95 protein-coding genes and 1 pseudogene (1 of these 96 running past the window's edge) are annotated in these 115,343 nt (G+C 62.0%); 68 read left to right on the top strand and 28 right to left on the bottom strand.

What is annotated here, in order from left to right:
• Window positions 1-367, top strand: partial view of a phthiocerol/phthiodiolone dimycocerosyl transferase family protein gene (locus CH290_RS28410; protein WP_032365006.1) — the 3' portion only. Its footprint begins 836 nt before the window's first position; only the last 367 of its 1,203 coding nucleotides appear in the window; its start codon lies beyond the left edge, outside the window; its stop codon occupies window positions 365-367.
• Between the two features lie 48 nt (window positions 368-415).
• Here CH290_RS28410 and CH290_RS28405 read toward each other — a convergent pair whose 3' ends face one another.
• Genes CH290_RS28405 through CH290_RS28395 form a run of 3 tightly spaced genes read right to left on the bottom strand, consistent with a single transcriptional unit; the run spans window position 416 to window position 3,338 of the window.
• Entirely contained in the window at window positions 416-976 is a 561-nt protein-coding gene (locus CH290_RS28405; RefSeq protein ID WP_015586139.1) for a hypothetical protein, read from the bottom strand.
• A gap of 39 nt (window positions 977-1,015) precedes the next feature.
• A complete protein-coding gene (locus CH290_RS28400; RefSeq protein ID WP_015586140.1) occupies window positions 1,016-2,446 on the bottom strand; it encodes a cutinase family protein in 1,431 nt (476 codons plus the stop codon).
• Between the two features lie 46 nt (window positions 2,447-2,492).
• Complete coding sequence (locus CH290_RS28395) at window positions 2,493-3,338, bottom strand: hypothetical protein (RefSeq protein WP_015586141.1); 846 nt, start codon at window positions 3,336-3,338, stop codon at window positions 2,493-2,495.
• Between the two features lie 334 nt (window positions 3,339-3,672).
• Between CH290_RS28395 and CH290_RS28390 the strand changes: the two genes are divergently transcribed.
• The 21 genes from CH290_RS28390 (at window position 3,673) to CH290_RS31075 (ending at window position 23,508) form a co-directional block, all read left to right on the top strand.
• Complete coding sequence (locus tag CH290_RS28390; RefSeq protein WP_015586142.1) at window positions 3,673-3,954, top strand: hypothetical protein; 282 nt, start codon at window positions 3,673-3,675, stop codon at window positions 3,952-3,954.
• Window positions 3,951-5,060 carry a conjugal transfer protein gene (locus tag CH290_RS28385; protein ID WP_015586143.1) on the top strand — a complete coding sequence of 370 codons (1,110 nt, stop codon included), beginning with the start codon at window positions 3,951-3,953 and terminating at the stop codon, window positions 5,058-5,060. Before CH290_RS28390 ends, CH290_RS28385 begins: the two co-directional genes overlap by 4 nt.
• 33 nt (window positions 5,061-5,093) lie before the next feature.
• Window positions 5,094-5,426: a hypothetical protein gene (locus CH290_RS28380; protein ID WP_015586144.1), complete on the top strand. Its 333-nt coding sequence runs from the start codon at window positions 5,094-5,096 to the stop codon at window positions 5,424-5,426.
• A gap of 61 nt (window positions 5,427-5,487) precedes the next feature.
• Window positions 5,488-6,219: a hypothetical protein gene (locus CH290_RS28375; RefSeq protein ID WP_015586145.1), complete on the top strand. Its 732-nt coding sequence runs from the start codon at window positions 5,488-5,490 to the stop codon at window positions 6,217-6,219.
• Window positions 6,219-8,744 (top strand): ATP-binding protein, encoded by a 2,526-nt coding sequence (locus CH290_RS28370; protein WP_015586146.1) that lies wholly within the window; start codon window positions 6,219-6,221, stop codon window positions 8,742-8,744. The genes CH290_RS28375 and CH290_RS28370 overlap by 1 nt, the downstream gene beginning before the upstream one ends.
• A 50-nt stretch (window positions 8,745-8,794) precedes the next feature.
• Window positions 8,795-10,912, top strand: coding sequence for a hypothetical protein (locus tag CH290_RS28365; protein WP_141214634.1), 2,118 nt, complete (start codon window positions 8,795-8,797; stop codon window positions 10,910-10,912).
• A 119-nt stretch (window positions 10,913-11,031) separates the two neighbouring features.
• Window positions 11,032-12,498, top strand: a complete 1,467-nt coding sequence (locus CH290_RS28360) for a peptidoglycan DD-metalloendopeptidase family protein (RefSeq protein WP_072692242.1) — start codon at window positions 11,032-11,034, stop codon at window positions 12,496-12,498.
• Window positions 12,498-13,097: a hypothetical protein gene (locus CH290_RS30875; protein WP_015586149.1), complete on the top strand. Its 600-nt coding sequence runs from the start codon at window positions 12,498-12,500 to the stop codon at window positions 13,095-13,097. Before CH290_RS28360 ends, CH290_RS30875 begins: the two co-directional genes overlap by 1 nt.
• Window positions 13,098-13,763: 666 nt before the next feature.
• Window positions 13,764-14,192 (top strand): hypothetical protein, encoded by a 429-nt coding sequence (locus CH290_RS28350; RefSeq protein ID WP_015586151.1) that lies wholly within the window; start codon window positions 13,764-13,766, stop codon window positions 14,190-14,192.
• Window positions 14,189-16,441 (top strand): FtsK/SpoIIIE domain-containing protein, encoded by a 2,253-nt coding sequence (locus CH290_RS28345; RefSeq protein ID WP_015586152.1) that lies wholly within the window; start codon window positions 14,189-14,191, stop codon window positions 16,439-16,441. The genes CH290_RS28350 and CH290_RS28345 overlap by 4 nt, the downstream gene beginning before the upstream one ends.
• Before the next feature lie 40 nt (window positions 16,442-16,481).
• Complete coding sequence (locus tag CH290_RS28340; protein WP_015586153.1) at window positions 16,482-16,814, top strand: hypothetical protein; 333 nt, start codon at window positions 16,482-16,484, stop codon at window positions 16,812-16,814.
• Window positions 16,811-17,239, top strand: a complete 429-nt coding sequence (locus CH290_RS28335) for a hypothetical protein (RefSeq protein WP_015586154.1) — start codon at window positions 16,811-16,813, stop codon at window positions 17,237-17,239. The genes CH290_RS28340 and CH290_RS28335 overlap by 4 nt, the downstream gene beginning before the upstream one ends.
• A 302-nt stretch (window positions 17,240-17,541) precedes the next feature.
• The gene (locus CH290_RS28330) at window positions 17,542-18,222 is read left to right on the top strand and encodes a hypothetical protein (RefSeq protein WP_052049379.1); all 681 of its coding nucleotides are present in this window, start codon (window positions 17,542-17,544) and stop codon (window positions 18,220-18,222) included.
• The gene (locus CH290_RS28325; protein ID WP_015586156.1) at window positions 18,212-18,991 is read left to right on the top strand and encodes an A24 family peptidase; all 780 of its coding nucleotides are present in this window, start codon (window positions 18,212-18,214) and stop codon (window positions 18,989-18,991) included. The genes CH290_RS28330 and CH290_RS28325 overlap by 11 nt, the downstream gene beginning before the upstream one ends.
• A 76-nt stretch (window positions 18,992-19,067) precedes the next feature.
• Window positions 19,068-19,817, top strand: coding sequence for a hypothetical protein (locus tag CH290_RS28320; protein WP_015586157.1), 750 nt, complete (start codon window positions 19,068-19,070; stop codon window positions 19,815-19,817).
• 78 nt (window positions 19,818-19,895) lie between these two features.
• A complete protein-coding gene (locus tag CH290_RS28315; protein WP_015586158.1) occupies window positions 19,896-20,327 on the top strand; it encodes a hypothetical protein in 432 nt (143 codons plus the stop codon).
• Window positions 20,328-20,363: 36 nt separating this feature from the next.
• Complete coding sequence (locus CH290_RS28310) at window positions 20,364-20,672, top strand: hypothetical protein (RefSeq protein ID WP_015586159.1); 309 nt, start codon at window positions 20,364-20,366, stop codon at window positions 20,670-20,672.
• 168 nt (window positions 20,673-20,840) lie between these two features.
• The gene (locus CH290_RS28305; protein ID WP_015586160.1) at window positions 20,841-21,731 is read left to right on the top strand and encodes a hypothetical protein; all 891 of its coding nucleotides are present in this window, start codon (window positions 20,841-20,843) and stop codon (window positions 21,729-21,731) included.
• A 25-nt stretch (window positions 21,732-21,756) separates the two neighbouring features.
• On the top strand, window positions 21,757-21,924 hold the full coding sequence (locus CH290_RS30465; RefSeq protein WP_155289036.1) for a hypothetical protein: 168 nt from the start codon (window positions 21,757-21,759) through the stop codon (window positions 21,922-21,924).
• A 145-nt stretch (window positions 21,925-22,069) separates the two neighbouring features.
• Window positions 22,070-22,636 (top strand): peptide deformylase, encoded by a 567-nt coding sequence (gene def, locus CH290_RS28300; protein WP_015586162.1) that lies wholly within the window; start codon window positions 22,070-22,072, stop codon window positions 22,634-22,636.
• A 191-nt stretch (window positions 22,637-22,827) separates the two neighbouring features.
• Window positions 22,828-23,508 carry a helix-turn-helix transcriptional regulator gene (locus CH290_RS31075; RefSeq protein ID WP_015586163.1) on the top strand — a complete coding sequence of 227 codons (681 nt, stop codon included), beginning with the start codon at window positions 22,828-22,830 and terminating at the stop codon, window positions 23,506-23,508.
• A 12-nt stretch (window positions 23,509-23,520) separates the two neighbouring features.
• Here the strand turns inward: CH290_RS31075 and CH290_RS28290 are convergent, their stop codons facing one another.
• On the bottom strand, window positions 23,521-24,369 hold the full coding sequence (locus CH290_RS28290) for a UbiA family prenyltransferase (RefSeq protein WP_015586164.1): 849 nt from the start codon (window positions 24,367-24,369) through the stop codon (window positions 23,521-23,523).
• A 308-nt stretch (window positions 24,370-24,677) separates the two neighbouring features.
• Between CH290_RS28290 and CH290_RS28285 the strand changes: the two genes are divergently transcribed.
• The 23 genes from CH290_RS28285 to CH290_RS28180 all read left to right on the top strand — a co-directional run bounded on the left by CH290_RS28285 (window position 24,678) and on the right by CH290_RS28180 (window position 56,723).
• Window positions 24,678-24,989 carry an MbtH family protein gene (locus CH290_RS28285; protein WP_015586165.1) on the top strand — a complete coding sequence of 104 codons (312 nt, stop codon included), beginning with the start codon at window positions 24,678-24,680 and terminating at the stop codon, window positions 24,987-24,989.
• Window positions 24,961-26,268 (top strand): lysine N(6)-hydroxylase/L-ornithine N(5)-oxygenase family protein, encoded by a 1,308-nt coding sequence (locus CH290_RS28280; protein WP_441344164.1) that lies wholly within the window; start codon window positions 24,961-24,963, stop codon window positions 26,266-26,268. Before CH290_RS28285 ends, CH290_RS28280 begins: the two co-directional genes overlap by 29 nt.
• Window positions 26,265-26,927: an FMN-binding negative transcriptional regulator gene (locus tag CH290_RS28275; protein WP_202902192.1), complete on the top strand. Its 663-nt coding sequence runs from the start codon at window positions 26,265-26,267 to the stop codon at window positions 26,925-26,927. The genes CH290_RS28280 and CH290_RS28275 overlap by 4 nt, the downstream gene beginning before the upstream one ends.
• 346 nt (window positions 26,928-27,273) lie before the next feature.
• On the top strand, window positions 27,274-28,458 hold the full coding sequence (locus CH290_RS28270) for an NAD(P)/FAD-dependent oxidoreductase (RefSeq protein WP_015586168.1): 1,185 nt from the start codon (window positions 27,274-27,276) through the stop codon (window positions 28,456-28,458).
• 99 nt (window positions 28,459-28,557) lie between these two features.
• Entirely contained in the window at window positions 28,558-40,179 is an 11,622-nt protein-coding gene (locus CH290_RS28265; protein ID WP_094617247.1) for a non-ribosomal peptide synthetase, read from the top strand.
• On the top strand, window positions 40,172-41,611 hold the full coding sequence (locus tag CH290_RS28260) for a methylmalonyl-CoA mutase family protein (protein WP_052069825.1): 1,440 nt from the start codon (window positions 40,172-40,174) through the stop codon (window positions 41,609-41,611). Before CH290_RS28265 ends, CH290_RS28260 begins: the two co-directional genes overlap by 8 nt.
• 98 nt (window positions 41,612-41,709) lie before the next feature.
• Window positions 41,710-41,970 (top strand): phosphopantetheine-binding protein, encoded by a 261-nt coding sequence (locus CH290_RS28255; protein WP_032382025.1) that lies wholly within the window; start codon window positions 41,710-41,712, stop codon window positions 41,968-41,970.
• A complete protein-coding gene (locus tag CH290_RS28250; RefSeq protein WP_015586172.1) occupies window positions 41,967-43,550 on the top strand; it encodes an AMP-binding protein in 1,584 nt (527 codons plus the stop codon). Before CH290_RS28255 ends, CH290_RS28250 begins: the two co-directional genes overlap by 4 nt.
• Window positions 43,547-45,391, top strand: coding sequence for a condensation domain-containing protein (locus CH290_RS28245; RefSeq protein ID WP_015586173.1), 1,845 nt, complete (start codon window positions 43,547-43,549; stop codon window positions 45,389-45,391). The genes CH290_RS28250 and CH290_RS28245 overlap by 4 nt, the downstream gene beginning before the upstream one ends.
• On the top strand, window positions 45,375-46,697 hold the full coding sequence (gene ccrA, locus CH290_RS28240; protein WP_015586174.1) for a crotonyl-CoA carboxylase/reductase: 1,323 nt from the start codon (window positions 45,375-45,377) through the stop codon (window positions 46,695-46,697). Before CH290_RS28245 ends, ccrA begins: the two co-directional genes overlap by 17 nt.
• Window positions 46,694-47,149 carry a cobalamin B12-binding domain-containing protein gene (locus CH290_RS28235; RefSeq protein WP_015586175.1) on the top strand — a complete coding sequence of 152 codons (456 nt, stop codon included), beginning with the start codon at window positions 46,694-46,696 and terminating at the stop codon, window positions 47,147-47,149. The genes ccrA and CH290_RS28235 overlap by 4 nt, the downstream gene beginning before the upstream one ends.
• On the top strand, window positions 47,146-47,901 hold the full coding sequence (gene meaB / locus CH290_RS28230) for a methylmalonyl Co-A mutase-associated GTPase MeaB (RefSeq protein ID WP_015586176.1): 756 nt from the start codon (window positions 47,146-47,148) through the stop codon (window positions 47,899-47,901). Before CH290_RS28235 ends, meaB begins: the two co-directional genes overlap by 4 nt.
• 312 nt (window positions 47,902-48,213) lie before the next feature.
• Window positions 48,214-48,648, top strand: coding sequence for a methylmalonyl-CoA epimerase (gene mce, locus CH290_RS28225; RefSeq protein WP_015586177.1), 435 nt, complete (start codon window positions 48,214-48,216; stop codon window positions 48,646-48,648).
• Between the two features lie 208 nt (window positions 48,649-48,856).
• Complete coding sequence (locus tag CH290_RS28220) at window positions 48,857-50,056, top strand: hypothetical protein (RefSeq protein ID WP_032364816.1); 1,200 nt, start codon at window positions 48,857-48,859, stop codon at window positions 50,054-50,056.
• Complete coding sequence (locus CH290_RS30460) at window positions 50,053-50,205, top strand: hypothetical protein (protein ID WP_155290193.1); 153 nt, start codon at window positions 50,053-50,055, stop codon at window positions 50,203-50,205. Before CH290_RS28220 ends, CH290_RS30460 begins: the two co-directional genes overlap by 4 nt.
• 390 nt (window positions 50,206-50,595) lie before the next feature.
• Window positions 50,596-51,432, top strand: a complete 837-nt coding sequence (gene imuA' / locus CH290_RS28210; protein WP_052049293.1) for a DnaE2-dependent mutagenesis accessory factor ImuA' — start codon at window positions 50,596-50,598, stop codon at window positions 51,430-51,432.
• A gap of 406 nt (window positions 51,433-51,838) precedes the next feature.
• Window positions 51,839-52,168, top strand: coding sequence for a hypothetical protein (locus CH290_RS30585; protein WP_212555970.1), 330 nt, complete (start codon window positions 51,839-51,841; stop codon window positions 52,166-52,168).
• On the top strand, window positions 52,165-52,494 hold the full coding sequence (locus tag CH290_RS30580; RefSeq protein WP_032364819.1) for a transcriptional regulator: 330 nt from the start codon (window positions 52,165-52,167) through the stop codon (window positions 52,492-52,494). The genes CH290_RS30585 and CH290_RS30580 overlap by 4 nt, the downstream gene beginning before the upstream one ends.
• Window positions 52,491-52,802, top strand: a complete 312-nt coding sequence (locus CH290_RS28200) for a hypothetical protein (protein ID WP_141214632.1) — start codon at window positions 52,491-52,493, stop codon at window positions 52,800-52,802. The genes CH290_RS30580 and CH290_RS28200 overlap by 4 nt, the downstream gene beginning before the upstream one ends.
• A 378-nt stretch (window positions 52,803-53,180) precedes the next feature.
• Entirely contained in the window at window positions 53,181-53,840 is a 660-nt protein-coding gene (locus CH290_RS28195) for a sporulation delaying protein family toxin (RefSeq protein ID WP_141215920.1), read from the top strand.
• 116 nt (window positions 53,841-53,956) lie between these two features.
• The gene (locus tag CH290_RS28190; RefSeq protein WP_052049294.1) at window positions 53,957-54,616 is read left to right on the top strand and encodes an SdpA family antimicrobial peptide system protein; all 660 of its coding nucleotides are present in this window, start codon (window positions 53,957-53,959) and stop codon (window positions 54,614-54,616) included.
• The gene (locus tag CH290_RS28185; protein WP_141214631.1) at window positions 54,613-55,653 is read left to right on the top strand and encodes a sporulation-delaying protein SdpB family protein; all 1,041 of its coding nucleotides are present in this window, start codon (window positions 54,613-54,615) and stop codon (window positions 55,651-55,653) included. The genes CH290_RS28190 and CH290_RS28185 overlap by 4 nt, the downstream gene beginning before the upstream one ends.
• Window positions 55,650-56,723: a GAF domain-containing protein gene (locus CH290_RS28180; protein ID WP_032364822.1), complete on the top strand. Its 1,074-nt coding sequence runs from the start codon at window positions 55,650-55,652 to the stop codon at window positions 56,721-56,723. Before CH290_RS28185 ends, CH290_RS28180 begins: the two co-directional genes overlap by 4 nt.
• A 516-nt stretch (window positions 56,724-57,239) precedes the next feature.
• On the opposite strand, the gene CH290_RS28175 is transcribed toward CH290_RS28180, so the two are convergent.
• The 7 genes from CH290_RS28175 to CH290_RS28145 form a co-directional block, all read right to left on the bottom strand.
• Window positions 57,240-59,144: a hypothetical protein gene (locus CH290_RS28175; RefSeq protein WP_094617243.1), complete on the bottom strand. Its 1,905-nt coding sequence runs from the start codon at window positions 59,142-59,144 to the stop codon at window positions 57,240-57,242.
• A 757-nt stretch (window positions 59,145-59,901) separates the two neighbouring features.
• Window positions 59,902-60,636 (bottom strand): type 1 glutamine amidotransferase domain-containing protein, encoded by a 735-nt coding sequence (locus CH290_RS28170; protein ID WP_052049296.1) that lies wholly within the window; start codon window positions 60,634-60,636, stop codon window positions 59,902-59,904.
• The gene (locus CH290_RS28165; RefSeq protein ID WP_052049297.1) at window positions 60,633-61,640 is read right to left on the bottom strand and encodes a cupin domain-containing protein; all 1,008 of its coding nucleotides are present in this window, start codon (window positions 61,638-61,640) and stop codon (window positions 60,633-60,635) included. Before CH290_RS28165 ends, CH290_RS28170 begins: the two co-directional genes overlap by 4 nt.
• Window positions 61,637-63,115 (bottom strand): pyridoxal phosphate-dependent decarboxylase family protein, encoded by a 1,479-nt coding sequence (locus CH290_RS28160; protein ID WP_052049298.1) that lies wholly within the window; start codon window positions 63,113-63,115, stop codon window positions 61,637-61,639. Before CH290_RS28160 ends, CH290_RS28165 begins: the two co-directional genes overlap by 4 nt.
• Window positions 63,112-63,423 carry a hypothetical protein gene (locus CH290_RS28155; protein WP_032364824.1) on the bottom strand — a complete coding sequence of 104 codons (312 nt, stop codon included), beginning with the start codon at window positions 63,421-63,423 and terminating at the stop codon, window positions 63,112-63,114. The genes CH290_RS28160 and CH290_RS28155 overlap by 4 nt, the downstream gene beginning before the upstream one ends.
• 22 nt (window positions 63,424-63,445) lie before the next feature.
• Window positions 63,446-64,282, bottom strand: coding sequence for a 3-methyl-L-tyrosine peroxygenase-related protein (locus tag CH290_RS28150; RefSeq protein ID WP_052049299.1), 837 nt, complete (start codon window positions 64,280-64,282; stop codon window positions 63,446-63,448).
• Window positions 64,233-65,225: a DMT family transporter gene (locus CH290_RS28145; RefSeq protein ID WP_230591638.1), complete on the bottom strand. Its 993-nt coding sequence runs from the start codon at window positions 65,223-65,225 to the stop codon at window positions 64,233-64,235. The genes CH290_RS28150 and CH290_RS28145 overlap by 50 nt, the downstream gene beginning before the upstream one ends.
• A gap of 74 nt (window positions 65,226-65,299) precedes the next feature.
• Here CH290_RS28145 and CH290_RS28140 point away from each other — a divergent pair, with 74 nt between their 5' ends.
• From CH290_RS28140 to CH290_RS28125, 3 genes are all read left to right on the top strand, one after another.
• The gene (locus CH290_RS28140) at window positions 65,300-66,175 is read left to right on the top strand and encodes a LysR family transcriptional regulator (protein WP_032364825.1); all 876 of its coding nucleotides are present in this window, start codon (window positions 65,300-65,302) and stop codon (window positions 66,173-66,175) included.
• A 717-nt stretch (window positions 66,176-66,892) separates the two neighbouring features.
• Window positions 66,893-67,426 carry a MerR family transcriptional regulator gene (locus CH290_RS28130; RefSeq protein ID WP_275041285.1) on the top strand — a complete coding sequence of 178 codons (534 nt, stop codon included), beginning with the start codon at window positions 66,893-66,895 and terminating at the stop codon, window positions 67,424-67,426.
• A 52-nt stretch (window positions 67,427-67,478) separates the two neighbouring features.
• On the top strand, window positions 67,479-68,483 hold the full coding sequence (locus CH290_RS28125) for a DUF6615 family protein (protein ID WP_141215919.1): 1,005 nt from the start codon (window positions 67,479-67,481) through the stop codon (window positions 68,481-68,483).
• A gap of 134 nt (window positions 68,484-68,617) precedes the next feature.
• On the opposite strand, the gene CH290_RS28120 is transcribed toward CH290_RS28125, so the two are convergent.
• Window positions 68,618-69,484, bottom strand: a complete 867-nt coding sequence (locus tag CH290_RS28120; protein WP_052049301.1) for a phosphoadenosine phosphosulfate reductase domain-containing protein — start codon at window positions 69,482-69,484, stop codon at window positions 68,618-68,620.
• An 823-nt stretch (window positions 69,485-70,307) separates the two neighbouring features.
• Between CH290_RS28120 and CH290_RS28115 the strand changes: the two genes are divergently transcribed.
• From CH290_RS28115 to CH290_RS28095, 4 genes are all read left to right on the top strand, one after another.
• Window positions 70,308-71,306, top strand: a complete 999-nt coding sequence (locus tag CH290_RS28115; protein ID WP_327213655.1) for a MinD/ParA family ATP-binding protein — start codon at window positions 70,308-70,310, stop codon at window positions 71,304-71,306.
• Between the two features lie 750 nt (window positions 71,307-72,056).
• The gene (locus tag CH290_RS28105; RefSeq protein WP_032364830.1) at window positions 72,057-72,506 is read left to right on the top strand and encodes a hypothetical protein; all 450 of its coding nucleotides are present in this window, start codon (window positions 72,057-72,059) and stop codon (window positions 72,504-72,506) included.
• The gene (locus tag CH290_RS28100; protein ID WP_032364831.1) at window positions 72,503-73,363 is read left to right on the top strand and encodes a hypothetical protein; all 861 of its coding nucleotides are present in this window, start codon (window positions 72,503-72,505) and stop codon (window positions 73,361-73,363) included. The genes CH290_RS28105 and CH290_RS28100 overlap by 4 nt, the downstream gene beginning before the upstream one ends.
• Window positions 73,363-74,079 carry a hypothetical protein gene (locus CH290_RS28095; protein ID WP_032364832.1) on the top strand — a complete coding sequence of 239 codons (717 nt, stop codon included), beginning with the start codon at window positions 73,363-73,365 and terminating at the stop codon, window positions 74,077-74,079. The genes CH290_RS28100 and CH290_RS28095 overlap by 1 nt, the downstream gene beginning before the upstream one ends.
• 302 nt (window positions 74,080-74,381) lie before the next feature.
• Here CH290_RS28095 and CH290_RS31235 read toward each other — a convergent pair whose 3' ends face one another.
• A complete protein-coding gene (locus CH290_RS31235; protein WP_230591896.1) occupies window positions 74,382-74,798 on the bottom strand; it encodes a WhiB family transcriptional regulator in 417 nt (138 codons plus the stop codon).
• A 256-nt stretch (window positions 74,799-75,054) separates the two neighbouring features.
• Here CH290_RS31235 and CH290_RS28085 point away from each other — a divergent pair, with 256 nt between their 5' ends.
• The 13 genes and pseudogenes from CH290_RS28085 to CH290_RS28025 all read left to right on the top strand — a co-directional run bounded on the left by CH290_RS28085 (window position 75,055) and on the right by CH290_RS28025 (window position 85,987).
• Complete coding sequence (locus CH290_RS28085) at window positions 75,055-76,155, top strand: ATP-binding protein (protein WP_032364833.1); 1,101 nt, start codon at window positions 75,055-75,057, stop codon at window positions 76,153-76,155.
• Window positions 76,152-77,411, top strand: coding sequence for a vWA domain-containing protein (locus CH290_RS28080; protein WP_032364834.1), 1,260 nt, complete (start codon window positions 76,152-76,154; stop codon window positions 77,409-77,411). Before CH290_RS28085 ends, CH290_RS28080 begins: the two co-directional genes overlap by 4 nt.
• Entirely contained in the window at window positions 77,408-77,596 is a 189-nt protein-coding gene (locus tag CH290_RS28075; RefSeq protein WP_032364835.1) for a hypothetical protein, read from the top strand. Before CH290_RS28080 ends, CH290_RS28075 begins: the two co-directional genes overlap by 4 nt.
• Window positions 77,593-78,795: a hypothetical protein gene (locus CH290_RS28070; RefSeq protein ID WP_032364836.1), complete on the top strand. Its 1,203-nt coding sequence runs from the start codon at window positions 77,593-77,595 to the stop codon at window positions 78,793-78,795. The genes CH290_RS28075 and CH290_RS28070 overlap by 4 nt, the downstream gene beginning before the upstream one ends.
• Before the next feature lie 50 nt (window positions 78,796-78,845).
• Window positions 78,846-80,141 (top strand): AAA family ATPase, encoded by a 1,296-nt coding sequence (locus CH290_RS28065; RefSeq protein WP_032364837.1) that lies wholly within the window; start codon window positions 78,846-78,848, stop codon window positions 80,139-80,141.
• A gap of 29 nt (window positions 80,142-80,170) precedes the next feature.
• Window positions 80,171-80,506 (top strand): hypothetical protein, encoded by a 336-nt coding sequence (locus tag CH290_RS28060; RefSeq protein ID WP_032364838.1) that lies wholly within the window; start codon window positions 80,171-80,173, stop codon window positions 80,504-80,506.
• A gap of 676 nt (window positions 80,507-81,182) precedes the next feature.
• On the top strand, window positions 81,183-81,485 hold the full coding sequence (locus CH290_RS28055; protein WP_032364839.1) for a hypothetical protein: 303 nt from the start codon (window positions 81,183-81,185) through the stop codon (window positions 81,483-81,485).
• A gap of 343 nt (window positions 81,486-81,828) precedes the next feature.
• Window positions 81,829-82,236 (top strand): hypothetical protein, encoded by a 408-nt coding sequence (locus CH290_RS28050; protein ID WP_032364840.1) that lies wholly within the window; start codon window positions 81,829-81,831, stop codon window positions 82,234-82,236.
• Window positions 82,237-82,387: 151 nt separating this feature from the next.
• Entirely contained in the window at window positions 82,388-82,708 is a 321-nt protein-coding gene (locus tag CH290_RS28045) for a hypothetical protein (protein WP_015586223.1), read from the top strand.
• On the top strand, window positions 82,705-83,424 hold the full coding sequence (locus tag CH290_RS28040; RefSeq protein ID WP_032364841.1) for an HNH endonuclease family protein: 720 nt from the start codon (window positions 82,705-82,707) through the stop codon (window positions 83,422-83,424). The genes CH290_RS28045 and CH290_RS28040 overlap by 4 nt, the downstream gene beginning before the upstream one ends.
• Window positions 83,425-83,444: 20 nt before the next feature.
• A complete protein-coding gene (locus CH290_RS28035; protein ID WP_139278549.1) occupies window positions 83,445-83,633 on the top strand; it encodes a hypothetical protein in 189 nt (62 codons plus the stop codon).
• Window positions 83,633-84,587: pseudogene (locus CH290_RS28030) on the top strand (DUF5131 family protein). The gene CH290_RS28035 and the pseudogene CH290_RS28030 overlap by 1 nt, the downstream one beginning before the upstream one ends.
• Window positions 84,584-85,987 (top strand): DNA cytosine methyltransferase, encoded by a 1,404-nt coding sequence (locus CH290_RS28025; protein WP_032364842.1) that lies wholly within the window; start codon window positions 84,584-84,586, stop codon window positions 85,985-85,987. Before CH290_RS28030 ends, CH290_RS28025 begins: the two are co-directional and overlap by 4 nt.
• 36 nt (window positions 85,988-86,023) lie before the next feature.
• Here the strand turns inward: CH290_RS28025 and CH290_RS30080 are convergent, their stop codons facing one another.
• From CH290_RS30080 to CH290_RS27970, 12 genes are all read right to left on the bottom strand, one after another.
• On the bottom strand, window positions 86,024-86,722 hold the full coding sequence (locus CH290_RS30080) for a hypothetical protein (protein WP_141214628.1): 699 nt from the start codon (window positions 86,720-86,722) through the stop codon (window positions 86,024-86,026).
• A 248-nt stretch (window positions 86,723-86,970) separates the two neighbouring features.
• Window positions 86,971-88,527: a SpoIIE family protein phosphatase gene (locus CH290_RS28015; protein WP_170945381.1), complete on the bottom strand. Its 1,557-nt coding sequence runs from the start codon at window positions 88,525-88,527 to the stop codon at window positions 86,971-86,973.
• A gap of 10 nt (window positions 88,528-88,537) precedes the next feature.
• Window positions 88,538-91,402 (bottom strand): DUF4407 domain-containing protein, encoded by a 2,865-nt coding sequence (locus CH290_RS28010; RefSeq protein ID WP_170945382.1) that lies wholly within the window; start codon window positions 91,400-91,402, stop codon window positions 88,538-88,540.
• A gap of 186 nt (window positions 91,403-91,588) precedes the next feature.
• Window positions 91,589-92,554 (bottom strand): FHA domain-containing protein, encoded by a 966-nt coding sequence (locus CH290_RS28005; protein WP_032364845.1) that lies wholly within the window; start codon window positions 92,552-92,554, stop codon window positions 91,589-91,591.
• Window positions 92,555-92,766: 212 nt separating this feature from the next.
• Window positions 92,767-93,111, bottom strand: a complete 345-nt coding sequence (locus tag CH290_RS30075) for a hypothetical protein (RefSeq protein ID WP_032364846.1) — start codon at window positions 93,109-93,111, stop codon at window positions 92,767-92,769.
• 260 nt (window positions 93,112-93,371) lie between these two features.
• Window positions 93,372-94,565 (bottom strand): serine hydrolase domain-containing protein, encoded by a 1,194-nt coding sequence (locus tag CH290_RS28000; protein ID WP_052049303.1) that lies wholly within the window; start codon window positions 94,563-94,565, stop codon window positions 93,372-93,374.
• Window positions 94,562-95,827, bottom strand: a complete 1,266-nt coding sequence (locus CH290_RS27995; protein ID WP_080733000.1) for a cytochrome P450 — start codon at window positions 95,825-95,827, stop codon at window positions 94,562-94,564. The genes CH290_RS28000 and CH290_RS27995 overlap by 4 nt, the downstream gene beginning before the upstream one ends.
• On the bottom strand, window positions 95,827-97,104 hold the full coding sequence (locus tag CH290_RS27990) for a cytochrome P450 (RefSeq protein WP_032364847.1): 1,278 nt from the start codon (window positions 97,102-97,104) through the stop codon (window positions 95,827-95,829). Before CH290_RS27990 ends, CH290_RS27995 begins: the two co-directional genes overlap by 1 nt.
• An 11-nt stretch (window positions 97,105-97,115) precedes the next feature.
• Window positions 97,116-98,738: a flavin-containing monooxygenase gene (locus tag CH290_RS27985; protein WP_033188528.1), complete on the bottom strand. Its 1,623-nt coding sequence runs from the start codon at window positions 98,736-98,738 to the stop codon at window positions 97,116-97,118.
• Between the two features lies 1 nt (window position 98,739).
• On the bottom strand, window positions 98,740-99,477 hold the full coding sequence (locus CH290_RS27980; protein ID WP_052049304.1) for a hypothetical protein: 738 nt from the start codon (window positions 99,475-99,477) through the stop codon (window positions 98,740-98,742).
• The gene (locus tag CH290_RS27975) at window positions 99,477-105,764 is read right to left on the bottom strand and encodes a type I polyketide synthase (RefSeq protein ID WP_052049305.1); all 6,288 of its coding nucleotides are present in this window, start codon (window positions 105,762-105,764) and stop codon (window positions 99,477-99,479) included. Before CH290_RS27975 ends, CH290_RS27980 begins: the two co-directional genes overlap by 1 nt.
• Entirely contained in the window at window positions 105,757-107,160 is a 1,404-nt protein-coding gene (locus CH290_RS27970) for a cytochrome P450 (RefSeq protein WP_230596631.1), read from the bottom strand. Before CH290_RS27970 ends, CH290_RS27975 begins: the two co-directional genes overlap by 8 nt.
• A 187-nt stretch (window positions 107,161-107,347) precedes the next feature.
• Between CH290_RS27970 and CH290_RS27965 the strand changes: the two genes are divergently transcribed.
• Together CH290_RS27965 and CH290_RS27960 are read left to right on the top strand one after the other, a co-directional pair.
• Window positions 107,348-107,926: a TetR/AcrR family transcriptional regulator gene (locus CH290_RS27965; protein WP_230591897.1), complete on the top strand. Its 579-nt coding sequence runs from the start codon at window positions 107,348-107,350 to the stop codon at window positions 107,924-107,926.
• Window positions 107,923-109,323 (top strand): MFS transporter, encoded by a 1,401-nt coding sequence (locus CH290_RS27960; RefSeq protein ID WP_032364850.1) that lies wholly within the window; start codon window positions 107,923-107,925, stop codon window positions 109,321-109,323. Before CH290_RS27965 ends, CH290_RS27960 begins: the two co-directional genes overlap by 4 nt.
• Before the next feature lie 74 nt (window positions 109,324-109,397).
• On the opposite strand, the gene CH290_RS30575 is transcribed toward CH290_RS27960, so the two are convergent.
• The 3 genes from CH290_RS30575 to CH290_RS27945 all read right to left on the bottom strand — a co-directional run bounded on the left by CH290_RS30575 (window position 109,398) and on the right by CH290_RS27945 (window position 114,097).
• The gene (locus CH290_RS30575; RefSeq protein WP_033188529.1) at window positions 109,398-109,712 is read right to left on the bottom strand and encodes a hypothetical protein; all 315 of its coding nucleotides are present in this window, start codon (window positions 109,710-109,712) and stop codon (window positions 109,398-109,400) included.
• 359 nt (window positions 109,713-110,071) lie between these two features.
• A complete protein-coding gene (locus CH290_RS27950) occupies window positions 110,072-113,008 on the bottom strand; it encodes an NACHT domain-containing protein (protein WP_032394243.1) in 2,937 nt (978 codons plus the stop codon).
• Between the two features lie 192 nt (window positions 113,009-113,200).
• Window positions 113,201-114,097 carry a hypothetical protein gene (locus CH290_RS27945; protein ID WP_032364853.1) on the bottom strand — a complete coding sequence of 299 codons (897 nt, stop codon included), beginning with the start codon at window positions 114,095-114,097 and terminating at the stop codon, window positions 113,201-113,203.
• Window positions 114,098-114,378: 281 nt separating this feature from the next.
• Between CH290_RS27945 and CH290_RS27940 the strand changes: the two genes are divergently transcribed.
• Window positions 114,379-115,116 carry a hypothetical protein gene (locus CH290_RS27940; protein WP_141214626.1) on the top strand — a complete coding sequence of 246 codons (738 nt, stop codon included), beginning with the start codon at window positions 114,379-114,381 and terminating at the stop codon, window positions 115,114-115,116.
• Window positions 115,117-115,343 lie beyond the last annotated feature (227 nt).

The raw sequence follows: 115,343 nt of genomic DNA, 5'->3' as shown, positions 1-115,343 counted from the left end.
CGAGTCCGTAGAAATCGTGGATCTGGCTCGCAGTTTAAATGAGGAATTGCACATCGATCTCGCCGCCGGCCACCTCCAAAGTGAAGCCCTGACAGCCGCGAAGATGGCAGTGCTGTTGCCTGAACCCAACGAGGTTCGTTGCACCAATGGAGGCACGGTTCCACCATTGCGATCGCCCGCAGGACTCAAACTCGAGGACTGCCGGCCCGCGCCAGCTGGGTTTTCCTTTCCTGTTTACATCGTCCATGGGTATGGCGGTCGACTGAACATCGAGTTTGCTTTGCCGCACGGAGCTTCCCGCTACGACATCGGCCGAGGCCGGGAACGGATCAGAACGCTCGAATCCCACCTTCGTTCCGTGGCGTGATTGACCAGGCACCGGTTCCGTGAGGCCGCGCCACGCAAGGTCAGCGGATCAACCGTTATTCAGACAGTCCCGGTCTCGCAGACGAGGCTCAGCGAAATTCCGCAACGCTTCGGAGATGCGTGGGGCGTTGAGATCGGTGATCGTGGCGAGGTAGACGTTGGCGCGGTGTCCGCGGTGAGCGAGGACGGACAGGAGTTGGAGACTGCGGTTGCAGGTGAGGCGGAGGGTGTCTACGACGCCTTCGAGGGAGTCGATGACGAGGTATGCGGGGGTGAAGTCGTGGGTTGTGGCTTGACCGTTGTCGATCAGAGTTTTGCGTTGGGTTGTGAATCGCCAAACGGAATCCATGATGTCGACAGGGTCCGGGTCGGTGTCCGCGGTGGTCGAGAACGTGGGGGTTCTGGACGGGCCAGTGATCATCCATACGTGCGGAGAGTGGCCGCTGAGGGTGTCGGCGAGGGTGTGTGCGAGGTGCGTCGACGCCGCGGGATCGGCGTTCAGGAGGAGATGACCGTCGCGCTGGGGGTGCCACGTTTTGGTACCCCCAGCGTCGTGCACGTCGATGCGGACAGCGATGTCGGTGTCGGGGTCGTCCAGCTCTGTCAGCATCGTGACGGTTCCTTGTGTTCGAGTAGGGAGGTGGGTCGGCTACGAAGCAATCTGTGCCGTGGGGTTGGTGATGCGGGTGCGGAAGAGGTTGGTGAGCTCGTCCGCTCCGGTTCGACCGTTGTCGGCCATCGGTTCGTTCGCGTAGGAGTTGTGCGAATCGGTGGCGAGCGAGGTGGCGTAGTTGAGCACCTCGTCGAGCACGCGGCCTGGGGTGAGATTATCGGCCAGCCGGTTCAAAAGGGGGAACTCGTCGAGGGGGAGTGCGCGGAGGGTCTTGCGGACCGCGTTGTTGACCTGGCCCACGAGTTTGCCGAGATCGGCCGGTAGAGCCACATAGTTCTGGGCCGCGGCGTTGGTGGAGATCCGCGCTGCGGTGGTGCCGATCGCGATGTACTCGTTGATAGGCAGCTTGGACACCACGGTCCCGATCATCGAACTGAATTGGCTCGCGAAGCTGATGACTTGGGGTGTGAGGGTCGCCAGCAGTGCCGGAACGGCGAACATGTCACCGCGGTGGATTGCATCGGTGAGCTGCGAGACGGTGGTGGCCATCGGGGCGATGTCTGCCCCGGGGATGGTCATTTCTGCGACCTTTGCGCTCAGTGTTGAGACGTTGCCGGCGAGGTCGAGTGCGAGCTGCGGCACGGTGAGCATGTTGCCTGTGGTCACTGCGGTGTTCAGTTTGCCGAGCGTGTCGGTCAGGGGTTGGCCGTCGAGACCGAGAAGCGTGGTGACGACTCCGGCGACCGAAGACGCGGGATCGGTGGCGTCGATCTTCGATCCGAGTTGCCCGATGAACTGTGTGGCGATGGCGTCGTCGGGGGTGTTGCAGTACGTGTCGTCGGGATCGCACACGCTGGCGGTGACGTTGTTGAGAGCTCCGAATCCCTTGGGTCGCGCACCGACGAAGCCGTTGCCGGTGGTCTTGGTTCCGAGTTGAACGCCGGCGGTCGGGCTCTGGCCGGGGTCGGCCATCAGGCCCACGGCAAAGATGCGATCGGCGCTCACCGGGCCCTCGCCGTTTCCGATCTTGCTGGCTAGATCTCCCGCGGCGTCGGCCCCTTGGGAGAAGCCGGTCAGCCCGAACTTGGTGCTCGGGCATTCGGCTGCCTTCTCGGAGATGTGTTGCGATGCGCGATCGATCGCTTCCTTCTTACTGGTTCCGTAGGTCTGGGCCTTGTCGTTCACGATCGTCGCGACGTAGGGAACTGTGTATGTCTGCAGTTCCTGGGATGAGAACTCGGAGTCGAGTGGGTCCACGACGTTGCGGAGCATTCCGACCGGCACATTCGGATCGGCCTGCTCGTTGGTTTCCGTGGTGCCGGGTATGGCCACCAAGATGTTGTCCGGGCATGCCGGAGCACCGGCTTGCGGATCGGCAATGGCGGAGGGAATGACGACGATGCTGGCAGCGACGGCGAGCCCGACTGCGCTGACAACGATCCTCTTGCGTGTACGAGATGCGGTCATGATGTGCGTCCTTTGTAGGTGAGAGCGGGGTTGGTGCAGGTGGACTTCAGCTCGCCAAGGCGGACTCATGGTGTGATCGGGTGTAGAAGAACGTCCGCTTTCCCGGCGAGGGAGTGTTGCCGGTGCGTGCTGCTACTCCGTCGCGGACTCGCGCGACAGCGCGGCTCAAGCGCTGTCGAAGGGCTGCCGGTGAGCAGTTCTCCTCGACGGCGAGCGATGCGAGATCGGCACCTTCGGTGACGAGATATGCACGGATCAGAAGTGAGTGCTCGTCGGCAGTGATGGTCTTGGACTGCACTGCCCATGCAAGAACCGAATGCAATTCCCGTGCCGATACCTCCCCCGGATTGCTGGTCGTGCGGTCATCGGATCCGTCGGCAACCCGGTGGAGCTGGTCGGGTTCGGCCGGCGTTTCCACCGCAGATTCGCAGGTCTTGGTGATCAGACCCAGCGTCCGAAGCGAGAGTGCCCCGGCAATCCCAGTGCCGCCGGGACGGTGCGAAGCGATCACCTCGTAGAACGCGGCGATGGTACGCGAGGCACGTTCTTCGCGGCTGTGATCGGTTCCGTCCAGCCGCGCGTAGCGATGGATTCGGACCAGCTTGGGGAGCATCAACCGGACCAAAACTGTGCCGGCGAGGGCGCTGCCTGCACTGTGCTCGGTGAGCAGAAGGGACAGGGTGGCGTCACTGTCCTGAGCGGCAAGCTCAGCGATGTCGGCCACGGAGCGAGCGGACGACCATGCGGGGTGTCGATCGGCCCACGTGCGGACTTCGCGGCCTGCGAGAGCGTCGACACAGAGATTGGTCCACTCGGCGTTGATCGTCGTAAACAGCGATGTGCTGTATCCGAGTGGGGTGGAGGAATGCGAGGAAGGCTGCGGCGAGGTCACTGGGGCGCTCCTGATAGAGGCAACTGAAGTTCGATCGCCTCTGACACAAACAGCGCCTTATATCCGCTGAGCTGCGGATTCTTACTCGAAAAGGCGGAGCTGTTATACCCGCCGGGTCCGGCGGAACCAGAAAACGGCAGCGCCCCGCGTTCGACATAGACCGCTGTGACCTGCGGTTACACGGCGACGGTGATAACAGCCCGACGAATCGCAGCGGGGCGGTGAAAAAAAGTTCGAGAAATTTCCGGTCGCCTCTGTCACAGACCCGCCCGCGAAGGGATCTACCTGTTCTCAGAAGCCCGTACACGGCGGGCTACCGACAGGAGGACCCCGGATGGACGACCACGATCCGTCGGCCGCATTGCTCTCGGACACCGCTCGCGTGCACTCGGTGTCCGAAGAGATCCGCGGCCTCGCGGCGCAACTCGGCGACAATCCGCTCAGCGCAGAGATCGCCAGCCGCGTCCGCGAGGTCGTGCTCGGTGAGCCGGCCGAGCAGGCGCGGGCAGCGCTCGAACGGATGATGGCGACCCGGGGTCGAGGCGCTCTGCGATTGGTCGACGAGGGCTTCGTACCCGCCACGGTCGAGCCGTCTCGGCACGAGGAGATCTCATGAAGATCCATCTCCGTAAGAAGGGCTCGAACAAGCCGACAGAAGCTGCGCCGGCCACCGAGCTTCATCAGTGGGCCGGCAAGCAAGCGGTCGCGACCAAGGCGATGAAGTGGGGTCTGTTCGCGGCGATCGGCTCCGGAGTGGTGGCACTGGTTCTCGTCTTGGCCGGCGTCGGGTCCACGACGCCGATCCAGAGCAAGGCAAACCCTCAGACGGTCATCGACACAGCCCGCGAAGCAGCAGCGACCGACCTCGCGCAGGACTTCGTGTTGACGTGGTTGCAATCCAAGCGAGGAGACGAGAAAGCCCTCGCGCGCTTCGTCCGCACCGACGGCATGTCGCTTCCGGCTCAGGCGAGCTATACCGCGTCCGAACCTCGAATCGCGAGCGTGAAAGCAATCGACCCGCCGGCGCGAAATCAGGGTCCCACAGGATCGACATCGCAAGGAGGACCGCTACAGGCGGCCGGCCAGAACTACGCGATCGTTGTGTCGGTCTCGGTGGTTCCGATCGGGGCAGACCCGGCGACGAAGCCGGAACGTCGATACTTCTCGGTCCCTGTCGTGTTCGTGGGAGACGACGCGCGGGCTGCAGCAGTCCCTGCTGCTGTGGCGGCCCCGGCAACCGGCGGTGACCTCACACTCGGCTACCGATTCCGAGTCGGCCTCGATCACTCGCTCACCCAGTCGATCAGCCAGTTCCTCTCGGCAATGGTTGCCGGTGCCGGAGAAATTTCTCGCTACACCTCACCCGGCACACCGATCCGTGCCGTCACCCCCGCGCCGTACACCAGTGTCCAGATCACCGACCTCGTCTCGGACACCGACTTCTCGGCGGGTGCGTCCGGATCCCCGGCAGATGGTGCGACGGTACGGGTGCTCGCCACCGCGACCGTCACAGCCACGGACCGAGCGCAGACCTCGACCGTGCAATACCCGCTGACAGCGATCGCCCGGGGTGGCCGGTGGGAAGTATCCGCGCTCGACCCGATGCCGTTGCTCGCGAACTCGACCGGACTCAGCGCAGCAACCCCAACCATTGCGGTGCCGACCTCGACTGGTGCCAGCACTACCTCCTCCGTTCCCGCAGCGCCCGTTCAACCGAACTGACGCTCTGCTCCCCCTATCCGAAAGGTACGAACAATGACCATTACCTCGATCCTGGCCGATCCGTCGTCGACCGTCGTCGCCGAAGGAATCATCGAATGGGCCAACAACAAAGGTGCGGAGGTGCAGGGCCTCATCCGCACTCTCGTGGGCGTCGGCGTCGCCGGGTTCATCGCCGCGATTGCTTTCAAAAGTCACTTCGCCATTGCCAAAACACTGGTGGCGATCGTGGTCGGCGGGGCACTGATCTGGGTGATGTGGAACATCACCGCCGTCAAAGACAGTGTCGGCGACGAGCTTCCCGGCTCCGCCTCGCCACAAAGCAGCGAGGTCGTCGTGGTGCCCGATCCGATCGCGGCGTTCATCTGACACTGCTCGGCCAACTCACGAACACCTCGATTCAACGACCCCCGCAGGAGTGTGACCGACCATGACCGAACAGCAGGCCTCCTCGCGGAGCGTGGTCAAGATGTTCACCAAAGCGCGCAATTTTCCGCAGCTGATCGGCAAAGCGCCAGACGGCCGAAAGATCCCCGGTGGCCCCTACACCCTGACCCAGTTCGTCGGCGCGGGTATTGCAGGCGGACTGCTGTGGCTGACCCAGTCGCTGTGGGCGCAGGGCAGTGTCATCACCAACGGTGTCATCTTCCTCGGTGTCACCGGCGGCACCCTGTGGGCGTTGGGGAGGCTGCCGCAGGGAGCACGGAATCCGATCTCAGTAGTCCGGGGTGTCGGGCGCGCGGCTACCGGGGCGATGTCACCGTCGAGGATCAATGGCGAGCCGATCCGGATCAAACGCCCTCACGCGGTACTGGGGTCGGTGATCATCCTCGACACCCCGCCAAGCCACGACGCTGCTATCAGTGAACCAGCAGTCATCAGAGCATCCAGCGATCGAGTAGAGAACGCCGCGGCACCGGTGGAGCTCGACGACAACGCAGCGCCGGCCGCACCAGCATTCAGACCTCTGACCCAACCGCGGCCGGAGCGAAAGATCGCACCAGCGCCAGCCCGGCCGCGATCGGACGGCGAACGCCAGCGCTCGCAGAGTCCAGCCCTGGCCGAAGCGTTCGGCGTCGCCAACCTGGCACCGGCGAGCAGCGTTCAGCAGCTGCTTGCCATGGCTGCAGCGGCCCCCACCCCGACCCGAGAGAAGGCGTAATGCAACAACCGAACCGGCTCGTCACCTCGAACTTGCGCTGGACCCGCTCCGGAGTCGTCTGGGCGGACTACGTCCTGACCGGAATCCCGTACGGGTACCGGCCGATCGAAGACCGACAGACCGCGCGGGCGATGCACAAGATGTTGCTGCGCGCTCTTCCTGGCGAATCTCTCCTGCTCAGTGTCGCGGTCAGTCTGGACCCAATGACCATCGTCGAGCGCATGGAACGGGGTGTCGATCTCGATCTCCATCCCGCGTGGGCAGACGAATGCGACGCCACGATCGACCGCCTGGAGGAGATCCGACCCGGCCAGCGAATCTACTGGCTGTCCATCCCCCTGGCCAACCACGGCTTCGGTGACACCGTCAAGGCCGCAACGTCCGCCGCATGGTCCTCGGTGGCCGATCTGCTGGGGATGCCGCCCTCGTCGATTCCCGTCGAGGAGAGAGAACGCCGCGCAGCTCAGGCCGCGCAGATCGCCGCGGCCATCCCTGCCTTCTACGATGCGACCCCCGCAACCCCCTCCCAGATGGTGTGGCTGCACCAACATGCTCTGCAGCGCGGCCTCGGCCTCGATACCGACATGCCCACCGCTCTAGATCATCCGGCAGGCACTGCTCGAGGATCCTTCACTGCCGCGCGGCTCGACGAAGGGGCTCAAAGCGATCGCCCCGAATCGGGCTGGCGGGCCAAGGCGCCGACCTTGTCGCGTGTGCTCAAAGTCGACCAGCCGTGGGAGGTAACGCCACCGCCGGCCAGCTATCAGTGCTTCCTGGTGCTCGCCGCCACTCCTTCGGGCGGCACGCTGTTTCCAGGCTCGGAGTACCTGACCCTCGCGGACAACCTGGGCGGCGTCGATGTCGACTGGGCAATTCGGTTCAAGAACTCCGCTGCATCGGAGGTTCTGAAGAAGAACCGCCGCGCCTTGGTGCAGATGAACGATCAATACACCCAGCGAGAAGACGAATTGAGCACCGGCAGCGTCCTCGACGACGCTGCCGTCGCCCTCGCGGAATACAACGCGCTTCTGGAGGCGGACGCAATGGAGATGGAAGTGCAATCCACCACCGTCTTCTGTGTCGCCGCCGCGGACGAAGAGACGGCCATCGCATATCAGCGCGAGCTGGCGAAGGAGTTCGAGGGTTCGACCTACAGGTTGCAGTCACCGATCGGATTCCAGGAGGAGCTGTTCTGGGCAATGACACCCGGCGTGCCGACGCCGGCGATCTGCAACGAGTTCGCGCAGATCACCACATCCGAACATTTCGCCGCGTACGTACCGGTCACCCGCAACGATCTCGGCGACGGAGACGGCCCGCTGATCGCACTCAACATTTCCTCGGCCCGCACTGGCGTCGTGCACCACGACATCGCCAAGAAAGCGTCACGTGACGTTTCGGGTTCGGTGGGAGTGTGTGGCAACTTGGGATCAGGCAAGTCCGGCTACTTGAAAACAACCGGTAACCAGGTCGTCGACCGCGGCGGCCAAGTCATCGTGGTCGACCGGACCCCTCTGGGCGAATACGCACTGTGGGCCGAAGCGATCACCGACGCGGTGGTCGTCGATACCGCAGCACCGGACGTCACGATGGACCCTCTTCGGCTGTTCTCGCCCGCACGAGGAGGGGAAGTTGCGGTGTCTATTCTGTTGCCGCTGTTGCAACTTCAGCCCGACGACCGTTTGGGGGTACTGCTGTCTCAAGTGCTCGAGCCGGAATACCGCGCTCGCTTCGGCAATTTCACTACCCCAGGCCTGGTTTCGCACCTCGAGAAGGACTGCACCCTCGACGGAGCTGCCGAGCTTGCCGGAAAGTTGAAGGTCTACGCGACCAAATCCTATGCAGCAGCGCTGTTTCGGCCGGACCTAGAGCCGTTCAATCCACGCGCAGGAGCCATCGTCTTCCGCACTCACACACTGGAATTGCCCTCGGAGCGAGAAGTGGAGAACGAGCATCTGTTCAAGCAGATGTCGCTCCAGAAGCGGGTAGGGCGAATGATGTACACCCTCATCGCGCAGATCGCCCGCGGCATTTGCTTCGCGGACCCCAACACCCTCGCGGTCTTCCTGCTCGACGAATGCCATCACCTGACGCGCTCGAGCGAAGGTGTCGAGATCATCATCGACTTCATTCGAGACGGCCGCAAACACGACGCCGCGGTGATGCTCGGATCGCACGACCCCGAAGCAGACTTCGGCTCCGAGACGCTGCGAGGGCTCATCCCCACCCGGCTCGTGTTCCGGCAGACGGATCGACGACTAGCGCAAAAATCGTTGAAGTGGCTCGGCGTCGGGGAAGACGATCTCGGACTGCTCAAAGAGCTGATGGAGAACACATCGCCCGTCGAAGGCAAAGACGGATACGTCGCACCGCATCGCCGCGGAGAGGGCTACATGCGCGATCCCGCCGGCAACGTCGGCCGCATCAAGGTCTTACTTCCGGCATCGGAAGCGAGATACCAAGCGGCGAGTACGACTCCGAAAGAATCGACTACCGAGCGCGCTGCGGAGTTGGCGACATGGTGATGTCGAAACGAGTTGTGCGCCGGCCAGGTTCGATTGGCGGCGGCGTCAAGATGGTTCTCGAGCTCGTGCTGTGGTCGTGGATCCCGCGGTCGTGGTGCAGTGTTCTCGCTCGCTTCCTCGGCCCTGTCTTCAAGTGGGTAGTGGCATCTCGAATCCGCCGCGCGATCGTCACAGGTGTCGCTGTCTGGCACATGATCGGTCTGCTGGCGATCGCCCTGGCGTCACCGGCTCATGCCGACCCGGGTGAAACCCTGCCCACCAACAGCACATTCAGCTGGATGGAAGTCCGTGACTCTCACGGAATTCTGGTCTGGGACTACTTCATGTCCATCGACGAAGGCTCGGTCGGGCACCCGATGTACACCGTGTTCTCCACCTTCATCATGCTCGAGTACGAGGTGTACCGCGGGGTGACCGGCTTCGCGATTTGGTTCGTCACCTACGCCTTGCGGTTCGAGTGGCTCGAATTGTTGACTGCGCCGTTCCGTTCGATCGGCGATGCCATGCAAACGGTCACCGATCAGTTCCAGCTCACGGGCCTTCTTCTCACCGCTGCTGCAGGCATCGGAGCGTGGTGGGTCATTCGCGGACGGTGGACGACGGGAGTGTACGAACTCCTGATGGCAGCAGCGATCGCCGCTGCGGCAGTGGGGATCCTGTCCAATCCAGTCGAACGGGTCGCAGGACAAGACGGCCTGATCATGCAGGCGCGCGACGCCGGCGTGCAGCTTGCGGCAGGCCTGGCCAACAAGGGAGACACGACGTCGAGTTCCGACGAACTCATCGACCAGATCTCGGAACAGATGGCCGACACGTTCATCAGGCAACCCACCCAACTGCTGAACTTCGGCCGAGTCATCGACGGCTCGCCCGACGGAGAACGTTGCACTCAAGCCTGGGACGCCGGCCACGAAAAAGCAGACGGCAACACACGAGACACCCTCAAAGACAACATCAAAGGCTGCGGCGGCGAAGGCGCAAAACAGATGAAGGACTTCGCCGATCACCCCGGACCGGGACAGGTCGGGTCCGGGGTCGCGATGCTACTGGCCGGTGTCATCCTGCTCGGATTCGCCACAATTCTGGCGTTCACCCTCATCCTCGCGGTACTCACCGCCCTCGCATCGGCCGTCAAGGGAATTGTGGTGACCGTCGTTGGAATTCTGCCCGGATCCGGCCGCGGAGCATTGTGGAAAACCCTCGCCGCGGTGCTGATGTCGATGGTCATCGTTATCTTCGCGGTGGTGTTCCTCGTCGGATACATGATCGTGATCGGACAGTTGTTCAGAGGAGACGGCGACTCTCCGCTGATGATGAAATTCATCCTGACCGACATCGTTCTGATCGCGGGCATCATTCTCTACCGCCGCGCAGTGAAAGGACTACGCAAAGCTTCCGACGCCCTCGCACGCAAGCTCGGAAGCAGACCAGGAGCCGCGCCCACCGCGATATCGACCAAGACACCGACCAGCCCCCTCGCCCAAGCTGCCTACGCCGGACAAGTGGCCCGCCAGGCCTATCAAGGTGGAAAGGGACTGGCCAAGACAGCCAGCCATGCAACGGCCCGAACCGCCAAGGCGAGTAAAGCTCTCGTCGACGGGACGGCAGCCGCCAGCAGCGCAGCCACACTTGGAACTGCTGCCGTGGTCTACTCGGCCGGGAAGATTGCAACCGCGGGCGTCAAGAAGGTCGTCGGTCGACGGAGCGACGCCAAAGCTACCCAGGCGGCCACCGACACCACCAATGCTTCCGAAACCCACCCCAGCCTTCGCAAACCGATCAACATCGACCTTCCCCCGACGCAGTCGGTCGTCGGCTCCGGTCACTCCCACACTCCGGTCTCCAGCCCCGTCGGAGACCGATCGGCGGTCCGCTCTCACGGCGACAAGACAACGAACGCACCCGGTATCAAGCGGCCGGTGGCCACCGCTCCCGCACTGTCGACTCCAGGAAACCGAGAAGTTCGGGCCAGCCGCGCCACGGTGACCGGCCCTGGAGGCGGACGATTCCGTGAGTACTCCACCGATGAGGGCTCGCCGCTTCTGCTTCCCGACCGGTCCACGCGGCCGTCGAGTGCTCCGCGTCGTGCCCGACCGACCGTCCAACCAGGTGCCACCACGAATCCGACGGAAATCCTCCATCGAGCTGCGTCAGGCGCACGGCGATGACCTTGGTGGCCCCGCCTGAGACAGCGGTGTCGCCGAACTCGAAAGCGCCACGTCGATGGTGGAAACTCGCCCTGGCGGTCGGTATCGCCGCTCTCGGTGTACTCGTCGTCATTCCATTGATGGTCGTCGTACTCGTCACATCGTCAGGTTCCAGCGGTTGTGCCCCCACGGTCTCGTCCGGTACCGGTGGTGATGATGCATCGCCGTTGACCCCGTCCGGTCCCATCGGCAAGCCGACCCGCGATGGCACGACCACGATGACGTCCCCCTTCGGGCAGCGGTGGGGCACGATGCACCAAGGCGTCGACTTCGCGGGCCCGATCGGCACCCCGATCTACGCAGCCCTCGACGGCACTGTGGTCAAAGCCGGACCCGCTCAAGGCTTCGGAATGTGGATCGTCCTCGACTCGATCGTCGACGGAAAACCGGTCTCCACCGTGTACGGGCACATGTATCCCAACGGCGTCCTCGTCAAGGAGGGACAACAGGTCAAGGTCGGCGACCACATCGCCGACATCGGCAACGCCGGCGGCTCCACCGGACCACATCTGCACTTCGAGTACTGGGAAGGCGGCCGTTTACAGGGCGGAACCGCTATCGACCCGATGAGCAAACTCGGTCAGGCGGGAAGCCCCCAATCGTCCGGCGCTGATTCACCGACCGGCGCCGGTACCGCTGTCGATTGTGGCTTCGGCACGGCCGGCGGAGATCTCCGAACCGGATCCGTGCCGCCGGAGTTCGAGCCGTGGATCCGCAAAGCAGGAGCCGTGTGCCCAGGCGTGGGTGCTCCCCTGATCGCATCCCAACTCTCCGCCGAGAACGGTTTCCGCTACGGCCCGTCCGCTCCGGTATCGAGCACCGGAGCGTTGGGGCCCGCACAATTCATGCCGGGAACCTGGGCAACGTGGGGCAAGGATTACGACGGAGACGGGCGAGCCGACCCGAACTCCATCGGAGATGCAGTGATCTCACAAGCCCACTTCATGTGCGCCATCAACGGAGATATCACCGCAGCCATCGCCGCGAGAAAAGTGAAGGGCGACCCAACTGCACTGACGATTGCCGCCTACAACGCGGGCCCCGCCGCGGTGCTCGCAGCCGGTGGAATGCCATCCGGCGGTGACTACACCACACAAACACAGCCCTATGTGGCGAAGATTCTGGCCGGCCAAGCGCAGTACACATCCGAAGGTTCCACAGGCCGGTTCGTGCCGACCGGAGCTGACGGAGACAATGTCGTCGAGGCTGCACGCCAGTACCTCGGAACCCCCTACGTCTGGGGCGGCGGAGATATCAACGGCCCCTCCCGAGGAGGATTCGACTGCTCAGGACTGACCAGTTTCGCCTACTTCGCGGGCAAGCACATCACCCTGCCCCGCACATCCGAGGCCCAATGGGGAGTGGGTTCGGAGATCCCGATCGATCAAGCGATGCCCGGTGATCTCGTCTTCGGATCATTCGAGGCGAACGGCCCTGGGCACGTCGGTATCTACATCGGCGGCGGTCAGATGATCCACGCCCCCACCACCGGAGACGTCGTCAAACAAGCTCCACTCATGGCTGGAATGAAAGCCCGGAGGATCTGATGTCCCTTGCCGGCCGACGTCTTATAGCCGTCCTCCTCGTCGTTGTAGCCGTGGTGACCATCGCCTGGTCCTGCAGCTCACCCGCCACCGATGAGCCGGAATCGGCACCGGAGACAACGAGCGCGCCAACCGCGCCGTCGCTACCCGAAATCAACACACAGCCAACCGAGACAACCGCTGTACCCGCTCCGATCAGCAGCGCCGCCACAGACGCGGAGACCGCAATCCGTCAAGCACTGACGACCGCCTTCACCTGGTACCCCAGCACCGACACGAGCTCGACCGACGCGTTTCTACGCGCCCGCCGATGGTTCACCGACAACCTCGCTGCAAAACTCTCCACCCCTGCAACGACCGAGCGAGGCCCCGGTGCCCAGTGGGAACAGTGGAAGAAAGAAGACGCCGAAATCACCGCAACCGTCTCGATCGGCTGCTCCGGATGCCCGGCAGATACCGCCGAGCGCATCTATCGAGTCGCGGAGATAACGCAATCGGCCGTCACCTCGGATGCCACGGTCCCCGTCGACTCCACCACGACCGTGTGGGTATCGGCAGTGCCGACCGCAGCCGGGTGGAGTGTGGACACTCTCGATTTCTGACCCTCGCCGCACATGACCCGGAGAGGGTCGCCGGCCACTGAACCGATCGCCCTGTACAGGCAACATGGAACGCACTATTTCCCGTGATCGGTGCCGCCGTTCATAGCCCTGTCGCGCTACGTGACAACCGGCTTCCGTCGGCCCTTAGCTCGCGGATCCGCGAGGAGGAGCCCCACCCCAGGCCGGTCGGGGTGGCTTGCGTATACCGAATCTCGTGGCAGTCACGCCGACGCTGGGGTTGGCGGATGGACGTTGCCCGAGGGTGCGTAAGAGAGGAATCGAACCGCATCCGATGAGCAGTTGATGAGGCGCCGATGCTGCCGCGAATTGGTGGTTATATGCCCCGGATGTGGGAAGGTCGCTGCAAGCCTTACTCGCTTCGCATCGCCGTTTGCAGCGTACCCCCCATGTCAAGGGGTGTCGAGCGCACATAGCTGTTCCCGCGACGGTCAGTCGCAACACGGAACGCGACTTGCCCGTCCCCAATCGCACCCTCACCGATAGAGCACTGGTGACCGATCGGTGCGCCACTGATGGGGCCATGAACGCATGCGCTGCAGCGCGAGATGAAAGGTTGTCGGAAAAAGATTCACCGCGGCTGTCACAGAAGTCGACGCACCTGGATCTACCTGTTCTCGAGAAGGCACGACGAGACAGGGAGTCCCCATGAGCGCACCGACACGACTACACGTAGCGAGGGCACGTTCGAGGAGCAGTCGATCTACGGCCGGCCCCCTGAGTCCTGTCATCGATCGAGGAGCGCTGCCGAACTTCGCTCGGATCGAGACCCTCAGGCTCGACGATCCCACCAACCGGATCGTGACCCTCGCAACCACCGACGAGGTCTGGTCGCTCGTCGTCGAGTGGAATTCGAGCAACCTGCTCGTCGACACCGAAGACGAACGATTGATCAGACTTGTCGATGCGGCTCTCCGCGCTGCGCACTGCCAGCCTCACGCCGCGTGCCGTTTCACCCTCGACTACAACCCGACCCATCTCAACAACGAAGTCGGCCGACGCAGCGTGGCCTTGACCGCAACGATGCGCCCAACTTCCGGTGACGGGATCCTGATCACGATCACCCGGGATGCATGATGTGCGCGCTACCCAACCCGACTCAGGCACCCCTCGACGGATACCGGTCGCTACGTGATGCACCCTCGCTCGACCCCCAGAACAATCCGTGGATCCGCAACTGTGTGCTCTACGTTGCCGGTGGAGTCGTGTCGGCAGCACTGGGCCCGATCCTGAACCTCGACACAGCGATCGCATGGGGTGGAGCAGCACTCGGCGTCGGCGCGGGCGCGGCCGTCAGCTACAACGGCTATCGCGCCACGATCCGAGCCGAAGAGACCGATCGTGCGATCGAGCAGCTCTGCCGGCTGACCGCGTCACCGCCGACCCGTGATGTCCTGACGGCGACTCGGTGGAGCGGCCAGTGGCCCGGCCGTCCGGGCAGAATCACCGTCCGCTACCAGTCGGCCGCGCTCCTTCTCGACGAACAGTGGGAGCCCCGCGTCGTCGAATTGCTCTCCCAGCAGAGCTGGGGCCGGTACCGGATCCAGAAGCACAACACACGCAAACGCCGTCTCGTTCTCGTCCCGGACACACGGTCCGTCTCCGAGACGCATGTCTCGCCCGAACTCGTCAAAGCCACGCGCACGATTCTCGCGCTGCTAGGGCCGACCGGAAAGATCACCAGACACGAGACGGACCCGAGCACCGGGGATCTTGTAGCTGTCGAAGCCACCCATGAGGTCGGACATCGACTCGAGTCCGAGGGCTATCGGGCCCGAGTACAACGAGTAGTGAGCGTCAATCTGCCCGGTCGGTGGCGTGCTCGCTGGAACCTCGAAACGGACTGGGTGCGTTTCGAGGTGCGCCCGACCTTTCCGAAGAAGCTCTACAACCCGGCCGGCCTCGGCGACGCGGAATCCACGACCGATCTCGGCGACCTCGCGCACTCCGACTACGACTCGGTCGCGATTTCGTACGGCGAGGACGAGGACGGCAACCCCATGGTGTGGCGGCCGGCGATCGACCCACACTTCATGCTCGTCGGTGCATCCGGAACCGGAAAGACCGTCACCGCACACACCCTGCTGACACAGCTCACCGCGCACGGTTGGCCGGTATGGGTCGTCGACGGAAAAGGGGTCGAGTTCTTGGGCTTCCAGGACTGGCCGAATGTACAGATCGTCGCCAGCCACATGGAGCACCAGGTCGCGGTCATCTATCGGTTCTGGAATCTCATGGAAACCCGGTACTCGCTGATCGTCAACGGAGAAGCTACCGAGGCCGACTTTGAGCCCGTCGTTCTGTTCATCGACGAGTACGCCGACTTCCGAGGCAACCTGCTCAACTGGTACTCGAGCATCAAAGGTAAGGGTGATCCCACCAAGCCGAAGACCCTCCAGGAAGTGGCGTCGATCGGACGAAAAGGCCGCACAGCGAAGTGCCACATGGTGCTGGGAACGCAGCGACCCGATGCCGAGTACTTCGGCGGCGACATGCGAGACAACTTTCGCCAGCGCGTATCGATGGGCCGTCTGAGTCCGCAGGGCGCGTTGATGATGTGGGAATCGGCAACCACTGGAGTCGGTATCCCGCGCGGATGTCGTGGGCGGGCGACCAGTGTCAACGACCACAACCAAGCGGTCGAAATTCAGACCTACTTCACTCCCGACCCCCGCAAGACTGAGCCCGGGGCCGACGACGCAGCGGTGCTGGACCGCCTGCGTCCTCTCGAAGTGCGGCACGAGCGGTTGGTGATCCTCGACCCGGATCCCGGCGGCACCGTGGACGGCGACGAAGAGATCCGTTTCCATCACGTCTCCGGCGCGCCCTGGGCGCGCGCGTCGGACCATCCCAATCTCGATCCCGTCGCCAGGCGAAAGACGCGCGCGGACAGTGATTCAGCTCGTCGCGCATCGTCGCCGATGGCAATGCTCAATCTCGACACCCCCACCGTTCGCCAGCCCAAGCCCGACGCGCAGACGCCGAAAGAAAAAGCCGTGTCCGGCGTCCCGGGCTCTCCGATGCACAAGGACCGCCCGCACCTGCAGGTGGTCCCCGACGCCGGTACCGACGTCGACGACTGGGAGGGCTACGGCGAATCCGAAGACACTGCTCCGGTCGACCTCGTTGCCGGCGACCTAGTTCTCCTCGACGAGGACGCCGGGATCTGGGTCGTCGTCGACAACGAACCCGACATCTACGGAGACGAGTCGGGTGACGACATGGTCGGGCTGACCTGGCGTGGCGACGGCGACGACGAGGGGGTGCTCGACATTCCTCTCGACGCGACTGTTCAAGTTCGTCGCCCCCTTGCCCTCGCCACCTGAATCACTCTGCGACACACACGATCAGAAGAGGAACAACCACATGTCCCAACACGGCAACAACAGCAAAGCCCTCTCCGACGACGATCAGATGGCGCTGATCTGGATCGCCCCACTCGCAGCCACCATGGCTCTCGGATCCGCAGGCCTGTGGTGGTCGACGGCAATCGCCTGGCTGGTCGAGCACTCCATTCTGATCGCCAGCGAGGCATCCCCGATGGTGCAGATCCCAGCATCGGACGGTGCCGGGCTCGACGGTCGACGACTGATCATCGCTCTCGCCGTCGTCGTCGCCCTCGGTGCCGTCGCGATCAGCGCCGGCCGCTCGGCCTACTCAGCCCGACAGGCTCGACTGCACCGAGGAGACCGGGGATGAGAACGAAAGCCACCAGTGGTCGCCGCGCAGAACTACGCGCGATCGCGAGCAGAGAATCGTTCACGATGCCGCTCGGTCAGTGTGTCCGAGACAGCAACTGGGCCGCCCGCGAAACGGCGGTCGCAGAGCTGCTGCAGTCACGGATCCCACGTCTCGAACGGCGCCGGAAAGCAACCGTCGCTGCAGCGCATCTCCTCGAATCGTGCGAGACCTGCCCGCTCGCGGCCTTCGTCGCATGCCGCACAAGAGCCGAGGCAGATAGCTATACCGGCGTCGCGGCAGGCGGACTGTACGACCGAGGAACTCTCATCACCGAAGAAAAACGACCCGACGGTCTGGACGCGATGCACTCCCGCGAGGTAGTGTCCCCAACATCTGATGTGCGGTCTGACCAACCGCATCAACTGAAAAGGGATGCACCATGACTGACGTCGACGTGGTTTCGCGTACGCAAAACAATCTTTCCCCCGCACTGTGTGATGCAGTGCCCGATAGCAATACAATGAATCCTGACCGGAATACCGGTTCATGGAGTCGCTCGACGACGTCGAGGGGTGGTTCCTTCGGCCCGACGAGCGACGGCAGTGACGCTGCGCGTGCGCGACGTCGCTCCACTCCCGCGGCGGGATCTAACAGAACATCCCGCCGCGGGAGTGCCTCGTCGGTACCCTCCGGACCCGCCCGCCGCCACCTGCTGTCGTTGCGGCTCGGCGGTATGCCCGACCAAATGATCCTCGATCTCACGAAGCTCAGCCTCAGTGATGTGGAGACAGTCGCCAACCACAAATGCTTCGAGACCACCGCAAGCATCTCGAAAGCTATTCTCGACGTCACCTTCCACCCCACCCGGGGACGGGCGATGACCTTAGGTGTCGGAGCTCAGCGACGGATCCGGGCCCTCGTCGCGATGGGCTACTCGGTGCAAGCGCTGTCCGAACTGACCGGGCTGTCGGTGCCCAAGCTTTCGACGTTGCCATCGGATCAAGTTGTCCCCAGTGAACTCTGGTCCGTCATCAACGACGTCTACGACCAGATCTCCATGACACCCGGCCCCGACGAGCAGGTCCGGAATGCAGCCCGTGAGCAGGGATGGGCGACGCCTCTTGCTTGGGACGATGACGAAATCGACGACCCCCGAGCACGTCCACATTCGCCCCGAGGCATCCGCGGCGTGGACGAGGCGGCCGTCTACCGTCGCCTGTGCGGCGAATGGAGACTGCCGCTCACTCTTGCAGAGCAAGCCGAGATCGTAGGAATTTCGCTCCGTCGGCGGTGGTCAACCGAGCACCTGGCCGACGTACTCGGAATCGATCTCGACTCAGCGGTGAAAAAGAAGGTCCGCTACCGTGCCCGGATGGCCGTGCACGCCGCTCGCTCCGATGGTGAACGAGAAGCCGATGTTGCGTAGCGACTACGTCAGAAGTGTCGTGGTCGCTCTGGCGGCAGGCGTCCTATGGGCCTTGATCGAGGCGTCGTCGGCATCCTGGGCCAGCACTCAGGCATCAACTGCTGCGACTGTCGGCCGCGTCTCGATTGTCGCGATAGCAGTGATCGTCGGGGTAGCTCTGTCGGCCGCGCTGCGGACCACCGTCATCGCGGTGTGTGCACGGGTCGAGATCTCCGTCGACGAGGCGGCGCTGGGGACGAAAATTCCCGTCATCGTCTCCGGTGTCGTGTGGGGCGTCATCTCCGCTTTCGTCAGTACTCCGACGAGTGCGCCGCCGGCGGCAATGCTGTTCTTGGCTCTGGTAGTGCCCTGGATTGCGTGGATCGACCAACGCGTGCAACGGATTCCGACTGCTCTTGCGTATCTGGCCGCCAGCGGAACTGCAGCAATGATCTTGCTCACCGGTGTCGTTCACGGCACCTGGGGCGCGGTCGGTCGCGCCCTTCTGGCCGGCCTGGCCGCCGGCATATTGTTCTTCGCGCTTGCAGTGCTTCTGCGCGGCGGAATCGGTATCGGCGATGCGCGACTGGTGGTCTCGCTCGCGATGGTCCTAGGCTACGTCGGCTGGACATCCCTCGGTGCGGCGCTGGTGTTCTCGATCCTGACGGCTTTCGTCGGAGTGATAGTCGTGCGGGTCCTTCGAGCGATCAGATCCGAGCCTGCACGGTCGCATATCGCGCTGGGCCCGTACCTCGCACTCGGCACCGCGCTCACTCTCGTCGCATCCTGATCCGCCTGCGCGCAGTTGCGTCCTGCTTTTTCTTCCCTCCCCGAACTCGACAGCTCCCGAAGAGGTGATTGCCATCATGGCGAAGACACATCAGACCGCATGGACAGCCATTGCCGCAGCCGTGATGGTCGCTGTGGCGGCCGCGGCTGCCGTGGTGATCACGACGGATCACCACGAGGCCGACACTGCGCCACCACCACCCCAGGTCTTCCACGACGTCATCACCGTTGCGAGCCTTCTCGACGCCCTGCCCGTCGTCGACGATATCGACAGCACGGCCAGGTGGCCCGACGGTCAGCGCTTGGCGGAACTTCTCGTGCGGCCGCCAGGCAGCGATCACGGATGCGACACCAGGAACATCGCATTGGCAGCGGAGCTCGAGGCCGTCACATTCGCTGCCGGAACGGACAATTGCGTTGTGGCACAGGGCGTGTTGAATGATCCATACACCGGTGTCACCGTCGAATTCGATGCAGCATCTGAGAAAGATGCTGCAGCAAGCGATTACGTCTACCCGCTGGACGCGGCGTGGGCGTTGGGTGCTGCTGCATGGGCACCCGAACAGCAGCAACGCTTTGTCAGCGACGTACAGACCAACATCATCGTCGCCAGCGCGCAGGCAGTTGAACATCGAGCCCAACGTGGGCTTTCTCAGTGGCATCCGAGCAACGACGACCTCGCATGTGCATTTGCGGCGAAATATCTTCGTGTGGCGCAGACATACGCCTTGCCCATCACCCGCGGTGATGCTGTCGCGGCCACGCAACTCTGCGGTCTCGGCAACACCGCGGTGACAACTGCGGGCGAGACCGAACCGGCGAACTGACCACACGATCGGCCACACAAATCTCCTCCCCAAGAGGAAATGAAAGTCCCTCGCACACAACATGAAAGAAGGAATCTCATGCCCAAGACCGCCGACCAGGCCGATGCAACCACCCGCGAGATCCTCGGCCCGCAGTTCACCGCAATGCGCAACCTTGTCGAAGCAGCCGAGAACAGCCGGCAGAAGGCCGAAGCAGTCGCCAAAGCGCAGGCCGAACATGTCGACTCGACCGCCGAATTCATCGTGGCCTACGACGCCGCCAAAGCTGCAGGCTTCACCACCGCCCAACTGAAGAAGGGCGGCTACGTCCGGCCATCACTGAAGGGAGTCGCAAAACCGGCCACCAGCAAGAAAGAACCCACGCAGACCCCGCCGGCAGAAACCGCCGCCACCGGCGGCGAACCCCACGGGCACGACAGTGGGCAGCAGAACCATGCCGCACCGGCGTCGGAGGAACACCGGAGTGATCACCACAACGAGCACGGCGAGCACGACGCCATGGCGAGCTGACATGACATCCCGTCGACAACCAGAGGGGGCTGTGCGATGAGCACCGACCGAACCGACGCGATCACCCATATCGAGCTGGCCTGCGACGTCTGCGCGCTGGAACCCAGGGACGGGGGAGCGGGACCGCGGGGCGCATGGTGGGCGGTGGCCATGAAAGATTGCTGCGCCGGCGGACAGCTCATGGCCCACCTCGCGTGCGACGAGCACTTCTTCGATCTGATTTCACAGAAGCTGCCCGGCGTATGCACGAGTTGTGGCCACCTGAGCCGGACCCTGTCCGACGTCGTCGATGTCGCATGGACGATAGGAACCGGAACCGACCTGCCCGGCCGGCCGGGACGATGACCCAAGCTGTCGCACTGCTCGGTGGAGGCGTCCGCCGAGCGTGCACTTGCTGCAGCGCTGTCGAATACTTCGGCGGCGCTGCAGGTCGAGTCGGTACCGCCGCCCCCCGCGGGGCCGCAGTACCGACTCTGTATCCGGGACCGCAAGACCCCCTCCGGGTGAGGTCCGATGTCCTCCGCGCGCCGTAGTCGTAACCGCGTCACCCCAGACGGGGGCGCGTTCGACCCCGATCGAGGATCCAGCGGAGAGCTGGAGAAGAAGCAAGGGGTGGTGCTCCCGCACGCATCCTTCGCCGACCGAGCCGCGAATCGCGAGCATGCCCGCGGCCTCGATACCGACATCGAAGGACTGCCCGGTCTGACACGCGCGCGCCGCGACCTCGAACGCGCCTTCCCCCGCAACACCGCCGCGCCGATCACGAACGAACGAAAAAGACGTTCGCTGCCGGCCGCGATCGAACTCCGTCGAAGCCTCAGCGCCCGCCAGCGCAATGCGCGATCAGCCACCAAAAGGACTGTCGAGCAGAGCGTTCCCCGAGCCCAGCACCGTGCGATGAGCACACTGATCGGAGATCCAGAAAATTGGAAACGCACCAACGACGCATTGTCCGATGTCAACGGTGATGCAGTTCGGCTCGACGACGACCAGCGCCGCCACATCCAGAGAGTCGACCGCGCAATCCAGCGATACGAGCGTGAGTCCGGACGTGGACACCTGGTCTACACCGTTGTGAGCTTGCCCCACGCCGTCATCCATCCATCCGAGCTACCCGAGACCCTCTCACCCGGCTCGGTCATAGCTTTCGACCGCTTCACCGGCGCCCGCCACTCGATCCACGAACTCGACGCACACAGCCATCCGACGGACGCCGTATTCGAGATCCAAACAACACGAGGGCTGTACCTCGGAGCATCGGACAAGGGCGACGACACGAGCCACCTCCTCCCACGGGGCACCCGCTACCGAGTCGTCAACTCGCACTTCGTCCCCTACGAGCGACCAGGTCAGAGGGTCAGGGAAAGGCTCGTCGTGCAACTCGAAGACATCGACACGGACTGACCATCAGCGAAAGGAACAAACAGACATGCCCACCGAAAAGGCCTCACCGCCACCACACCGACGAGAACGCCGCGCACCATGGCAATTTCATCCAGACATCATGCCGCGCGCCGACTTTCGCGCCGTCCAAGCCGAAGACCCCCAGACCGGACCCATCGACGGAGCCATCGACACCGGCGAAGAATCGGAATAGAGACGGTCACTTGTCATGGGCCCTGCGCGATCGGATGCTCTCGTCGAGCCACTCCGCACCATGATGACGGCCACAAAACGTGATACGCGCCCAAAACAAACCTCATCGGTTGCTTCTAACGTAGCCAGGGTGGAGCATACGAGTCATGCCTGTCTCTGAACTTCTGCGCCTCGGCAATGCTCGACCAATCGTCCGATGGGGCGACCCTGTCCTGCACACATCGGCTCGACCGGTGACCGACTTCGGTCCTGATCTGCAAAGTCTGCTTGCCGATATGTTCGCGACCAATACTGCTGCGGACGGTGCCGGCCTCGCCGCTCAGCAGGTAGGCATCGACCTTGCGGTGTTCATCTACGATTGCAGTGACGAGACCGGGACACGGCGAACTGGTGTCGTCTGCAATCCGGTAGTCGAACTCGCCGAAGGAAACGATCGACACCTCATCGATTTCGGTGAAGGATGCTTGTCCCTCCCCGGCGCATACACCGACCTCGCACGGCCAGAGTTCTCTATCTGTCGAGGACAGGACCAGTACGGTAACCAGATCGAACTCAACGCAGGCGGCACGCTCGGGCGTTGTTTCCAACACGAAACCGATCACATCAACGGTATCGTTTTCGGCGACCGCCTCTCGAAGCGCAAACGTAAACAGCTCTATCGTGACCACGAGACGGTCTCTGAGCAGTACAGCAACGATTGGCCAACACGATAGATTCTGCTCCGGAAGCAGTGACCGCTCTGCTCCGCCTACCCACCCGGTGACGTCAAGACCTTCACGAAGCCTGACATTCATCTACACGAAACAGTAGGTCGAACCCTCAACGCATCCATGGCTCGCTATTGCACGGCAACGGACCATATGGTCTTGTATCCTGGGCTAGGGAACAGGAGTTCGGGGAACATATGCCTTACGCAATGGCTGCGGCGTCGCTACGGGCCGCGATTCCAGAGGTAGTGACGGCGTACAGAACCACTTTGCTACGCGAGAATAGTCCCCTCGGGATCAATCCGGGGGTGTGGTCACAGTGCCGCCGCCAAGCACTGGCAATCCTCAACGAGTGCGTAGATGCATTAGGCCTTCCCACGTCTTCGACTACTCGGTCGGCGATTCCAGACGAGTACACCCGGTTGCTCGGCTCGCATCGAGCCCTACAGGCAATACCGGCTTCGGAGTCCGTGCGAGCTGTGGAGATTCTGTGGTCATCCCTTGAGCCTGCAATAGAGCTGGCCGCCAAAGAGGCACCCTTGACACACCGACCTGGGGTCTGGAGACGCATCAACGCCGCTTTTCGCCTTGCTGCCGGTGGCCGCCTTCACACGGGCATGCTCAGCTACGAGGAGACCCGAGGCCATTTGAGGGACAGGCAACTTCGAGTGCTTGAGGCCGCGTCAGACGCATCTTTGACCAACCGGGAGCTTGAAGTCTTGGAGGCTGTGGCGTTCGCGATGACCAACCGGCAGATCGCTCGCACTCTGAATATTTCAGAGCTCACAGTCAAGCGGCATCTGTCCAACGCCTATCTGAAACTTGGGGCGTCGTCCCGTATGGACGCGTTGCACAGGCTATTCGGCAGCCGCATCTAGCGGCCCGCAATTTCATACCGCGCGCACCAGGAGGGTGCCGAGCATCGCGAGGTTTGCTGCGTACTGGGTGGCCATGAAAGCGCGGTACCCGCAGCGCCGTGCCTTCAGGTCATAGTCGTTCGCCCGCGCGCATAGCGCCATCACCCAGAGAGCTCCAGCAGTCAACGGCAATGTTCCGAACAGTGCGAGCGGTGCCCATAGCAGTGAGGCGATCGGTGCGCATACTCCAACGACAGTCGTTCCGAATATGGCCAGCCGCCGTGCAGAGCTGAGTCCACGTTGCGCTGCCAGAGTGCGCCTCCCACCAATGGCGTCCCCGTGGGCATCGGATAGGTCCTTCACGACCGCTCCCACCAACGCCATCCATGTTGCCATCGATGCGCAGAAGACTTGTTCCGTACGCCCAAATCCTCCGCCGCCGGCGGCCGCTCCGGCAGCATAACTTGCCCAGCCGAGGCCGAATATCACTACAGAAGAAGACAAACTCCAACGCTTGGCAGCCAGTGGCGGTGCCGAGTACACCCACCCAAGCGTCAGGAAGGCGAAGGTCCAGCACCACATCTCGCGCCCCGCAACTGCAGCCATCAGCAGGGCTGTGATCGCCGTAGCCACGCTGACCCACCGGGCTGTACGGACTGCCAGTTCCCCCCGCGCAATCGGTCGCTGCGACGCGTTTGCCACATCCTCAAGGACGTCAGTCACACCATTGAACAAGTACGTCGATATCACGACGGCCCACCAGGTCAACGCGCCGGCCGCTAATTGTCCGACACCGACAGGCCCTGCAGTCGCTGATACGCCGGCAATTCCAACCGCGAATCGAAGCAGATAGACACCTTGGACCTGCGGTCTGGCCTCCACGAAGCACAACCATGCATTTCTTGCGGGACTCGACGCGCCCCCAGGACGACCTACCTGTGTGCCGTGCTTGACCGACTCACACCGATACGACCACCCATCTGACACAGCCGGAGCCTAGCTGTCGCAGTGCACGAAGGTTTCTGCCCGGACTTGTCTTCGCTAAAACTACATCCAAAGTTGTAGTTTTCTGAGGTATTACCTACTCCCTTCGTGCCACAAAGGGGACCAACGTATTCGCTGCTAGGCAGACTCGACTGGTACCGAAATGCACAGCAGGCGTACTGCAACTCTCCGAGTAAGCGAGGACCATGAGCAATCCGTTCGACGATGAAGACGGCAGCTATTTCGTTCTCACCAACGAGGAGGGGCAGCACTCTCTCTGGCCGGTCTTTATCGACGTCCCGGCCGGTTGGTCAAGAGTGTTCGGCGAGGCCAAGCGGACTGCTTGTCTGGAGTACGTCGACACCCACTGGACCGATTTGCGCCCCAAGTCACTCGCCATTGCTCAGGCCGAAAACCGCAGCCAGACAACTAATGTCGGACCAACTATGCGGCCGGGAACGACCAATTCGGTTGAGGGCATCCCAGCCGATGCCTACCACAACGAAATTAGGTCGTAGCTCGATGGGAGCACAGTCAGGCTCGTCCGTCGCGGACGTTGTTGGGGTCGGTTTTGGACCCTCCAACCTCGCTCTCGCGATAGCTCTTCAAGAGTCCATCCAGCCCGGACCGGTGCCGGCAAAGTTCAGCATGAAGTTCTACGAGCTCCAGCCTCGTTTCGGCTGGCACCGTGGGATGCTCATGGAGGATGCGACCATGCAGGTCTCTTTTCTCAAAGACCTTGCCACCATGCGCAATCCGATGAGTCGGTATACGTTTGTGTCCTACCTCCGAGAGAAAGAGAGAATTGCTGAGTTCATCAACAGCAAAACTCTCTACCCACTGCGGGTGGAGTTTCATGACTACCTGGAGTGGGCAGCTAGCCAATTTCAGTCAAACGTCTCGTACGGGTCCGAGATCAAAGACATCCGACCAGTAGTCGAGAATGGCGTGGTGGAGTACGTCGATGTAGTCGGCCCAGATGACGTTGTTCAGCGGGCGCGGAACATCGTGATCGGAATGGGTTTGACGCCTCGACTTCCCGATGGTGTCAACAGATCTGAGCGGATCTGGCACAGCTCCCAACTGCTGGGCAGAGCAGCCGCAGTTACATACGTCCCTCAAAATTTTGTCGTCGTGGGCTCTGGCCAAAGTGCCGCCGAAGTTGCTGACTACCTTCATCGGACTTTCCCTCGCGCCAATGTGCACACCGTCCTGTCCCGCTACGGCTACAGCGTCGCCGATGACAGCCCGTATGCGAATGGAATTTTCGATCCGGAGGGAGTTGACCGGTTCTTCTCCGCTCCGACCGACGAGAAGCAGAGGCTCCTCGAATACCACGCCAACACCAATTACTCAGTGGTCGATCTCGATATTTCACAGTCGCTGTATCTCAAGAGCTACCAGGAGAAGGTCCTGGGCAAACAGCGGTTACGGATGATCAACACCTCGCGCGTCACATCCGTCGACGAGGACACAGACGGCGTACGGGTCGAGGTCACATCCTCGGCCACCGGTCTGACCCATACCATCGAAGCAGACGTGATCGTCTACGCCACCGGCTACCGGCCAAGTGACCCGGCACCGCTACTCCAGGGCCTGATGCGCGAATGTAAGCACGACGAGCAGGGACGGCTCAGCGTGGGACGCGACTACCGAGTGACGACGTCGGATGCGGTGCGCGCCGGTATCTATGTGCACGGTGCCAGTACCGAACACAGCCATGGACTTTCTGCTGGTCTCCTGTCCAACACTGCAGTCAGATCCGGTGAAATCGCCCAATCCATTCTCAGGAGATGACCATGTACGTCCCCCGGATCTACAAGGCAAGTGATCGGACATGGCTGCGCCGCGTGGTTGCGCAGTACCCTTTTGCGGCTCTGATCTCAAACGGCCCCAAGGCCCCGTACGCCACCCATTTGCCAGTCATCTGTGCTCCCTGCGCCCCTTCAGAGAGCGAGGACTTAGAAGGATCGACACTGTTTGGGCACATGAACCGGGCCAATCCCCACTGGGACTCGCTCGTCGACGGTGCGGATGCCCAACTTATTTTCACCGGGCCTCATGGGTATGTCACCCCAAGTGTCTACCAACGCGATTCTGTAGCACCGACCTGGAACTACGTCTCGGTACATCTCCGAGGAAAGCTGCAACCTGTTGCCGATTTCGAGGAGACGCTCAAGGTCGTTCAATTGACAGTCAGTACGTACGAGCAGAAATTCGGCAGCGGGTGGGAGATGGACAGTTCGCTGGACCACTACCGAAGGATCGGTCCGGCTGTGGGTGCATTCAGTTTTGAGGTGGAATCGGCGGATGGCATGTTCAAGCTCAGCCAGGAGCAGAACCTCGAGACCAGGCGACGGGTGGCGGACCACTTCAGCGCGAACCACGCCGGGCGAGGCAAAGAACTAGCTTCGTTCATGCGGGAGTACAGCCATGGTGACTACAACAACTTCTGATGGGGACATGTCGGACGCACCGACGGAACCCACGGCCCGGGAGCCTTTTGCGCCAAAAGAGCATTCCGTGCCCGCCATTTGTAAACCTTCAATTTCGCACCGGCTCAGCCATTTCGGCCTGGTCTGTTCATCGGTTTACGGATGCAAGCGGAGTTTATAAATTGTGCTACTGCTCTCACGCACCTTGTCCGCCGCCATTCCGACTCGTCGAGCAGGTCAATCGTTCTACCTTCGGAATGAAGTTGGGATTCCGGGGGATTGCTTCCGGACCAAAATCCGGCAAAAGAGCCGACCGGCGAACGTGACCAAGTCGGTGTCATCGCCAGAGAAAGCCAGAAGGTTGGTAATGGATTACGACGTTGTTGTTGTTGGGGCGCGATGTGCCGGCGCTTCGGTGGCACTGCTGTTAGCCAGACAGGGGCGAAGTGTTCTGCTGGTCGATAGGGCCTCCTTTCCGGCGGACACCATGTCCACGTTGTATATCCAGCACCCTGGGGTCGTGAGACTCGCACAGTGGGGGATGCTCGATGATGTTGTGGCCTCCGGTTGTCCGCCTTTGGGCACTATTAGTCACGATGTGGATGGACTGAGTCTGATCGCTGCTACCCCGGCGAAGGACGGTGTTAATGCCGCTTACGCACCACGGCGGTACATACTCGACGATCTACTCATTCGAGCTGCCGTGTCAGCGGGCGCGGAGTTCTCGGATCGGACGTCGGTCCTAGAATTGATTTGGCACGACGAACGCGTCGCCGGAGTTCGCCTCCGGAGTGGAAATTCGACCACATCGGTGTCTGCTCGATTGGTTATTGGGGCCGACGGTATGCGATCAAAGGTCGCGGAACTTGTTCAGGCACCGATCCTCCGATCGGCACCCATAGCAAGCTGCGTGTACTACACCTTCTGGCAAGGCTTGCGAACAGGATTCGGATTCCATGAGCGAGTCGGCCGCTGGATAGCCCGTATTCCAACACATGACGACCTGACAATTGTGGCAGCTTACCTGCCGCAGAGCGAATTCTCGGTCGTTCGGCGGGACCCGCAGAGGGCGTACTTGTCCGCGATCGAATCGACAGCGCCGGATTTATACGAACAAATTATGGCACTCGACCGAGTGGATCGGTGGTGGGGTACGGGGGACCAACGCAACTATTTCCGTAAATCGCACGGTCCGGGCTGGGCATTGACGGGGGATGCGGCTCACCACCTTGACTCGATCAGCGCCCGCGGCATCACCAATGCGCTGATTCAAGCCGACCTGCTCACCGATTCTATTTCCGGGGTGGATGTCGGGAACTCGGTCGCAGTAGATGAGGCGATGGTGCACTTTGCACTGTCGACAGGAGCTGTTCTAGAGGAGCCGTACATGAGTACTCTCGCCCTGGCGAAGCTTCAACCGACGAAGTCCCGGTTGCGCATGCTGCATGCCATTGCCAATTCGCCCGAACTTACATCTCGGTACTTCGGTTTGGTTTCGGGGGCCATCGGGATGCGCGAATTTATGTCGGCCGAGCTCGTCGACTTGTTGTAGCTTGCTGATGAAATATTTCGGGTCTGAATCTAACGCTGAGGGTGGTCACCCGAGTGGTTCGCAAGGAAGTGTTTTGCTGGGCGCTGAAAGGGTTGAGCATTGATCCCGTTGTCTTTTGCGCAGCGTAGGCTGTGGTTTATCCACCAGTTGGAGGGATTGTCGTCAACTTACAATATTCCTCTGGTCTTACGCCTGACTGGTGAGCTCAGTGTTCATTCGCTGGGCAGGGCAATCGGCGATGTCGTGAGTCGACACGAAAGTTTGCGGACTGTTTTCCCCTCCCATGAGGGTGTGCCGGAGCAGCGTGTTCTTGGCTCGGCCGACGCAGACTTCGGCTGGGACGTAGTCGAAGCGTCAGGGTGGTCGACAGACGCGTTGAACGATGCAGTCGCACAGGCAGTGGGATACAAATTCGACCTCAGCTTTGAGATTCCGTTCCGAGCGCAGCTCTTCAGACTATCGGCCGATCAGCATGTATTGGTGCTCCTGATGCATCACATCGCGTCAGACGGCCAGTCCCTCACGCCCCTCGTACGCGACGTCGGGCTGGCGTACAGGGCCCATGTGGGCGTAGAGGTGCCTGCCTGGGTGCCGTTGCCATTGCGATATCGGGATTACACGCTCCGTCAGCGTGAGTCGCTCGGCGACGAGTCCGACCCCGACAGTGCGCTGAGCCGGCACCTCCTTTACTGGAAGAACACGCTAGCCGGATACGAGGGGCGGCTTGAGCTCCCAACCGACCGCCCTTATCCGGTCGTGGCCGACTATCGAGGCAATCGAATCCCCATCGAATGGCCCGTGTCGATGCAAGAGCAGGTGCGACAGTTGGCCCGGGAGCATCGTTCTACCGGCTTCATGGTGATTTCGACGGCGCTGGCGGTGCTGTTGTCCGAACTAAGCGGCACCTCCGATGTCGCTTTCGGTGTTCCAACTACGGGCCGACGTGACGCTGATCTTGCGGAGATGGTCGGTTTCTTCGCCAACACAGTAGTGCTCCGCGTTGATGTGTCTGCCAGTTCGACGTTCCGTCGCCTCTTGCAAAAAGTACGGGACGCGGTTTTGGACGCATTGGCCCACCAGGATGTCCCGTTCGACGCGCTGGTGGATCTCGTCAAACCTGCTCGGTCACAATCGCATCACCCACTGGTCCAGGTCATGCTCGGATGGCAGAACCAGATCTCCACGGAGTTGGACTTGCCGGGGGTGCTGGCAGAGGCGGTACCCACCATTTCTCGACAGGCCCGGATGGACTTGACCTTCAGTCTCCGGGAGCGGTACTCCGAGTTCGGCGAGCCGCAGGGAATCGACGGAGTGGTCGAGTACCGCTCTGATGTCTACGACGCTGCATCGGTCGAGACCATGATCGTCAGGCTTGGGCGAATCATCGCCGAGATGATCGCCGTGATCGACCAGCCAGTCATCTCGATCGACGTACTAGACAGAAACGAACACACTCATCTTGACCGCCTGGGCAATCGTTCTGCGCACTCTCAGACTGCCGCCAGTATATCCATAGCCGAACTGTTTGCAGCACAGGCGAATCGAGCGCCGGAAGCGCACGCCATGGTTTTCGAGGATCAGGTATGGACTTACAGGGAAGTTGACGAGGCCTCCACGCAACTGGCACATCTACTAGCCGTTCGTGGGGTACGCGGAGGAGAAGTTGTTGCTCTCATGCTCCCGCGTTCCAACAAGACAGTAATCGCGATCCTGGCAGTGTTGAAACTGGGCGCAACCTATGTACCCATTGACATCAAGCACCCCGATGAGCGGGTGGCGTTCATCTTGGGCGATGCCGCTCCAGCTGCCCTCGTGACCACTGCCGAACTGACTTGCCGGGTAGACTGTTTTGGTATCGAAGTTGTGGATGTCGACGACGACGCGATTGCCGTGCAGCCGGTTACGGCTCTGCCTGCGCCAGAGGCCGGCCAAGTCGCGTACATCATCTACACCTCCGGTACCACCGGTGTCCCCAAAGGGGTTGCCGTTACCCAGGCGAGCGTCACGCGATTGTTCAGCTCGACGGCTCCGGGGTTCGTGCCGTCCTCAAACCAGGTGTGGTCACTCTTCCACTCCTACGCGTTCGATGTGTCGGTATGGGAGATGTGGGGCGCGCTGCTACACGGTGGCCGACTGGTTGTCGTACCTGGAGAAATTGCCCAGTCCGCCAACGACTTTCATCAACTACTGCGAGACCAGAACGTATCCGTTCTGAGTCAGACACCGTCAGCATTTTATGCTCTGCAGGCAGTCGACATGCGCCGGCCGGGCGAGTCTCGGCTGAGCGGTCTAGAAGCGATTGTCTTCGCAGGCGAAGCTCTCGAACCGTCGAAGTTGCGACCTTGGCTAGATCAGCTGGATTCCTGGCCGCACCTGATCAACATGTACGGCACCACAGAGACCACCGTCCACGCATCGTTCCGGAGGATCGTTTCTTCTGACCTCGACAGCCATGTCAGTCCCGTGGGCGGTCCGCTTGCTGACCTTGCCTTCTTCGTATTGAATACCGGTCTCCGCCGCGTGCCGGTAGGAGTAGTCGGAGAGTTGTATGTGGCAGGTCATGGTGTCGGCCTGGGCTACTTGAAACGCATGGGGCTGACGGCGTCGCGGTTTGTTGCTTCTCCGCTCGGCCCGCCGGGCTCGCGGATGTACCGGACGGGTGACGTAGTGCGGTGGAACCGCGAGGGCGAGCTGGAGTATGTGGGCCGCTCGGACGACCAGGTGAAGATCCGTGGTTTTCGTGTTGAACCGGGTGAGGTCGAGGCTGCTCTTTCCCGTGTCGCGGGGGTGGAGCGCGCCGCGGTCGTGGTGAGGTCTTCGAGTTCGGGCAAGCAGCTGATCGGCTACGTCGTACCTGCGGAGACCGGTCCAAAAGTAAATGGTGCTGTGGTGCGTGGTGATGTGGCCGCGCACCTACCGGAGTACATGGTCCCCACAGTGGTGATGATCGTCGATGACCTACCGCTTACGGTCAACGGCAAGTTAGACAAGCAGGCATTGCCGAATCCAGAGTTCGCAGGCGGATCCTACCGAAATCCGTCGACCTTGGTTGAGGGAATTTTGGCTGAAATCTTTGCGCGTGTGCTGGACCTACCGCGGGTAGGGGTGGACGACTCGTTCTTCGACCTCGGCGGAAATTCGCTATCGGCGATGCGAGTGATCGCGGCCGTGCAGGAGTCGTTTGATTCATCGATCGGCGTGAAGGCGCTCTGGGAAGCCTCAACGGTATCGGGGTTCGCACGGTTGGTGGGTGGATCGCCGGGTGGCGGCGTGGCATGGGTCCCAGTAGCTCGTCCCAAGCGATTGCCGTTGTCGTTCGCTCAGCGTCGGCTGTGGTTCATCCACCAGATGGAAGGGCAGTCGGCGACGTACAACATACCGCTACTGATTCAGATTACCGGTTCTTTGGATGTCTGTGCGCTGCGCGCGGCGATCGCTGATGTTGTGGAGCGGCACGAGAGTCTGCGGACAGTGTTTCCAGCGGTGGCTGGTGTGCCGGAGCAGCGTGTCCTTGCAGCTGAGACTGACTTCGACTGGGACATCATTGACGCCACCACCTGGACGGAACTTCAAATATCCGACGCAGCGCGTGTTCGGGGTCAGCATGCTTTCGACCTAGCCGAAGACCTTCCTTTCCGCGCGGCGCTGTTTGTCGTGTCTGCCACTGACCATCGTCTGGTCGTGGTCATGCACCACATTGCAGTCGACGGGGGGTCACTTCCTCCGCTCCTGCGTGACCTATGGAGCGCCTACGGAGTCCGCGCTGCGGGCGAGTCGCCTTCCTGGTCGCCACTTCCCGTCCAGTACGCCGACTACACGCTTTGGCAACACGCTCTGCTGGGTGACGAAGCGGATTCGCAAAGCGTGCTCGCCGGGCAGTTGAAATTCTGGGAACACGCCCTGAAAGATCTACCCAGCAGGTTGGAGCTTCCCACGGACCGGTCGTACCCGGCGGAGACCGACACGAATGGGGGTCGAGTCGTCGTCGACCTGCCCGCGGATTTCCATGAATTGGCGCAGCGGATCGCGCGGGAACGCAATGCGACGACGTTCATGGTGATGTCGGCGGCGCTTTCGGTGCTGTTGGCGCGTTTGAGCGGGAGCGCGGATGTGGCGTTCGGGGTGCCGACGGCGGGGCGGGGGCGAACCGAGTTTGACGGCATGGTCGGGTTTTTCGTCAACACGCTGGTGTTGCGTACGCGGGTTTCAGCCGAGATGAACTTCGGTGATTTGTTGGAGGAGGTACGGGAGCGGAGCCTGGACGCGTTCGCGAACCAAGATGTGCCGTTCGATGCGCTTGTCGAGCGCCTCAATCCGGTCCGTACGCAGGCTCACCATCCGTTGATCCAAATCCTGTTCGCCTGGCAGAACGACCCGGTCCCCGACATCTCGGTGCCGGGTCTCGACGTGGAGACGGCGTCAGTCGACATCGGAGCCGCTCGAATGGACCTGGCATTCAGCCTGCGCGAGCGGTTCACTGCGGACGGTCAGCCCGATGGGATCAGCGGAATCGTCGAGTACCGCACCGACATCTTCAACGCCGAGACCGTAAAGCGCATGGCGGCTCGGTGGCAGCAGCTATTGATTGCGATGGCGGCGGGCCCGGATCGTCCTTTGGCTTCGTTCGACATCCTGGGTGAGGATGAGCTGACGCAGCTGGACGTACTGGGTAACAGGTCGGCTGTGACGGAGTCCGTTGCTGGCGTGTCGATTCCGGAGTTGTTCGCCGAGCAGGTGAGGGTGCGGCCGGACGTCATAGCGGTGGTGTTCGAGGGTCGGTCGTGGACGTATCAGGAGTTGGACGACACATCGACGCAGTTGGCTCATTTGTTGGCTGGGCGTGGGGTGGGAGTAGAGGACGTTGTTGCACTGTTGCTGCCACGTTCGGAACACACTGTGATAGCCATACTTTCGGTGCTGAAGCTGGGTTCTGCTTACTTGCCGATCGACATCAACACCCCTGACGAGCGCCTGGCATTCGTTCTACAAGACGCTGCGCCGGCCGCGATTTTGACCACGGTGAGCCTCGCTGGTCGCGTCAGTAAGTCCGGGGTCCCACTGATAGATGTCGAGGATCCCAAGGTCGCTGAACAGCCGACGACGACGTTGCCGGTGCCGAATGCTGACCTCCTCGCGTACATCATCTACACCTCAGGAACGACAGGCACACCCAAAGGCGTCTCGGTCACCCACCGCGGCGTCAATGACCTCATCGCTACCCACATCGCGCGCCTCGCCAATGTCGAGGACCCGACCACCGGCACTCTGGAACCCCACCACCACGTATGGACGCTGTTCCATTCATACGCATTCGACTTCGCGGTCTGGGAGATGTGCGGCGCGCTTCTGCACGGGGGACGGCTGGTCGTGGTTCCCGAAGAGGTTGCCTACTCTCCTTCCGATTTCCATAACCTGCTCGTAAACGAAGAAGTAACGGTGCTGACCCAGACACCGTCGGCGTTGGCACGGCTGTCTCCCGAGGGGCTACCGTCGATCGCGCTACTTCTACTCGGGGGAGAGACGTGCCCAGCCCAGCTAATCGAGCGATGGGTGACGCCTGAGCGAGCCGTGATCAATGCTTATGGCCCGACCGAGTGCACCGTCTACGTTTCGATGACCGAACCGCTAGTCCCTACAGGGGCAGTGCCGATCGGTGCCGCTGGCTCCGGCACTGCGTTGTTTGTGTTGGATTCCGGTTTGCGGCGGGTTCCGATCGGTGTGGTTGGTGAGTTGTATGTCGCGGGGCGGGGTGTGGCACGCGGTTATGTGCGACGGCCGGGCTTGACGGCATCGCGATTCGTCGCGTGTCCGCTCGGCCCTTTGGGTTCGCGGATGTATCGCACCGGCGATCTGGTTCGTTGGAATCACGACGGCGAGCTGGAGTATGTGGGTCGCTCTGACGATCAGGTGAAGATTCGTGGTTACCGCATCGAAATCGGTGAGATCGAATCGGTGCTCCGGACGGCCCCCGGAGTAGGACAGGCTGCGGTCGTCGTCCATGAGGACCACCCAGGGTACAAACGGCTGATCGGCTACGTCGTTCCCCACACAGACTGGGCGGGCGAGTTGGATGGCAACCAATTGCGCCGCTTGACCGACGCGTGGCTGCCCGAATATATGTCGCTTGCGGCGGTCGTGGTCCTCGATGCATTGCCCATGACGAGTAACGGCAAGCTTGACAAAAAGAGGCTTCCGGTACCTCAACTAGGACAATCGAACCAATACCGAGCACCGACTACTCCACTCGAGGAGAGCCTGGTTGACATCTACGCGCGCGTACTGAATGTGGAGAAAGTTGGAGTCGACGATTCGTTCTTCGATCTAGGCGGCGACAGCATCTCGTCCATTCAGGTGGTGTCCCGGGCCCGGCAAGTCGGTTTGTACTGCAAGCCCCGCGACATCCTGGTGGAGCGAACCGTGGCACGACTTGCCCACGCTCTCCAGCTCTCGGTCCCGGAGCAGTCTCTCCTTCGGCCGGCTGAGGCTGGGCCCGTCACGGCAACGCCGATCATGCGGTGGCTGGCATCTCTCACGGCACCGACAGACGAGTTCAACCAAACCATGTTGTTCCAGGGGCCGCAGCAGGCGAAGTACAGCGACGTGGTGTTGTTACTACAGGCATTGGTCGATCGGCACGCCATGCTCCGGTTGCAGGTGGACAACGCCCCGACTGAGGACGCGGACAACTGCATCGTCCTACCAACAGGCTCGATCAGCGCAGCCGACTGTGTAACCCCCGTCGTGGACTTCTCCGATACCACGTTTGCCAATGCCTTGAGCCGTCTTGACCCGCGTCGAGGAGCCATGGTGCATGGGCTGTGGGCTGAGCGCACCCGCCAGCTGTTGCTCATCGTCCACCACCTCGCGGTCGACGCGGTCTCCTGGGGAATCATCCAAAGGGATCTCGCAACGGGTTGGCGCTGCCTCACCGAGCGGCGAGAAATTACCCTGGATGCCAGCGGCACCTCGTTCCGTGAGTGGTCAACGATGTTGGCGCAGTACGCTGCCGAGCGGAAAGTCACTGACCAGCTTCCGCATTGGCAGCGCATTGAAGCCGTTGCCACCCTGCTGCCCAGCCCGCACCCGACTCCTGGTATCTGGCGCGATGTGGAGCATCTGTCGGTCAGCATCGACACGGAGCTAACCGAAGTGCTGGTAACCGACGTGACTGCGGCTCTGCACATCAACGTTCAGGATCTGCTGCTCATCGCACTCGGTTCTGCCCTCGCTGAACAGCACCAGCACTTCGACGTCCCTTTCCGCATCGACGTGGAGAGCCACGGACGTCGCGATGAAATCGGCAGTGGGATCGATTTGACCAACACCGTCGGATGGTTCACCGCAAAGCACCCGGTCGCTTTGAACGTCGTACCCATGGACCGTGACACTGTTCTGACCGGGGGCTCGGACATGGGTATCTGGATAAAGGACGCCAAGGAACAGCTGCGTGCCCACCCCGACGGAATCACCTACGGTCTTCTCAAGTATCTAGGCACCAACAATCTGTCTGGCGTAGATCCCGCCATCGGCTTCAACTACCTCGGCCGGCGCAGCGTGAGCCAGCTCGACGCACCCCTCGAAGATTGGCGGATCCTCGGACCGACTGAATCGCCTGATGCTCGACGCTTTGGTTCCCGCTCGATGCTGTTGCCGCACACAGTCGGCATCAATGCAGCCGTGCTAGCCGAAGGTTCGCAGTCAGAACTACACGTGTCCTGGAGTTGGACGAGCACACAGGTGGATCGCTCCTATATCACCGAGCTGTACGCGCGCTGGTATGACGTTCTAGCTGGAATTGCGGCGTACGTGCAGAACGGCGGCGGAGGACTGACTCCCTCCGACGTCCTGCCGGCGGTGGTCAATCAGCGGCAGATCGATCAACTCGCACAAATCGTGGAACCAGCAGACCTTCTCCCGCTGACTCCGCTTCAAACCGGGCTGCTTTTCCATCGCCGTTCCGGCAGTAATGAACCCGTAGAGCTGTACACCGTGCAACTGGGTATCGAGATTGCTGGCGTACTCGACGTGCCGCGCTTGCGCGAGGCCGCTCATACAGTCGTCGGACGCCACCCCAACCTAATGGCTCGGTTCGTCTCCGAGGGTTTCCCCGAGCCGGTGCAGATCATTCCGACACGCCCAGACATACCGTGGACGGTAGTTAACGGCTACGAGTGCGATCAGAGGCTGCTGGATGCAGAGCTCGCCGCCTGCGGCAACCTCGTAGATGAGGCACCGCTACGGATTCTCCTTCATCAGACTGGGACGAATAAGCACACGCTGGTGCTATCCGTCCATCACATCGTGGTGGACGGTTGGTCAATCCAGATTCTGCTCAAAGAGATGTTCGCCGTCTACGAACGGGAGACTCTGGCACCCGCGCCCACCTTCCGAAATTACGTCGAGTGGCTATCCGCCCAGGACTGGAGCGCGGCGCGGCGGCATTGGCAGAAGCTGCTGGCGGGACTTCAAACGCCGACCTTGTTAGATCCAGGAGATCGCTTCACTGATGCGCGATCGCTGTTGCGAGTCGACCTCCCTATCGACGTCACGCGTTCTGTTGAGCAGTTGGCTCGCTCGCAAAACACGACCATGAACATCGTGCTACAGGCCGCCTGGGGCCGTCTGCTGGGCGCATTGACTGGCAGCGGAGACGTCGTCTTCGGCACTACCGTATCGGGGCGGCCAGCAGAACTGTTCGGCAGCGAGTCGGCGGTGGGCATGTTCATCAACACCGTCCCGGTAAGAGCATCCCTGACCGCGACGACGACCACGGCTGAACTGATCGGCATGCTGCGGGACGACTACCACGATGGGCTAGACCACCAGTTCGTGGCCCTGGCCGATATCCAGCGCGCCGCGGGACATCAACAACTGTTCGACACCCTCTTCGTCTACGAGAACTACCCACTGAGGATGTCCGGCGGGCAGCTCGAGACAAACGGACTGAGCGTACGCATAGCCTCAAGTCGCGAGTTCACTCACTATCCAATCGCCTTACAGATCTGGCCCGGTCCACAGCTGAGGGTGCGGCTGGAATACCGCATGGCGGTCCTCGACGAGCGGTTGGCCAAGCAAATCCTGGTATGGCTCCAGACACTATTGATTGCGATGGCGGCGGGCCCGGATCGTCCTTTGGCTTCGTTCGACATCCTGGGTGAGGATGAGCTGACGCAGCTGGACGTACTGGGTAACAGGTCGGCTGTGACGGAGTCCGTTGCTGGCGTGTCGATTCCGGAGTTGTTCGCCGAGCAGGTGAGGGTGCGGCCGGACGTCATAGCGGTGGTGTTCGAGGGTCGGTCGTGGACGTATCAGGAGTTGGACGACACATCGACGCAGTTGGCTCATTTGTTGGCTGGGCGTGGGGTGGGAGTAGAGGACGTTGTTGCACTGTTGCTGCCACGTTCGGAACACACTGTGATAGCCATACTTTCGGTGCTGAAGCTGGGTTCTGCTTACTTGCCGATCGACATCAACACCCCTGACGAGCGCCTGGCATTCGTTCTACAAGACGCCAAACCAGCAGCAATAGTGACAACGGTAGCGCAATTGCACCGGGTCGATGAGAGCAAAGTGGCAGTCGTGACCCTCGGGGGCAGGGTCACCGTCGAACCTCCCACTGTCACCTTTCCATTCCCCCATCCAGAACTGACGGCCTATGTCATCTACACCTCAGGAACGACAGGCACACCCAAAGGCGTCTCGGTCACCCACCAGAACGTGACGCAACTGTTCACCAGACCCGCACGGACGTCCGAATTGTCGCCAGGACAGGTGTGGTCGATGTTCCATTCGTACTCGTTCGATGTGTCGGTGTGGGAGATGTGGGGCGCTCTGCTGCACGGTGGCCGCTTAGTCATAGCCTCTGAGGACACGGCCAACTCTGCCACCGACTTTCATGACCTACTTGTGAACGAAAGTGTTTCGGTTCTGACCCAGACCCCGTCCGCCCTCGGCCGGCTGTCACCGCAGCGGCTGAGCGCATTGAGGACCATTTTTGTGGGGGGTGAGGCGTGCTCGCCCGAACTTGTCGATCGGTGGGCTTCAGGCCGAGAAATGATCAACTCCTACGGTCCTACCGAAAGCACCGTTTACGCCTCTATGAGTGCGCCCATGAAGCCTGGTCATGGAGCTCCTATCGGTACGCCGGTGCCGGGTGATGCGTTGTTTGTGTTGGATTCCGGTTTGCGGCGGGTTCCGATCGGTGTGGTTGGTGAGTTGTATGTCGCGGGGCGGGGTGTGGCACGCGGTTATGTGCGACGGCCGGGCTTGACGGCATCGCGATTCGTCGCGTGTCCGCTCGGCCCTTTGGGTTCGCGGATGTATCGCACCGGCGATCTGGTTCGTTGGAATCACGACGGCGAGCTGGAGTATGTGGGTCGCTCTGACGATCAGGTGAAGATTCGTGGTTACCGCATCGAAATCGGTGAAGTGGAAGCAACACTCGCTGCCTTGACCGGAGTGGAGCGTGCGGCAGTGGTGGCCCGTGATACCGATACCGGCAAGCAGTTGATTGGCTACGTCGTACCTACCGAGGTGTCTGCGGGAATCGATGGTGGGGCGCTGCGCGAACGAGTTGCCGCGCGATTGCCTGCGTACATGGTTCCGGCCGTGGTGATGGTCATCGACGAGTTGCCGTTAACTGTCAACGGCAAGCTGGACAAATGGGCGTTGCCCGAGCCGCAATTCGCCAGCGGCGTTCACAGAGCGCCGTCATCTCCGGTTGAAGAAATTATCTCCGGCATTTTCACGAAGGTTCTCGACCTGCCGCGAGTCAGCGTGGACGACTCCTTCTTCGACCTGGGCGGCAACTCGCTCTCTGCGATGCGTGTCGTAGCCGCCGTGCAGGAAACCTTCGACTGTGAAATCAGCGTCCGTGCACTCATGGAAGCCCCCACCGTAGCGGGCCTGAGCAAACAACTCTTCAACTGGTCCAGTTCCGACGAGATACCTCAGGTCGTGAAGTTGTGCCGAGGGCCAGGGCGTCCACTTTTCTGCATACACCCTGGTGGGGGCGTCAGCTGGGCGTACCGCGCCTTGGGAAGCATCGTGCAGCGCCCAATATTCGCTATTCAGCAAACCGTCGACGGCGAACGTCCGCGTACGGTCCGCGAAATGGCCGGCGAGTATGCCGACCTCGTCCAGTCAGTCCAGCCCGATGGGCCCTACGACCTGCTGGGATGGTCCTTCGGTGGTGTCGTCGCCCACCAGATGGCTACCGTGCTGGAACGGAGAGGGGCGCACGTACGTCGGCTAATACTGTTGGACGCAGCTCTAGTAGAACCCGGTACGACACGCTCGCCAGACGCGGATTTCAATGAGACCGACGTCCTGCGGCATTTCGTGTCCAAGAACGTCGACCTGCCCGATCTGAAAGAATTGACCTCTTACGAGCAGGCCACGGAATGGCTGGAAACTCATTCGTCACTCGGCGCAGCTATTCCGCCAGCTTGGATGATCAGCCACGTCGTTCGCAATCTCCGATTCAATTCTGACCTCTGGCACGGCCACACACCGGACCTATTCGGGGGCGGCGCTGTGGTGTTCCAGGGAAGCGATCACGAACGCGATCCAGGTTATTCAAGAGACTGGACACGTTTTATCGCTCGTCCAGTCACGGAGATCGCAGTGGAGTGCGAACACAACGACATGTTGAGTCCCGATGCGTTGGACGCCTACGGCGACCGGCTGCGTGCAGAACTGGAAGGCGACGATTATGAGTAAACCAGGCGAGTTTCCTTATGAGGCAGGTATTCATCCCAAGGGCTATGTGTCTAGGCCATGGACGATCAGGCAATTGGCTGGGCTTGGCGACGGCGTAGACACCAATAGGCGGTTCCATTATCTCCTCGACCAAGGCGAGACAGGTCTTTCGTTGGCTTTCGACCTGCCCACCCAGCTCGGACTCGACCCGGACGATCCAACGGCTGCCGGTGAGGTCGGTCGCGCCGGGGTCTCGGTGTCCACCGTCGACGACTTGGCCGCAGTGTTCGACGGAATACCGCTGGATCAGGTGTCAGTCTCTTTCACCATCAATGCGACCGCACCGATGATCTTGGCCCTATGGATCGTGGTTGCCGAAGAATCAGGCGTCAACCCTGCGCTATTACGTGGCACTTTGCAGAACGAAATGCTGAAAGAGCACGCGGCTCGCAAGGCGTTCGTGTTCGACTTGGACGACAGCTTCCGCTTCTCGTTAGACGTTATCGAGTACTGCATACGCAACTTGCCCAAGGTCAATCCGGTATCGATCTCGGGTGGACACGCCCGTGAAGCCGGTGCGAGCCGAGCAATGGAAGTGGCGCTCGGCATCGCTGATGCGGAGACGTACTTGCAAGGGATGCTGGAGCGGGGGTTTACCGTCGACGAGGTCGCACCCCGGCTCAGCTTCATCTTTGGGACCCATATGGAGGTTCTTGCCGAGGCGGCCAAGTTCCGTGTCCTACGCAGGATGTATGCCCGCCGCATGGTGGACCTCTTCGGCGCTGCTGACGCGAAGTCGAGCCGCATGCGTGTTCAGGTCAATACTTTCGGCTCCGCTCTCGCCGCCTCCGAACCGCTCAACAACATCGCGCGTACGACCATTCAGGCCGTAGCGGCCGTCCTCGGCGGGGTGCAGTCTCTGCATGTGTGCGGCTTCGACGAGGCCGAACAAACGCCTGGGCAGCTATCGGCACGCATTGCGCTGAGGATTCAGCAGATCATCTTGAAGGAAACCGATCTAGCCAGATACGTCGACCCCCTCGGCGGGTCCGAGGCAATAGCTCGCATCGCCGATGAAATCGAAGCAGAGGCTACGGGGTGGCTAGATGACATCGCTGCCCATGGTGGCTTGTTGGACTGTCTGCGCAGTGGCTGGCTGGAATCGCGCATTGACGACATGGCCTACGCCACCCGCGGCCCCGTCGTCGGCGTCGTCGAAGCCGAGAGTTCCGAAGAAGAGGAGTGGCTCACTGAAAGGCAACTGCGTTCGGGTGTCGTACCGGGCCGCCGCCGTCCCTTCGAGCGCGGGGTTTGTAGCGCAGAACTACGTGCTGTGACCGATGACGTGGCCGCGGGCCGCAATGTCATGAATTCGATGATCGCAGCAGCACGGGCTCGGGCCAGCATCGGCCAAATGCAACGGGCGGTGGCAGAAGGGCTCGAATCGAAATGACCGCATCTAACCGGAGCAGCAGCAGTCCGGGTCAATCCCGTACCCAAACACACTCAAGGGTGCAGCCAACTGACCACTCGGATGGGGAGCAGAGAAATATGAGCAAACAACGGATGGCTACCACTATTACGAGTTTCTGGGAACGGGCTCTCGGCGAAGAAAATCTCACGCTCGATGACAATTTCTTCGATTTGGGCGGTGATTCGCTCACGGCCGCGAAAATCCTTGCCCTTATCCAGCGGGAGTATGGGCTGCAAGCGGAATTGCATCTAATTTTTAACAACCCCACCATCGAAGAATTCGTGGAGGCCGTTGATGAAGAACTAGCAGGGGTAGCGCCGCGGGGAGAAGATGCATGACCGCCCCAAAATTCAAGTCACTGTGGGGAGGTCCGGCGACACCCGATTGTCACTTAACTGGATTTGTTCGCCGTGTCACCCACGATCCGGGGCGTACGGCTGTAGTCGACGCCGATCGTTCGTACACCTACGGAGAACTGGCAGCTTGGGCGCAAACGGTGTCGTCCAACTTGACGCTGGCCGGCGTGAACGTAGGAGACCGGGTTGCGGTATCGCTTCCGCGAGGCGCGGGTGCAGTCGCTGCATTACTCGGGGTGCTGCTGCATGGAGCGACGTACGTCCCGTTGGACCCCGAGTACCCCGTGGAACGGATTCAGTTCATGGTGGATGACTGCGCACCTCGCGCCCTAATCGCCACCACGCGATCACGTGTGAACCACCACGCCCCGCTGGTCGACATCGGGCTGCCCCCCGGAGTAACCCAACCGATCGACCTGCGCGCCGTCGCGTGCGATGCCGCACTTCCGGTCTACATCATCTACACATCCGGATCGACCGGCTGGCCGAAGGGCGTAGCGCTGAACCATCTCTGCATCGACACAATGGTCGATTGGCAAACATCCCACTCACCCCACCCCGAACTACGCACCGCACAGTTCGCCCCGCTAAATTTCGACGTCTCGTTCCAGGAGATATTGGGCACGCTGTGCGGCGGCGGCACGCTTGCGATCATGCCGGAGAAGCTACGCCGTGAACCAGCCCAATTGCTTCGATGGCTCTCCGATCAACGAATCGAGCGGCTGTTCGTCCCATTCGTTGCGTTGCAGATGCTGGCAGTGACGGCCCAGCGGGACATGCTGGCGCAACTGTGCTTGGTCGAGGTAAATACCGCCGGTGAGCAAGTAGTGTGCTCGGAAGATATTCGCGCAATGTTCGCATGTATGCCCGGCTGCCGGCTGGTCAACCACTACGGACAAAGCGAATCCGCCATGGTGACCTCGCACATCCTGGGGCCCGATCCGTATGCCTGGCCCAATCTGCCACCAATCGGCGAACCCCTGCCGGGATGCGAACTACTCATCGCGCCGGAAGTTCCAGAAACTCCGAACATCGGAGAGCTTCTCGTATCCGGAAATCCATTGTCGGATGGATATCTGGGGCGTCCCGAGCTGACAGTGGAGCGCTACGTCAGCATCCTTCCCTCACCAGCCGGTAACACCCGAGCCTTCCGTACCGGTGACCTGGTGGAGCTGACAGACAGCGGCTTGCGCTTCCTATCCCGAATGGACAGCCAGATCAAAGTGCGGGGAATCCGCGTTGATCTCCTAGAAATCGATGCGCAGTTGCTAACAGCTCCCGACTTCGCTGCAGCGGCGACGGTCATGGTGGTGACTAAGTCCGGCCATGCCAGCCTGCGCGCCGCAGTAGTCCTTCGTGAGGGCTGCACCGGCCCAGTCGAGGCCAACGCTCTTAAGCGACTACGCAAGGTACTGCCCGAGGTTTCGGTCCCTGTTTCGGTGACGGAACTGCCCGAACTGCCCAGGACCCCCAGCGGGAAGGTTAATCGTGAGAGAGTCGCTGAGCTCATCGCAGATGACTGCCGGCGGCGTCGCCGACACAGTCAGGGCGGTGACGAATGACCACAATCCTGCACGATAGGCCCGCCGATGCGGGCCAATACGCACTCTGGGCCGAAGCCACGATTGATCCCTCGATTAGTGGCGGCGGATATTTCGTGGCGACCTTTCGCGGTGTACTTGACGAGCATCACCTCGAGGCCGCTGCGCGCGCCGTGCTTGAACGACACGAGCCGCTGCGGTCGGTGCTGCGGCTTGTGCGGGGACAGTTGCGCCAGTGCGTCCTGCCGGCACTTGAGGCATGTTCTTTCGAGCGCGCCACTATCCCATGCGAAGACGGCTCCGAGTCGGCGGCGGTCCGAGAATGGTGCAAGCAGCGCGAACAGGACAAGCGCTGGGACCTAGCCACCGAGGCACCAATTCGTTTCCAACTTCTAACCCATGCTCCCAACCGCTGCTCGATGGTCTTCGAGGCTCATCACGCCGGCTTTGACGGGCGCAGCAAGTTTATTGTCGCCCGCGATTTCTCGAACTATCTGGGGAAACTGAGAATCGGCCATCAAGTGAATCCGACGCCGCTGGCCGCGCCCAGTACGCCCGTTGCCACGGAGGCAGTCACCGCGGAGGCCATCGAATTTTGGCGTACTGCTATCGACAAACGGATGCCCTTGACACTTCCCGAGGGCGGCCGTCTGGGGCAGCGGTCCATTGCTGCCTCGCCGACAATCGAACTGGAGCCCTCAGCGGTTGCCGCCCTTCGCGCGATCGCTCAAAACCTGCAGGTGAGCACATTCACGATGCTTTTCGCAGCGCTCACTCGACAAATGACGGCTTACGACAACATTGATCCGGTGTTGTCTGTGGCTTCGGACGTCAGTGACGAACACACCGGACATGTCGCCGGCTTGCAAACCAACGTGGTCCCCGTATCCATCGAAACCTCCCGCCAGATGGCGACGGAAAAATCCGTTGCCTCGGCCCGCCGGGCGCTCACACACTTGGCTCGCTATCGCCGCGTCCCGTTCGTGGACCTGGTGTCCGGTGTGCCCGGCAGACCCCTCGCTCGGCTCAGTACTGAGCTCGGCCTGTCATTTCCCCGTCCGCCAGCCCAACTTGACCTGGAAATCCCCGGCCTACGTTCGGAGTGGGAGTTTTTCACGCCAAACACAAACGCTGCTTTGGCCAGAACGCTGCAGATCCGTGCGCACTGGCCGCAGTGCCGGGTGCGGCTCGACTATCGCCAGGATCTGATGGGTGCAGCGGAAGCAGAAATATTTCTTGCCGATTTTCGCACTGCTGTCACAGATCTCGCTTCAGACCGAGAAACATCCTTGGTCAGCTCTACGAGCAAAGTCCGGCCCCGAGCAGCCGGCGCGGGGACCCCGTACATCTGTGCTGGCGTCCGCGCGGGGACACTATGTAACGACGACGCTCCCCACCCTCCGCGCTTGATGCCATCGGACGGTGTGAGATTCACCGTGCGTGGCCGGTCGGAACAGTTACTGCCCTGTTGTATAGCGGGCACGATCTGGGTTCATCTCGCCGACGGCCGCGAGGTTTGCACCGACGACTGTGGGTACGTCGCGGCAGACGGCGAGATGCGACACCTAGGACCTCGGGAGGGTCGGTGGATCCGCACCCGAAGCCTCATTGATGCCTCCGCAGTCGCCCGCGTCGCCCGAACCCACACTTGGGTACGAGAGGCGGAAGTGCAGCTGGTGAGGGGCCGTACCGACACCGCGGTGCTCAGTGTGTCTGGACCAACTCGCAATGTCCCGAGCGCACGAGAAATCCGAGCACATCTGCGGACTTTTCTGCACGCCAGTGATCTGCCTGGACGTATCAAAATCACCTGTACCGACACCCTACCGACGAACAAGGATGACAATGAACGAACTCTCTGAAGCTGTAATCGCGGGTGCCTCTCCGGACGTACTTGAGAGCCTTCCCGTCCCACCTGAATACAACGCCGCCTACCTAGATGTAGAAGACATCCAGATTTTCGCCGGCGTCGAGGACAAAGACGTTCGAAAGTCGATTCACCTCGGCAGTGTGCCCATGCCGGAACTTGCTCCTGATGAGGTGTTGGTCGCTGTTATGGCAGCGGCGATGAACTACAACACAATCTGGTCCGCTACCTTCGAGCCGATCCCCACTTTCAACTTCCTGCGGCACTACGCAAAACAGGGCGGCTGGGCCTCTCGTCACGACCAGCCGTACCACGTACTGGGGTCGGACGCAGCCGGGGTGATCGTGCGCGTCGGGGCCGGTGTGCGCAAGTGGAAGGTCGGGGACCATGTCGCCGTAGGGACGGCTCATGTCGATGACCAGGAACCGCTCACCCATCACGACGGCATGCTCGGCCACGAGCAGCGAGCATGGGGGTTTGAGACAAACTTCGGAGGCCTCGCTGACTATGCGGTCGTCCGCGCGAGTCAATTACTACCCAAGGCAGCGCACCTCACCTGGGAAGAGGCTGCCAGCAACCCATTGTGCGCGGGAACGGCCTACCGGATGCTCGTCAGCGAGCGCGGTGCCAACATGCGTCAAGGCGATGTAGTCCTCATTTGGGGCGCGGCGGGTGGCCTCGGTGGCTACGCCGTGCAATTCGTCCGCAACGGCGGCGGCATACCAATCGGCATAGTCAGCTCGGACGCAAAAGCCGAGGTCGCCCGCAAGCTTGGCTGTGAGCTGGTCATCGATCGGCGCGAGATCGGTGAGATTTCCGCTGACCCGGACGCCACCGTCGCGGCAGGAAAACTGCTGGGCAAGATCATCAGGCGAGAGATCGGAGAGGATCCGAACATCGTCTTCGAGCACGTTGGCCGCGAGACCTTCGGCCTCTCGGTATTCGTGGCCCGCCGCGGCGGCACAATCGTCACCTGTGGATCGAGCACGGGTTACCAACACACGTTCGACAACCGCTACTTGTGGATGCGCCTGAAAAGAATAGTAGGCAGCCACGGGGCGAATTTGTACGAGCAGTGGCAGACGAACCGCCTCATCCAGCGCGGCCAAGTGCAACCTATGTTGTCTGAAGTGCACCCGTTTCAAGAGACACCAGAAGCCGCACGCAGGATTCAACTAAACGAGCACCTCGGCAAAGTTGGCATACTTTGCCTAGCACCCTCGAGTGGGCTCGGTGTCACCGACGTCGACCTGCGTTCCCGGATCGGCGAGGCGCGGATCACACCGCTGGTGACGGCATGACAGCTCCGAACCCGAGCTTCGACGCAGGAAAGGCCGAAGGCCGCGTGCATCGTGTCCGAGTGGTGGTTGCCAAACCTGGGCTGGATGGCCACGATCGCGGTGCCAAAGTGGTGGCGCGCGCACTTCGTGATGCCGGCATGGAAGTTATCTACACCGGATTGCGTCAGACACCCGAGCAAATCGTCCGCACCACTTTGGAAGAGGGTGCCGACGCTGTCGGTCTGTCACTGCTATCGGGCGCTCACATGGAACTGGTACCCCGCGTAATCGAGCTGTTGGCCGAGAATAACGCGATGGAGATACCCATCTTCTGTGGCGGCGTCATTCCACCTGGAGACGCACGCAAGCTCGCTGAAATGGGAGTGCTCCGGGTCTTTACCTCTCGGGATTCCCTTCAGGAGATCACCCGTTGGGCACAAACGAACCTACATCCGCTCAAGGAGACGGAGTGACGAGGCACCAGAACTGTCAGACCTTGGAGTCTGCACGGCAAGGCAATATCAGGGCGCTGGCGCAACTAATGACTCGCGCGGAGAACTACGCCATCACTGAGGTTGACGTCATCTCTCCGGCTGCACCGGACCACCCCCGAACCGCCTGTACGGTGATTGGCTTGACAGGTCCTCCTGGTGTCGGAAAGTCGACGTTGATTTCATGTCTTATCGCCGAGTACCGCAAGCGGGGTCAGCGCGTGGCAGTGCTCTGCTTTGATCCGTCATCGCCGATAACCGGCGGTGCGCTCCTCGGTGACCGCATCCGTATGCAGGAGCACTCAGATGATCCCGGAGTTTTCATTCGGTCAGTGTCCAGTCGTGGCCATCTCGGAGGACTTTCGGCCACGGCCAGGACAATGATCGCGATCCTGTCTGAGATCGAATTTGACAGGATCTTGATCGAGACGGTCGGAACCGGGCAGTCAGAGGTGGAAATCGCATCAATCGCGGACGACACCATCGTTGTTCTAGCGCCTGGAGCAGGTGACGGCATCCAAATGGCCAAGGCTGGTGTTCTGGAAATCGCCGACCTCTACGTCGTAAACAAGGCAGATCAGAACGGAGTCCACGCAGTACTTCGCGAACTCCAGGCCGTGATCGAGCTTGGTCAACGCGACGTCCCCATTGTGACGACTACCGCCAGCCGTCAAGAAGGGGCCGCCGAGGTAGTTAGAGCCCTTGAGGCCAAGCGAAAATCTCCTATGACGTAGAGCTGGAGCAGATCGTTCCTCCAGTCATTACCTCTGCCGCGCTTTGCAAAGCAGCGAAGCTTTGGGCCACCGTTAGGTGATCGAAGTCTGCGACATCGACGGGGACACCTGCATGGCACGAAATCACCTGCGCAGCGGCTTGAACTGGGCCCGAGTCAAGGGTTGGGCTGAATTTGACGACCTAGGCAACCAAGCAAAGTAGGGACTGTTGGCAGAGTTCAGATTGACTGATCTTGTAAATATCAGTCAGACAAGCGGATTCGGTCATGTCAGCATGTTGCATAGCGAGCAGTTATGCGGTGGACTGTAGGCATGCTGACTCGAATTGACCATATCGGGATTGTTTGTTTCGACCTCGACAAAACCGTCGAATTCTACAGTGCCACCTATGGATTCGAGGTTACTCACCTGGAATCGAACGAGGAGGAGGGTATCCGTGAAGCGATGTTGAAGATCAACGAGACCCCGGACGGTTACGCCTCGTACCTCCAGCTGCTGGGCTCGACCCGGGACGACTCAGTAGTAGGCAAGTGGCTGGCCAAGAACGGAGAAGGCGTCCACCACATCGCATTCGGCACGAACGACGTGAGTGGCGAAACAGAAGCCATACGGAGTAAGGGCGTCCGGGCACTCTACGACGAGCCGAGACAAGGTTCAATGGGGTCCCGAATCAACTTCCTGCACCCAAAGGATTGCCACGGGGTCTTGACTGAACTCGTCACCGCCGCAACACCAGACTCCGAATGACAACTGCCAGTTAATGTTGCGATGGTCCATATCGTCAGAGTGTTGATGCGGATTTGTGCCATGGAGTGGTAGACGAGGGGGCGGGATGGGAAAATTGGCGCGGCGTTCGGATAGAAGAGGGCAGAAGCCTCGGAATGCGAAGGGCACTCGGGTTCGCCGTGATGGATTCGACGGTGAGTTCGTTCCAGGGCAACAATTTTCGGTCGACATGCGTATCCGCCGGCAGGCCGCCGAGGTCCTGGAAGCAAAGGTCACCGCGGCGCGGTGGCCCCTTGTGCTCGAGGCCATCGAGGCCGCAGCCTGGCCGGTGGAGACCTACCTGGGAAAATTCCTTAAGGGCGGCTACGACGTCATCCGGTTTCGGTCCGACCCGACCGACGTGGGCGAGATGCTCCACAGGTTGTCCCGGATGACGAAGCTGCCGGTCGAAGTTGTCGCGCGGGAGCCCCACAAGCACTTGCCCTTCTGGCTCGATGACGAACCGGAATCGCACGATGTCGGCCTGCAGCCCTTCCGTTGGTTCCAGATGCTCTACTACAGCCACTTCCTTCTGCGCGCGTCGACGGCGGACCGGTATGCCTACTATGCGACGCCGGAGATGACTGCGTTGATCGAGGCCGGCCAGAGTGCCGATCGAGACCATGATGTTGCTGTGACCGTGGCAGATCTTCCCTCGAGCAGAGGAGTTCTCTATCTCGCTCCAGCGGATGGAGTGCCCGACCACGGGCGGGTCCTGGTGTGGAACGAGACAGGTCGCGACAGTGGAAGTGGAACCGATGTTCTCCTGATGGCCATGCTTACCGTTCCTGCTTTGCGGTGGTGGTTGGCGCGGGCCGACGGGGCAATTCCTACTGACGGAAACCGGTTGTACCGCGTCGTCAACGACTACCTACCGGTGTTTCCTTTCGCCGAGGTCCAGCTCAGCCCAGCCGAATCCGATGCTGCGCCCAGTGCACCGAACCGATCAGGAGGCGCGGGTTTCACGGACGTCGGTCCCGACGAACCTGCGCATTCCGTGACCGCCATGAATGACCTGGATTACGTTGCGCGAACGTTCTTCTCGATGGTGAACATGCTGCGAGGCAACAAGTTCGTGGAGTCCACCCGCCAGCAGTCGGCGCGCATGCGAGACAACGACGGCGTAGTCAAGCGGATGCGTGAGGTGACGTATTTGTCGTACCGGCAGCCGCGGCCTGCATCCAGTGCTTCATCGTCGGAAGGATCTGGCAAGCTCTCGCACCGCCACGTCGTTCGGGGGCATTGGCGTCGGCATTGGTATCCATCGCAGAAGCGTCATCTACCCATGTGGATCGATGAGCATTTGCAGGGGCCCGCGGATGCCCCGATTGTCGTCAAGAGCAAGGTGACTGTGGTGCGCCCGCCTGCGGAGAATGAGAGTGTTGAATGACCAACGACCGTAGTTTCGATCCGGACGCCGATCACGGCCAGGCGGGCTGGGTGACTCTGCCCAGTGGACAGCGTGCTTACCGCTACCACGGCTCGGACGACCTGATCTACGACGCAGCAACCGCCCCCGAGGCCGACGCGTCGAACTAGACGTAGATCGGAACCCCGCGGCGCAGGCTCGAGAAGACCGATGCACCGTCATGCCGGAAAGAACGACGCAGCTCGTCCAGTCATTCACATGAATGACTGTTGCCTGGGAACCACAAAGCAGCGCTGTGCGTCCAACACAGCATGGACGACGACGAGTGCGCAGCCATCCGTGACGAGGGGCGCGACCCCAGCGACCCGGCCGTCGTAAGCGCCCTCGACCAGGTGAAACGAACGCTTCACCTATACCGGCATCTCGCCTGGACCTTCACGGCAGACGACCTCGACACTCACACCCTCCACCGCTGAACGCGCCCACCTGCACGTTCGACAATCGAACATGCGTTCGATACGGTGTGGTGGTTCCTACCGGCGCGCGAAAGGTCGATCCACATGGCCACCGTCGACGCAATCGGGGACCTCACCGGCTTGGGCAAGGCCGAACAGCTCGCCGCGCTCCGACGCAGCATGGCCGCGATCCCCGGACGACGTGTCCACGCACCCATCGAGCCCGTCGACGCATCCCTGTTCGCCCCATCTCAGCCAACGGCCCCGCCCGCCGACGAACAGACCCTCAGCGGCCCTGTGCGTTCACAGACCCTGCGCACCATCCCCGTGCCCACGCCACTGTCGGAACTCCTCCCACGCGGTGCGCTGGCCCGCGGAACGGCCATCTCGATTACCGGTGCCGGATCGATCCTCGTCGGTCTCGTCGCTACAGCCAGCGCGGCCGGCCACCACGTCGCATTGATCGGGCAGTCGAAGTTCGGACTCCTCGCCGTCCACGAGCAGGGCGGCGACCTGTCGAAAATCCACCTGATCGACCCAGGCCAAGCAGACCCCCTCGACGCTGCGAGCATCTGTATCGAGGGCCTCGATCTGGTCGTGACGACCGTGCACGGACGCGATGTTCCGCCAACCCGGGCGCGTGCCCTGTTGGCCCGAAACCGTACGCACGCAGGAATTCTCGCGATCACGAACGGACGCATGCCCGGTCTCGACCTGGCAATCTCCTCGCGGCCTGTCGCGTACGGCGGAATCGAGCAGGGCAGGGGCCGTATCCGGTCGATCACCCTCGAGACCACCGTGCACGGGCGCGGTATCGCCGAGCGCACCGGCCGCTACACCCTCACCGCGCCCACGTTCGGCGAACAGGGCCTGCGGTGGACCCCGACCAGCGTCGACGCGGCCGTCCTGCACCGGCCACACGGTCTGGCGGTCGCGCAGTGAGCCCCGAGATGTACGAGAACTGGCCCGTCACTTTCGATCCGCCCACACGCCTCGTTGTCGATCCCCCTCAGAGAGTCTTGGTCAGCGTCGCGCTCACCGTGGCTGGCTCGTCTGGAGGATCCTTCCGTGACGGGGTGCCGCTCAAAGTCCGGTCCGAAGTTCTCTAGCCAGTGAAGTGTTGTTGCAATCAGTTGATTGATTTCTGGTCGCCGCTGTCCCCTGAGGATTACTACTTTACGAATCTTAAAGTAGCGGTTAGGCTCGTGGGAGATCAGCTAGGGAGGCAAAAATGTCCGAGCAATTCGACTCAGCGCGAGCGCTGTTCGAGTCCGAGCAGGCTTCACGCCGAATCGGCAGCCATCACCGCAGTGCCTCATCCCGTGGGCGTTCACTTACGCTCTCGTCGGTGGCAGTGGTGGTCGCGGCGGCTGGTTATGCAGTAATGGGGTTCGTCGAGCCTGGCTGGGTCTGGTTGCCCGCCGCTGTAGCGATTCTGGCGATATGCGCGATTCTGTTGATAGGCAAGTCGATTGGTGTCCCATTGCCACCGGGACGGGACTCCTCCGGGTCGACCACCGTCGGAACGGTGTTGATCGGCGTCGCCACGATCGCTCTTTGTATAGCGCCCCATGGCTTGATACTGGCGGTCGCATCCGGTGCGTTGGTACTGGCCGGCGCAGGTATCGTCGCCGTCGTCCCGGTGTTGGTGTCGGTGCGCGGAGTGCGAACGTCGTGACGGTCGATCATCCACGGCACCAACTCGATCGAGCACTGACCCAGCCGATTCGACTGTCGATTCTGGCGGCTGCGTCGAGGGAAGGTGTGGCTGCGGTGGAGTTCAAGATCCTCGCATCGGCACTTCAGATCAGTGATTCTCTACTTTCTCAACATGTGTCAGCTCTCGAAGCGGCCGGGTACGTTGCGGTAGAGAAGGGTCGAACCGCTCGGTACTCGCGCACATGGATACGGGCCACCGACCGCGGACGTACCGCGCTCGGTGAACACATGCAAGCCCTGCAGGACATCATCAAGTTCGTACCGGAAGGTGAGCAACCCACATGACTTCTCCCGTCGACACCATTACTGCAACTGTCTCTGTGAAGCCAGCGTGGGTGAATACGTGGTTTCACGCGTTGTTCACCAAACCTGGCCTCGAAGTCGATGGGCGCGGCCACGAATTGAACTGGGGCACCAACGACGTCGAGATCCCGTCTACCGCCAACCGAATCGGCGTCTACTTTCACTACCGAGGTCGGCCCGCGCAGCGCCTCGCATTGAGCGAAAAGCTACTCGACCATCGAATCGGTAGTCGCATCACTGCACGCCTGGGAGTGCGAAACTCTGCACAGTTCAACATCATCGAGCCGTAGAAATCCCAATAGCGAGGTTTCACGTCAGTCGTCCCATTCGGATCGTTTGTCTCGTTAATTAGTCCTTCGTAAAGGTTTACACCCGCCTGTCTCGTCGTTAGTATCAGCTTGTTCGGTTTGTTTTGTTCGCCGACGGACTGTCCATCGGCGAACCGGCCAGGCGACCCGCATGTGCCGTTGCTGCGTAGGCATGGTGGGGAAATCGGTGCGCGATAGCAGTTGCGTGGAGCTGCGTAGTCGGCACGGTCTGGGGTGGTCCACGCGGTCATCGGCGTGGCAAATCGAGCGCTCGAGTCGGCGAACCCGTCGATCGAAGCCGCCTCGGCGTCGCCCGCCGGTATAGGGGTCTCGTCGAAACACACCCTTCGAGGATGAATTGTGTTCCCACGTAAAGTTAAAGTCGCCGCCGCTATTGCCGCCCCGCTGGTGGTCCTGAGTCTCGGGGCAGTAGGGACTGCTCAGGCCTTGACCGTTCACGACGCGCCGGTGCAGGCCGCATCGGCGACCGGTCCGAAGCAGGATAAATACACCGACCAGGACGTGGTGGGGCTACTCGCGCTCGCCAGCGGCCGTGCGGCGCAGGACCATCCGGACGTCGCCGCCAAATTCAAGGTCGAAGGAGCACCTACCGCCACTGACGAACAGATCGGCCAACTCACCGATGCCCTGGTCTCTGTCGATCCGAACTTCCACTCCTCGGTGACCCACGCCGTTCAGGCGAACGATCCCTACCAGGCTCAGAAGGGTATCGACACCATCTCGGCTGATCTGAAGACGTTGGCCGCGCAAAGTGGCGCGAGTGAGTCCGGCGGAGATGTCCATACCGACGGATTTTTCTACCACGACTCCAACATCGCTGTAGAGATCAATGTGGCCGGCGTCCTCAACGCAGTCGGGTACGCCAACGTCGCAGCTGCGACCGAAGTAGGGGTCGTGCTCTACGTCGTCCCCGATGCGATCTCCTACGGCTTCGACCTGAATCGAAAGGGCGACTTCGAGCGAACCGAGACTGCTGCGTTGGTGACCTCAGCGCTCTGAGACCCGTCAACGCTTTCGCCCCTGGGTGCGTTGCCTCGATCCCGCTTCGATCCGTGCACCGCACCCAGGGGTGGTCGACCCATCCGATCAGCCACGTCCGAGCATGAGAGCCCGCCATGACAGACGTTCGACCCGAGCTGCACCAGATCGACGAGGCAACAGCGAGCACAATCGAGGCCGGTCGCGGCGAGTACTCGACTTCTATTGGGGCGCAACGTCGGCCACCGAAGGTGCTGATTGTTCTGCTCTTCGTGGTCGCCGCGGCAGTAGTAGTCGGCGGTTTCGCCTTCGCCATAGTCTTCACACTGCCCAGCAACGTCTTGTTCACACGCGACGGCGATCACCCCGTCCGGACGGCGTTCAACGCATTGGATCCACAGGACTGGGCATTCTTCACCCGCGATCCGGAAGGAACCCAGGTCGGTGCCTACACCGTCGACAGTGCCGATGCTGTCTACAGCCTGATGAAGACCCCACAGGGAGCGGTGACCAACCTCTACGGGCTATCGCGCACCCAACGGGCGCAAGGCCCCGAACTCGGGTTCCTCAACGCCGCCGTCCGAACCTGGTTGCCCTGCGACGACCCAACGGCCACATGCATTGTCACCGCTGCCGAGTCTGTTCCGGACGAGGTGACGAGCAACTCACCGATACCGACCGTCTGTGGAGACGTCGTCCTGACCGAAGAGCACACCACACCCTGGAGCTTCCGACGTCTCACGGACGAATATCGGAAAGTCACCGCAACCGCGCACCTGAATGTGCAGTGCTCATGATGACCACCGCTCGGCTCGAGACCGCAGGCACCATCAACGACACAGTGGAGTACGTCTACCGAAAAGTCTCCGAGCACGATCCTCGCAACAGGTGGTTCGGGACCGGCCGCACCGTCCTGGCGCTAGCTCAGCTGTCGATCCTGCTCTTCACCACCCCAGCTGCGTTGATGGTGCCGGTGATCGGACAGAACGATGCTCCGCATTGCGCCGGAGTGCAGAGCGCATCTCTGTACTGCCTCGGACACGACGCCATCCCACTGGAGTGGCGACACTGGGGCATGGCCGCAATCCTGCTGCTGGTGGCCACAGGGTGGCGTCCCCGAGTGACCGCACTCCCACATGCCTGGGTCGCCTACTCGATCGCCGGCAGCATCGCACTGCCCGACGGTGGCGAATCGGTCGTGCGCATCGTCTGCATCCTGATCGTCCCCCTTGCCCTCCTCGACGACAGAGGCTGGCATTGGCAACACCCCACCACCGAACCCAACCGGTGGATTCAACCCCTCTCGTACGCATGCCTGCTCGCGCTGCGACTGCAGCTGGCCTTCATCTACTTCGACAGTGCGATCAGCAAGTTCGGTGTCTCGGACTGGGTCAACGGGACCGCCGAGTACTATTTCCTGCGCGACAACGCATTCGGAGCAAGCTACCCACTCGAACCGATGCTGATCTGGACCTCGAACATACCGGCATTGGTGATCTCGATGACCTGGGGAGCACTGGTCATCGAACTGCTGATCGGAATCCTGTTTCTAGGCACGAGACGATGGCGCAAAGTGGGCCTGACACTCGACATCGTGCTACACGTCGGGATCATCGCGACCATGGGACTGTGGAGCTTCTCCACGATCATGATCGGATCCGCGATCATCGCCGCGATGCCCACCCGCCGGCGCACCACATTCTCGACGGACGGCACACGATCAACCCTCGACGTGAGCGAGCTCGATCGCGACCGAAGCCGCCGCCCCGATGTCACAGACCCCATCACCGCTACAGCGGGCCCTCCCGAAGCCATCGGGTCGGACGAGCGATGACGACCCAATCCACTCACCACGCCAGCCGCGACACGCGCCATCAGTGGCTGTTGATCGACACCCTCGGACCGCACGAACACACCGTGGTGGGAGTGGGCGACACCTCACGCCGGGCAACTCCACTACAGAAGTTTCTCCGCGGTTCCCACCGCACCGCGGCACTCGATGCGGTCCGCTCGGCATCCGATACGGGACGACGTCACGACGTCACGGCCGGCCGCAAGAGGGTGACCGCCGAGCCGATCCTCGATCACCGCGGTCGTACACGAGCTGTGTGGCTGCTCATTTCACCTGTCGAGGAGGCATCTGCAGCTCCGCCGTCCGCTCACGCCTTCGAATGGAATCTCACGCGAGGAACCGCAATCACGATGGCAGCGCCCCACCACGGCCGACAGCGTACTGTTGCCGACGCCATCGAGCCACATGATCTCGGCGTCGACGCCGCCCCAGCTCTGGGACACCTCGTGGCCGCACACGCCGACACAGCAGTGCAACTGACCACAGTGAAGGCCACTGCAGACCATGCGCAGCGCCGAGTGAACGTGACCGGTCGCATTCGCCTCGACCGCGCGACAGGAGACCGTGTGTTCCACGGCCTCTCGCACGACCTCGGACCCTCCCCGCTGCCACCCCAGAGCGCCGCTACTCACTTGTCGGACCTCATCGTTCACTCGCTCTTACGTCCCCAAGAACACCTTGCGATCGTCGATCCCGCCACGCTGATGTTGCTGGTTTGGCACACCGCACCGCCGCCCGGACTGGCGTGGAGAAGCATCGCCACTAAAGCGCGGCCCGTCATACACCCCGAAGACCTGCCGTGCGCACGACTTCTGGCGACAGCCGTACAACAACCTGCGGCCACTGCTCGAACGCCAGAGACAATTCGGTTGCTCCACGAAACCGGCCACTACGAGAAGTACGAAATCAGAGCTGCCCCATTGCCTCTGGGTGCGAAAGCGCGCGCAGCATTGGTCACCGTACGCAGAGTGGGTGAGGTCGGAGCCGGTAGCTCCGCAGATGTCGTGTTATACGACAACACCTTTCCGACCGCGGCATACTGTTCGCCGTGACCTTGAACGACGTCGATGAGGTTCTCTCAGGCCGTCGGCCACGGCGGTATCGAGCAGGGAGGGGCCGTATCTGGTCGATTACCATCGAAACCACCGTTCACGGACGCGGCATCACACAGCGCACCCACGTTTCGGCGAGCAGATTACTGCGCTGCAGGCCCGCCGGCGCGGACATGTCTGTCGCCCACCGGCCGCACAGGCGAGCGGTCGTGCATTTGACCAGCGAACTGTGAGAGAACTGGCCCGTGACCTTCGAGCCACTTAGCTCTATTCGACCCGCTTCAGCAACAGCGACGGACAGGCGAGAGATCGGAAGGTCTCGCGATGGACGTCAAGGCCCCTGGGCTTCTTCACGCATGGGCGAAAACTGGACGGGGACAGTGGATTTGCTGCCTAAGTTTCAAAATTCCGATCGGCAACGGCAAGGGGTACCTTCAGCTCGATCACCAATGGTGCCCCGCCGACGCCGCCCAGCCCGTCGAGTAGCTACCGGAGCGGGGTGTTCGGGCTGGCCGATCAGTCTTGTTCTGTAATCGGTGTTTTCCGATGGGCAAGTGCGTTACTCATCAACGCATCCATCCATTCCCGTGTCATGTCCAAGCCTGAGTGGTTTTCCAGCAGTTCAGCTGCGGTAGCCGCCACCTTCTGTGAGAAGAGAGCCAGAATGCTGATTGACTCGTGCGCCACCAGAGTCGTCACCACATTCAGTGCGTCACCACGCGCTCGCTGCAAGGCGTACGGCTCGTCCGCGTCGAGCTGCAAGTCCTTCAGGAGCTCTCTAGCGCCTTCCCAATTAGGCTTTTTGTGGGCGTGCGCGTACGCGCCCAACACTCGATTCCAAGCCGACAGTCGACCCCACCCGGCGGCCTCTATCCACCGCTGAGGCTTGTTGTGCACGGATTCTTCAAGGCGCTCCGCTTTCGCCGGTTTCGTCCGGTGGACCCTGGATCGAGCGATTTGCTCTAGCGTGCATCGAAGCGAAGCCATCGCCCGGTCGTCGTCTTCCAACCACAACCAGTATGCGGACCGCAACGTCGACGACACCAGAGCCAGGGGAGTCGATGCTGCTGGTATCAGAGGACCGTTGCGTGTCCACAGAGCAGCAAGAGCCGCCAACTCGGCAACCACGATGTAGTTCGTCCCGCGCGAGGCCACCGAGTCAATGTTGAAATCGTCGCCTAGTTCGTCTCGCTCGGCGGCGAGGGCTCGTAGCGCAAACGATGCACTCGCCTGGCGATGAGCGCCGAAGGCTAACGTCGCAAGCTCGTCGTCCCGATACAAGCGACCTGCGGGCCGATGATTCCAGGCCAGCGACTCGTACGTGGATCGTTGATCGTCTAGGTAGCGAACAAACACCGGCAAGAGGCCTTCATCGGGCGACAATGGCATGACGGTAGGCAATCTCGGCAGTACGAACGATGACGAATACGGGAGGGCATCGTCTGGTGGTTCTTCACCCGCGACGTCAGCCGAAGGCCGTACGGCAAGGTTGGTACTTGCTATCAACGTCACGGCGTCCTCGGGATCGCCCTGCCGATACAGGCCAGCAGCCGTCATGTATTGAATCTGGGTAAGGCTCAAGCTCAACGCATCCGCTATGCAGTCCACCGCGCCGTATACGACACTTGGTACATCGAATCTGCTCAGGAGCGCGGCCGACTCCCACCACATGGCTTCCTCGAAGAGTCGCGCATGCATTATTTCGCTGAGAACGCCGTAGACGACGGCTGGGCATACTTCACGTCCGTTCGCCAGGACGACGTGCTTATGAGGCGCGGTTGGCTCCTCTGTGCTTGCGGAGCTGTCGTCGCCCTCGATATCTTGCGCAGTAGTCGGGTCTGCGTCGCCCTCGATGTTGGATGATTCCGGCGGTGCGCCAGGATTTGGCATGCGCTCGGCGTATGCGGTCCACGCACGCGCAATGAAGTCCTCCACTTTTTCAGACGGATGTTGCTCGACTCCGACGACAGGTGCCATGACCGCAGTCCATCGTTCGAGTTGTTGTCGGGCGATCGTGGCAGCGGCCACCACTTGTCCTGCGAGAAGCAGTCGGGTGGCCGCGACGCAGCTGTCCACTCCCCAGCCGAGGTCGTGAGGCCATTTGCCATAATAGGCTGACGGTGCGCGATCCAAAGTAAGGTTCAGCTTGCGATGCGCGATATCCAGTATTGCTATCGGTGCCAGAAAAAGGATTGCTTCGAATCGGAATCCATCCGGCAGCTTCTCCGTGTTCTTCATCCTGACGTTGTGGCGCGCAATCAGAGTCTCGGCCAATCGATCGGGTCCAGATCCGCACATGCGCTCGTAATCGCGCACGTTGGTGCCGACTCGCCGTCCACGGTCATCTTTGCGCTTCGCTTTGCGTTCTGCGCTGCTCAGATGGTCCATATCGCCAGGCGACGGAATGCTTGCTCTGTCCATTCGTGCAGCCTACGAGGTCGAGCAATGCTAGGTCGCCGAATGCAGTCAGCCAGCTGTAGAGTGGTCCCAGCATGCACGACGCCTCCGGGGTGATTGAGGCGAGGTCTTGAATCGTTTTGGCCGGTGATCCGGGAAGTGCTATCGCAGGTATCGAAGCGGTCAATTCCGTAAGGTCTGCCGGGCAGCGGCGCGGCAGAATTGATGCGACAATAGGACTACTTAAAGTATCTGCCTTCTACTCTTCGCAGAGTTCGTTATCATCGTTTGGAGGAATGGGTTGCTCAAGCGAAAAGGTGAATTACCTGCTATAATTGGTGGATGCCGGAAAAGCATCGGTAAATCTATTGAATGGAGGACCTATTTGAATCGTGATAGATAAATTATACACCTTAGCGGCGATCATTGTTGCCGTGACAGAAGTAATTAAGGCAACAACGGGATTGGTTGTAGCAGCGTCTACATTGATCCCTTCGATATTAATGTTGATTTGCATTATTTCGGCGCTTTAATCGATGGAAAGACCCGTCACTCGACCTAGGGTGGCGGGTTTTCTGTATCTGTAATGTCAGTTGTCATGGTCGTGTTTTCGTTTCGGTCGGTCAGTGGTTAAGAATGCTGGTCGTGGCGACTTCGGCCAAGACGTCAATCAGGTGCTGACAGACAGAATAGGCCTATAAAATTCTAAATCCCACGCACGTTACAGCGTTCCGAGCAGTTCCATCCAGGGACAAAGCCGAGAGGTCAACCGGCCGGTGAACTAGCGAGTTCCTGAACGGGTAGTCGAACTGGAGTAGTTTGCGATCCGTTGGGTCAGCTGTTCTGCGACCGCCTCGGTGGAGGCGGGGTTCTGTCCGGTGATGAGGGTGTCGGTGATTTCGATGTGCTGCTGCCACGGGTGTCCTGCGGTGTACGTGCCGCCCCGGCGCCGGATTTCCTGCTCGACGGTGAAGGGGAGCGTGCCGAGCAGTCCTACATCGGCTTCCTCTTGGTCCGAGAAACTCGTCATCGTCAGGGCTGCATACGGCCACGTTGCTCCGGATGCGGTGTCGGCAAGCAACGCCGCAGTTCCATGGCAGACCGTCGCGATCGGGGTCCCCTCCCGTCGGAGCGCGCGGAGAAACTCTCCAACGTGAGAGTTCTTGTGCAGGTCCACCACTGGCCCGTAGCCGCCGGGCACAAAGATCCCGTCGACGGTAGAGGGGTCAACCGTTTCGAGCGCGGCCGGCGCGCGCAAATTCTCGCTCAGACCGGATAGGTACGTTCTGTACCCGTCAGGGTCTGGGCTGTGAGGGGCGTGCATGCTGTCGGGTTCGACGTGCGCAGCGCCGCCGCCGGGTGTCGCGATGATCGTCCGTATGTTTGCGGCCGTGAAGATTCGATGGGCTGTGATGAACTCTTCGGCCCAGAAGCCGCATGGTCGAGTGGAGCCGTCATTGAGCGTCAGGATGTGGGCTTCGGACAGCAGGATCGTGATGGTCGACGTTGGTGTCACCGTTGTGCGTCTTTCTCTTCGCGGTAGAGACCGAGGGCGGTCATCGCGGGCGCGTCGTTGAACTCGAACAGCACGGCTGGAATGTCGGTGTCGTTGACGTAGCTGACAGTCGACCACGATGGAACGGCGATGCTGTCTCCTTCGCTGCACCGGAACGGCTTTCCGTCGACGTGGATGGTGGACAACCCTTGTGCCCCGATCAAGACGGCGGAAGCGGTGCGCCGCATCGGTTGTGTTCGGATCCCTGCAGGTAGGAGTGTGAATGCAGCATCGATGACCGGTGTGACAGGGTCGTGGGTTCCTTCTGCGTGCAGGGTGTGTCGGTATGCGTGGTGCGGGTCGGCCTCGTGGGTCCGCTGTTGCTCACCGAGGGCGCGAAGTACGTTGTCCCACTTGTAGAGCAGCGGCTCGCTCAGGTTTCGGTGGTGTCTGTCCTGCGCGAAAATGTGGGGCTCGAGGTGGGTGTTGTCGGTGTGGAGCTCGAACTGTGTCGCGGCGAGGGCGGCGACGAGGGGGTCGTTGGTGCAGTCCTGCCAGATGGCGGGGGAGTCGGTGGGGCTGTCGTTGCCGTGCTCATGCCATTCGCCGGCGGGGGTGATCACCACGTCGCGAGGCTCGAGATACATCTTGGTTCCACCGACGGCCGTCCATGCCCCGTCACCCTCGTGCATGTAGCGCAGGGCCGTCGGCGCGTGCCGATGCGGGGTCATACCTTCACCGCGGTTGATGATCTGCAGCCCCGAATAGAGATATCCGACGGCGGCCTCGCGGGCATGGCCCGGATTGGCGAGGGTCAGTACCCGTAGAGCTGCTCGGTCGCCCTTGACCATGTCGGCTGCCGCGATCGCGAGCGGTCGAAGCTCGGCATAACTCCAGTGCACGGCATGGGAGTCGGGGGCCGGGGCCCACGGCAAGTTCTCGTTGGCCGCGGACCACCGCCCGATGGCGGATATTGCTGCCGCCTTCTCGTGCAGCATGGCCTCGGTGGAAATGGTGGTGGTCACGACGCGGATACCTCCTGTTGGGTGACGGTCACTGAAGCGAGTGGACGGGGTGTGCCGACGACGGCGTCGGCTGCCTCGGTGAGCTCGGCAACCAGTTGGTCGATGTGGTCGGCAGTGGTGTGGATGTTGCCGATGGACACTCGGATGACGTAGTGGCCGTTGAGCTCGGAGTGGGAGAGCAGCGTCCGGTGGGTGCTGTTGACGGTCTCGAGGATCTTCCGCGTCGCCTGTCCGTCGGCAGAGGAGATCCGGAGGCAGAGCAAGGGGAGCGGCGAATCGTTCGCGAGATGCCACCGCGGGTCTGCGGCAAGGGCGTCTCGCAGCCTCGTCGCCAGGGTGAGACTGTGTTCGAGTCGAGTTCGGATGCCTCGTATTCCGAAGGCGCGCAGGGTCCACCACAGTTTCAGAGCTCGGAATTGTCGCCCAAGGTTGAGGGTGTAATTCATGTAGTCGATACCGCCGGTGGTGTCGGTACGCAGGTATTCGGGAACCAGTGTGAAGGCGGCTTCGAGTGCTCCGGGGTGACGGCAGAACAGTGCCCCGCACTCCATAGGGGTGAAGAGCACTTTGTGTGGGTTGGCGACGAGAGAATCGGCGGCCGCGAGTGACGGAAGGACCTGCGCGATGGCCGGGGCTATGCGCCAGAAGCCTCCGTACGCGGCGTCGACGTGCAGCCACACTCGGTGGTCGCGGCACACGGCCGCAATCGCCTCGACCGGGTCGAGAGCACCTGAAGTGGTCGTACCGACGGTGGCGACAACAGCGATCGGTGTGTAACCGTCCGCGACGTCCGATCCAATGCGAGTCGACAGAGCAGCAGGATCGAGTTGGCCGCTAGCGTCGGTGGGTAGGCGTACGACATTGTCGAGCCCGATGCCGAGAGCGATCGCAGCTTTGTCGACCGACGAGTGGGCCTGGTCGGAGGTGTAGATCCGGCCGGGTTTCTGGCCGGATGTTCCGTGATGTCGAACCTCGGGCTGTGCCCGGTGGCGGGCGGCGGCCAACGCGTAGAACGTGCCCAGTGATGCACCGTCGACGAGCAGTGCGTCTGCGGCGGGGTAGTCGAGCAGTTCGGCGAGCCATCTGGTGACGGTGTCTTCGACGGCGGCAGCCGAGGGCGCGCTCTTCCACAACATGACGTTGACGTTCAATGCCGCAGCGGTCATCTCGGCGAGGATGGCCGGTCCGGAGGAACTGTTGCTGAAGTAGGCGTGGAATCGTGGATGGTTCCAGTGCGTCAAATGCGGAACGACGTTGTTCCAGGTGTCGTCGAGTATGTCGGCGAAATCTGTTGCCTCGGATGGCAGCTCGCTGTCGATCGCGTCGGCGACATCGGCCGCATCGGCCGGCGTCGTGACGGGCACGTCGTCGAGCGCGGCGAAGTGTCGACATATTCGATCGAGGGTGTCGGTGCCGAAGGCTTTGAGCTGCTCGGGAGTCCAGTCGCCAGTCGGCTTTGTTGGGTCGGGGGTCATTCGACGTCGACCGGCAGCTCGTGGGCGAAGACGACCTCGCGGGGGCGTTCGCAGTACCGGCGGTAGAAATCTTCGAGTAGTGGCGTCTCCGATTCGATGAGGTGCGTGGCGTGCTCGGCGCTTTCCCAGGGGTAGGTCATCGTTACGCGTTGGGGGTCCGATGCGTGCTGGAAGAAGCGCGCGTGGCCCGCCCACCCCGGGTGGTGGTGTGCGTTGTCGTCGAGGAGTTCGTCCATTTCTTGCAGGACCGAGAGGGCGTTCTCGGCCGCTTCGGCGGTCAGGTGCCAGGTTTCGATGACGGTGATCATGAGAGGGCGAAGCCTTTCTGTTTCAGTTGCTCTGACCGGTGCTGTCGAAGTGCTCTTGCAGCAGTGAATCGCCGCCGGGGACGAATCGTTGGCAGATGAGTTGGTGGGCGCGCCGGTTCTCGGCCTGGCTCTTCCAGAGCCGTCGTGCGGAATCTGCTGCGACGCCGGGAAGTTCAGCCGTCTTGAGTGTTGTACGGACGATCTTGGCGCGGGTGAGCATCACGTCGTGATCCCGGTTGAACACGGCGGAGAACCCGGGTTCGAGCCAGGGCGGTTCCATGGATGGCCGGACGAAGTCACGGTAGATCTCCGGTGAGAAATCGGACGCGTACCGCATGCTCTCGGTCGCCCCGGCGTAGAGAGTCCCTAGTTCGGTGAGTTGGTGGGCGAGAGCGGGCCACTGCTTGTTTGCAAGGCACTCCAGCACTGCCGCGAGCCGGCTGTTCATGGATATGACGAACAGGTGGAACAGGTGGTGGCCCTTCTTCCAGCGTGTGATCGCTTGTCGTGCAGCGTCGTTGGGAGCCTGCGGGGTGCGATCGTCCGTGCTGTGGTCTGCCGGCGCTGCCAGCGGGGAAGGATCTCGTCCCTGTGCGGCCACAGCTGCTGCGGCGGAGGCGTCGCCGACGACTACGGCCAGGGCGTCGAGTAGGCGGAGTCGTGAGTCGTTGTCCAGAGTGGACTGCGGCAGATCTGTGGTGATGGCGGTGACGACGGTCAGTGCGCTGACCGCCCACGCGTGCGGGTCGGCGCTGCGGGAGATCCTGAAGTAGGTGTCGTATTCGGCGCTGCGGGCGACGGGGATGGTGCTATCGGTGGGTAGGACGACTCGATCGATGCTCGTCGGAGATGGGGTCATGAAGGCCTCTTCCGTGGCTTGAAGTGGAGTCAGGGTGGTGGGGGTGTCGGGTTGCGGTCCAGACGGCTCCGACGACGACGGCGGCTCCGGCCAGTTGAATCCAGGTGGGTCGCTCGCTGAGGACAACGAATCCGAACGCGATAGCCAGCACAGGCTGCAGCAGGAGTAAGGCCGCGACGGTATTAGCCGCCAGCGATCGGGATCCCGAACTGATGAACAGCCAGGCGGCAACCTGTCCGAGCAAAGCGAGCGCGATCATCCATCCCCACGCGGCCGCGGAGATGTCGAGATCGAGGTCTCCGAGGCCTGCCGAGACAATGCCGGCAGTGACCGTTGCCGATGCGGTGGCCACACAGATCGGGGTGACCAGATGGCTGGGGCTTCGCTGGGTGGAGCGGCGGTTCAGGAACAGGTAGGCCGCGTACGCGGCACCGGCGGAGATTCCCAGGATGGACCCGCGGAGCGCGTTGTCGGCTCCTGTTCCGCCGATGAGTCCGCCGGCGAGTGCAACGCCGAGCAGCATGCAAGGCACCGCCATGAGGAATCGTCGGGGGATTGCGGTTCGATCGACGACGAGCGCGATCAGCGGCAGCACGACGACCTGGACATTGATAAGGACGGTGGCGATCGAGGCACCGACGTCGAGGATGCTCGCGGTCCACATCACGTAGTCCGCTCCGAGGAAGACTCCGGCACCAATGGCCATGGGATACAACCTCGTCGGCATTGCGCCGCGTCGGTGAAGTTCCCACAGCGCCATCGGAACGAGAGCCGCCAGCGCGATAAGACATCGTAGAAATGCCGCCGTCCCCGAGGTGACATCGGCGAGTTTGACGAAGGTGGCGGACAGCGACAGCGACGCGGCACCGGCGATGACCAGCGCCGCATTCCCGCCCACCCCCCGATCGGCGGCGTCAGCTCTCGGTATCGCGGTTCTGGTCACCTGGTCAAGGCAACCAGTTACAAACCGATAAGTCTACTAGCCAGTTCTACCGCTAAAACAGTAGTATCACTTATATGTTGTCGTGGGATCGGATGAAAGTTTTCGCCGCAGTAGCCGAACAAGGTTCTGTCACTCGAGCTGCAGAATCTTTACACCTCACCGGACCTGGAGTGTCGCAACACATCCGCAAGTTGGAGAAGGAAGCCGGCACCACCCTGGTCGAGAGAGAGGGAAGGTCGATACGGCTGACCCCCGCCGGTCGCGCACTGGCGACACGTGCGGCCGCCATGTCCGCTCTCGCCGAAGCCGCAGAAGACGACCTTGCCTCGATCGATACCGACGTTGCCGGAGCGCTGAGAGTAGGCGCGGTCGCAAGTGCATTACGTCGGCTGGTGGTCCCAGCTCTGGCAGACCTCGCTCGCACGTATCCACTGCTGCGCCCCGAGGTCGTCGACGGAGAAGGAATCGATTTGCTCGACCGCCTCCAGCACCGCACCCTCGATCTCGTCGTCTTCGAGTCCTGGGACCATCGGCCGGCGACGGTCCCCGCAGGTATCGACGTCCACACCCTCCACACCGAGGATGTACACCTCGCGGTACCGATCGAGGATAGCCGTGAGATGGCAACCCTCTCCGGCGAAACGGAATCGATCTGGACGGTATGCCCATCAGGGTCGGATGCGCACTCCGCGCTCGTGCACGCATTGCGCGAAGCTGGAGTCGAACCGACGATCCGCTACGAGGTGTCCGACTATTCGACCCAACTGGCCCTCGTCGAAGCAGGTCTGGCCGTCGCGCTGGTTCCGGACACCGCGCGAGTCCGAACGGCCGGGGTGCGGTATCTGCCGACCGAGCCGGCCGTGACGCGTTCGTTGCGTGCGGCGAGCTCGACCCGAATCCCGGCTGTCGGCGCGCTCCTGAATGCGATGAACGTGATTCTCGCAGGCTGATTCCGCGGCCGACCTGCACCCGTAACGCTCGGTTCTCAGGACTGCTCAAAAGGTAACGGGCAGGCATATGACATCTGCGAAACAGGTTGTATGGCAGTGATTGTCAGGGCGCAGGTATGCGCTAGATCCGGGTTCACGGCCACCGGAAGCGCGGGAGATCGCGAATGCTGAACGTCGGCAGGGCGACGGTGGTGGCCGAACACTGTCCGACACGCCCGTGGGATCAAGCTTCGTAGAATTCCCCTATTCGGGGAATTCTACGTTCCGTTCAAGACCTCCGCCATCGGTGCCACAATCGTTACGGTGCGGCGATGAACAGCATCACGCCCCATGAAATGACCCCACTCAGCCCGATTGCATCGGCAGGTTTGCTCGGACGAGCGGCGACGACGTGCTGAACTTCTGCTCCCTGGTAGTGGCAGTCACTGCCGTTATAGCGATCCGTTCCTTCACGGAGTTCCGATCCAGGCGGGTCACGATAGCCGTCTTCCTCGCGGTGTTTCTGCTCTTCAGGTTCGGTGTTCCTCGTCTTACGCCGTTCATCGGATGGCTGCTCGGTTTGTCCACCGAGTAACGGTGCGGGCCAAACGTGCAGAGCTGGCCCGCTGGCCGGGAGAGAAAGGAGAGTGATGTCGAGCGGTATCGTGCATCGAACGATCGATTAAAGGGTGGGTGCGAGTTGTGAGCTGCAGCGAACAGGGTTCGTTCGAGGACATCGTGCCGGGGCTTTTCAAGACCTCGAACGGCATCGCCGACGACGCCGTGAACGGGTGTCCGGGGTACAAATCGCCCCAGGTCCAGCAAGTGACTGGGGTAACGTACCGCCAGCTCGACTACTGGGCCCGTACAGGGCTTGTGTCACCGTCGATCCGCGCTGCATCCGGTTCGGGATCGCAAAGGATGTATGCCTTCTCCGATATCGTGGTGGTCAAAGTGATTCGTCGCCTGCTCGAGGCCGGAGTGTCTTTGCAAAATGTACGCATTGCGATCGAGTGCCTGCGTGCGCGTGACGCCCAGGGTCTGGCATCTGTGACCCTGCTCTGCGACGGTATTTCGGTGTACGAGTGCACATCTGACGACGAGATTGTGGACTTGTTACGCGGTGGGCAGGGCGTGTTCGGCATCGCGCTCGGGCATACAGTCGCGGACGTGGCTGCCGATATCCGTGCGCTCCCTGCAGTCGCTGCGGGAAGCGGCAAGGTCGCCGGGATCGACGAACTGCGATCGCGACGCGACCGCAGGACCGCTTGAAATCGACTACGGAATGAGTAGACACCCTCGGACCAACCATATGGTCCATGCAATGAATTTCGCTGCTTCCGACACGTGGGACCTGATGGAGACGGGAATTGCAGGCGGCATCGGACCTGGAGAAGAGACGCTCACCGATCTCAATTTGATTCGGTTGCAGACTCACATTCCGTCGTTGCGAGTGACGAAGTTCGACAAGGCTGTCGAAGCGGGAAACGGCGCAGATTGGGAGTGGTGGATCGGTTCTTCGGCCGAGGAGCGGTGGATCAAGCTCCGAATTCAAGCGAAACGCGCAAGTCACGATGCCGACATGTACGAGCAGCTCGGACACACAGTGAAGGGAGTCAAGCAATACGACAACCTGATCTTCAAGAGCCTGACCGAAGATGCAATTCCGCTGTACGTCTTTTTCAACGGGTGGCCCGAGGACAGGTTTCTCGTGGGAGGCCACTATCACGATGCGATCGCACAAAACCTCAGAGCGGTGCACGGTGGGCACGTTCCGTACCCGTTGTGGGGCTCGTTGGACTGGGGGTGTGCAATAGCCGCGGCGCAGAAAGTCAAAGCGATCCACGGCGATCCATCGGTATCGGACTTCCCGGCGGCTCTCATCCCCAGGAGACGCCGCAAAAACAAGCGCTACATCCCCCGCTATCTCGTGCACTCGACCCCCTGGGCATACCTCCTGCACTCCGGATCTGGAGGCGCGACACCCACAATTCGACAGGTGGCCGAAAATCTTCACCATATGGAGGGAAACAGATCGCCGCTCACCGACGACGCCTTCGAGGAAATGACCCATCCTCTGCCGTCAAGAGCAGCCGAGCAGGCCGCCTACAACGGCGGGTTCTCGATCCGGAAATCTCTCACCACAGTCGATGAAGCGCGCCATGCTGAACGTCTCGTCACCGCGAGGGAATTCGCTCGCGAGATCGGCAGAGACGATCTCGTGGGTCGGATGCTGAACCTGACAGATGAGACCGAGCGGACAGGACCGGGATATCGACTGTTGTTGGAGCTCAACCCTGAAAGCTCATTTTTCATGAGCCAGGGATAGCGGCGGTCGCCGGATGTGAGATCTCCTGGTTCGACACGAAAAAGTAGTCGGAGGCCACCGTGTGGTGTGCCTCCGACTCACCCTGTGCAATCTCAGTACCAGGAATGCTACACGCGCACAGTCGATATGGCGATCTACACGAACTCGCGTATTCGAGGGAGCACTGCGGCGATCTCCTCGAACAGGCTCGGCCAACCTCGACGCAGACGAGTGACCCTGCCCGATTCGAGAAAATTTCCGTCGAGAATGTGTGAAACCCGCAGATTCGCTGCAGGTGCGCCCAGCGCGGCCAGTTTGGCGTAGACAGGGTTGCTCGGAAGCTCGTGCTGATGGGAATAGGCCAGCACATCGTCCGCGGACCAGTCCCACACCGGACCATAGGCCACAGTTCCATCGTTGCGGCGAACCGTCCCCCCGTGGTGTCGACGCTGCTCCGCTTTGTTGCTGCAGCAGCTCGCGCCTTGGCAGCGCTCGTTGATCTCACGTGCGAGAGCGGAGTAGTACATCGACCACCTGCCGGTTCCTTTCCTGGATTCGTCTGCCCGCACGCCCCAGACCTCCCCGTCACCGAATTTGGTGTGCGCAGCCCGGGCAGGCTGCGCAATCAAGGTCTCGAAGCCTCGCGCGGGTACATGAGCCGACGGGCTACCGCCGTGGTCCCATTCCCCGGTCCGGGCCATCACAGTCAACAGCGTTGGTTCAGCGCGAATGATGTGCAGGTCCAGTCCCAGCTTCGTCGCAATCTGCTCGACGTAGGCGTAGGTCTCGGGGTATTCGAGACCGGAATCGAAAAAAGCTACCGGGACATCTGGGTCCGCCTGACGGGCGAGATCAACAGCAACGACGGAATCCTTTCCACCGCTGAATGCGACGTACCCATCGAATTCGTCGAGGTGTTCGGCCACGCGATCGACGATCGTCGAAATGTCATGTCGCGAGGATCGAAGGGACCGCAGGCGAGTGAGATCGAGGCCGTCGAAATCGTTGCTACGCACCGCCACAACGATAGTCGGGACACGGACACTTCAGACTGGACGAAGCAGAAGCTGCTACCCCGAACAGGCGGAATTACCGGTTACACAATGGGCGTCCGTGTGGTCGCTCGGCAGCAGTTTTCGGGTTGTTCGAGGTGTCCGGTGCCGGTGTTATGTTCGCCCGGATATCGTCCGTTGAATGAGCAAGAGGAAGAGGTGGCGACCGATGAGTCCCACAGAGTCCGACCCAGGCAGCGCGTTGCCCCGGTGGGTAGTTGATCCGTCGGCGGCGAACAATGCGACCGATCAGTCGAACGATTCCGAGCCAGAAGGGGGGTCGGAAGATCGCCACGATGGGCAGGACAGTGACCTCCTCCAGGACTCAGGTGCAGGTCAGCCAGAACCCGCCCGTGAACAGCCTGTAGCCAGCGAATTCGTGCCAATCGACGCACCCAGAATCGCAGCCGACAACGCTGATGAAAACGTGTCAAAAAACGTACCCCAAGCCCGGTCCAAAGTCGCATCCGAAATCGTGCCGAGAGACCGGCCCAGCGCCGCACCCAGCAGCTCCCCCTCGGCGAGCCAGCCCAATTCTGGTGCTCATCGACCCACCTCGGAGCCGGCCCCACGGCCGCCGCGCGTCAACGATGGTCAGGTACCAATACCGGACCGGCCCTCGGCCTGGCCAGGGCAGGGCGGCTCCGCACCCGCTGTTGAGCAATGGCACACCAACAAGTCGGCCGGCAGTTCAGCACCGACATCTCACCCGGAGCCAACAAGCGCCCCCGACTCTCCGGCAGTGACAGCTCATCGCCCCTTCACCTCGCAGCCCGTTCAGTTGGTAGAACCAGTGCCCACAGCAATTCCGACAGCAAGGCCGACAGCAGCTGTTGCCCCTCCGCGGTCGATCGACGAACTGGAGCTGATCCGCCGTGCGCAACTGCCACCTAGCAAAGGTTGGCGACGATGGCTCTACCGACTCTCCTTCGGTTCAGCCAATCCCGGCCAGTCGCCGGCTGAACTCGAGTACGAGCAGCTCCTGCGCCGCGTACGGCAACCGGTTCGAGGGAACTACAAGATCGCAGTCCTCTCCATGAAGGGCGGGGTCGGAAAAACAACCACGACAACAGGGCTTGGATCGACCTTCGCAGCACTGCGGGGCGACCGCGTCATTGCCTATGACGCCAACCCAGATTTCGGGACGCTCGCGTACCGCATTCACCGAGACAGTGACCGCACAGTGCGAGACTTGCTCGCGGACAAAGAAGTACACAGCTACTCCGACGTACGGAGCTACACCTCGCAAGCGCGAAGCAGGCTCGAAGTTCTTGCAAGCGAGCGTGATCCGTCCGTTTCCGAAGCATTCAACGAGCACGACTACACCGCCGCACTGCGCATCCTCGAACAGTTCTACAACATCATCTTGACCGATTGCGGCACCGGTCTCATGAACTCGGCCATGGCAGGCGTCCTCAAAGAAGCCGACGCACTGGTCCTGGTCTCCTCCGCAGCCAAGGACGGAGCACGCAGCGCTGGGGCGACCCTCGAATGGCTGTCGCGACACGGCTTCGACGACCTGGTCAAACGCACCGTCGTCGTCATCAACGAATCACGGAAGGGCTCGACCGCCCTCGATGTCGAGCAACTCAAGTCCTACTTCGCAGAACGCACTCGCGCCGTCCAGGTCGTCCCGTACGACGACCACCTTGCCGAAGGCGACACCATCGATCTCGAGTTACTGGGCAAGCCTGCACAACGCGCGTTCGTTGAGCTGGCTGCTCTGCTCGCCGACGACTTTCCTGCCAACGTCGGCCGGCACGCACCAGCGCCCGGCCCGAGTCCTTGGTGAGTTGGACTGTGCCGGTGAAAGTTGGCCTGTCCGTAGTGTCCGGGCGCGCCGTTAGAGTACAGATATGGCCGAACTATCAAGGGGCAGAGCAGCGCTCGACGTTGTGACGACCGCCTACGAGGCCGCGACAGGATTTGCGGTTTCGTGGCCACCAACCGGAGTTTCAGGTGACTCCGCGTGCGCGCGGTGCGGTGGCGCGACAGAAGGTTCCGGACGGCGAGTGCGTGAGACTGTGTCGAGAACGTTCACCGGGTTCGACGGGTGGGTAGACGTTGCGGCTCCTACGATGTGTCGCGTCTGCGTTTGGGTGTACACGACAACGGCACTTCGCTCGGACCTCCTGCTGGTCACCAGCGATCCACGGCGTGCCACGAAATTGTCGAAGACCCGCTTACGTCGCGTTCTGGGACAAGCGATCTCTCCGACGTCCGCCGTCGTCGTTCCGTTACGTCCTGGGCGCAAGCACATTCTTCCTCATGCCCGGTGGGGTCGGGTCGCCGTCGACGACATCGCGCTTCCATGGACAGAGCACGACGCGGAACGCCTGAGCGCAGTCGTGCGATTGCGACGGCGAGGGTTCTCCCTGGCCGCCCTTGCGCGCGCAGCGCCGGCATTCAGCACGCTCAAGAACATTCCGCATCGAACGTGGACGTCTGTGTTCGCGGATTGGGACAGCCTCGATCCGTGGCGAGAGCGGCCTGTGTACCTCGACCTCGCAGCGACGGCTTCAACGTCAACCAGAGGCACGGCATGACCCCGATCAGAGCTACGACACCGACCCAAACCTGGCTGGACGCAGCCAGCTTCCTGCCGCCCGTCACCGGTGCAGCAGCAATAGCCGAACGACTGTTGCTGCTGCTGCACTACGGAATCAACTGGGACACCGGGTGGGTGGGACGCCGGAGAGAGCTGTACTGGGACCACCACCTGCCAGACCGAGTCCGGGTCGCGACATACACCGGCGGAGCCGACCTCGATCGATGGTGGAGCACCGTGGCAACCGATCTCGAGTCAGCGCCGTCGACGAAAGAACAACGCCTCGAACTATCGGTCCTTCTACGCGAGGAATCGATACCGGTCCTGACCCTCTTACGGGAAAACACCACCGCCCTCGTACTCCGAACACGGATCGTGGCCGAAGCTGTTCAAGCGCGCCGGGCCACCACAGCGACTGCTACATCGCCCAGGAGGCAGAAGTGACCTCGACCCTGCGCTGGCAGCTCGACATCACAGCGGTCTCGGCGATCTCGCACCGCGGTGAACACAGCGCCACCACAACGACCTTGTTCCGGCGCGAAAAAATACTGCAGCCCAACGGTTCCGCAGCCTTGGTTCCGATTGTGTCCGGCAACTCCTTCCGAGGGGCGCTCCGGCGGATCGGAGAGGAGCTATTACGGGACGCCCTTGCATACGAAGGGCTTCTCAGCTTGTCTGCAGCTCACACACTTCGGAACGGGGGCAGCCTGACCAAGGTCACCGGAGAGCCACTGTCCGGCGAACGGCTCCACCGGCTCCGTACATTGAACCCACAGGTCAGCGTCTTTGGCGGCAGCGGCGGCGGTCGAATGATCGACGGCTGTCTCCGCGTGGGCAAAGTGATTCCGCACGTCCTCGAAACCGACCACCTCATGAGCCGTCCCGCACCTGACCGTGCTGTCTTGAGCCAATTCGACACCATGGCGCTCGAACGATACAGCCGGTTCGACGATTCCACCGATCATGACTTCCCCACAGTCGCCCGAACCGACGCAGCCACCGTCGACGGTAGCTCTCTGATGCGTTACGAGATCGAAACACTGCCTGCCGGTACACGATTCGAGTCCTTCTTGCGTCTCGATCGCGCAACCGATCTGGACGTGGCCTTCTTCTCCGACGTCGTCGGCAGGTTCGTCGAGTCCGGAACCATCGGCGGGCGTACAGCTATCGGACACGGTCTCGTCCGCACCAGCTTCGAGCGGACCCTTCTCGCCGGCGACGACCCGAAGGAGCTCGACTGGCGAACCCATCTTCGAGAGCGCCGTGAGGAGGCGCTGGAAGTCATGGAGGCGCTGACGTGATGAGGCCGTTTGAGGTGAAAGCACACCTGGCGGTCGGACTTGCGCATGCAGCTCCATGGGCGACGAGCCTCGATGGCTTGCTCGCATCCGAGATGTGGGAAGACGAGAAAGCCGCTGCTCGGGGCCGCGGACAGTACCTCGAAGCCGCCGGCCCCGACGAAGTGCCCGCCGATCTGGATCTGCCACTCGCTCGGTGCACTCTGGGGGGAGGCGACGACTGGCATTGGTGCGCTACATACGCCTATCCCGAAGACCCGGTCGACGCCCCGGAAATCCATCACTGGAGCGGACGCCCCGACCACCGTGCGCTCGAGCAACTCTCGAGGTACCGACCATCGGTCATCTCCGACCGGCAGGGCCGATATCGCGCACGCCAGATGCCGCTCCTACTGACCTCCACGCGGACTGTGCTCTGGCGAGGTGTCGGCGACATCGACCGGGTGAGCGCAACCCTGGCATCGATCGATGCAATCGGGAAGAAGCGCAGCCAGGGTGAGGGGCAGGTGCTGAGATGGGAAGTGCATCCCGTCGACATCGATGCCTGGTCGGCCGGCCACCTCCATCCGAACGGCCACCTCGGTCGCCTGAGCCCACGGATCTGTCTGCAGGGCAAACCAACAGTCGAAACAGGCGGTTTGGGCCGAGGCGCGATACGGCCACCGCACATGCACTGGTCGAGAATGCGCGAGGTATGCATGCCATGGACACCCCAGTGACCCGTGAATCGGCACCGGAAACGTTGCGGGACAGCAACTTGTCGGAGTCGAACGCCATACTGACAACTATGCGAATCCGAACCCTCGATGGTCCACCGCTACCTGCCGAAATCTTGGCCCATGCGGCGCGCGCGGTCGTTCTTGCGGACCTTCTCGCCGGCCAAGACATCTCCTGCGGCGAGAAGCTTTCAGCGAGGAGCGACGCAAGTCGAGACGCTTCAACAATCAACCGCGGTTGACCGCGCCGACTATAACGGGGTCGGCATCACCGGGCAGGTTTGACCGGCGACTCGCGCGTTGATTCACGCTGTGCGGGAGCGTATTCGGTACACCTGCCGGGTGGTGATTCCGAGCTGGCTTGCGATGGACTCGACTGGGACGTTCTGGGCCGAAAGCGTGGCTATCGTGAGCGCCTGTTGTTGATGCCGGGTAGGCCGGCTCTCTGTGGCTGTGGTGTGCTGAAGCTCTTGGCGCTCTCGTGGTGTCTTTCCGCCCCAAATGCCGTGCTGTTCGTTGTACGTCAGTGCATGGGCGAGGCAAGCAGCTCTGGCGGGGCATTCTGCGCAGACCCGCTTTGCTCTGCTGGTTGCTCCACCCGGGGGCGGGAAGAACTCCTCGGGGTCTGTCTGTGCGCACAATGCGTCCGAGCGCCATGACGAAATGTCCGCCGCCGCGGGCGGGGGCAGTGGCGCGGCGATGGCTGTTTCGAGCGGTGTCACGTGTTGGGTCCTTTCTTTCGGGCGACCCGGCCTTTTTCGAGTGGGTTCGACGATATCGAGGGACCCGGACACTTCACCCAGCACACGTGGCGGTCCGGTGCTTTTTGAGCCCGGACCGCCACTGTCCCCGGCACTGAGTGCGCCGGGGACAGTGGCGGTTGGTGTGACTGGGTGAAAAGCGTTCTGGCGCGGTATGATTGAGGCGTTCTGTTGTTGGCGAGACTGACCATCTTGCCCATCTTTCGAGGAGTTTCAAATGCCGGATTTGGCGACTGCGGTAACTGTTGTGGATGCGTGCGGAAGGGCTGGTGTCCCGTCGTTGTTGATTTCGGGGCCGGGTATGGGGAAGTCGAGCCTGGTTCGAGCACTTGCTGCATCCGAAGGGGTGTTGTGCGAAACGGTCTTGGGGTCCTTGCGGGAGCCTGCCGACTTCGCAGGCCTGCCGGTAGTCCGTGAGAGTGGAGTGAGATTGGAGGCCCCGGATTGGGCGCGACGGCTACATGCAGAGGGCGGGGGCTACCTCTTTCTGGACGAGCTGACCACGAGTCCACCGGCCGTTCAGGCTGCGATGCTGGCAGTCGCACTGGATTTGAAGGTGGGTGATCTGCAACTGCCGAAGGAGACTCGGGTCATCGCAGGTGCAAATCCGCCCGATTGCGCAGCAGGGGGGTACGAGTTGGAGGCCCCCTTGGCAAACCGCTTCTGCCACATCGAGTTCACGCCGTCTGTCGATGAATGGCTCGACGGCATGGCCACGGGTTGGGCAAGCACAGCCTATTCGCGTGCGGTGACCAGCGACGAGCAGCGGGAGGCGTTGGTGCGCAGTTCCATCATCGGGTACATCCAGCGTGCACCCGAGGCGCTCGATGCGTTCCCGAAGGTCGGAGTGCAGACAGGTGGCGCATGGCCGTCTCGGCGCACCTGGTCGATGCTCGCGAAGGTGTTGCCACATCTTCGCGACGATGACAACGCCGCGACCAACGCGGTGGTGTTCGGCCTGATCGGGGAAGGCACCGGTGTCGAGTTCCTCGAATGGCGTCGCAACGCCGACCTCCCCGACCCCGTAGCCGTTGTCGAAAACCCCGAGACAGCGTTCGATTGGCGCTCGCGTCCTGATCTGGTGTGGGCCGTGCTGTCCGGTGTGACGGCGTGGGCGGCCTCGCGCGGCACTGTCGAAGCGTGGCGCAACGCCTGGGGTCCGCTGATTGCCGCCGCCGAGGCAGGAGCGCCCGACGTAGCCGGGGCTGCGGCACGAACCCTGGCGAAAGCGCGACCGGCGAAGGCCTCCGTTCCGGCCAGCGCGCGCCGATTTGCACCGATGCTGGTGGCAGCGGGCTTGGTCGAGGCAGCGGCATGAGCGGTGTGCGCGCGCTCGAACCGGCTGAAATGCGAGCGTTCCGACTCGCACGGCTGGTGTCGGCCGAACACATGCCCTACTTCATGCGCGCCCTGTTCGCAGCCCAACCCGTGGCGGCACCGGGCCTGGGTACCTTCGCGGTGGATGCTCGGTGGCGGCTGTACTTGGACCCGGATCTGTTGATCGGGCCTTGCGCATGGCCGGTGCCGATGGTCGGTGCAGTGCTACTGCACGAGGTCGGGCATCTGTTGCGGGCACATGCTGACCGCGCCGCCGCTCTGGGGAAGCCCATCGATCACCTGGTGTGGAACTTCGCGGCCGACGCCGAAATCAACGACGACCTGTTGGCTGCGGGAGTCGGCCTGCCCGAAGGGGTGATCACCCCTCAATCGTTCGGCTGCCTTCCCGGAGACACAGCCGAGCAGTACTACGACTACCTACGTGACCCGGTTGTGCAACCGATTGCCGTCGAACTCGCTGGCGCTGAAGGCGATCCGGGATGCGGATCAGGATCGGGGTGCCCTGCGGTCCCCGGCGAACTCATCGGCTCGGGAGAAGTGATCACGGAGGGACTGGACAATGCGGAAGCGGACCTGGTGCGCCGATCTGTCGCGCAGGCAGTTCGCGAAGCAGCTGGTACCGGTCGAGGTAGTGCCCCGGCGGGACTGGTCCGGTGGGCAGCTGATGTTCTCGCCCCGCCGACTGTGGCGTGGGATCGTCTGCTACGGGCCGTAATTCGGCGTGCGTTGGCAGAGCAGGCGGGTAGGACGAACTATTCGTACTCCCGTCCCTCCCGTCGTCGCATTCCTGGAATCGTCGCCCCGGCTATGCGGGGGCCGTCGATCACGGTTTCGCTCGTCATCGACACGTCCGGGTCGATGACGAGCGCAGACCTCGATGCCGCGATGGGCGAAGTGGCGGGAGTTCTCAAAGCTGGTGGCATCGCACGCGACCGGGTTCGGATTCTGGCGTGTGACGCCAAATCCACTACGGCACAACACGTACGATCGGTCGCTGATGTGACGTTGGTTGGTGGTGGCGGAACCGATATGAGGGTGGGAATCGCCGCAGCCAACGCTGCGCGCCCTGCACCCCACGTCGTCGTGGTGCTGACCGATGGCGATACACCCTGGCCCGACCGGCCCACGAGGTCGCACCTGGTGTGCGCAATCATCGGCGGCGTCCAGGGTAGGGGCGTCACACCGGCATGGGCATCGACGGTGCACGTGCCAGTCGGATCGGGGGCCACGCGATGAACGAAAGCGGACCCGTGGAACTGCTCAAGTACGCAGACAGGGTGCTCACCGGCACTGGAATCGCCGCCGCCGATATCCGCATCGTCGTCGCCAGCGCAGCGGCCGACGCCGCCACAATGGCGTTGCGCGCAGGGTGGGAGTGCGCGAGCAACGCCCTGATCCTCGTCGACGGTGACGAGCGATGAGCGTGGAGTGGTTCGACCTCGCGCAACGCCTCTACGCCGCCGAGAAGATGCAACCGGTCCCTCGGCTGGCACATGCAACCTTCAAGCCGTCCACGACCGCAGTGGCCGTGCGTGCGGTCACGCGAGGAACAACGCTGGCCGTGTCCGTCGCTCGAGATGGATGCACCGAAGAGTCCGCGCACGACACCGAGGCTCTGGCCCTGCTCGCTCGCAACGGGGCAACGACGGTGGGTACGGCTGAACCGGCCATGCTGCTCACTGATGACGCCGCGACGATACCGAGCCTGCTGGCCCTGGCGCGTGCGCACGCCCACCACCCTGATCCGGACATAGCGGGGGCTGCCGCCATGATCGGATGGTGGGCCGATCGGGCCGACCATCCCGGAACGTCGGCGGTGATCGATCTGGTTGCTGCGTCGTCCTCGCGTCTGGTCCTCGGCACTGCGCCCGACGCCGAGCGAGCGGCCCGAACATGGCGTTCCTGGCTCGGCATTACCGACGAGAGCGTCGCAGGCCTGCATGAGTGGGCAGCGTGCATCGCAACGGGACCGCTGTTGCCGCTTCTCGATCCGATACACGACGATGACCGATACTCCTGGGATCGGACATTGTCGGCCACGACTGCGGGCCACGACTGGTCACGGCCGGACAACTCAGCTAGTGCAGCCATGGGACTACGGACCCGATGCGATGCCGCCGACCTCAAAGCCGCTGCGTTGCTGAGTGATCCACTGTGGCGAGTACGAGCGCTGCACACGGGACACGTGGCCCAGGGCATCGCATCGGTGGCGGCACCGCCGACAGGTTCACGCCGCCGCAACGTTTCGGTGTCGGTGACCTGCGACCGGCTGGACTCGAGGATGCGGGTTGATTCGGCAGTTACGGGATGGGTCGGATCAGCACTCGATCAATTCTTCGAGCGCTTCTCTGCCGACGTCACGTCCGCACAGGTGGTCAACGGCAAACTGACGCTCGGTCTCGGCTCGGTCGGAGCGCACGCACCGAACGACGGAGACCAGGTGACCTTGATGCCCCAACCGCCTTCACCGGCGACGATGCGAGCAGGACGGGCGAGGTACTGGAATCTGTACCGCGCTCGCCGTTCCTGGCTTTCGACCGGACAAGCCCCGAGCGCCGTGCGCCGCGAAGTCCCGCTCGATGTCCTGATAGCGGGTGCAGAGGATGTCCAGGATCACTAGGGGATCAAAAATGTTCACTGACAACACATTAGAAGAAGAACGGCACAACAATGCGTATCGTCGCACCCCGAACGGACACCCCGAAAACCGCCGCAACACCTTTCACGGGAACCGAACCGTCATCGCCCGCCCACTGGCCCGGATCACAGATCATGGCCGACCCGATCACTGCACGCGTGCTGTTCTCTGTGTGGTCCGGAGACCCCGCCGTCGTCGTCCCGTCACCACCGGGCGCAGGAAAAACTCGACTGGTCGCGTTGCTCGCCGCCGCCTTGGCCCATCGCGCAGACCTACGGGTGGGTATCGCGGCGCAAACCCGAGAACAAGCCGTGGAAATCGCACGTCGGCTCGGCGCGCTGACAGATCGAGCAGCGTTGATCTGGAAAGCGAAAGCGCCCCTCCCCGACAGTGGAAACACTCCCGTAGTGGCAGGACGAAAAGTGCGGTGGTCGAATGAGACTGGCGCAATTCTCATCGGTACCACGGCGCGGTGGCTCTTCTCGGACCCGGACCGAATCGGTGCCGATGTGTTGATCGTGGACGAAGCATGGCAATGCACCTACGCCGATCTGGGGGCGCTCGGCGCGATGGCTCGACAGGTCGTCTGCGTCGGAGACCCCGGACAGATCGATCCGGTGGTCACAGGAGACGTATCGCGGTGGGAGGGCAGCGAGACCGCACCGAACCTGCCTGCCCCCCTCGCTCTGCAAGCAGCTCACGGCGATTCGGTCGGCGTGGTCCGTCTGCAACACACCTGGCGTCTCGGCGCGAGGACAACGGCCCTCATTCAACCGCTGTTCTACCCCGGCCTGCCTTTTACTTCCCGTCGCCCACCGGAGCATCTGACCGATTCCAGCGGCCCCGACCTGCCTGAACTCGCGCATCGGCCAGTGCGGGTCATCGGAGGCCCAACCGACCCCGTCCTGGCCACACAGTGCGCCCTGCGCGCGCGAGAACTGCTGGACGCCGATGTGACCACACCGGACGGGCAGCGGGCCATGACAGCGGCGGACCTGGCTGTCGTCGTCCCTCATGTCACGCAGGCTGCCGCTGTCCGGGCCTTGCTCTCGGATCACCCCGACGTACTTGTCGGCACCGCAAACTCTCTGCAAGGCCTCGAACGCGCCGCCGTTGTCGTGTTGCACCCGCTTGCCGGGTACCGGACAGCCGAGCCGTTCAATCTCGACTCCGGCAGAGCGTGCGTGATGCTCACCCGCCACCGAGCCCACATGACCGTGGTCATCGATGACGCCACCGCCCACGTCCTCCAACACGCCGAACCATCCCCGGCTCACGCCATCCATACCGGCCTGATGGCCGCACTGCACTGCACGCCCATCGTGTAGCGATTCCCACAAAAAGAAAGGCACACAACATGTCCGACGCATCTATCGAGTACAAGGCCGAGCGACTACCTGGCATCGAGACGTCGAAAGAACTCCGCGCATCGGTCGAGGGACGCGAGCGTCCGCGCATCGGCTACACCCTCGATACCCGAAGCCGGGACAACGGTGTTCGAGCGGCCAACGCTGCCGAAGGGCTGATCGCATACGCCAGGCCGATCGGCCTCGAAACCGAGGAGCTGACAACGGTGTTCGGAGACTTTCTGGGCGACCTGCGGCACCTTGCCGACGCCGTCGGCGTCGATTGGGACGCCGTGGACGAACGCGGTCAAGACCACTACCGCTGCGAGCTGTACGGGACCGAGTAGGGGACGCCTTGGGGAGAGGAGTGAGCGGCGGTTCGGTGCGCCGGGTCGCTGCTCGCCCCAGGCCCGTCCCCGGCACTGGGTGCGCCGGGGACGTTTTCGCTGCTGAGCCCTAGCGAACTCCGGGTCCGGTGGGTAGTGTCCTGGCGTATCGGCTTGGTGGGTGGTTCCACGAAGCCGCGGCGTCGACCATTTCGTTGTTGTCGCCGTTTTCACCAGATGAGCGGACTGACCATCCGACTTCCGAGAAGAGCAGAGGTGTGTCGAATATGAGAGTCCTCGTCCGGATCGACGGTAGGAATCATGGACCTGCGAGCAGTTCGGGTTCGCCGCGAGACTGCGCGCTGGCCGTAGCGCGTGGTGTGGCGGCAGTGTTGGCGGTTTTTGCTGCATTTGCCGGATTGGCCTGGGCTGCACTGCTACGCCGGACCGACCATGCCGCCATCGACGGAGATCCGCGCCGTGTAGCGATGGTGTTCGCCGCTTCTTGCTCGGCGTGTGCTGTAGCAACTGGGATCGAGTGGCTGCTTCGACGCCGCAGTGGCGCAATGGATACCGATCCCGTCCAGGGTGTGCGACCACCGAGAGAGGCTTCGTCGCAGCGCCACCGGACTGTGAACTCGAACAGTCGGGCGGCAGGGGAGTTCGACAGACCGGAGCGTCTGGCCGGTGCGACATCGTGACGAGAAAATTCGCCCCCGCACTTCGGATCGAGGTGATCGTCGTCCGCGATCCAGATGGTCCTACCCACATCCAAGTCTTCGTCGACGGTGTTCCGGCTGCAGCAACACAATTTCACATCGACGCAGGAAGGGGATGGACGTGGGGCGACTGGGCCGACACACGAGACTGCGATCTCGCGGTCATCTCATCCGGAGCGCGGGGAGCGCTCGAAGACGCCTACGACGATCCCCCCGGTGGTGACGCCGTCCGCGGCAGGATCGGTGACTGGCTGGACGGCGCTGAAAGATCGGAAAATTAAGCAGCAGAGTGATATCGCGCCGCGTTGTTGGTCGCATAGCGGCACAGAGACCAGTCAGAAATTGATCGACAGACCGACCATCTGTCCCACAGAAACGGGAGTACCCATGCAATCCTCGATCTCGACAACGCGGCCGCCCTCGGTCGACCTCTCACCGCACGCACGAGCTGCCGGCAGTACCGGCTGCAGCTCGAACAGTAAGGCGCACAGCGCCATCGCCAGCGAAGTCCATCGCCGGATGCAACACGGCCTGTCTGAGAGGTACTTTGCTGCTACTCCGAACGCCGCCGACCGCTTCCGACCAACCGTTCCTGACCATGAGCTGACGGACCACGTTTTCGAGGTGGTTTTCGGATTGCGGTGGCGGCAGGTGTTCGACTTGGCGCGCACCCTCGACGTCGAGTCCGATCTGCTGGAAACCGCACCGGAGACGGTCAGCGCCGCGTGGTGGTGCGCACCCGGCTGGCGGAAAGCGACACACGCTGCCCACACGGCGGCCTGCGGCGACAATCGGCGTCACGAACTCACAGCGACCATGAACCTGCTCGGCGTCCTCGGATGCGGGGCTGCCAGAGTCGCTGCCCGCGATGTCGGCCGAGGCTTGGTCGTACGAGATCTGATCGGTTCCGATTTCACTCAAGAGCACTACGACTACCTGACCGGGCCGTGGCGTCGCAACGTCGGCCCGGTCCATCCCGGCGACCGGCCACTAGACCAGTACCCGACGGCCCCGAACTCGCAACGCTTGTGACACCCGGGCGCATATTGCCCGCCCGGTGCGGCCACAGGAGAACGCTCCTGGGGTGCGATTCAGTGGCCGGCTGTCACAGACCTCACCGCGACGCTATCTACCCCGTGCAGGACTGCGTTTGCTATCGCGCTCACTACGAAAGGACTCCCTGATGGACCCACAATCCGGCCGAGACGGCCTCATCCACGACGTAGAGCGCCACCTCGCGGCCGAAGATGGCCGCCGCGAGGCTCGCACTGTTGCGCTTGCATGTGTCGGCTACGTCGTCGGCATGCTCGCGATCTTCAACGGGGCTCTGCCGATCGTGAAGGATCTGGTCACCGTCAGTTTGGTCATCTCCTTGGCCGGCACGTTGCTCGCTGCCTTCTCGGCTCTGACTCTGGCACTACTGCATCGTTGGTCAGACCGTTCGGACCGTAGGCGGCGCGGAAGCTGCGGGCATGCCGACTTGCCGGCGGAGGCGGTTCGATGAGCGCGCGCGGACGACTCCGCATCGCGGTGCCCATCGTGATGGCCGTACTCGCGGTCGGGACGTACACGTTCGGAACGCACGCCGATCCGCTCTCACGACCAGCGGTGGTCGACACCCCAGACCCAGCCGCGGCGAGCACGCCTGTACCCATCGCGCAGCTCCTCGCTCAGCTCGAAACGGTGGACTCGCTCGCAGACGTCGATGGATACGACCGATCCTGCAAGAAGGGCTCAGGGTGCGTGTTCGGCCCGGCGTGGACCGATGACTCGTCCGCCCCTGGATCGCACAACGGCTGTGACACTCGAAACGACGTCCTGGCAACCCAACTGATCGACGTCGAGTTCAAGCCCGGAACCCGCGACTGCAAAGTCGCAGCAGGGATACTCCACGACCCCTACACAGGATCGACGATCGACGACCTCGGGAAGATTCAGATCGATCACGTGTACCCGTTGGCGAGGGCGTGGGACGCAGGGGCGTGGGCCTGGTCGATCGACCAGCGAACCGCCTTCGCCAACGCCGTCGACATCAACTTGCTCGCGGTGGACGGACGTACGAATCAGCAGAAGTCGGACAAGGGAATCGACACCTGGCTGCCACCCAACGCGCCATACCAATGCCGTTACGTCACTTCGTATCTCACCGTGGCCGCGAAATACGACCTCGACATCACCAGCGCCGATGCGCAAACAGCGTCGAGCGTCTGCAGCCAATGACCCAACGTTCGGAGGACGCCATGACCGAAACCGACCCCACCACCGACACAAACGCTGTCCCGCTCCACCCCAACCCATGGATCATCACGACCGCACCTGATCGAAACAGCTACACGATCGAATTGCCCAGCAGGGGGATCTCGTTCGCGATTGACGCCGATCTACGATTCCAGCTCCTCGATGCCCTCCACGACCCGGAAGAGCGATGATGGGCGACGCCACGGCCATCGAATGGACCGACGCAACCTGGAACCCGGTCACCGGCTGCACCGCAGTCTCGTCGGGCTGCGATCATTGCTACGCCCAAACCCTCGCTGAGCGGTTCCGCGGCACACCGGGGCACTACTTCGAGCACGGATTCGACGTCGAGATGCGCCCCGGCAAGCTCGACCAGCCGCTGCGATGGAGCCGGCCACGCCGGATTTTCGTGAATTCGATGAGCGACCTCTTCCATCCAGCAATCCCGGACGACTACATCGCCCGGGTGTTCGCGGTGATCGCGCTCGCCCGCCAGCACACCTTTCAATTGCTTACCAAGAGACCCGCTCGGATGCGGGCACTGCTCCAGTCCGATGCCTTCCGCCGCGCCGTCGACGACGCCATCGCTGGCGTCGTCGCAGCCTTCCGCCCCGCCGATGTCTGGTACCAGAGCTGGCCGCTGCCGAACCTGTGGATCGGCGTCTCGGCCGAAGACCAGAAGACTGCAGACCTTGCGAGTATGGGCGCTGCTGGACACGCCTGCAGCTCTTCGGTTCGTCTCTGCCGAACCGCTCCTCGGACCGATCGACTTCACGCGCCTACGACCCAGCAGAATCGGAGGAGCGCTGACTCGCGACGGGCTCCGTTCGGTCGAAGACTCGAAATGCGGCGGCGAGCGCGAACCAGCGCTTGACTGGGTGATCGTCGGCGGTGAGTCCGGCCGCGGGGCACGGCCTATGCATCCGCGATGGGTACGAGAGATCCGGGACCAGTGCACCGCTGCCGATGTGCCCTTTCTGTTCAAGCAGTGGGGCGAGTGGGCACCAGCGGAGGTGATCGCCAGATTCCGTGACTACCACCACTTCGACGACGGCACCGAAGTTCGACGAGTCGGCCGTAAGGCCGCCGGCCGGATCCTCGACCGACGGGTGTGGGACAGCGTGCCCGACGGAGCCGGACGATGAGTGGATCGCTCGACATCACGGCATCGGACTTCTTCTGCGGTGCCGGCGGATCCACGACCGGAATGATCGCCATCCCCGGGGTGAGGGTATCGGCAGCGTCGAACCACTGGGACAAGGCAATCGAGACGCACCAGTACAACCACCAGCACACCGAGCACATCCTCGCGGACCTCTCTCAGATCACTCCGAAGCTGTTTCCTCGCACGACAATCGGATGGTTCAGCCCCGAATGCACCTGGCACTCGAATGCTCGCGGGGCCAAGCGCCTCGCCGCGCAGATCTCGTTACTGTCCGACGACCTACCGTCCGAGGCCGCCGAGCGATCGAGGGCGACGATGTGGGACGTCGTTCGGTTCACCGAGTATCACCGATACGAATTGGTTTTCGTCGAGAACGTCGTCGAGATCTACTCATGGCCTCTCTACAGGCCATGGATCGCGGCGATGCACGCCCTCGTTTACGAACATCGCCTTATCTGCCTGAATTCGATGCACTCATGGACTTTTGGGACACCAGCGCCGCAGTCCCGCGATCGCCTCTATGTGTGCTTCTGGAAGGCCGGCAACCGGGCACCTGACTTCGAGACCGTGGTCCGTCCGCCGGCAACCTGCTCTCGCTGCGGGCCCGTGCGTGCGTTGCAGGCCTGGAAGAACCCAGGGGTGGCTGTGGGTAAGTACCGTAGCCAGTACTCCTACCGGTGCCCCGCACGTGCGTGTGCGGACACCGTGCTCGAGCCCGACTGGCTCCCTGCCTCGACCATCATCGACTGGACCAAGACCGGCCAGCGGATAGGGGACCGCACTCGTCCGTTGAAGCCGAAAACGATCGCACGAATCCAGGCCGGCATCGACCGGTATTGGGCAGCTCCGCATGCCGAGGACGCGAGAGAAGCCGCGGGCACGCTGTTCGAGTATCGGCAGGCAAGATCACGGCCGTCTGAGGGGCGGGCCCCGGTGTTCGAGCCGTTCGTGTCGGTGCTGCGGGGCCAGTCGAAGAATCATCGAACCTCGGAGGCGCTGTCGACCGTATCCGCGGGCGGCCGCCATCATGCGGTGATCACCCCGTTCATCGCAGAGCTGCGAGGTGGAGGTTCGACTGCGCGATCGGTCAGCGACGCTCTCTGCACCGTGACGGCATCGGGTAACCACCATGGCTTGGTCGTGCCCGCTGCCGCTCACCATCGAAAGTCCACACGCCGACCGATCGCCGTCGAAGACCTGTCCTTCAGAATGCTCGACGTACCGGAACTCAAAGGCGCAATGGGATTTCCGTCCTCGTACGTTCTACGCGGGGGAACCAAGCAACGAGACGTCCGGATGTGCGGTAACGCTGTGACACCGCCGACCTCGCGAGACCTAGTGGGAATTGGTATTCGGAGTCTAGAGGCCGACTGTTCGTGAACACCGCTCACTTTCTGCTTCAGCAGCTTCTTTGTGTCAACCGAACAGCGACGTCCATCCCGAACCGTGTACCTTCTTCATCTCGTTGTCGAAGTCGGTGACGTCCGAGACAGTGAGTACGTGGTGGTCAACCAGCCAACGACTCATCCCTGGATTGAGGCCATCTTCGCTTGCCCATGACAGCTTGTTGATATCGTCGAAATGCTTATCCATGACTCTGTGGAGATTCTTGAATACGCCTGTCTCGCTGATCGAGTAGCTTCCAAGCCACTCTTCTATCTTGCCTTTTCTGACGATTTTGGGATTCGAGAACCCGCCGATAATGAATTCATATTCACGAAAGGTCAACCAGAAAAGAGTGCTTTTGTGCTTGTCGTCGTGTAGCCATTCGCGCAGCGCCCGAGCAATGTGTTCGTTGGATGAAAGCTGTTCGATATGCTCGTTCGGTACGAAAGTCGGGATAAGATCCGAATTCGATGTGTCGGGGCCTGCTTCGGGCGTGTCGACCAGTACAACGTACTCGCGCTGGCGGCGGATGGCGTGGACTGCAAACGCTGGAGGTGGTCCAACCGCTATGCGGTAACGGGCACCAGGTTCTGACAGTGCAAAGCGATTGCCTTTGCGCTCATCGCGGGCGTCTCCTGATTCGCGTGCTTCTCTGGGTAATTGTTCGAGTACTGCGCCGTAGGTGTGGCTACCCAGTCTGTGTTCAGGTTCTGCTGCATCAAGTTTCACCTGCCTGTATGACAAACTGGATGACTTAAGCGGTACGCTCATCGCGACGTATACGGGGTACTCGCTGTGGTTGACCACGTGATATGCGCCCGTCTCCGTGTCCCGGACAACTGCGGGGCACCAGTTGTTGCTCAGTCTTGGGTCGCCCTCGAAATTGTTGAGTATGTATCTTGTGAATGGCGTGTAGATCGATTCGACGTGGAATCCGTGCTGTCCAGTCTCGAGAGGTGGAAGGACATAGGGCGCTTTCAACGGGATCCTCCTTGTTCCGGTTCAGCACTGGGTGACAGATGCGCCACGACCACGGTGATGTTGTCGGCGATTGTGCCGTGGCGTTTGTGCTCAGAAAGGGCCGCACGAACGAGTGCTTCTGCTAGTCGAGCGGGACTGGCATCCGGTGGCTGGGATCCGAGAACCTCACGTATGGCGTCTTCAGGGTCTCGATCAGGTGTGGTGTCCATTTGGGTGTGCGGGCCGGACCAGGCGTTGAGGAAGCCGTCTGTGACCATGATGTAGCGGTCATTGGCTACTGCTGGCTGGTGCCATCGAGACAACTTGTAGGTGTAGCCCGCTGGGGCGTCGGAGAAGAACCCGATTGCGTTGTCCAGGGCAGCGTGCTGATGCAGGGCTGGTGTCATCGCTGTGACGTGAACGGTGTCGTCGGCTGTGTCGGTGTGGGCACGAAACACCTGACTGTCTCCCACGTGCCCGCCGGAGACAGTGAAAGTGGAGGTGTCGAGTGTCAGGACGTCGAGCGTGGAAGGCGCGGCGAGAACCGAGCGTCCGCGGAGTCCTCGAAGTGCTTGATCAGTGGCGGCGAAGACGTCGTCGATAGGCGAGGTGGGCAGAAGGGTTCGTAGTGTCGCGCGTACGGTTCGGGCTGTGAGGACGCCGTCTTCGCCGCCGCCCGCGGCATCGGCAATCGCTGATGTGTGTCCTCGAATCAGGAAAACGTCGTTGTTGTGACGGCGGTCGCCCGCCGAGGTCTCCCCGGCTGCTTGGAGTTTGAGAGGCGCTGCTGCTGCGGGTGCCATTGCCTGCGTGGGTGACTCGTCACCGGCTGGTTGGGGAATAGGTCGTCCGAGTGTGTGGGGCAGGCTTTGTCGCACGGCGGGCGCAGCACGCTCGGTGTGTACCTGTCCGACGGGGATGGTCGGCGGGAAATGTTGCTCGCCGACGTACGTGACGCGATACACCGAAGCCCCCACAATCAGGACCGCGCCGTCGTGTATCTCGAACGGCGGTTGGCCTGCGTACAGGCGATGCCCATCGACGGTGATGGGCGCGCCGGACAACGCTGTCACCCACCACCGACGCGTCTGTGGGTGACGGACGAAGTGCGCACGCTGGCGTCTTGTTTTTCTATCGGTGACGACCGCTGTTTTACCTCGTGCGCGCCCCAACGTCACTGTTTCGCCTCGCAACTCGATGGGTGGAATATCGCTCGTGCCGCGCAGATCATGTAGAAAGACGCGCTGCGTGTTGTCGAGCGACGCCTTGCCGAGGCGGTCGGTGGTGGGCGTGTGCGAGACGGGTCTCAGTTCGACGGTTCGGGCAGCACCGTTTCGTGTGCCGCGTCGAGACGCCAACCACCACAGTCCGCAGCCGGCCAACAGCGCGGTAATGATCGCCATGCCCATCCGCCAATCGATCATCCACAATCCGGCCGCGATGAGAGCACCCACCGCGATGGTCCCGACTCGTCCGATCAGTGGGCAGTGCCGAAGTCGGTCGAGACGTCGCCGCAGCGAACGCTTCGACACGCGTGGCCGTGGAAACCGCCGGCCTGTTGACTTGATGGGCATCGGAACTCCGTTAGCGATTGATGGCGGGTGAGCGCGGCGCGTCCGGATCGTTGTCCGGTGGCAGGTAAGGGGGGTCGTCGGTCGGCACACTGTCGGGGTGCGGTGTTCGCGGCTGGTGCTGCTGTTGAACCAGATGGCCAGCATTGCCGATGACGTCCTGTTGCTGTTGTTGCTTGGGAGGTTTCTTGAAACGCGTGAAGTTACCGACCTGTTGGGCTGCCGGTATCGCGCCGCCTGCGTCTACGTGCAGAGCATCTTGTTTGACGAGTCGTAGCCATCGAATGAGCTGGTCCGCGCTACGTTCAGCTGCTTTCACACGTGCGTCGAAACTGTTGTCCGTCGGCACTACGTGGCGTCTTTCGGGTGCAGGGTCGAGGCATCGACGCAGCAAGTTGTCGAGACCTTCGGGTACAAACGGTGCGAACTTCGAAACCGGGGTGAGAGGCCCACTGCGCAGTCTGCGATATGAGTCCAAGGCCCTTTCGGCACGAGGGTTGCCGTTTTGGAAGTCGTTGAGGGTGATTCCTTGCTGTTCGGCCTCGTACAGATACGGCGGCTTCCCGGTGATCATCTCGTACAGAGTTGCGGCCCAGGCGTAGATGTCGGCGGCAACGAGGTGGGTCGGCCACAGCTGCCCTGCTGAGCCTTGCTCTGGTGGCGAGTAGAAGAGGCTTTGCAACCGCAGCCGTGAGCTGGTGTGTGCGGCCTCATCGAGACTGCGAGAAAGTGCCCAGTCGATGATCTTCGGGGTGCCGTCGTTGTCGATGCAGATGTTGGGGGGCTTCATATCCAGGTACGCGCGAGCCCCCTTCTCTCTTTTCGTCCACGACCAGGCCAGTGCGCTGAGTAGTCGTTCGGCGATCTGCAGTACCAGGGCAAGGTCGAAGCCCCCGGGCTCGTTGCCGTTGATTCGGGCGTCTTGAAATGTATTCAGGGTGTGGGGATATCGTCGGGTGACGATCACCATCTGGTCTTGGTAGATGTCCGAAAAGTAGACGTCTGCGACGGCGTCGTTTATCGACACGCCCAGTGCGGGAACAGCATCGAGTTCGGCGAGGCCTTGGGCCCGATCACGCTTTCGGAGCTTCCAGGAGCGGTCGGGGAGGTAGACCTTGATCACGTATTCGATTCCGTTGTCGGGACTGTCCTCGTCGACGGCGAGTAGAAGAGAACCGCCGTTGACGTGTCGCCAGAACTTTGTGATTCGCCAGTGCCTGTCGAGCGGGTTGTCGACTGTGTCGTCGGGAAACACATTGCCGATCTCGAGTCCGTACTCATCGCGCGGCGAAGCAGCAGGAGGTCTGTGGTTGCTTGCGCGCGGTGCCGGTGCCGGCGCCGGTGGGGGTTGCGGTTGCGGTGTCTGTGGGGGTTGCGGTGTCGGAGTTGGGGTCTCGCCGCTGAGGTCGTCGGGTTGTTGTTCACCTTGCTGTGCGTTGCGCGGGTGTTGTTGTGTGTATGGCTGGGTGGGGGTTGCGCGCGGACGGTGGCGGCGCTCTTTCAGGTGTGCAAACGCGGTCTTGAGATAGTGGTCGGCCAGATCCTTTGCGGCGGCGGAGTCGTCCGACAGTTTGTGCAGCGCTTCACGGGTCTGTGCGACGGCGTGCTTCGCGGCAGCGTCGGCCAGGGTGTGCTCGTGTTCTCGGGTCAGCGAGTCCATCCGGTTGCGGTGCTCGCGTTCGTCGAGGTCACCGGCATGGGCCACAGTGTTCGCCCGGTTGCGGTGCTTGCGGTCGTCCAAGTCGTATTGGGCGTCCGCTTCGCCCTTCGCGCCTTCGATTACTTGGACAGTGGTGCGGGCGCGCAGACGAGCTGCGTCCCGTCGCGCATTTTCCAGGTAGGGAGTGTGAGGGCCGAATAGTTTGAGCAGCAGTGGGGTGAGGTCGACGACAAGTAGCGTGACGATGATGACGATGTAGAACCATCTGTATCCGAGGTCGTCGCCGATGAGTCGGACAAGGGCTCTGTGGCGAGTCACAGCATTGGTGTCGGCGGCGTTGACCGCTTCGTATTTGGCGGCCTTCTCGTCGATTCGAGTCTGGCGGGTGCTCTCCAGCGTACGAACGAGGTCCTGCGCCTCTAGGGCCTTCTGCTGGCTGGTAATTGCAGTCGTGTCGGCTTGGTTGTACACGTATCTTCTGTTGCTTTCCGCGCAGATCTCCCGCGGGTCGCTCGGAAGTAGACAGTTCGCGCTGGGGGGACTGTCGCCGGCGTCAAGCGTGCCTCCAGTCCCCCGACGTTCATCCTGCCAATCAGCCTGGGCAGTCTCCCGGGTGCTATTGGCTATATCTCGAGCGTTTTCGGCGGCTGTGCGCGCATCTTTCGCATCGGCGATTGCTGTGTCGTACTCTGCGCCTATGGATGCTTTGTAGTCGGTGAGGTTGTCGGACTGGATGCTCGGCAGCTCCCGTTCGATTGCGGTGTTGAACATGCCGAGAGCGACCGATTCGGAGATGACGTAACCGACGACGACCGCCATCCCGATGCGTGCGAGGTAGAACCATGCCGAACGCCATGCTCGCCGAAGCCAGTTTTGGGGTCCGACCAATAGGTCGCCGTAGTCGATCGAGGTCATGATCCATCGGTCGACGCAGAATACGAACAGTGCCCACACGGCGGCAAGGACCCAGATGAACCAGTAGTTGAAGCGGTGCCCGACGTTGACTGCCCAGGCACTGGCCAGAACGCCGCCGAAGGCGATGGTAGGCACCAGAATCAGGATCCCGGCTTGGGCGGCAAGTTTGGAGGCGTCGGAATTGTTGTCGATCCACGGGCGGTGGAAGCCGCCGATCCGCAGCAACATTCTGGTGAGCCAACCGCAGTTGTTGTCGACGTCGAACTTCGGCTTCTGACGACCATCGGGCCCAGGGGGGTCCATGCCGTCGTCTTCCTTGGCCGAATTGTCGGGTGGAGGCGCGCCGCCGCTCATCGGATCATCGGGGTCGGCGGAGTCGACGCGTGAGCGGGGACGTCACTGCTCAAGGCGGTTCTCCTCCGAGTGTATTGGGCTAAGAAGTGTCGCACAGGGTCGGCGGTTCGGCGTGGCGAGAACAGCAGGTTCCGGTCAGCGGGCAGCATGGGCACCCGTTCGGTAGAACGTGGCGGTGTTCGTGCCTGATGTGGTGCCGAACGCGATGCGGTCGCCGTCGGCGAGTTCGGTCCATCTGCCGGGGGTTACACGCACTCCGTTGATCCAGGTACCGGTCTTGCTGTTGTCGGCACACCACCACACGCCATCGTTGGAACGCAGGGTGAGGTGATGTCGCGAGATGCTGGTGTCGGCGCTGATGGTGATGTCGCAGTAGGTGCCCCGCCCGACGGTTATCTCGGTACCGACGACGCGGTGCGCTCGACTATCGGGACCGACCAAGGTCGGTCCACGCCCGGGTGAGTCCGGGATGAGAGTTGTTGCCACCTGACTGTCGCTGGGGTGGAGGTCGGTTTGGTCGCCGTAGGCGCGTGTGGGTTCCACTGGGTGGTCGGACATCGGATGCGTGGAGCCACGCAGGGCGTAGTGGCGAGCGCGGACCTTCGGGTTGGAGACGATCTCGACCAGGGGCAGCATTCCGCTCGGAGTGTCCGCGGAGTAGCGGCGCGTGACATCGACGGCTTCGGCGGTGAGATGGGTGATGACGTCGTTGATATCGAAGTGATCGCTGAGGTCGGTGAAGTCGGCGGGATTCAGACCGACGGTAATGCAGTCGGGTAGATACCAGCGCCCGTCGGAGTGACGGAAGACGAGGGTGCAAATGTGTTCGCGGGCGTTGTCGCACAATGCAACTGGATTGCTGCGACCTGGTCGTCGCCATTCCCCGCGCACGAGATGCACAGCGGCGATAGCGACGACGGCGGTCATCACGAACAACACGGTTCCGCCGGTGAAACCGCACACAATCACGAAGATCAGCCACGCTATGCCGAACACGGTGGTTACCGCTCGAGAGTGGGGTGTCCATGCGCGGATCCATTGCAGGACTGCGACGGACGTGGCGCGCAGCTCATCGGAGGCTACGCGGATCAGATCGGTCATCTCCGGGTACTCCATTCGCTGTGACAGGTGGGGACTCTCCTAGGGGAGAACTTAAGGCGCACAGAGGTGGATGAACAGAGTCCGGAAGGTTGGTCAAGTCCAACCCTGAATGGGGTTGACAAGGAGCGAAAGTCGTGGACTAGAACCTCGACAGAGCCCGGGGTCAAGTGAAGTCTGGAATTCGTCACATCTCAAGTGGGTACCCCCAGGTTTCACGATGCGTCAGCCAGTGGGTCAGGGGCCGGACGTAGCGCGCTCAGCGCGCCCGTCAGAGGGCAGCGGCCGGTGACGACAACGAGCCCTCGAAAGGTCAACGCAGGGTGAGCTATGACGTCGTCGGGTGAAAGATCGGGCATCAGGTTCAGTGCCCGGGCAAGTACCATCGCCGACCATGGGTTGGGGCTGTGGTCGGCTCGGCAGTCGTCGCTGGTCCACACCGTGGCGGCGGCGACGTCGGTACGCACGATCCGGCTGCGGGCAGCGGTAGCGCGGAGTGCGTGGAGTACTTCCTCTGGTGTCTGATGACCGTCGGTTGTGGCTATGTCGAAAACGGTCACATCACGGTCTAGTCCAGGACGAACGAGGAAACCAGTAACAATATTCATTCCTGCATCGCACCGAATGAGTAACTGTTATAGCTAGTTGGTGTTGACCCACTTGACAGCCTGCGCGATATACGTTGGCGGACGTGCGTCCGTCCGGGCCGTTCGATTAGTTCAGCACGTACCGTCTGAAATGTAGCAAGTGGACGGTTGTGACCGGATCGTACCGCCCCTGTTGCCGAAACCGGACAGAGAACGGTTTCGGCAACAGCTGATCAGTTCGTATGCCGACGTACGGTCCGGGTACGAACTGCTCCTTCGACGTTATTGAATGCTCGTATTACCTGTGGATCGGCGAATGGTATGAGCTGGGTGAACAACACTCCTGCTGACGATCTATCGTTGTCGGTGTCGGCCCAGTAGTAGGTGTTCGCGCCCCCGGCCCATGCCATGGTTCCGACTGGGCGGCCTGCGGGTGTGACTTGCTCGTTTCGCATGCCGAGCAACGACCACGATGTGTTGATTCCTGGGATCAGGTCGATGTCGTGCGACGTTGCGTAATCAGCGGATTCGATGGTCCCGAAAGATGCTGAGTGGCTTCGTTGTGCGTCGACGAGGGTATCCGGCTGTAGGTACTGCACACCGTTCCAGGCTCCGCCGGCACTGAGCATGCGAAGGAACGTCAGGTAGTCCTGGGGTGTTCCGTACAGCCCGCCGCCGCCTGAGTGGAATTCTGGATCGGTGGGCAGCTCGAATGGTGTGGGTACCAGGCCGTGAGGTGTTTTCGTGTGTACATCCGCCAAGCGAGTGCGATCGGTGATTCCGAACGTTGTGTCGCGCATACCCAATGGGGAGAAGATCGTCTCGTGGAGGTGGGTTGCCAGGTCGTGTCCGGTCAGGCGGGTGATGGCAAGTCCCACCCATTCCAGGCCGGTGCCGTACATGGCGTTGGTGCCTGGGTGGTAGACGAGCGGGGCGTCGACGATCGAGGCGAGTTTGAGTTCGAGGCTCGATGGCACCTTCTTGTCGTGAAGATAGCGCGCGAGATCGGCGTGTAGGAACGAGTAGCCGGTTCCGGCTGTGTGCGAGAGCAGCATTCGTAGTGTGATGGGTCCTCGTGCGCGGACGAGCCGGGGCTGATCCTCGTCGTATCCCTCGAGGACGTACGCCGCGGCGAGTTCGGGCAACAGATCGGTAGTGGGAGTGTCGAGTTCGATGAGACCGCGCTCGACGAGTTGCAGTGCGGCGACGGCGACGATCGGTTTGGTCATCGATGCCAGCCAAGCGATGGTGTCGTCGGTCCATGGGTTTGTGCCATCACGTGTTCCCGCTCCGCCGGAGTACGTGATGCCATCGCGGTCGGCTGTCATGACGTAGAGGCCGGTGACCACTCGGTCGTGCACCGCTGTGGTCAGGATCGTGGAGATGGTGTTGCGCAGGGCTGATTGCCCTGATGGTTCTGGTGTCATGACCAGGTCATGGGGAGTTCGTCCACCCCATAGATGCCGATGGCGTGTTCTCGGAACTTGATGTCTTGCAGGGGTACAGCACGGTGGAGGGTTGGGATGCGCCGGAGCAGGGTGGGGATGGCGATTTGGAGTTCGAGTCGTGCGAGGGGCATGCCCAGGCATTGGTGCGGGCCGTATCCGAAGGTCAGATGTCGGTGCACTGGCCGGCGTAGGTCGAGGCGATCCGGGTCGGTGATCGCTGATGCGTCGCGGTTGGCGAGGTCGCCGGCGATGATGAGGCCGTCGCCGGCGGGGATGGTGATCCCGTTGATGTCGATGTCTTCTGTTGCGACTCGGCGTCGTCCGCCTTGGGGGACGGCGGTGTAGCGGAGGAGTTCTTCGATGGCTCCGGCGATTTCGTCGTGTGTGCGCATCGACAGGAGGGTGTCGCGCTGTTCGGGGTTTTCTGTCAGGGCCAGCGCACTGAGGGAAATGGTGTTGGAAGTGGTGTCGAATCCTCCGAGGAGCATCAGCATCCCGGTCATGGCTGCGTCGTGTTGGGAGATGTCACCGGTGGCGACGTGTTCGTGGGCGAGTTCGGAGAGCATGTCATCGCCGGGGTCTGTGCGTTTGACGGTCAGTAGCTGGTAGATGTAGTCGATCAGGCCTTGGCGGGCGGTTTCGGCGTCCTCTGCGGTGGCGTGGGGATCGATCAGGGATTTGGCGCTCGTTGTGAAGAACTGGTGGTCCGCGTAGGGCACGCCCAGCAGATGGCAGATCACGGTGCACGGCGCGGGTAGCGCGAAAGCTTCGAGGAGGTCGACAGGTCGCGGCCCGGCAAGCATTCGGTCGATGAGGTCGTTGACGAGATCTTCGATCGGAGTGCGCATCGCCTCGATGCGTTTGGCGGAGAACGGTTTGGCCACGAAGTGGCGTTGACGGGTGTGCTCGGGGGCGTCCATGGTCAGAAATCCCAAGCGGTGCATGAATTTACTGGGGGTGGAGTGGGGATAGTTGGGGTGCTCGGGTACGGCGCTGAGGCGTGGGTCGCGCAGCAGTGTCCGTGCTTCGTCGTACCCGCTGATCAGCCAGGGGGTGCTGCCGTCCCAGATCTGCGCGCGTGTGATCGGTGAGTCATTCTGTACTGCACGCAGTTCCGGTGACGGGTCGAAGGGGCACTTGGGGTTTCGGGGGGCGGGGTAGGTGGGCAGGGTGTCTGTGCGCTTCGCGTCGTGCGGTGCGTTGTCGGTCGCGTCCCCTTCTGGGCGGTGCGGGGCGCGCATCACTGGTCTCCGAAGCTGTCGAACAGTTCGTTCGCGGTGTCGAATCGCGGGCCTTTTCGCGGCCCTGGGGCAAACTGTGCGGGCATTGTCACGAAACCGTTGATCTGACCGACCGTGGGGTATCGAACGGCGGCATTGTCGACAAGGCGGTAGCCGGGGAGTCGGTCGAGAACTTGGCCGACGACGACCTCGAAGTCGATTTGCGCGATGTGGCGGCCGATGCATCGGTGCAGTCCGAGTCCGAACGCTGCATGTTTGCGTGTGTCACGGTCGAAGTCGATGGTGAGGGGGTCGGGGAAGACCTTTTCGTCGAGGTTGGCTGCTGCCCAGGAGATCAGGACTCGTTCGCCGGGTTCGACGGTGGCTCCGTCGATCTGTGCCTCTTCGGTGGCTGTTCGTCCGACACAGACAACAGGGGTGAAATAGCGCAGGAGCTCTCCGCATGCTTTCGGTAGGTCGTCCGGGTGATCGATCAGTCGTGCTCGATCATCGGTGTTGCGGTCCAGGTACTCGAACGTCGACGAGAGCAGGGCGGTGGTGGTGTCCATACCGCCGGCGATCATGGCGTTGCAGACGGCGATGATGTCTGCGTCGCTGATGTTCTCACCGCCGATCTCCATCTGGGTCAGGAAGCTGATGAGGTCGTTGCGGGGATGGGCACGGCGGAGGGGAATGGTCTTGATTACTTCGCCGATGAGCATCGCGAAGCCGGTTTCGACCGTCTTGTATTCCGGGGTGTCGGATGGGGTGTAGGCCAGGGCATGCACGGCCTCGGCGTAGATGCGCCAGTTGTCCATCGACAGGCCCACGATGTCGAGGGTGAGCAGAGCCGGCACGGCATTGGCGAGATCCATCACGAGGTCGATCTCGCCTGATTCGATGGCTTGGTCGATGCACCACGTCGTGTAGGCCTCGATCCGTGGGCGGAGCCGTTTTGCAGAGGTGGGAGAAAAGTAGGTGTTCAGTGCTTTTCGCCAGTCCAGATACTCGGGTGGGTCCATTTCCAGTGGTAGGGCACGAAACGTCGACGCGGGGATGATCGTTCCTTGCGGTCGCCCTGGCGTGTTGGGTAGCTCGTGGGCCGAGGAGAACACTTCCGGTCGACGTGCGACTGAGGCGACCTGCTCGTAGCCGCTGACCACGTAGAAGCCACCGTAGTGGGAGCTGTGGGCTACCGGGCACTTTTGGGTCATGGCGGTGTTGACTGCCCACGGGTCTGCTGAGTATTCGGGTGAGTGGTGGTCGAAGTCGATGTTTGGGACGGTGCTGTTCGGCATGACGGGGGCTCCTAGGGGCGTGTGGCGGCCGAGACCGGTTGTGGGAGAAGTTGAAAGCCGGGGTAACCGTCTGCGGTTACTTGCTCGCAGCGGGCGGCGTAATCGGGGAACCCGATGAGGGGCATGAAGACCCTTTTCTTGCCGGGGATGTTCGCCCCGAGGTACCACGAGCCACACGAGGAGAGGAGAGTTCCGGCGGCGACGTCGGTGACGTGTCGACCCCAGTCGTGTTCGGCCTGTGGTGTGGCTTCGATGCTGTGGACGTGATGGTCGGTGAGGTGTTGCAGACAGGTTCTGATCCAGGTTGCGTGTTGATGAATTGCCACCAGCACGTTGGCCAGGACGGACGGGCTACCGGGGCCGGTCATGGTGAACAGGTTGGGAAAGCCGGAGGTGGCCAGGCCCAGGTAGCTGCGGGGGCCCTCCGACCACGCCTGGCGCAGCGTTCGACCGCCGCGGCCGCGGATGTCTATGCGTGTGAGAGCGCCGGTGATGGCGTCGTAGCCGGTGGCGAACACGAGGATGTCCAAGTCGTGCGAACTGTGTGTCGTCCGTAAGGCGGTCGGTGTGATCTCGGTGATCGGGTGGGATGCAATGTCGACGAGGTCGACATTGGGACGGTTGAACGTTTCGTAGTAGCCGTCGCCGAGGCAGATTCGTTTGCATCCCATGACGTGGCGAGGGGTGAGGGTTGCAGAGACTGCAGGATCGGCCACGGTCGAGCGGATCTTGGTGCGGACGAAGTCGGCGACGACCTCGTTTGCCGCAGGGTCGACGAGGAGATCTCCGAAGGAGCGTAGGAGCAGCGGCCCACCCCTGTTCCACAGGTGCTCGAACTGTGCTTCACGCTCTGTCTTCGAGAAATGGAACACCGAGTTCGGGTTGGTAGGAAACCGGGACAATCCGGCTGTGGGAACTGTGTTGTTGCGTGCACGAAATCCCGCGTAGTCGGCCTTGATTGCGGCTTGGAGCTGAGGGTCGAGCGGTTCGTCGCCTGCGGGCAAGGTGTAAGCAGGGGTGCGTTGAAAGACGGTGAGCTGACGAGCGTCTCGGGCGATCAGGGGGATGGCTTGTACCCCAGACGAACCGGTCCCGATCACACCGACTCGTTTGCCTCCGAGTGCCACGTGATGGTGGGGCCACCGTCCGGTGTGCAGGATGTCGCCTGCGAATGAGTCCAGGCCGGGGATCTCGGGCACGTTGGGTTCGGACAGGCAACCTGTCGCGGTGATGACGTACCGGGCGATGATTTCGTGTCCGGTATCGGTCCGGACGGTCCAGGAGGCGGTGGCGTCGGAGTAGACCATTTGTTGTACGCGCGTGTGGAACTCGATGTCGCGTTCGAGGTCGAAGCGATCCATCACGTGCTCGATGTAGCGCATGATTTCAGCTTGGTCGGCGTATCGCCGTGTCCATTCCCAATCTTGTTGCAGCTCATCGGAGAATTGATACGAGTACTCCAGGCTCTCCACATCGCAGCGCGCACCGGGATATCGGTTCCAATACCAGGTGCCGCCGGCATCACCTCCTGCCTCGTACACGCGGACGGTCAGGCCGATCGTGCGTACTTCGTGCAACATCTGCAGTCCTGCGAGCCCCGCACCCACGATCAGAACATCGACATGCTCGTCCATGTCATCGCTCCGTGCTCGTGTTCACGGTCTGCTGATATGGCATCTCCGATGACGGCGCGCGTTCGCTGCGAACTGCCGCGACGCTCGCCGCAGCAATCCAGACAATGACAGCGAACACACTGGCATAGGTGATGAAACCTCCCGCCTTGATGGGGCTCTCGGGTGCCAGGAGCGGAACGCAGCCCAAAATCTGCACCACGACGACGATCGCCGAGAGTGGTTTGAGAAATCCGGGCCATCCTGCGGCGGCGGTGGTGCACAGGGCTGCGGACACGACGATGACAGCGGCCGGGACGGCACTGAACATGAAGCCCAGTACGTAGGCATCGGAAAATGCGTGCAGTAGTGCGTGGGAGTCCGGGTCGGCGGCCCAGCCCGAGAAGATTTGGAACAGACCGAGATAGACCGTGGCGAACCCCACCCACGCCGTGCCGGCCGCCATCATCAGCATCGGCAGCGGACTGTGCGGTACTTCCCGCCGAAACCGCACGTACAGATAGCACAGGAACCACAGGGCGGCCATCAACGCGATGCCTGCGACGAACTGGTAGATGTATCCGCTGGTGGTGTGGGTGGCGTAGAAAGTCACCACCTCGTCCTCCGGTGAGCCGAAAGGCGGGATCGGTGCCAACACGAAGATCGTCGACGCCAACACCAGCAGGCTGATGATCCCACTTGCGGCGTGCACGATGTGGGGGCGGGTGCGATCGGTGTCGCGTTGGGATTGTGGAGTGTCCATTACTGCACCGCCTCGAGGTTGAGTTGTGCTGCGATGTGCAGGGCGAGCGCCGCGGGGCTGGAGTCTTGGCGCATCTGTTTGGGTGTGACCCGAATGTCGAATTCCCGGTTGATCCGGGTGCTGAGTTCGAGCGCCATCAGAGAGTCGAGGCCGTGGTCGCCCAGAGATCGGTCCGGGTCGAGTGCAGCAGCGTCGACGCGCAGAATCTCCGCGGCGTGTGCGGTGAGGATGCTCTCCAAAAATCGTTGCTGCGCTGGGGGTTCGAGATTCTGCAGTTCTGCCAACGAGGTAGATGCGGTCAGGTCGATCCCGCGTTCTGCGCCTCGATCGGCAGGGATGGCCGCGAAGAACGACGAGGTGCGAAGTTTGTCTGCGAGCATCGACTGCCACCCGGGGTCGAGGATCGGGAGGTAACCCGCGCGCGGCCGGTCGTAGCGTAGGAGCGCATCGCACGCGTGGAGGCCCTCGTCGGGGTCGATCATGGCGTTCCCGCGGTCGGCGAACATCGTGCCGCGCCCGTACTCGGCCCACGCTCCCCAGTTGACACTCAGAGCTGGCAAGCCGTGGTCCCGCCGCCACATCGTGAGGCCGTCGAGCAGTGCGTTCGCCGAGGCATAGCATGCCTGACCCGCGAAACCCACGAGTGCCGAGGCCGAGGAGAATCCGAACCACCAGTCGAGTTCACTGTGCGCACACGCCTCGTGCATCTTCAACGCGCCGTGCACCTTCGGTGCCCACACGCGCTCCATCAACGCATCGTCGACCGTGGTGATCGCGGCGTCGTCGACAACTGCTGCTGCATGAATGACCCCTCGCAGCGGCAGTCCGGTGGCGGTGGCAGCACGGACCAGGTCCGTGGCCGTGTCCCCGATCGCGATGTCTCCGCGAACGATCTCGATATCGGTTCCACCCGAACGCAACTCGTCGATGAGTGCCATCGCCTCGACCGAGGGCGCGGATCGGCCGTTCAAGACGACCCGTCCGGCACCGTGTTCGGCGAACCACCGCGCAAGGATGAGGCCGAGACCGCCCAAACCGCCGGTGACCACGTAGGAGCCGTCGGCGCGGATCACCGGTACGTCGTCGGGGCGGATCGCTGCGTGCCCCTCACCGTCCTGTGGAACGGTCAGAACGAGCTTGCCGATGTGATCTCCCGCAGCCAGGGTGCGGAACGCGGTGCTGGCATCGCTGAGCGGATAGGTGGTGTGCGGGGTCGGGGTGAGAGCGCCCGAGGCGAGCAGTTCGTGTACTTCGCGGAGGACATCGCCGAGTTCGTCGTAGGGCAGAACGCCCAAGTCGACACTGTGCAGAGAGATGTTGCGACGGAACGGGAACAGCCCGATCTTGGAGTCGGCGTAGATGTCCTTCTTGCCGAGCTCGACGAATCGGCCGCCGATGCGCAGCAGGTCCAAACCAGCTCGTTGCGCGGCGCCGGTGAGCGAGTTGAGTACAACGTCGACGCCCTCGCCGCCGGTGACGTCTCGGATCTGCTCGGCGAACGCGGTCGATCGAGAATTGAAGACACGTTCGATGCCCATGTCGCGCAGGTACTGCCGCTTGGCGGCGGTACCTGCGGTGGCATAGATGGTTGCGCCGAGGTGTCGAGCAACCGCGATCGCTGCGAGCCCCACTCCGCCGGTCGCCGAGTGGATCAATACCCGCTCACCGGGACGAATCCTGCTCAGCCGATGAAGCCCGTACCACGCAGTGGCGAACACGCTGGGCCGCGCAGCTGCAGCAGCGAACGTGACGTCGTCGGGAAGTCGGTTGACTTTGCATGCGGGGACCACTGCGAAAGACTCGAAGACGCCTGGATGCATTGCGGCCACGCGATCGCCGGGTCGGAATGTGGTGACCGATGATCCGGTGGAGACAACTGTTCCGGCGCAGTCGAATCCGAAGGGCATCGGTGCGCCGTCGACGGTCTTGTACAGACCCATCGCGTTGAGGACGTCGGCGTAGTTCACGCCGAGTGCCTCGACTGCGATCTCGATCTCGTCGGCCGCGGGCGGACGGGCGGTGGTTGCGACCAGTTCGAGGCTGCCGAGGTCGCCGGCGTGTTGGGGAGCGAGCGCGTAGCGATCACGCCCGAAACGAATGGGGCGGTGTCGGCGCTCGTTATCGCGCAGCGGGGCCACTTTCAGCCGCGCCAGGAAGAGTTCGCCGTCGCGTAATGCGATCTCGTCTGCGTCGTCGTCGGCGAGGAGGATCTGGGCCACCAGTGTGGGCTCGGCAGGGGATGACACATCGAGGTGACGGATACCGAGCTCGGGGTGTTCGTGACCGATCACTCGGCACAGGCCGCGTACCGCAGTCTGCTCGAGGTTGCGGCCGTCGCCGGAGCCGACCCTCTGAGCATCATGGGTCACCACCCACAATCGCGGCCGGTGTGTGTCGGTACGTTCGACGAGGACGCGAACGAGCTCGATGAGCTGTCGGATGCGGTCTTGGGCGCGCTGCGCAGTGTCGTGGTCTGCGGTGTTGGTCGGTGGGGCGCAGAGCACCACCACCTGATGCGGAGGATGCGCCGCTAGGTCGGCGTCGAGTGCGTCGGAGTCGGTGTGAAAGGCGCGAATATCGATGTCGTTGCCCAGCGCGGCTGCGAGGTCGACGGTCAGTGGGTCAGTGGTGCTTGCTTCGGTGAGGACGAGCCATCGCCCGGCCTGTGTTTGGGGCGCGGGGAGGTCGGCGCGTTCCCACTCGACGGTGAGGAGTCGTTCGGCCAGTCGCCGGTCTGCGGTGGCCAGCCGCACGCCGGTGGCTTCGGCGACGACGGTGCCGTCCTCGTCGAGCAGTGTTATGCCGCCGATCGCGAGCTGTTCGTCGAGATGGTGCAGTTGAGCAAGGCAGTAGCGAGCGTGGTGGGGGTTGCGGTGTACCCGCAGCGAACCAACTCCGGTGGGGAAGGCGTCGCGGATGAGGGCCGGGTGAGACGCCAAGGTCTGAAGGCAGCCATCCATCAGAACGGGGTGTAGGGAGTACGCGTCGACTTGGCTTCGCGCGGTGGCGGGAAGCGACACTTCAGCGAAGACGGTCTGCGCTGTACCGGTGTCGTCGGACAGGTGCAGCGCGGTCATCGCTGCGAACGCGGCTCCGTGGTGTACGCCAGCCCCGTGGAACTTGGCGTAGGCGTCTTTGGTGTCCAGAGGCGTCGGATGGGAGGCCAACAACTCGGCAACGTCGAGACGCTCGGGTTCGACGGGTGGCCTGATTCGGAGTGTGCCGCTGGCAAGGAGGGTCGATGCATCGCCGTCGTGGCGGGTCAGTGACTCGAACCGAACCGATTCGTGTCCCTCGGGCCGGGTGCGAGAGGACACCACAGTGTTCTCGTGGAGGTGAAGCATCTCGTGGATGACGAGATCGGTTATCTCGACGCTGCCCAGGTCGGCTGCGAAGACCGACTGTGCGGCGACAAGCCCCATCTCGCAGTAGCTCGCACCGGGCAGTGCTGGCTGATCATGGACCTGATGATCGTCGAGGTACTGCAGATCGCGGCCACTCATGGTGGCCTGCCATCGGTGCTCGTCATCGGCGTCTATCGGTGTCATGTGGACGCCGAGCAGCGGATGAGCGTCGACGCTGGCTCCGGGCTTTTTCACGTGCAGGGCCAGGACGCCGAGATCTTCTCCTGCCCAGGTGGGAAGTGGAACGTCGACCAGCTGACCAGAGGGGTATACGCGCTCCCAGTCGACGGTGACGCCGCTGCAGTGCAGGTCCGACAACTGGGGGAGCAGGCCCAGTGACTGGTCTCCGTCGCGGCGCAGCGTTCCGATAGCGGTGGCATCTCGACCGATCGATGTCGCGGTCTCGGTGATGGCGTAGGTCAGGAGTGGATGTGGTGAGAGCTCGACGAAAATTCGGTGCCCGTCCAGCACCGCGGCAGTCACGGCATCTGCGAAACGCACCGGCCGCCTGAGGTTGTCGACCCAGTACCCGGCATCGAAGGCCGCGGGTTTTCTCGGATCTTCGAGCACAGTGCTGTAGACCGGAATCTTCGCGGCGTCGGGGGCGAGGCATTCGAGCTGTAGCGCGACATCGTCGAGAATCGAGTCCACGTGCGGTGAGTGGGATGCATAGTCGACGGCAATGGTTCGCGCATGAAGATCGCGCGCGTCCCACTCGGTGACCAATTGCTTGACCCGGGCGGGGTCTCCCGCAACCACGGTGGAAGTGGGGGACACGATGACCGCGACGGTGACGTCGTCGATTCCGGCGGCCTCGAGCTCAGCGGCGACCTGCAGGTGGGGTAGCTCGATTGTGGCCATCGCGCCGCCGCCGGCGATCCGGGTGACCAATTGGGAACGCCGGCAGATCACCTTGACGCCGTCGTCGAGGGTGAGCGCGCCGGCGACAACGGAAGCCGCGGCTTCGCCGAGCGAGTGGCCGATGACCGCGGCTGGCTCCACGCCACGTGAGCGCCACGCCGCCGCGAGAGCAACTTGCACGGCGAAGATGGTCGGCTGGATCTTCTCGATCCCGGTCACGGTCTCGTCGGCCACGAGTTCACCACGTACCGAAAACCCTGCTTCGCGCGCGATGAGCGGCTCGAGTTCATCGATCATGGCTGCGAACGCCGGTTCGGTGGAGAGCAGTTCGCGCCCCATTCCCGCCCATTGAGACCCTTGCCCGGAGAACACCCACACCGGTGCGCCGCCGTGGCTGCCGATGGCAGCACTGACCACACCCGTCGCGGGTTGCAAGGCTGCAATGCTGCGCAGTTGGTCGGTCAGTTCCTCATGTGAGGCCGCAAGTGCGACAAGACGTTCGGTGCGATGTTCGCGGTGGCGTGCGAGCGTGGTGCCGATGTCGGTGAGCGAAGCGTGAGCGCCGGGGCCCGTCAACCACTGCGCCACGCGGCCGGCTGTCTGTGCCAGGGCCTGGGGTGTGCTGGCCGAGAGCAAGATCGGCTGGGCTGTCGTACTGTCTGCGGGTTCGTCTGCGCTGGGTGCCGTCGCTGCAGCTTCTCCGACAACGACGTGAACGTTGGTTCCGCTGAACCCGTATGACGAGACTGCGGCCAGCCGAGGTGATCCCGGGTTGTCCCATTCTGTCAGCTCGGTCGGAACGTACAAGCGGGTGTCTTCGGAGGATATGTCGGGATTCCATGACGTGAAGTGCAGATTTCCTGGAATCTGCTTGTTGCGCAACGACATCACGGTCTTGATCAGCCCTGCGAGACCCGATACCGACTCGGTGTGCCCGATATTGGTCTTCACCGACCCGAGAGCGCATGGTGTGTCGCCGTTTCCGTAGACGGCAGACAAGGCTTGGAATTCGACCGGATCGCCCGTGGGGGTTCCCGGGCCGTGCGCTTCGACGAACTCGACATCTGACGGGTCTACGCCCGCCACACGGAGTGCACTGCGCTGCACGGCTTCTTGAGCTGAGGCGGATGGGACGACGATGTTGTCGGATCGGCCATCGGAGTTCGCCGCCGACCCACGTATGACCGCCAGGACACGGTCACCGTCGCGCTCGGCGTCGTCGAGGCGTTTGAGGGCGATCACCGCGCACCCTTCGCTGCGTACGAATCCGTCTGCCGCAGCGTCGAATGCCGCGCATCGTCCGTTGGGTGAGAGCATCGACCACTGCGAAAACAGCACGCCGACCTCGGGACCGAGCTGCAGCATGGCCGCGCCGGCCAGGACGAGATCGGTTTCTCCAGAACGCAGGCTCTGGCATCCCAGGTGCACCGACAGCAGCCCCGATGAGCATGCGGTGTCCACCGCAACCGAGGGGCCGTGAAGCCCGAGGAGGTAGGACACGCGACCTGCTCCCACAGAATGGGCATTGCCGGTCATGACGTACGGGTTGTCGACCAACGAATCGTCGAAGGTGCGCAATAGATAGTCGTGGTGGGCGAGACCGAAAAAGACACCGGTCTGCGAGTCTTTGAGTGAGCCCGGAGCGATGCCTGCGTGTTCGAGTGCTTCCCAGGACATTTGGGTCAGTAGACGGTGCTGCGGGTCCATCGCTTCGGCTTCGTATTCGGTGATGCCGAAGGCCGTGGTATCGAAGCCACCGATGTTGTCGAGAAAGCCGCCCCATCGAGAGACGGTGCGACCGAGGACGCCGGGCTGCGCGTCGTAGACGTCGTCGGCGGCCCAGCGTTCGGGCGGGACCTCGCTCACGGCATCGCCGCCACTGGCCAGAAGATTCCACAGTGCGTCGGGGGAATCGACACCGCCGGGGAACCGGCAGCCGATTCCGACAATGGCGATGGGGTCTACGGTGGCTGCGTGTCGGTCGGGGCTGTTGGTAGCGTGCTGCACGGTGAGATCAGACATGGTTGAGCTCGCTTCTGTCCGAGGTGACGGGGGTGACGATCATGGGGAGGCTGTTCGGGCGTGGCATCGCCGCCGCGACGCGGCGCACGGTGTGGCGGGGAGCCGGAATCAGTCGCCACCGTCCGAGGATCGTTGCCAGTGCAATGACCGCTTTGGCCTGGGCGTAGGACTCGCCTATGCACCGGCGATTGCCCTCGCCGAACGGGAGGAAGGCGGTGCGGTCGGGTAGCTGGTCGCGGTCGACGAGCCACCGCTCCGGACGAAAGGAATCCGGGTCGGTGAAGGCGGATCCGTCGCGGTGCAGGTCGATCTGGCTGAACATGATGTCCGCGCCTGCGGGGAGCTCGACCCCGTCGATGACGACATCGGTCTCGGCGCGGCGGAAGAGCATCAGCAGTGAATATCGACGAAGCACTTCGTTCACCACGGCGCGGGTGTAGGTGAGGTCGTCGATGTCGGTGAACTCGGCCGGCCGGCCGTCGAGCACTGTGCGCAACTCGGTACGGAGTGTGCGTTCGACGTCCGGGTGTTGGGCAATCTCATGGAATGCCCACGTCAGCGTCGCTGCGGTTGTTTCCGTGCCCGCCATCATGATCGACACCAGTTCGTCTCGGATGAGGTCTTCGCTCATCGCCTCGCCGGTGTCGGGATCTCGGGCAGCGCGAAGGTGGGAGAGCAGATCTGCGCCGTCTCCGCTCTGGTCGGTGCGCACGACGTGATCGACTGCTCCGCGCAGGCGGTCGGCTGCGCCCATGAATCGCCTGTCGAATCCCGACGCCTTGCACAACCAGGACGGCAGGACTGTGCGGGCGACCATGCCGTAGGTGAAGATCGGTAACGATCGAATAATCTCTTGCACAACGTCTTTGGGTAGGCTTCCGGTGAACATCGATCGCGCGATGGTGGTCAGCGTGAGCTCTACCATTGCTTTTTGCACGATGACTCGCTGTCCGGGAACCCAGGATTCGGCGAGGGCATGGGATTCGGCGGTCATGATCTTGGCGTACGAGGCAATCATCTGCTTGTGGAACAGGGGCTGGATCAAGCGACGCTGCCGCCGGTGTAGCGCGCGGTCAGAGGCCAGTAAACCGTTGCCGCTCAATGGATGTACGGCTTCCCACACCATTCCTTTGCCGAACGAGCGGGCGTCTTTCACGAGGACGTGGTGGGCCAGCCGTGCGGTGGTGAAGAAGTAGATCGGACGCTTGCCGATGAAAATCTGAACCATGTCGCTTTGCGCGCGCAGGTCGGCGAAGAAGTCGAAGGGGTTGCGCATCAGCGGAAATATGTGGCCGAGCATGGGCCACTTACCGGGTGCGACCGGTACCGCTCGGGTGGGCGGGCCGTCGTGCGTTTGCTCAGTTCCGGTGTACGGGCATTGCGATCCAGGCTGCATCGATGAGTCGCTACTGCTCAAGGTGTGTCTCCGACCAAATCAGGCCTGAAGCCGAGTACCAGCTCCAGGGCGTGGATGTCGAGCGATTCGGGAAGCGAGGCTGTGTGATCAATGGCACTGTACAAGTTACTCCGGCTAAGTGTAAGTAGTTAGTCATTACTAATTTGTAAAAGTTAGGATCGGTGGCATGGACCAACAGCGGAAAATGAGCGGCGCGGACCGGAGACAGCAGGTTCTGCAGATGGCCGCAGACGAATTCGCAAACGGTGGACTACACGGAGCATCGACAGAGTCGATCGCCCGGCGGGCCGGAATCACCCAGGCCTACATCTTCCGAATATTCGGCACCAAGAAAGCACTGTTCCTCGAGGTCATGACCGCGTCGTTCGAACGGCTCACCGAGGGCATGCGCGAAGCCGCCGGCGACGCGACCGGGCAGGACGCACTGGCCCTGATGGGTGCCCGATACAACGACATGCTGACCGATCGCAGCGCGCTGCTGCTCCAGCTACAGGGGTTCGCCGCGTGCGGCGACCCCGAAGTCCGCGACGCGGTCCGGAACAGTTTCGGGCGCATGTGGAAGACCGTCGCCGACATCACCGGGCTCGACGCCGTCACCATCAAGGCCTTCCTGGCCTTCGGGATGCTCCTGAACAATGCCGCTGCCCTGCAGGTATCCGAATTGGAGGAGCCATGGTCCGAAGGCGTGCGAACACGCATTCAGTCCGGTCTGTTCGATCACATCACCAGCGAGACCAACCGATGAGCGCCGACGCGGTCACTCACGAGTCCCAACCGCCGAAGCTGCTGGTTCCATCGTTGGTGTTCATAGCGCTCGTGGTCGCCGCGGTAGGAAGCCTCGGGGCACCACTGATCACCAGTGTCGCCACCACACTGCACGTATCACTTGCCAGCGCCCAGTGGACTCTGACCATCACGTTGCTGGCCGGAGCCATCGCGACCCCTGTCCTCGGACGACTCGGTGCAGGCCCCCACAGACGAGCAACCATCCTCGCGACCCTCGCCGTCGTGGTGACCGGCAGTGTCCTCACCGTGATCCCACTGCCGTTCGCATGGCTGCTCGTCGGACGCACCGCACAGGGAGTCGGTCTCGGCCTGACCGCCCTCATGATGGGCGTCGCCCGCGATCACCTCCCCAAAGAAAAATCGGCCTCCACCATCGCCTTGGTCTCCGTCGCGTCGACCATCGGCATCGGCATCGGTTATCCACTGGCCGGCCTTCTCGTCGAGGTCGGCGGCCTTCGAGCTGCATACGGACTCGGGGTGGTCGTGACCGTGATCGCGTTCCTGGCTGCCTATCGCAGCATCCCGGCCTCACCCGCTGGCCGGTCGGCTCACGTGGACCTGCCCGGCGCAGCACTGCTGGCCGCAGCGCTGTTTCTGGTGCTGTTTCTCGCCAGCGAGACCAGCCTGTGGGAAAGTCACCTCACCGGTGCCCTGGTACTCGCAGTGATGGCAATCGTGCTCCTCGCCGGATGGACACTGATCGAACGTCGCACCAGAGAACCCCTGGTCGACATTCGATTGCTACGGCACCCGGCAGTCGCGGGAGCGAACGTCGCAATGTTCATCGGCGGCATCGGCATGTACCTCTTGCTCACCCTGATCACTCGCTACGCACAAACCCCCAGCAGCACTGGATACGGATTCGGCCTGACCACTTTCGTCGCCGGACTCGTCCTCGTGCCATTTTCCGCGCTCGGATTCGTCGCGGGCAAAGTGACACCGCGGGCACGTGAACGCATCGGTGCCCCTTTGGTTCTCGCGGCCAGCGCGGTGATTGTTCTCATATCGTTCGTGATCTTTGCGACGGCACGCACGAACATCGTCGAGCTATTGGTTGCAATGGCCATCCTGGGCTTCGGCGTGGGTAGCTTCTCCTCGGCGATGCCCGGCGTCATCCTCGCTGTCACCCCTAAAGACGAGACATCGAGTGCAATGAGCGTCAACCAAGTCGTTCGCAGCGTCGGATTCTCCCTCGGCAGCGCTACCGGCGGACTCATGCTCGCGGCCGGCACGACCGGTGAGTTCCCCAACGACGGCGCGTATACCGTCGCGGCGTGGATCGGAGCCACGGTCATGGCCGTCACTGCTATCACATGCATTGTCCTGCATCGGAGGTCGCCGCAACGCGCATCGTGAACACGGACACCCACCCGGCCCGCCCAGAGAAGGAAACTGGGCGAGCCGGGTGGCTGCGCGTACGGGTTTCAAGACTAAGTCGAGAGGTTGCGACTGGTGCGCAGGAAACCTGTCATGTACTCGATCAACGTCCAACCCCCGGACTCGTCATATGAGTTGCTGCTGGACAGATGTCCGAGCGGATACGACTCGACCGCAATCGGTGCGATCTCAGCGGGTCGAATCGACCCCACGCCGAATAGGGCCATCCGCCTGCGTCGAACGTCCTGACGAACCCGGTAGAGGGTGCCGTCGACACCGACTGCGTGCGGATCGCGCATCTGCATGAACGACCAACCGATGACCGATGACTCGAAGATCTGGCGACCGTTCCAGCACGTCCGATTCAAGAAATCAGCATCGATATAGGGGCCTAGGGCCGGCACCGGGCGAGGCGAAACCCCGTACTCCTGTGCCAATCTCACGAACTCAGTGACAGCCAGCCAGCCCTCGGCTTCTTCTCGAGACTCCCGCTCGCGAACCATCTTCAAGCGGGCCCGCTCGGCGTCATCGAGACCATGGATATTGTCCTCTATGCCCACGCGCTTCACCGATCCTTATGCATGAGCTCGACGGCGTTCTCCTGCAGTGAGTCCGCTATCGACCTCAGTTTTGGAGTTGGCCTGATCCAGTGACTGGATGAGTGTCATGATCGAGAGAGTACCTCGTGGATACGAGTCGAAGTGTATGTCGCACGTGCTGTCGATGTTCATATCTGTGTGGCTGCTGGGAAATCGGCCCCGAACTCGTCGATAACGGCAGGACCGACAGGTCTGCGAGCGACAAGGGGACGCAGCAATTGTTGAATGGTGGCCGTGATCGGCCAGTGCTCGACTGGTAGCGAGTCGAGCAGTAGGGTCACGGCGGTTTCTGTGTCTGGGTCGTCCATGACGGCGGATAGCCCGTTGAGGATTATGGGCGTAGTTCGGTCGATCAAAATGGTCAGTGTTCCGAACTCGTGGTCCACGAACGTTTCTACAGTGGAAAAAGAGACGAGGAATGTGTCGAATTTTTGGTACTGAGCGTCGTTGAGCCCGAATCGATCTTGGGTCTCCAGCTCCGCGGTCAAGATATCATAGATCGCTATTCCGTTTAGGGGTGGTCCATCAGCTCGGTGCGCCGCGCGTTTATCCGAGACGGGGGTGGCCCACTTAGTGACCGCTTGCATCGTTTGGGGTGGTAATTCGTTGTTTCTAAGGATGAAGTCAGCTTTGTGAAAAGTCTGTTTGCTATTCCGAAGTGCTCTGAGGAGAAAGTAGGCATTGATCTGTCGGATGCCCCGTCCGCGAAGTGCGGCAGTCAGTTCGGTGAACACAGGAGTCAGGTCATCGCTGTTGCACGCGTGTGACAGTGCTATTGCAAGACCATTGAAGTCCTGTCCGGGGTAGCTGTCGAGGCAACTTATCGCTGCGCTTATGTAGGCCCTTCGGGAACTGGGTGCTCTGGAAGCGAAGCCGTCATCGAGGACGTTGCAGGCCAGCATAGGGGCTGTTGGGACCGTCTCGTGGAGGCCGCCACTTCGGCGATCGCAGGCGGTGACTAGCTGCACCAGATCATTTTGTAGATGTTCGCGTTCTTTGAAGATTCGGCCGGCGGCCAAAAGCCATGTGTTTCGCCAATGGGGGTGGTGGGCGGTGAGTTGAAGCAGGGCGAGGACTTTCGTGTCTTGTCCCATCGTCAGCGCGTTTGCTCCCATCAGTTCTTGCATACTGCGAACTTCGAATCCTACTCGGTCGTCAGTAGGGACGAGTAGAACCAGTCGGTGCGTGGCAGCCCTGACCAGTCTGCTCGCTATAGAGCTCACGTCTCGGGGACCGAACTCCTGGGTGATGAGTCGGGTCCGCACTATCTCGTCGAGTCTCGACGCAGGCATTGTTGCTTCCGAGCGGCTGCTGCTTTCGGCGGCCACGTGCAGTTCGAGCGCGACTTGGCAGTGCAAATGGAAGACATCGGGTCGATGTTCGTTGAGCAGTGCGGACAGGCCATGGACCCCAGGCTTGTCAATTTCCCGTTGATAGACGGTTCGGTAATACAGCTCGAAGAGGCTGTAGCGGTCGAGCGGTAGGGTCCCGAAGCTTTCGACAATGAACGACATGATCGTCACTTGCAGTGGGGTTTCCATCAGCCGTGCTGTGTTCGGGTCTTTGGCCGCGGTTCGTAGCCTGCGTAGGACGGTGTCGCGTCTTTCGGCGTCGTCAGCCAGCCTCAACCGAACGAGGTCGGTTCCGAATCGTTGCGATTGCGTGGAATTGAGGCGACTCAACGTGAGCTCGGTGAACAAGTCGCTATCGAAGCGTTCGTCGTAGCCCAAAGGCCGAGTTGTGGAGACCAGCAGTAGGTCTGCGTCGAGCTGGTCCGCAGCTTCCATGAAATCGGTGATCCGTTCGATCAGGAGTCGACGCATGGAAGCTGCGCTCACCTCGTCGAGACCGTCGAGTACGACGATCCACGGCCATATGCGTAACCACCCTTCAAGATCGCCGGGACTGAGAGTGCGACCGGCGCGGTTGCCGATGACTTTTGAGAGGTATCCGAGGACACTCAAATCCGGGACCGACGACAGTTCGTCTGCGTACAGTGCGAGGTCGATGCGGATGGGCCAACGGAGGTTTCGTGGCTTTGTGATTCCTGAGCGTTCCATCGCGCTCTGCGTGGCCGAGGTGATTGTGGCAACTTCGGGTGTCATGTCACCGCGGGACAGAAGGCCGCTGCGGTAGATCTGTGCGATCAGTGCGCTGAGTGTTGTTTTGCCCTGTCCGGGTCCGCCGATGATGACCCAGTGCGGTCGTCGTACGCGGTCTTGGAGGCCGCTGCGGAGGACTTGATCGGCGTGCTCGATGATGTGCGCAATTGTCTGCACATCGTGGGGGTGTCCGTCCGGACTCTCGTAGCGTCCTGGCAGGTCGCGTCCCGCTTCTTCTAGCTTTGCTCGTTGGCCTGCTGTTGCTCCAGATTCCGAGAATCGAACCCAGTGCTCGTTTCGGAGGCATTGTGCCGCATGAAGTCTCATAGCGGGTCCGAGATCGGAAGAACTGCTTCCTGGTGCAGTGTTGGCACCGATACAGGCGAGAACATCCCCGATCGTTAGAAGGGCAGGGAATGCATAGCGGACACTCGGGTGCCCGTCGATTAGCGCGGTGATCTGCGCATGGTGCCAGATGCGGATGGCGCGAATCCCGAGGCCGTGAATGGGGTCCTTGTCATCGTGGAGCCTGCCGAGCAGGTAGTTGTTCAGTTGATCGATGCCACCGGAGACTCCATTGCTCGACAATCTGACATTTGAGGCGAACACCATGTAGTCAGGTGGACGCATACGCGACCCTTTGTCCATGGCTTCGACCCACCGGAGCAATTCGGCGTCAATTTGCTTCTTGAACCAGACGAGGTTCGATGCCGGGTCACCCTGGTCGTAGTGGAACTTTGCTTGGAATACGGTGTACCCGGTCCAGTGTTCGTGCACGTGATCGTCTGTGCCGGCGGACCAGTCAATCGTGCCGGCGTAGGTCGCTTCGCGGCCTCCGTCGGGGCCGTCGCCGAAGGCTTCTATCCCGGCCCCGATTGCTCGGACGCACAGCGCAACGACGAGCTGCTCGAAGGGCCGGCTTCCCAGCTGATTGATGTCGTAGTCCGGCACAGGATCAATCATGCCCTCTATGGCTTGTCCGGCCCTGTGTATTTGAGTGGAGGCGCACCCAAGGCAGAATCTGGTGCAGCCCGACGAAAACGGGCGTGCGAAGCGATCGGGCGGCCCCCGGCCTGTCCTTTACCGACCGACAGAATGTCGATCCCTGGCGGTTCAACAGCTGGCCGGGCGGGTGCAGACCGCGCGAGTTGGCCATTAAGGGAGCCATTCTGGAGCTCCGAAGCGATGAATGAATTCCAGGTCCAGCTGCTGCAGATGGGGTGCTTGTTGGAGGCCGATGACGCGGGTGGCTGCAAGCCAACAGCTGTCCGGGTCCGATCGCTTGAGAATCAGATCTTGATGCCACTGGCCATTGCGTGCGGTGAAAAAGATCCTCCAGTACGCCGAGTCCGGGAGGCTGATATTCACGTTGTAGTACTCGGCCGGCGCGACGAGGTTCCCCCAGTCGAGGCGGTGTAGATCGGTGCCGGGACTGACATTCATGTCGACGATTCTCAGCGATAGGTCGTAGAGGGGATACTGACCGTCCTTGAGAACTGCGGCGTGTTGAGCGGTGCCTGCCTTCATGTCATAGGTAGAAAGCATGAAACGGGCGGTGGTGTCGCCGCCGGTCTGGTTGCCGTTAACTCGATCGTCTGAGTTCTCGTCTTCGAGATAGAACTGGCGGCGTACAGGGCCCATGCGGGGCATGTCAAGGATCGCTACGCACCGTTCGAGGTGGTAGAGCTCGACATCGCAAGACGCAAGGTTGGAAAGTTTGGTTCGCTCTCCGACCGTCAGAGCTTGGTTGGTTACAAAGACAATGCCGTTGGCACCGTTGGTGGCCACGCCGGCAACGTCTCCCAGAAATTTCTTCTTGACTGCGCTGAAAGTTTTTCTGGTGTTCGGAAAATAGGCCGCCATGACCCATTTCTTGCCGTCGCGGTGGGCTATTGCGTCGTGGGCATTGTCGGGACCGCCCATCGGCTGAGAGGGGTCGAGGTTTTTGAAGTCGTCTGCGAGAAGGATCTGGGCAGCGAGGCGCTCCGACAGTTGTCCGTGCGTCCAGTCGCGGAGTCGGTGCAGCGTTTCATCGGGCCTTTTCGGTGCCATGTCAGTCGATCTCCTGTAGGGAAAGTTGAGCAGTCCTATTCTGTCAGGCTCGGTAAAATCGCCTGCGCACTCGGTCCCCGGCACCGAGTGCGTCGGGGACAATTGCGGCTGCTGCCGGGTTGCGTCCTGCTGATAGTTGTGATCCCAAACGCTCTGTTTATCAACATGTTTCGATGACTCTTACGTCTTCCAGTGCAAGTGTTTCGATGGTAGATTCAGAGGCGTTCTGTTGATCGGCGGACTGACCATCCGTCACCCGAATTGAGAGGCTGAAATCTGCCATGACATCGATCGTCGATTCAGTGTTACCAGTTGCGTCCGTGCTCGAGGTGGCCTTCGACAATGGGTCTCTAGGGGGTGCCGACTGGTCGAACCGGGCCGTCGTGCTCGAGGCCTTGCCAAAGCCCCTGGTTGCGGGATACCCCGCAGAGGGGACCTATGTGCAGATAAGTGATGGACGCGGCGGTATCGCCGCGTCAGGATGGTTCTCGGTCGATGAGCGCAATGCCACCGAGACCCATGCAAGCGTTGCTGTCGTGTGGCGTGAGCCGTTGATGGCCGTGGAGCACACCTACAAGAGCTGGACGGGGTTGGTGCGTCCACGTGACATCTCACCGGTCACTGTGTCACCTGGGGTCGCTCCCGCATGGTTCGGTGAGTACGTGCGGCCGATCCACGAACGGGCCGCCGTCGAACGGACCTTGCAGGCCGTACGCGAGAGCGCCAATACCGAGCGTGCGAACCATCACGAGTGGATCAGGCGGCTGAATGAGTCTGCATGCGAATGGGCGGACGAGAACAGTCTGTGCAGCGAGTTCGAGAGGTTCTGCGAACAGTGGGGGTTCGAAGGCCGAGAACGTGATTTCGATGTAGAAGTGGATGTCACAGTTTCATTAACAATGACGCGATCGGCGCGTAGCCAAGAAGATGCGGACGAGTCCGTAGATCTGGACGATGTACGGCAGCATCTACGGGACAATTTCTCGTATCTCGATGTGAATTTCACTGTGGGGGAGTAGTAGCCGTACCACAGTGGGGTGCGCGCAGCGTGCCCCACTGCGGTAGCGGTTGATCGGCCGGGGCGCGCAGCGGTCCGAAGGTTGTACCGATACGAAAGATATTGTCAGACAATCAAGATAGGTGATTCGTTGGCCGTTGGCGCGCAGCGCCCGGCAAGGAAAGTCCGCACTAGGCCGCCTTGGCGGCCGGCTTCTGGCGGTGGGCGCGCAGCGCTCACCGGAGCCAC

Source organism: Rhodococcus sp. 06-156-4 (assembly GCF_002259345.1).
Lineage (GTDB): Bacteria > Actinomycetota > Actinomycetes > Mycobacteriales > Mycobacteriaceae > Rhodococcoides > Rhodococcoides fascians_E.
The sequence above is the reverse complement of the archived record's forward strand: the minus strand, read 5'-3'. Positions and strand labels throughout refer to the sequence as shown.

Bases quoted from the DNA above. Each gene is read 5' to 3' on its own strand.
- mce (WP_015586177.1), top strand. From the start codon at position 48,214: ATGCTGACTCGAATTGACCATATCGGGATTGTTTGTTTCGACCTCGAC.
- CH290_RS28385 (WP_015586143.1), top strand. From the start codon at position 3,951: ATGAAGATCCATCTCCGTAAGAAGGGCTCGAACAAGCCGACAGAAGCT.
- CH290_RS28080 (WP_032364834.1), top strand. From the start codon at position 76,152: ATGAGCGGTGTGCGCGCGCTCGAACCGGCTGAAATGCGAGCGTTCCGA.
- CH290_RS27975 (WP_052049305.1), bottom strand. From the start codon at position 105,764: ATGTCTGATCTCACCGTGCAGCACGCTACCAACAGCCCCGACCGACAC.
- CH290_RS28315 (WP_015586158.1), top strand. From the start codon at position 19,896: ATGCCCAAGACCGCCGACCAGGCCGATGCAACCACCCGCGAGATCCTC.
- CH290_RS28360 (WP_072692242.1), top strand. From the start codon at position 11,032: ATGGTCGTCGTACTCGTCACATCGTCAGGTTCCAGCGGTTGTGCCCCC.
- CH290_RS27990 (WP_032364847.1), bottom strand. From the start codon at position 97,104: ATGCCGAACAGCACCGTCCCAAACATCGACTTCGACCACCACTCACCC.
- CH290_RS27985 (WP_033188528.1), bottom strand. From the start codon at position 98,738: ATGGACGAGCATGTCGATGTTCTGATCGTGGGTGCGGGGCTCGCAGGA.
- CH290_RS31075 (WP_015586163.1), top strand. From the start codon at position 22,828: ATGCCTTACGCAATGGCTGCGGCGTCGCTACGGGCCGCGATTCCAGAG.
- CH290_RS28270 (WP_015586168.1), top strand. From the start codon at position 27,274: ATGGATTACGACGTTGTTGTTGTTGGGGCGCGATGTGCCGGCGCTTCG.
- CH290_RS28010 (WP_170945382.1), bottom strand. From the start codon at position 91,402: ATGGACCCCCCTGGGCCCGATGGTCGTCAGAAGCCGAAGTTCGACGTC.
- CH290_RS30460 (WP_155290193.1), top strand. From the start codon at position 50,053: ATGACCAACGACCGTAGTTTCGATCCGGACGCCGATCACGGCCAGGCG.
- CH290_RS28375 (WP_015586145.1), top strand. From the start codon at position 5,488: ATGACCGAACAGCAGGCCTCCTCGCGGAGCGTGGTCAAGATGTTCACC.
- CH290_RS28125 (WP_141215919.1), top strand. From the start codon at position 67,479: ATGAATTTCGCTGCTTCCGACACGTGGGACCTGATGGAGACGGGAATT.
- CH290_RS28220 (WP_032364816.1), top strand. From the start codon at position 48,857: ATGCGTATCCGCCGGCAGGCCGCCGAGGTCCTGGAAGCAAAGGTCACC.
- CH290_RS28015 (WP_170945381.1), bottom strand. From the start codon at position 88,527: ATGCCCATCAAGTCAACAGGCCGGCGGTTTCCACGGCCACGCGTGTCG.
- CH290_RS28085 (WP_032364833.1), top strand. From the start codon at position 75,055: ATGCCGGATTTGGCGACTGCGGTAACTGTTGTGGATGCGTGCGGAAGG.
- CH290_RS27960 (WP_032364850.1), top strand. From the start codon at position 107,923: ATGAGCGCCGACGCGGTCACTCACGAGTCCCAACCGCCGAAGCTGCTG.
- CH290_RS28040 (WP_032364841.1), top strand. From the start codon at position 82,705: ATGAGCGCGCGCGGACGACTCCGCATCGCGGTGCCCATCGTGATGGCC.
- CH290_RS28245 (WP_015586173.1), top strand. From the start codon at position 43,547: ATGACCACAATCCTGCACGATAGGCCCGCCGATGCGGGCCAATACGCA.
- CH290_RS28140 (WP_032364825.1), top strand. From the start codon at position 65,300: ATGTTGTCGTGGGATCGGATGAAAGTTTTCGCCGCAGTAGCCGAACAA.
- CH290_RS28365 (WP_141214634.1), top strand. From the start codon at position 8,795: ATGGTTCTCGAGCTCGTGCTGTGGTCGTGGATCCCGCGGTCGTGGTGC.
- CH290_RS28035 (WP_139278549.1), top strand. From the start codon at position 83,445: ATGACCGAAACCGACCCCACCACCGACACAAACGCTGTCCCGCTCCAC.
- def (WP_015586162.1), top strand. From the start codon at position 22,070: ATGCCTGTCTCTGAACTTCTGCGCCTCGGCAATGCTCGACCAATCGTC.
- CH290_RS28330 (WP_052049379.1), top strand. From the start codon at position 17,542: ATGATCCTCGATCTCACGAAGCTCAGCCTCAGTGATGTGGAGACAGTC.
- CH290_RS30875 (WP_015586149.1), top strand. From the start codon at position 12,498: ATGTCCCTTGCCGGCCGACGTCTTATAGCCGTCCTCCTCGTCGTTGTA.
- CH290_RS28275 (WP_202902192.1), top strand. From the start codon at position 26,265: ATGACCATGTACGTCCCCCGGATCTACAAGGCAAGTGATCGGACATGG.
- CH290_RS28405 (WP_015586139.1), bottom strand. From the start codon at position 976: ATGCTGACAGAGCTGGACGACCCCGACACCGACATCGCTGTCCGCATC.
- CH290_RS28235 (WP_015586175.1), top strand. From the start codon at position 46,694: ATGACAGCTCCGAACCCGAGCTTCGACGCAGGAAAGGCCGAAGGCCGC.
- CH290_RS27940 (WP_141214626.1), top strand. From the start codon at position 114,379: ATGACATCGATCGTCGATTCAGTGTTACCAGTTGCGTCCGTGCTCGAG.
- CH290_RS28380 (WP_015586144.1), top strand. From the start codon at position 5,094: ATGACCATTACCTCGATCCTGGCCGATCCGTCGTCGACCGTCGTCGCC.
- CH290_RS28155 (WP_032364824.1), bottom strand. From the start codon at position 63,423: ATGATCACCGTCATCGAAACCTGGCACCTGACCGCCGAAGCGGCCGAG.
- CH290_RS28260 (WP_052069825.1), top strand. From the start codon at position 40,172: ATGAGTAAACCAGGCGAGTTTCCTTATGAGGCAGGTATTCATCCCAAG.
- CH290_RS28370 (WP_015586146.1), top strand. From the start codon at position 6,219: ATGCAACAACCGAACCGGCTCGTCACCTCGAACTTGCGCTGGACCCGC.
- CH290_RS28255 (WP_032382025.1), top strand. From the start codon at position 41,710: ATGAGCAAACAACGGATGGCTACCACTATTACGAGTTTCTGGGAACGG.
- CH290_RS28180 (WP_032364822.1), top strand. From the start codon at position 55,650: ATGACGACCCAATCCACTCACCACGCCAGCCGCGACACGCGCCATCAG.
- CH290_RS27980 (WP_052049304.1), bottom strand. From the start codon at position 99,477: ATGGACACTCCACAATCCCAACGCGACACCGATCGCACCCGCCCCCAC.
- CH290_RS28025 (WP_032364842.1), top strand. From the start codon at position 84,584: ATGAGTGGATCGCTCGACATCACGGCATCGGACTTCTTCTGCGGTGCC.
- CH290_RS28200 (WP_141214632.1), top strand. From the start codon at position 52,491: ATGACTTCTCCCGTCGACACCATTACTGCAACTGTCTCTGTGAAGCCA.
- CH290_RS28390 (WP_015586142.1), top strand. From the start codon at position 3,673: ATGGACGACCACGATCCGTCGGCCGCATTGCTCTCGGACACCGCTCGC.
- CH290_RS28350 (WP_015586151.1), top strand. From the start codon at position 13,764: ATGAGCGCACCGACACGACTACACGTAGCGAGGGCACGTTCGAGGAGC.
- CH290_RS28175 (WP_094617243.1), bottom strand. From the start codon at position 59,144: ATGGACAGAGCAAGCATTCCGTCGCCTGGCGATATGGACCATCTGAGC.
- CH290_RS28335 (WP_015586154.1), top strand. From the start codon at position 16,811: ATGAGAACGAAAGCCACCAGTGGTCGCCGCGCAGAACTACGCGCGATC.
- CH290_RS28070 (WP_032364836.1), top strand. From the start codon at position 77,593: ATGAGCGTGGAGTGGTTCGACCTCGCGCAACGCCTCTACGCCGCCGAG.
- CH290_RS28190 (WP_052049294.1), top strand. From the start codon at position 53,957: ATGACAGACGTTCGACCCGAGCTGCACCAGATCGACGAGGCAACAGCG.
- CH290_RS28000 (WP_052049303.1), bottom strand. From the start codon at position 94,565: ATGACACCAGAACCATCAGGGCAATCAGCCCTGCGCAACACCATCTCC.
- imuA' (WP_052049293.1), top strand. From the start codon at position 50,596: ATGGCCACCGTCGACGCAATCGGGGACCTCACCGGCTTGGGCAAGGCC.
- CH290_RS27965 (WP_230591897.1), top strand. From the start codon at position 107,348: ATGGACCAACAGCGGAAAATGAGCGGCGCGGACCGGAGACAGCAGGTT.
- ccrA (WP_015586174.1), top strand. From the start codon at position 45,375: ATGAACGAACTCTCTGAAGCTGTAATCGCGGGTGCCTCTCCGGACGTA.
- CH290_RS27950 (WP_032394243.1), bottom strand. From the start codon at position 113,008: ATGATTGATCCTGTGCCGGACTACGACATCAATCAGCTGGGAAGCCGG.
- CH290_RS28285 (WP_015586165.1), top strand. From the start codon at position 24,678: ATGAGCAATCCGTTCGACGATGAAGACGGCAGCTATTTCGTTCTCACC.
- CH290_RS28310 (WP_015586159.1), top strand. From the start codon at position 20,364: ATGAGCACCGACCGAACCGACGCGATCACCCATATCGAGCTGGCCTGC.
- CH290_RS28045 (WP_015586223.1), top strand. From the start codon at position 82,388: ATGGACCCACAATCCGGCCGAGACGGCCTCATCCACGACGTAGAGCGC.
- CH290_RS27945 (WP_032364853.1), bottom strand. From the start codon at position 114,097: ATGGCACCGAAAAGGCCCGATGAAACGCTGCACCGACTCCGCGACTGG.
- CH290_RS28250 (WP_015586172.1), top strand. From the start codon at position 41,967: ATGACCGCCCCAAAATTCAAGTCACTGTGGGGAGGTCCGGCGACACCC.
- CH290_RS28095 (WP_032364832.1), top strand. From the start codon at position 73,363: ATGAGGCCGTTTGAGGTGAAAGCACACCTGGCGGTCGGACTTGCGCAT.
- CH290_RS28060 (WP_032364838.1), top strand. From the start codon at position 80,171: ATGTCCGACGCATCTATCGAGTACAAGGCCGAGCGACTACCTGGCATC.
- CH290_RS28320 (WP_015586157.1), top strand. From the start codon at position 19,068: ATGGCGAAGACACATCAGACCGCATGGACAGCCATTGCCGCAGCCGTG.
- CH290_RS28280 (WP_441344164.1), top strand. From the start codon at position 24,961: ATGCCTACCACAACGAAATTAGGTCGTAGCTCGATGGGAGCACAGTCA.
- CH290_RS27970 (WP_230596631.1), bottom strand. From the start codon at position 107,160: ATGCAGCCTGGATCGCAATGCCCGTACACCGGAACTGAGCAAACGCAC.
- CH290_RS28160 (WP_052049298.1), bottom strand. From the start codon at position 63,115: ATGACCCCCGACCCAACAAAGCCGACTGGCGACTGGACTCCCGAGCAG.
- CH290_RS28005 (WP_032364845.1), bottom strand. From the start codon at position 92,554: ATGACCGATCTGATCCGCGTAGCCTCCGATGAGCTGCGCGCCACGTCC.
- CH290_RS28305 (WP_015586160.1), top strand. From the start codon at position 20,841: ATGTCCTCCGCGCGCCGTAGTCGTAACCGCGTCACCCCAGACGGGGGC.
- CH290_RS28185 (WP_141214631.1), top strand. From the start codon at position 54,613: ATGATGACCACCGCTCGGCTCGAGACCGCAGGCACCATCAACGACACA.
- CH290_RS28340 (WP_015586153.1), top strand. From the start codon at position 16,482: ATGTCCCAACACGGCAACAACAGCAAAGCCCTCTCCGACGACGATCAG.
- CH290_RS28400 (WP_015586140.1), bottom strand. From the start codon at position 2,446: ATGACCGCATCTCGTACACGCAAGAGGATCGTTGTCAGCGCAGTCGGG.
- CH290_RS28075 (WP_032364835.1), top strand. From the start codon at position 77,408: ATGAACGAAAGCGGACCCGTGGAACTGCTCAAGTACGCAGACAGGGTG.
- CH290_RS28065 (WP_032364837.1), top strand. From the start codon at position 78,846: ATGCGTATCGTCGCACCCCGAACGGACACCCCGAAAACCGCCGCAACA.
- CH290_RS28105 (WP_032364830.1), top strand. From the start codon at position 72,057: ATGACCCCGATCAGAGCTACGACACCGACCCAAACCTGGCTGGACGCA.
- CH290_RS30465 (WP_155289036.1), top strand. From the start codon at position 21,757: ATGCCCACCGAAAAGGCCTCACCGCCACCACACCGACGAGAACGCCGC.
- CH290_RS27995 (WP_080733000.1), bottom strand. From the start codon at position 95,827: ATGCGCGCCCCGCACCGCCCAGAAGGGGACGCGACCGACAACGCACCG.
- CH290_RS28325 (WP_015586156.1), top strand. From the start codon at position 18,212: ATGTTGCGTAGCGACTACGTCAGAAGTGTCGTGGTCGCTCTGGCGGCA.
- CH290_RS28345 (WP_015586152.1), top strand. From the start codon at position 14,189: ATGATGTGCGCGCTACCCAACCCGACTCAGGCACCCCTCGACGGATAC.
- CH290_RS28150 (WP_052049299.1), bottom strand. From the start codon at position 64,282: ATGACCCCATCTCCGACGAGCATCGATCGAGTCGTCCTACCCACCGAT.